The organism is Aquirufa sp. 5-AUSEE-100C1, assembly GCF_054558655.1.
In genome coordinates this window covers 580,648-695,990 of sequence record NZ_JBPXKO010000001.1, presented here as the reverse complement: position 1 = coordinate 695,990, position 115,343 = coordinate 580,648, and the positions used below count along the sequence as shown (strand labels likewise).

Here is a 115,343-nt window from a genome sequence, read left to right as displayed (position 1 = left end):
ATGAGTTTAATGCAAAAAAAATAAAAAAGGCGTCGTTAGAAACAGCGCCTTTTTTGATTACCTCTAAACCTATTTAACTATGAAAACTACTTACAATCTAATTTGGAAATACAACGATCAAATCTTCTTTTTGTTCTGTATCGTTTGAAAAATCTGCATCAATTTTTGGTTCAGTGGCCAAAACAGACCAAATCGCATTGATTGCTTTCGCAGATTTATTGATTTCTTTCACCCAAACATTCGTTTTTTCGTCCGCTGCACCAGTTCCTTGATTAACAATTGCCTGAACCGTCTTGTTGAATAGAACTTGTTCTGCTTTGCTAGCTTTTAAATAAGCCGACTGGTTGTTTTGGTAATTCTCTAAAATCGAAATTGTTAAACTTGCTGATGTAGAGGCGTTAGCTCCTACAAAATCTTTTTTTATCAATGACTGAATAACTTCAGAAAGGGTTTCTTTTTTGTGTGACAATACTGTTGTCGACGCATCTACATTTGATGCCGTTCCGCTCGCTTTTACCGCTGTTGCTGTTAGGCTTAGTCCTACTAAAACGCTAACCATTAAAAATTGCTTTTTCATAAATTTGTTATATTTATTAACTAAATCAACGATGCAAAATTATTGCATTTTTTTAATATAACAAAACTTGCTTTTGGACAATTTTTAAATCAAAAATTAAATATTTTTCGATTTTTATTTTAATTTCAGAATTATCAAGATATATTTTGTTTAAATACCAAATAATATTTGGATTACATTTGTAAATCTTTTGGATAATTCTAATTGTTAAATTTAGGAAAAATTATAAAATTCTTTAAAAAGTACAATCATTGGTTGTATTTGTTCATTGTTTGCTGGATACCTTGTATGCAAAATGAATCAATGATTTCATTGGATCGATTTAGAATGAATGGGATTAGTCCAATTTCATCTTCGGAAAAGTTACTTAATACAAATTCAGCCTGTCTTCCTTTTGCGAAATCCGCCCCGATTCCCATGCGCAATCTGGCATACTCTTGCGAAGATAAGGTTTCTTCAATGCTTTTGAGGCCATTATGGCCACCACTCGATCCTTTGGGTTTTAAACGGAGTGTTTCAAACGGAAGGGCAATATCGTCGGTGAGAATCAATAGGCGCTCTTTTTCAATTTTTAATTGCTGGCTCCAATAATTAACGGCTTTACCGCTTAAATTCATGAAAGTGCTCGGTTTTAACAAATAAATGGTATGCCCCTTTAATTTGTAGGAACTGATAGCACCCAAACGATCCTGACTGAATTGAATTGATTTTTCTTTGGCCAAATAGTCCAAAGCCATAAATCCAATGTTATGGCGAGTAAAAAGATATTCGGGTCCGATATTGCCAAGGCCAACAATTAAGAAGTTCATGTGTTATAAATATTTAGGACAAAGTTCGTTCAAATTTTTTAGAACACCTCGAAGGCATTACCTTCGAGAAAATATTTTATGATGAATCATATTGCATGCATTACTGGAGCGAGTTCGGGAATTGGTTTAGCGACTGCAAAAGCATTAGCTGCCGAAGGTTTTCAATTGATCTTATGCGGCCGTCGGAAAGAGCGGCTTGAAGCTCTTCAGTCTGAATTAGCTAAAGCTTCTTATATATTATCGTTTGATGTACGCGACCGAAAGGCCGTTGAGTCTGCCTTTCAATCCTTGCCTGCTGAATGGCAACCCATTGATGTCTTAGTCAATAATGCGGGTAATGCGCATGGCATGAGTGCGATACAAGATGGGGACGTGGCCGACTGGGATGCCATGATGCATAGCAATGTAGATGGTTTATTAAATGTATCTCGAATGGTCATTCCCGGTATGATTGCGAGGGCTTCGGGACATATCATTAATTTATCTTCGATTGCGGGCAAGCAAGTATATCCGAATGGAAATGTGTATTGTGCCTCCAAAGCGGCTGTTGAGGCGCTTTCTCAAGGTATGCGACAAGATTTAAATGTGCATGGAATTAAGGTTTCAAACGTGGCACCCGGGGCAGTCAATACAGATTTCTCCGCAGTTCGCTTTAAAGGGGATCAGGAACGAGCCGATGCCGTATATGCAGGCTTTGAACCATTGGTGGCGGAAGATATTGCCGATTTAATTCGCTATGTCGTGATGGCGCCGGCACATGTGAATATTGCCGACGTGACGATTTTGCCGAAAGCGCAGGCTTCGGCAACACAAATCTTACGTAAAAATTAAATGCTTCGTTGGCGTACGGTTTCGAATATCACAACACCTGCCGCCACAGATACGTTTAAAGAACCGACCTGGCCACTTTGTGGGATAACAGCTAAATCGTCCGATTTACGTATAAGCTCGTCGGAGATACCATCTTCTTCCGATCCCATGATGATGGCAACGGGCCCGCTGTAATCCACTGCATACACAGAACTTCGCCCTTTTTCGGTACAAGCTACGACTTTTAGTCCCGCGTTTTGAAGGTAATCAATGGTCTGTAAAAGGCTATCTTCCCGACAAACCGGTATGAAGTTCAGCGCACCCGATGATGTTTTCATCGCGTCTCCATTGATTTGTGCAGCGCCGCGGGCAGGAATAACAATGGCATGCACACCTGCACATTCTGCTGTACGGGCAATTGCACCAAAATTACGCACGTCGGTGATTCGATCTAATATCAGAATAAATGGAGTTTGGCCTTTTTCAAAGGTATCAGCAATCACATTTTCCAATTTGGCGTAATGGATAGCAGAAACGAAAGCGATGGCGCCTTGGTGATTCTTGCGCGTAATTCGATTCAGTTTTTCCAAAGGAACCTTTTGAACCTGGATTCCCTTCTCACGTGCCAAATCCAAGATTTCGGTATTCCCTAATTCCCTCTGTACAAGTAAACGGTCGATTTCTTTTCCTGATCGTAGCGTTTCCAATACGGATTGTACCCCGAAAACGAACTCTTTGTTTTCGGTTTTGGGACTTGTAAAATGTCTAAATGGGCGCTTGAAAGGCTGTCTTGATTCGTTTTCTTCTGACACGTTGATTGCTGTAAATTTGACACGAAGGTCGGCATTTTTTTTTAAATCATCTGTCTGAATGTCAAATTAAGCCGTGGTTCAGTGATTTTTTTTGATTTGGGCAATTGGTGAATCCAATGTGTTTGGGTGGTTCCTTGCATCAACAATAGGCTTCCCGGAGCCAGTTTAAGGCTCACTTTTTCCTGAGTCTGCTTATGCTTGAATTCAAATTTACGAGGCGCTCCCAGGCTTATGGAAGCGATACACGAGTTGGGCAGGATCGATTTTTCGTCATCGGCGTGCCAATTAGCCCCATCGTTCCCATCGTGGTAATAGTTCATCAAGCAGCCGTTAAACGATACGTTGGCCTTCGCTTCTATGGCATTTTTGATGATTAAGAGGGTAGGAGTCCATGCTTCACCGATTTTGGTACGTCCGGAATAGGTATAGGGTTTCGCATCATTCGCATACCATGCTACTTTCCGTCGGGTTTGAATCACTTTTCCGAAGATGACCACTTCGTCATGCTTCCATGGAATTTCATCTGTTAAGATTCTTAGAAAATCTTGGCTCTGTGGAGAGCTAAAGAAATCGGCATGGTAAAATACCTCACCATCGTATGGCAAGAGATTTTGTTCGGAGGAAATGGGGAATAAGGAAAGCATGCCTCAAATTACTGATTCTGACTTAAAAATTTTAACTTTGTTACAAATTTACCTTACATGTACAAAACTACTGAAATTGCCTCGTCTGAAATTCCATCAGATAATCCTGTTCACCAACGTTTATTGTTTCCTTACCAACACGTCAGTTCTTTGGTCAGTGGAAATGTGCTTGAAATTGGTTGTGGAACGGGACGTGGTGTAGCTGTTTTGGCGGACAAGGTAAGTGCCTACACAGGAGTTGATAAGAATACGGAATTGATGACAAGCTTATCGGCCCAATATCCTGATTTCAAATTCATCGATATGTTTCTGCCGCCACTAAAGGATTTGCCGGATAATCATTTCGATTTCGTGATTACTTTTCAAGTAATCGAGCATATCGAAAATGATGCTTTTTTTTTGCAAGAGGCGGCTCGTGTTTTGAAACCTGGAGGTAAACTATATTTAACAACGGTAAATCGTGATTTTTCTTTAACGCGTAATCCTTGGCACGTGCGTGAGTATTTGGCTAATGAATTAGGGGATTTGATGAAGAAATACTTCTCTGAGGTAATTATGCAGGGGGTTCATGGTAATGAAAAGGTCATGGACTATTATGAGGCGAATAAGAAATCAGTCAAGAAAATTACAAGATTTGATATTTTCAATTTACAATATCGTTTACCGCGTACTTGGTTACAGGTTCCTTACGATATCGCGAATCGTTTGAGTCGATTAGCTATCTCAAAATCGAGTAATGAGTTAGTCAATTCCATTCAGGTGGATGATTACTTTTTGAGTGAAAAGCCGGCTGAATCTTTGGACTTCTTTTACACGGGAATAAAATAATGGAATTCATCGACGAGGCCATCGAGGAGTATTCGCGTCTTTTTTCGGATGTACCTTCTGACTTATTACAATCCCTTGATCGAGAAACGCATGCCCGTATTTTACAGCCTCGGATGTTGTCCGGACATTTACAGGGTCGTTTTTTATCGATGCTTTCGAAACTGATTTCACCTCAATTGATCGTTGAAATCGGTACCTATACGGGTTATTCAGCGTTGTGTTTAGCAGAAGGTTTAAGGCCTGAAGGTCAATTGATTACGATTGATATCAACGAGGAATTGGAGACGTTTACACGGTCTTTTTTTGATCGATCGCCCTATGCCAAACAAATAGATTATCGAATTGCCGATGCACAATTGGAATTAGTGAATATTAATGGACCGATCGATTTAGTATTTATTGACGCAGATAAGCGTAATTATGCCCGATATTTCGATTTGATCATTGAGAAGATGCGACCGGGAGGATTGATCTTGGTGGATAATGTGTTGTGGAGTGGTAAGATTGTTGACGAGAAGGCCAACGATAAATCAACGAAGGCCCTTCGTGAGTTCAATCAAAAGTGTTTGGATGACTCTCGTGTTGAGAAAATGCTTTTGCCCTTACGCGATGGGCTTTACATGCTACGAGTAATCTAATTAGGGTTTCAATTTGATTTTTTGCCCCACCTTGATTGTTGGGTTTTTTCCCAAATTATTCCAGCGAACTAAATCATCCACACTCACCTGATAAACTCTGGCTAATTTAAATAGCGTGTCCCCAGGTTCTACTTCATGAATGTAGAAAACAGGCTCTGTCGGTTTTGATACTTGTTTTTCGACAACAGGTTCTTCCTTTTGAGGTTCTGCTTTCTGAACGTTTACGGTGATCGGCTCGTCTGTTTTTGTTTCCGATTTGATAATGATCTCACGGGATTCTGCCGGGGCAATGTAGAATGATTTTTCCGTTTCTTTTGAAGAAATTTTGCGAACCTCTTCTTCCTCTACTTTTATATCTACTTCAGTTACTGGTGGTGTAGGTCTCTGAGGCTCATTTTTGCTTTTTTCATCCAATTTTTGGGAGATGATTTCAAGCATTGGTACTCTTCGATTCACTTTTATTTTTTGTCCAATAGTTACCATGCTGGACATATTTAGGTTATTCAAGTGAAGTAAGTCGGCTAATTTCATTTCGTATTTCGCGGCAATGCTACTTAGACTTTCACCGGCGACAACAGTATGATTTCGAACCTCAAATTGATCGCTTAGGATTTCCTTATTTTTCGTTTTTATGGACTTAGTGGGTGTATATAACTTGGTTGAATCGACAGATGCGGTGAAAATAGGTTCCTCATGTTTGGGCTCTAGTCGAACATAAGGTTTGATATTGGATGGGTGATAAACGGTGTAGTTTTTATCCTCAGGTATCCAATCTTTTAATACCCAGGCATTGTATCGTTTTAATTCATCATAATTTACCTGAAGTTCATCAGAAAGTTCATATAAGTTCTTCCCTTTGCTTCCTTGGTAGGTAATTAGGTTAGTACTATCATTCGTGATGGGTAAGCTCGCCATTTTTTCAGACCAGAACTCCTTGTAGGCCAAGAAACGTAAAACATACCAATCGGTCGATGAATCTACTTCAATAACCGTTTTATCTGCCCAATTAACTGCATAAGGCAGTTTTTTGAGCGTGCCTAAACCGACGCGATAGGAGAGTAAGGTGCTGACCCAATTGCGCAGCACACCATTATTTCGATTTAAGTAATTAACCGCACCTTTGGTTGCCTCCATGATGTGACGTCTTTCATCAATTTCATCATTTACCTTTAGGCCGACGTCCTTAGCCGTTTCTGCTTTAAATTGCCAATATCCTACTGCATTTGAGGTGGATACGGCATTGGGATTCAATGAACTTTCTTGGACACTCAAGTATTTGAAATCCAATGGGATATTTCCATTCGCTAAAATGGGTTCCATCACTGGAAAATAGAGTCGCATTTTATCTACCTGAGAGGCAACATACTTCTTATTGATGCCCAACATGGCAATTTCTTTTTCGAGAATTGGCTTCGCTGATGAGTGTATGGAAACCCGAACATTCCCGATCGATATCGTGTCAGGAATAGATGGGGACGCCCAAAGATTTCCAACAGATAAAGTAAATAATAGTAAAATGAAGGATTTTTTCAAGCGGGATTTCAAAATGATATAAGACAAAATTACCAAAATATTTCATTTAACGGAAGGCCTCTCTTTTTATTGCGCTTCCTAGATTAAGCTATACCTTTGTAGAAATTTGAACTTGACATGATATTAATAGACGATACTGTAATCAGCGAAGATGTTGCCGATGAGTTTTTTGTGTGTGATTTAACAAAGTGTAAGGGTGCTTGTTGTGTGGAAGGGGATTTAGGTGCACCATTAGAAACGGACGAATTATCGATTCTGGATCGTATTCAGGAGGAAATTCGACCATTTTTATCGGAAGACGGTTTAGCCGAAATCGCTAAACAAGGAAATTACATTTTAGAGCCCGACGGGGATTATTCTACACCTATTATTCAGGGGCGTGAATGTGTATATGCGATTTACGATAATAAAGGATACCTTAAATGTGGCATTGAGCAGGCTTATTTTGCCGGGAAAACAGATTTTCGAAAGCCAATTTCCTGCCATTTGTATCCCATTCGAATTCAAAAATTAGCTGAATACCAGGCAATTAACTATGAGCGATGGACAATTTGTTCGGATGCATGTTCCCATGGCAAAGAATTAGGAGTTCCTGTTTATAAATTCTTGAAAGATCCTTTGATTCGCAAGTTTGGAACTAAGTGGTATGCCGAATTGGAACGTGAAATTGAAGAAAGGAAGCAAGATTAATGGCTGATTCGAATGCATTTGATTTGATATATCAGGTGGTTCGTGAGATACCACGGGGTCGTGTGTCGTCCTATGGGGCGATTGCGGCCTATTTAGGGATGAAGGGGGGAGCTCGAATGGTCGGCTGGGCGATGAATGCTTCCCATGCCTTATCGGACGTACCTGCTCATCGTGTTGTGAATCGTAATGGAGTTTTAACTGGCAAGAATTTCTTTGGTGGCGATCGCATGCAAGAACTCTTGCAATCCGAAGGAATTCAGGTGAAGAATGATCATATCATTCAGTTTAAGGATCATTTCTGGGATCCATCTGCCGAATTATTATAGGTTTTTGAGGAATTTCTTGCCACCCAAGGCAGACATTTGCCTTTTGATAAATGAGGTACGTTTGCTCACATAACCCGATGGGTTTTTAATGGAGAATCGGATGGGGTTGGGTAAGCATGCTGCGATGCGTGCGGCTTCCGTTGTACTCACTTCGGCGGCGGTATGGCCATAGTAGCGACGACAAGCTTCTTCGACACCAAAAGTCATTTTGCCCGTTTCTGCCACATTCAAATACACTTCAAGAATTCGTTCTTTTCCCCAAATTAGCTCGATCAAAACGGTGAAATATGCTTCAAGCGCTTTTCTGAAATAGGAGCGATCTTGCCAGAGGAATACATTTTTGGCGACTTGTTGGGAAATGGTACTGGCTCCCTTAATCCTTTTCCCTTTTTGGTTTTTTACAATTGCTGTAGTCATTGCATCAAAGTCAAACCCGCTGTGCTCAAGGAATAATTGGTCTTCAGATGCAATCACAGCTAATGCACAATTCCGATCTATTTCATCAAGCGATGACCATTGGCTGTGAATTTTGCTTGGCTCACCCTCAATCAGGGCATCGATTTTTCTTGATGCCATCGTTGGAGTGAAGTAAACTGGGACAAATTTAAAAACAACCACTGCCACGATAGTACTTATCCAAATATATAATAACACCCTTCCAATGATACTCAGGATTGATTTTTTGCCTTTTTTGGGGGGCTTGTTCAAACGGTCGAATTTATTGGTTCGAGTAGTATTTAGGTTGGTGTTTTTAAAGTCGACTCGTTTAGCCATGATTGGGTACCTGTGATGAGTAGCAAAAATAAGAAATAAGCATTAAGTCAAATAGCGTTCTTGTTAAGGATTTTAGTTTAGTCTTTAAATTAGCCAGAATATGCATTTGATTTCCAGTATTTTTTTTGGCAACCAATAGAATTGTATGTTGATTTTTGTCAATGAAAAAGTCATTTTTGGATATATTTAGACCGTTTTTTGTTTTGAATGACTGAATTTAATGGCATTGATATTTTTGTAATTTTTGTCATTGATGTGATTATTTTATGTGATTGGAGCTAATTTGGTATCTAGCTATTATTTATTCTTACCATGAAGGAATCTAAACGAAAATCGAAAATCATCAAGGCGCAGCCTACCCAAGAAAAAGTTTTAAATCTGTTGGTTTATTTGTTGGAAGCCGAAGCTCCGGTATCCATGATTAGTTTAGAGAAGTTATATGGAGGAGGGGATCATGTAGATACGGATAAGCGAAGGACGATTTTTCGACACTTGGATTTAATTGAAAATAAGTGGGGGATTGAGTTAATTCGTGGCGATCATTATTCAATCAAGAAAAAATCAGCATTTAAATCGGTAGAATTAAATTCCATCGAAGCGCAGGCCCTCTATTTTTCAGCAGGAGACATTACAGATCCTGATTTACGATTAATGACTCAGGCAAAATTGTTGCGTATTTACCAGGAGCGGCGTAAAAAGGAAGATTTGATTCCTAAACGTACCTTGGATTTGATGGATTGGTGTGAAACGCATATTAACAAGTCGAAAAATCCTGTTCAAATGCGTATAAAGGGATACAAAAGTATTAATTCTGGAGTCATTGCAGACCGCTTGGTTGTTCCTATTTCGTTCAACTTAGAGAATTTGGAAATATATGCGATTGATTTGGAGGGTGCTAATATTTTAAAAGTGTTTAAGCTTGAACGGATGGATGGTATTGAGAAGTTGAAGGAAAAGGCTCCCAAAGAATTGAAACTCGACAAATTTAAGATTGAGCGAGATCCATTTGGTTTTTTACTTAATCAAGAGGAACTCAAATATTTGGACTTACGAATGGATTTAAAGGCCTTTATTTTGTTTTCTTTACATTTCTCGAAATTGGTACCTATGATCGAAAAATTAGATGAAAATGAACACGCAAGACCTTTTCGAATTCAAATGAATTTGTTACGCGTAGACCCTTTAGTTGGCTGGATCTTAGGATTATTGCAACATATAGAAATAGTTGATAGTCCCGCATTTAAAGCCGAATTCATGCGTTTCTACGAAAAGAATGTAGCTTCCCAAATTGGACTTAAGTTTCTGTAGAGGTAAGAACCAGGAACTAAGAACTAAGAATTAAGAATTAAGAACTAAGAACGTAACCTCTAACTTCTTACCTCCAACCTATATAATGAATAGTTGTGCCGCCAGTCCATCTGCGATCAGCTTGCCTTTGCCCACCAAGACCAATTGACCATTTCGTATTTCAGCTAATCCTTTTTTTACCCAATCTTGGATTTCATTCTCCGGAAATGGTACTTGAATTGCTTGGAACTTTTCAATTAGATAACTCAAATCCACGCCCCAATGCGTTCGTAATTGGGTCATGATGTACTCATTAATTTGATTTTCAGGGCTTAAGCTTTCTACCTCCGACGGAATTATGCCTGCGTTGATTTGTTTCGTGTATTTGGCATTATTCGCCACATTCCATTGCCTGCTCACCTGATTAAAACTATGTGCCGCCGGTCCAATTCCTAAGTAGGATTCCTGCCGCCAATAGCTAGAATTATGCTTGGATTCAAACCCCGGCTTTGAAAAGTTGGAGGTCTCGTAGGCGATGTATCCATTTTTTTCCAAGTATTCGTGCGTAAACTCAAAACAGGATGCCATGTTTTGTTCAGGTATTTCCTGTATTTCACCTTTCTTCAAGCGATGTCCAAATACCGTTTTGGGCTCAATCGTCAAACTATATGCTGATATATGTTGGGCTCCCGTCGCAATCGCTTGGTTTAAATCGCTTTTGAGAAGAATCAACTCATTGCCTGGAATACCATAGATGATATCGATGCTGATATTTGAAATTCCAATTTCTTGTGCATCACGAATGGCTTGTAACGATTGTTTGGCATCATGATTCCGATTCAAATAGCGAAGGTTTTCGTCATCAAAAGACTGAATCCCGATGCTTAATCGGTTCACACCTAATTCTTTCAAATGTGTCAGATAATCCCTGGTTAAGTCCTCCGGATTCGCTTCCAAGGTGATTTCCGCATCAGGGTTTACTTCGAAATGTTGGTGGATGGCCTCAAAAAGCCGACTTATTTCGTTCTCGCTGAGTGTGGAGGGGGTTCCTCCACCCAAATAGATGGTATTCAGTTTTGGTCCTCCTAAATAGTCTTTACGTAAGCTTATTTCCTGTATCATCGCATCCACCATGGCTGCTTTTCCATCCATCTTGGTGGAGAAATGGAAATCACAATAGTGACAAGCTTGATGACAGTAAGGGATATGCAGGTAAAGATGCACGGGACTAAGGTTCAAAGATCAAGCAGCTCAATTGGTCGGCCTGCAACATTTCTTGAGCTAATCGCTGTAATTGCTCCGAGGAAACGAGATCGATTTGCTCGAATATCTCGTCCAAGGTTTCGATTTTCTCACGGTCTAGGAGGCTTTTGGCCATCATCAACATGAAGTTCAAATTGCTTTCCTCAGCCATGGCCATTTGTCCCTTCAACTGCGATTTAATCTTCAACAGTTGCGCAGGACTCATCGCGCGGTCTTGCAATTTTTCGAATTCCTTGTGAATCAATTTGACCGACTTGTTAACCTGATTGGATTCAGTACCAAAATAAATCGCCCAAAAGCCGGAATCCACATAAGACGTAAAATTGGCTTCGATCGAATAGACCAAGCCTCTTTTTTCGCGGATCGAAACATTCAAGAGCGAATTCATCGATGGGCCACCCAATAAATTGATCAACATAAAAAAGGCCAAGCGGTCGGGGTGCTTAATCGCATAAGATTGACGACCCAAGGCCACATGCGATTGATTCAGGCCTCTTTTGGTAATTCGTTCCATCGGTTTCATCGCCGGAGGGAGTATCCGCTTTACTTGATTGCGTTTGGCTGGTATATGGCCTAAATGCTTCTCGGCCCACTTGAAAACCTTATCATGGGAATGTTTGCCGATGGACGAAATAACGATCCGACTTGTATCCATGTTTCGAGCGATAAAGGCATTCAAATCCGATTGCTTGAATGAATTGACCGTTTCTTGCGTACCAAGAATATTGACTCCCAAAGAATGATCAGGAAACAATAATTCGTCAAAATCATCCTGTATGGCATCTTCTGGTGCCTCGTAATACATGGACATCTCCTCCAATATGACACTGCGCTCCTTTTCTAATTCCTTCGCAGGAAAGGTCGAATGAAAAGTAATATCGGTGATTAATTCCAGCGCGCGCTCAAAATAGGGGCTTAATACCGAGGCATGGAAACAGATCTTTTCCTTTGTTGTATAGGCATTCAATTCCCCTCCAATCACCTCGAGGCGATTGATGATCTGCATGTTATTCTTCTTTTGGGTACCCTTGAAGGCTAAATGCTCCCAAAAATGCGCTAATCCTTGTTCGTTTTCCAATTCATCCCGACTACCGATATCGAGCATGATACCCAAATGTGAAATTTCGGTATGCATTACTTGTCGGTGAACAATCGTTATCCCATTGTTCAAAGTTGTCAACTGAATTGAATTCATAAATAATCGTTGCGCAAAAGAATTCAAAATTAACTAATTTTATGCCGAATCACGCACAAATTTTTCATGTCCTTCCCAAACAAAGTACTGATTATTCAAACGGCCTTCTTGGGGGATGCCATTTTGATCAGCTCTTTGTTGGATAAAATCCGCATCGAATCCCCGGAATCTTCCATACACTTATTAGTCCGCAAGGGCAACGAATCCATTTTTCAGGCCTATCCGCATACAAACCTAGCCAAGGTGTGGACCTATGATAAAAAGCAAAAATGGGCCTCTTGGCGTGCGTTAAGAGGACAGTTTCAAAAGGAACATTTTGATCAGGTCTTTGTTGCTCAGCGTTTCTTCGGAATGGGTTTATTGAGTGTGTGTATCGGAGCCAAAAAGGTAATTGGATTCGACAAAAATCCATTGTCTTGGTTATTTACTGAAAAGGTGCACCATGAGTGGGGAACGGGAAAACACGAGACCGAACGCAATACCGATTTATTAATGTCTTGGTTAGGTCCTAAAGTCTATAAACCCTTCTTAAATCCGAAAGAAAATTCTTTGCCGGATGGTCTAGAGTCGAAGCAATATATTTGCATTTCTCCGGGTTCCGTTTGGGAGACAAAACGACTCCCCGTTCGCGTTTGGGTCGATTTCATCAAGCTTTTACCCGAGAACCAAGTGGTGGTTTTGATGGGTGCGCCGAATGAAGTTGTTCTATCGAATGAGATTGCACAAGCCTGCCCGAACCATCGAATTTTCAATGAGGCGGGGAAACATGGTTTGGTGGATGCGATACGGATTTTCCAACAGTCCTTGATGTCATACGTGAATGACTCAGGACCCATGCATTTCTGTTCCGCGGTGAACACGCCGACGGTCGCGGTATTCTGTTCCACGATACCTTCTTTTGGTTTTGGGCCATTAGCGGACTGGAATCGGATTATTGAAGTAAAAGACTTGATTTGTCGGCCTTGCGGTGACCATGGGAAGAAATCCTGTCCCTTGCAGCATTATGCCTGTGGAAATCAAATCTCAGGAGATTCACTGTTCCAATCTTATCAAGAATTATTAGCTTCGAGAAGCGAGTAGGTAAAGAACTGCCATACGGACAGCCACGCCATTTTCTACCTGGTCTAGGATAATGGAATGGGGTGAATCAGCGGCATCTGAGCTTAATTCCACGCCTCGGTTAATCGGTCCGGGGTGCATCAAAACGATTTCTTTTGGCAATTCCTCCAACATCTGTCGTGTGATTCCAAAGAATTGGGAATATTCGCGAAGACTTGGGAAGTATTTGATTTGTTGGCGCTCCAATTGAATCCGCAACACATTCGCTGCATCACACCATTCGAGTGTGCTTTTTACGTCGTGGGATACTTCGACGCCCAAGGATTGAATATGCTTGGGAATTAAGGTGCTTGGTCCGCAGAGACGAACATTGGCGCCTTGTTTCTTCAGGGCATAGATATTCGAAAGGGCTACTCGCGAGTGGAGGATATCTCCGATAATCGCGATGTTTTTACCCGCTAGGTCCCCTAATTTTTCTTGGAGTGAATAGGTGTCCAATAAGGCTTGCGTCGGGTGCTCATGCGTTCCGTCGCCGGCATTGACGATATTTGCCTTGATGTGTTTCGCTAAATAATGCGGAGCACCTGGGCTCGCGTGGCGCATGACAATCATATCCACTTTCATCGCGAGGATGTTATTCACGGTGTCTAACAAGGTTTCTCCTTTTTTGACTGAACTTCCAGAGGCAGAAAAATTAATGGTATCGGCTGATAAACGCTTTTCGGCTAGTTCGAAGGATAAACGGGTACGGGTGGAGTTTTCAAAAAATACATTGGCAATCGTAACATCACGCAAAGAAGGAACTTTTTTAATCGGTCGGTTGAGAACTTCTTTAAATTCTTTGGCCGTTTTAACGATTAGGTGAATAGATTCTTCATCTAAATCTTTGATTCCTAATAAGTGTGGCGATTTCAACATATTGTTATTGGGTGATTAACCAAATTTTATCTGCTTCATGTCCTTGTTCTTTCCACTCGACGAGCACTTTTTCGGTTGGGAGTGTATTGACACTCTTGCCTACGTAGTCGGCATTAATGGGAAGATCTCGGTTATATATGCGGTCGATTAAGACACATAGTTCAACTTTTGCGGGTCTGCCAAATGAATTCATGGCATCCAATGCCGCGCGTACCATCCGCCCCGTTGCTAATACATCATCCACTAAAATCACGCGCTTATTCTCAATTAAGAAAGAAATATCGGTGGAGTTTGGTGCGATGGTATCGCGTCTGCGGTAGTCGTCACGAAAGAAGGTGGCGTCTAATCGACCCACGGGAAAGGAGGTGTTTAATTGTTTACCGAGTTCGTTCGCGATGCGTTCCGCGAAATAGATTCCACGCGGCTGTAGGCCTAGAATAACGGTTTCGGTATCTTTGATTTGATTTTCAATGAGCTCTTGGCATAACCGGGAGATGGTTATTTCCAGTAGTGGGCTTGATAGAATCAGCTTGCGAGTCATTGATGCAAAGGTATGAATTTTACTTAAATATTGTTTCGTTTGAATCAAATAGCGGTAAAATTTGGTCTTTATCCGATACAATTGGGTTTTCCACGCCCCATTGGATGTTTAAGGTAGGATCATTCCAGCGAATTCCTGATTCTGCTTCTTTGTTCCAAAAATCGGTACACTTATAAACGAAAATGGTTTCGGTAAGCGCCACAAAACCGTGAGCAAAACCGACCGGAACGTAAAGCATATTGCCTATTTCAGCGTCTAGGATGTACTTACCATGTTGGCCAAAGGTAGGTGAGCTTTTTCGCAAATCCACCACCACATCCAATACTTTACCTGTCATGCAACGAACAAGTTTGCCTTGTCCATGGGGATCTTTTTGAAAATGTAGGCCCCGGATTACACCAGCGGTAGAGAAAGAATAATTGTCTTGCACGAAATTTTCGGTGATTCCATTGGCCGCAAAACGAGTTTGGTTGTAGGATTCGTAAAAATGCCCCCGGTCGTCGTGAAATTTGGTAGGTATATATTCAATGATGCCGGGTAGCTCGTGCTGGATGAATTGCATAGAAATTAAATTCCTTTGTTTGATTTGACCTTGGAAAGGCCTTAATTTGTGCCAAAATTATCGATATTTAGGCATTAATACAAAGCCTTTCTCCCAATTCAGCATGAATTCAAATGAATTAGTTAAGCATATTGAAAATAAGCGCTCATTTCTATGCGTGGGCTTGGATACGGACCCCAAATTAATCCCGTCTTCCTTTCAAAAAGAGGCGGATCCGGTATTTGCTTTCAACAAGGCAGTGATTGATGCCACAGCAGATTATGCAGTTGCTTATAAGCCAAACATTGCCTTCTATGAGGCATTTGGGCCCAAAGGTTGGGAGAGTCTTCAGAAGACGATGGAATACATTCCAAAAGATATTTTCACCATCGCGGATGCGAAACGTGGGGATATTGGGAATACGGCCTACATGTATGCGCAGACTTTTTTTGACCCGAATTCGGCGGGATTGAATTTTGATTCTGTAACGGTAGCACCCTATATGGGTCATGATTCGGTGGAGCCTTTCTTGCGATTTGAGGATAAGTGGGTGATTTTGTTGGCCATGACTTCGAATCCGGGTGGTCTTGATTTCCAAATGACGAAATCGGAGGATTACATTCCGATGTATGAGCGTGTGATGCGTTTAGCGCAGACCTGGGGAACGCCGGAGCAAATGATGTTTGTGATCGGAGCGACTCGTTCAGATTTCCTGCAAAAAGTTCGAGAGATTGCGCCGGATAATTTCTTCTTGGTACCGGGTGTCGGTGCGCAAGGAGGTAGTTTGGAGGATGTAGCGAGGTATGCGATGAATTCGCGTGTGGGACTTTTGGTCAATTCATCCCGGGGAATTATTTACGCGGGAGATAATCCAGCCGTGGATGCAAAGCGTGAAGCGAAGAAGGTTCAGGAAGAAATGGCTATGTATTTAGACGAATATTATATTAAGTAAGATGGAATTAGGCATAGGTACCCCGGCATTATTGTTCTCAACGGTTTCTTTGTTGATGATTGCATTCACCAATCGTTTCATGTCCATGGCTTCTTTGATTCGGGGCTTGCATGAGAAGTTCCAACAGAATCCGGACGATTCGATTTTAAAACAAATTGAAAATCTCCGACTACGAATGAAGTTGATTCAGAACATGCAAATCATCGCCATCGTTAGTCTGATTTTGAGTGTTATCTGCATGTTTTTTATCTTTTTTGAAATGCAGATGGTCGCTCGATGGTTCTTTGGAATTGCACTCTTAGGTATGAGCGTGGCTTTAATGCTGAGTGCCTGGGAGATTACGATCTCGACGAAAGCGCTAGAGGTGGAGCTTTCCGATATGGAAGATATCTTGGCCAAGAAACATTAATTATTCGAAAAGTATAAATTTTCCGCTGAATATTTCGAAAATTGAAATATAGTAGTATTTTTGTGTACAATATTGATTTAAAAGGGCTCAAAAGGGCTTGATTATACAAATACTACTTAGGCGGATTGAATAAAGGCTCGGAATTTTTCTGAGTCTTTATTGTTTCTGCCTATTTGTATTTAAGCCTTTAGGATGAGGCAAGAAAGGGGAGGAAGGTTTACGGAAATAGAGAATGCCTTGCCGTGCCAACCATATTCTTCGGTCATCGCTGCGCCGGAAGTAGGGTAGTCGGACCCACCAAAAACGCCCTTATCCGAATTAAACAACACCTTCCAAACACCCGGCAAAGGTACACCGATGCGGTAATCCTCGCGAGGGGCAGGGGTCAGATTAAGGATAACGATGATTTGATCCTTGGTTTTTTCGCCTTTACGTAGGAAACTAATCACGGAATTTCCTTGGTCATTGGATTCTAGCCACTCAAACGTCTCATGCGAGAACTGTTTTTTGTACAAGGCCGGTTCCTCGCGATATAGCTTATTCAAGGCCTTCATGGTCTCTTGAATCCCTTTGTGTGAGGCATGTTCGGTTAAATGCCAATCCAAGCTAACGCTGTGGTTCCATTCTTCTCTTTGGCCAAATTCACCTCCTTGGAAGATTAACTTCGTGCCGGGATGCGTGAATTGCTCTGCGAATAAGAGACGTAGGTTGGCAAATTTTTGCCAATCATCTCCTGGCATTTTATTCAATAAGGAGTTCTTGCCATAAACCACCTCATCGTGGGATAGGGGGAGGCAGAAGTTCTCCGTGAAGGCATAGATCAATGAGAAAGTCAATTCATTCAGGTGGTGCTGGCGATAAATCGGATCTTTCTGAAAGAAACGAAGGGTATCGTTCATCCAGCCCATCATCCATTTTTGGCCAAATCCTAAGCCACCCATAAAAACAGTTTTGGTTACGCCATTAAATGAGGTAGATTCTTCGGCAATGATTTGAATATCAGGGAATTCGCCGTACATGTGTACGTTCAGGTCCTGCAAAAAGGATATCGTATCTAAATTATGGTTTCCGCCAAACTCGTTAGGAATCCATTCGCCGTCATTACGAGAATAATCCAAGTAAAGCATGGATGCCACGGCGTCTACGCGTAGTCCGTCGACGTGGTAGCGATCCAACCAGAAGGCAGCGTTGGACAATAGGAAACTGCGCACTTCGGTCCGACCGTAGTCGAAGATATAGGATTTCCAGTCTGGGTGATAGCCCTTCCTCGGATCCGGATGTTCATAAATAGGTGTCCCGTCAAAGTCTTTTAAACCATGTGCGTCACCTGGGAAGTGGGAAGGAACCCAGTCGAGGAGCACCCCGATGCCTTCTTGATGGAATCGTTCCACGAGTCGCATGAATCCTTGCGGATCGCCGAAGCGAGAGGAAGGAGCGAAGTAGCCTGTGATTTGATATCCCCAAGAGGGAGCATATGGGTGTTCCATGACTGGCATGAATTCCACGTGGGTGAAATTCATTTCTTTGACATAGGAAACGAGTTTATCTGCGAAATCGTCGTAGCTTAAATATTGGTCATCGAGTGTCTTTTGCCAAGAGCCTAAATGTACTTCATATACCGACATTGGTGCATCCAATGCGTTTATGGCATGTCGGTTTTGCATCCAGGGAGCATCATTCCATTCTTTGTAGGTCGACCAAACGATACTGGCTGTTTTGGGCGGTGTCTCGCAGAAAAGGCCCATGGGGTCTAATTTCTCCAGGTATTCGCCTGATTTGGCTTGTATGCCGTATTTATAGGTTTCCCCGTTGCGAACGCCGGGGATAAAACCTTCCCAAATGCCGGAGCTGTCCCAGCGTTTTAGGAGCGGGTGTGAAAATTTATCCCAAAAATTGAAATTTCCGATGACATGAACCGCGTCTGCGTTGGGAGCCCAAACCGCAAAGAAGGTTCCGATCTCTCCCTCATGTTCCAATTCGAAGGCCCCTAATTTCTCGTAAAGCCGTGTGTGCTTGCCATTTAGGAAGAGCGCCACATCAAAATCGGTCAGTTTAGAAAAGGGTTTTACAATGGCCATAAGGGGTTCAGTTTCAATGATAAGGCTAAAATAGCGAAAATTAATTAGAAAAAAATACGCTTTTTTTTGAGGAGGTAGTTTGTATTTAAACGGGAAAAGTCTACCTTTGTGCCACCAAAATAAATAATGGTCCGTTCGTCTAGGGGTTAGGACACGTCCCTTTCACGGATGAAACACGGGTTCGATTCCCGTACGGACTACTTCGGTAGGCAAAAAACCACTCAGGGCGAGTGGTTTTTTTGTTTTTGTCTATTGAATAAAAAAGAGGACCCTCGCTGAGGGCCCTCTTTTTTAATCGAGGAAAGAATCCTTATGCTTTCGCTGCAGAAGCTCCTTTTGCGATGCTGTATACAACTAAACCGAAACCGATTTTGTTGATGGCATCCGCAATGTTGTAAGCTAAGTCAATGTTACCTGACATGCTGCTCAACAAGTTGCCTGGCAACATCATGTAGCCGATTGGATAGATTGCCCAACCTACTAATGTGAACCAACGCATTACTTTGTAACCTGATTTTACGTGCTCGTTATCAGATGATGCAGCTAATTTAGATGCCTCTCCTGCGTAGATTTCGTAAATGATTACCGCCCAACCCAATGTTGAGATGATTCCCCACATTACGTTTTGCTCAGGTACAACAGCCTCACCGATGTAACCTGCTACCAACATAACAACTGATCCAAAGATCAAACGAGTTAGCATACCTGTCTTTGCACCAGCTGGCTTTAAGATTAAGAAATACTCAATACACATCAATGGAACCGTTAAAGTCCAGTCAATGTAACGGAATTGAGTGGGTGATTCATGCGTCTCTAACCATACACCACGCATGTAAAAATAATGTACTGCAGCAATAAAGGTGATCAAAGCAGAAATCAATAAAGATGTTTTCCACTTGTCATTCACTGTGCCTCTCTCAACGATGAAGAAGATAGATGCTGCAAGCATGGACATATACCCTGTAAAGAAGGTAAATCCGATGTAATCTCCGGCCGCTAGCGTACCATTCAATAAAATGTTTAATGTTTCCATAATAGTAAGCGTTTAAATTGAAAAATAATTAAATAAGATTTTAATGATAAATGTAAAACTCTGATAATCAATAATTTGTTTTGAATGTACTTAAAAAAGTTTAAAAAAAAATTAAAATTTTACAATAGTGCCTTAATTATGCGTTCTATGCGCGATTTGGTGCATTAAAAAAAAATGGGGTAAGGTGAGAATCGATAAAAAAATAAAGGCATGAGCCAACCATTTTTCGGAATCGACAAATGAAATATACCCGATTCCCAGGATGATTGCGACTAGGCTAAGGGGTAGAAGTTTTTGATATAGTTGGCCAAATGTCATTTGCAAGGATTCACTCAAGACACGAAGGCTATAGGTAGCATGACATGCCCCAAAATAACACATGAAGGCAGGAATTAAGGGGATATACATTCCAATGATCAATGTAAGCAGTGTATTGATAAAGTAAGCGAAATGTTCCCTTTGAAAGCCCAATAACATCATTCCCAGGAAATAATAGGTGGAAATGTTACCCAAACGATAGGTGGAACCCATAGGTAAATGAGCCAAAACCGCATTGACTTCCTCCCGGTGACTTGTCAATATAAATCCTAAGATACCGAGCCCCAAAAAGCTAGAGCGAACAATTTGTAGGATATATTCTCCATTCGTTGTAATGGGTGAATAGGTAGCGCTACTTTCAATATCACCAAAATGGAAAATGGAAATGCCGATAAATAAAATAAAGGATAATTCGGGGAAGAAATGCCAACAAACACCATAGGCCAACATAATGCCTAAATACTTGATGATAAAAAGCGCTAGCTTAAATTTTTCTTTTTTTTGTTCAGCAAGTCGCTGTGCCACTAAATGATCAACTGCGCCATGTGGAATTCCAAGGAGGATGAGCATCAAGGCACCAAATAGTAGATCGAGGTGTTTCAGGTCCACTAAAATGAAACTTAGTAGCATATAGAGCATACTGGCCACTATTCCCCCGGAAGTGTATAAGCGTGTCATTGTATACTTTGGAATAAATGCTTTAAAAACAAAGGAATATTGAGGCGGCTGAATAGCACGATTTCCTCCCAAAGGCTCGTTTTTTCATCTAAAAAACGTAAAATCTTTCCAAAAGAAGTCTTTTGAAATAATTGGTCCATCACGTTGGGAATCACATGATTCTCCGAGTGAATCATGTGTAGGAGAATGGAATCATAGAACGCAAATCGAGCACTTCGTTTGGAAACCTGATTCATCACCCGATGCTTCGCATCTCGATGCATTCGGGTAAATGCGTAACCCGTCGACGCCTTAACCTGCCCACCCGCAGTGCCGATCTGAAAGATTAAGGAGTCATTGTTTGCCTTGTGGGTCGTTAGACACATGGGGATGGTGCCAACTTCCGTATCAAGGATTTTGTATTTTTGATTAGGGTAATTGGCCGACATATATTCGTTCCAACTATGATCATAACTAGCCTGATCATAGCCTGACTTACTGAAAACAGTCGTTTCAATCAACGCGCGCTTTTTGTCAAAGGGTAGAATGTAATGGAAGGCTGTAAATTGATCCTGCGATTGTTTTTGACTAAAATCCATCAGCGTTACCGCTGTATCATCCAAAATTTCTTTCTCAAACTCGATAAATTTCCCCCAAAAATGCTGTTGGATCGCGCAAGGCGAAGCTTTTATTCTAGAATCTGCCACGCGTTTAGCTGCGTAATTTCCTCCTTCGCGCAAATTTATTGATACATTTTCCGCTGATTCAACTAATTCATCCACCCATCCTTGTACGACCGTGATTTGAGGATGTTGTGGAATAAATTGTTCAAAAAAATACCGATAATAATTGGTAGACGAGATAAAGTGATAGGACATCGGACCAATTGTTTCCGTTTGTGTTATGTTTTCACTGGAACGAAAGGTTATTTTAGGCCAGGATTTTTCAATTAGAAAAGGAAAGGACTCTCTACCTGATTCAGCCCAGAAGCACCAGCTTTTTTTGGTTCGATCACCTGAATCGATTACTAAAACCTTCGCGTTCGCATGAGCCGGAACTTGATAATATTCATACAATAGCTGTAAACCCGCCGCACCAGCTCCAATAATCGCTAAGTCAAATCGCGCTGCCGACATAAATATGAATATTTTTATAAATTATTGTAAGTAAACTGATTGATTGGTGAAAGGTTTTGATAATCAGTTAATTATCACACAAAAGCAGGATAGGAGCCCCTAGGTGCCTTTTTTATTTTTAGGCAATTGTCGGTACCTTTAAGAACTCATTGTTAATCTTAGTCTTGTTTAAAAAGTCTGTTGTTTTCGTCTTCATTTTTTGCATCGTTCATTCGCTCGATGCTCAAAACATTGCTCGATTACGTGCTGATGATGACTTTTCCTACCTTAAAAAGGATACCTCACATAAATCTTGGGATGAGCGTTTGAAATTTATGTCCCTAACTAATGATGTCAACATCAGTATTGGGGGGGAATGGCGTGAACAGTACCAAAATTATACCCATGCGAATTTTGGGCAATTTCCAGCTTCCTTTACCGAAGAGAGTCCGCACCAGTGGATGCACCGAATCATGTTGCATGCAGATCTTAGGTACAAACAATCCTTGCGATTATTTGCCCAAGTAAACAATACAGCTCGATTTCTCAATCCCAATCCCATAGTTTCCCAAGTAGATCAAAATCTTCTTTCCATTCATCAATTGTTCGTTGAGTTTGAGCCCATTAAAAAAATGCGAGTTCGATTGGGCAAGCAAGAGATGCTATACGGGCAAGAACGCTTTATTGCATCGCGTGAAGGACCCAATACCCGTCAAAATTTTCTTGGATTACATGCCATTTGGAATTTACCCAAGAGCCAATTGCACCCTTTTATCGTGAAACCCATTCGAATGCTTCCCGGCTATCTGGATGACGGCCTTGCCAACGAGGTATTTTTAGGTTCCTATTGGATTAAGCCACGTTTGTATTCAAAATTGAATCTCGATGCCTATTATTTTTTCCTTGAAAGCACCCAGCGTGAATATGTCTTCAAAAAAGGGTTCGAACAAAGGCACACGGCCGGCTTACATGTCTATTCTCCTCTCCAACAAATTAATTACGATGTTGAATTTGCACACCAATGGGGGCGATTTAATTCGCTGGATATTTCGGCTTGGATGCTGGTATGGGATTTAAATTTTGAAGCGAAGAAGCACGTCTATGTGGGATTTAGCGGAAATTATGTTCCCGGAGATGAATCCACGACCGATCAACAATTGAATACATTCAATACGTTATATGCCCGACCGCCTTTTGGGCAAACGGTTGCCCTGAATATCACCAACACGCTAAATCTAAGTCCTTATTTACGCTATCAGGCAGGAACTAAATGGTTGGCCACCGCTCGAGCCTCTATCGTCAATCGAACGAGCAAAGCCGATGGTATTTTTACGCCAAATATGTCTCCTTTACGTCCCCTAAAATTAGATGCGGTGTCTGATCAGACTGGTATCTGTGACATATATGCGTTGGATGTCAACTATGTTCCTACGAAACATTATTTCTTTCAAGCCGAATTGGGATTCTGCAAGGCAGGTAACTACTTGAAAGACTCAGGGCCAGGGAAGGACGTCGTTTATTTCGCCTTCCGAAACGCGATTAAATTTTAGCCTTTTCCCGAATACTCCAAAGTAGCAAGTAACAAATCGCCCCGTTCAAGATTAATTTCGCAAATCCAAAACCGCCAAATAAGGCTTGTGATTGCGTCTCCAAAATAAAAGTAATGATCGGAGAGGCCACGCAAACTAATGGGACATAACGGTCTTTGATCGCTGTTTTTGTGAATAATCCAAAGGCAAATAGGCCCAACAAAGGTCCGTAGGTGTATCCTGCCAAATTAAAGACAGCCCCGATTAATTCTTGGTTATTAAAGACATGGAACAATCCGATTACGATGAAGAATAACACAGAAAATCCAATATGGACACGGTGTTTGATTTTGTTTCGTTTGGCTTCTTGGAATTTCTCAATACGCAAGAAATCTATACAAAATGAGGTTGTCAGAGCCGTTAACGCCGAATCAGAGCTCGCATACGATGCTGCAATGATTCCCAATAAAAAGGTTACGGCCGCCAAGGTTCCGAAATTTCCACCCAAAGCCAACAAAGGATATAATTCATCTGTTTTTGCTGGAATTGCAATCTGATTCGTTTGTGCGTAAATGTATAATAACGCTCCAAGTGCCAGGAATAATAAATTGATAAACAAAAGCACCCAATAGAACCAAAACATGTTCTTTTGAGCTTCCCCAATCGATTTACATGTTAAATTCTTTTGCATCAAATCTTGATCCAAACCCGTCATCACAATAGCAATAAACACTCCAGCCAAAAAGTCTTTTCCAAAGAAATGGGGGTGCTTCCAATCCCACTCAAACATGTGTGAATAGGGGCTTTTTTCGATCGTTTGGATCATATCCCCAATTCCCATATTCATTTGTTGGCCCACCAAAACAATCGTAATAAAGAGCGCAACCAATAAAAACAAGGTTTGTAAGGTATCTGTCCATATAATCGTCTTAACCCCACCACGATGTGTGTAAAGCCAAATCAGCGCAATCGAAATGAAAACGGTCAATACAAATGGGACGCCAATCGGCTCAAAAATCGCTATTTGAAGGACATTAACTGCTAAATACAAGCGTGCCGCCGAGCCGATTGTTCGTGATAATAAGAAAAAGGCAGAGCCCGTTTTATAAGCCCAAAATCCGAAACGAGTCTCTAGATAGCCATAAATGGAAATCAAATTCAGTCGGTAATAGAGCGGCATCAAAACCAATGCAATCGTCAGATAGCCCAATGAATGCCCTAAGATGACTTGGTAGTAGGTGAAATAGGTCTTTCCAACGGCACCGGGCACCGAAATAAAGGTCAATCCGGAAATGGATGTACCAATCATTCCGAAAGCAACTAGCCACCAAGGGGACTGTCGGTTCGCCGTAAAAAAGTCGTTGGTATCCGCCCCGCGCGAAGTGATGTACGAAATGACTAGAAGTAGGCCAAAATAGATGGCAAGAATTCCACCGGCTAATTGTACAGACATAGAGGTTTAACGGATTTTTATTAGATTTGTATGAGGTGAATTAAATCTTTCAAAAATATGTATTTCTCCCAAGAAATTGATTTCATCAACAGTTTTTCTTTTGCTGAACAAGGGCAAGAGCAGACAGATGTCGCAGTCATGTTGGAAGAAGAGACATCTTTCGGTCATCAATTAGTCGTTTACAACGACGATGTCAATTCCTTCGAATACGTCATCATCACCTTAATTGAGGTTTGTCAGCATACGGCTGAGCAAGCGGAACAATGTACCTTGATGATTCATTTTCGGGGTAAATGTGGCGTCAAATCGGCACCTTACGAGGATTTGGTGGCCATGCGCAATGAAATTTGCCGACGAGGAATTTCGGCTGAAATCGAATCTGTAGAATAAGAGCCCATGATGCATACATACCCTTCTCGGATTATTGAACAGGCAGTGGAAGAAATTTCCAAATTGCCGGGTATTGGGAAGAAATCTGCCTTGCGTTTAGCTCTTCATCTTTTGAAACGTCCAGAAACGCAATCCTTGCAATTGGCGCATGCATTGGTTCAACTGCGTACCGAAACAAAGTTTTGTCCGAAATGCCACATGATTTCTGATGGAGATTTGTGCGGTATCTGTTCGAGCACAAAGCGTGATGAGACGATTTTATGTGTAGTGGAAGATTTGAGGGATGTGATGGCCATCGAAAATACGGGTCAATACACGGGATTATATCACGTTTTAGGCGGGATTATATCACCTTTAGCGGGAGTTTCTCCGAGTGATTTGCATATTGATTCATTAATCCAACGAGTTGCTTCAGGAGAATTCCAAGAGGTTATTTTGGGATTAAGCCCGACAATGGAAGGGGATACCACGGCCTTTTACTTAACTAAGAAATTGACCGAATATCAGATTAAAATATCGACCATTGCGCGCGGTATCCCAATTGGTGGGGATTTGGAATACACCGATGAAATTACCTTAGGAAGAAGTATCGTAGGTCGCGTGATTTACGAATAAGCACAAAAATTATGATGAAACGTACCCAATTTTTGAAATTTATGGGAGCTGGGCTCTTATTGTCGAGCTTTCGTTCTCGTCAACAAAATGAAAATACGGGCTATACACTGCCTGCATTGCCCTATTCTTTTGATGCCCTTGAGCCACATATTGATAAATTGACAATGGAAATTCACCATGACCGTCATCACAAGGCATACGTCGATAATTTAAACAAGGCGTTGCCAGGGTCAACCAAATCCTTGGAGGAATTGATGGCTAGCATTTCTACCCAGCCTGTTGCGGTTCGCAATAACGGGGGTGGTCACTGGAATCACAGTTTTTTCTGGCAATTATTGGCTCCTGCGAGTGGAAAACAACCCAGCGCTACTTTGTTCGCTCAGATTCAGAAGGATTTTGGCAGTTTAGATAATTTGAAATCAGAATTTAACAAAGCAGCTACCTCTCGTTTTGGATCCGGTTGGGCTTGGTTAATCGTCAAGGACGGTAAATTAACGATCTGCTCTACACCCAATCAGGACAATCCATTAATGGATGTCGCAGAAGTAAAGGGTAAGCCTATATTGGCGCTCGATGTGTGGGAACATGCTTATTATTTGAAATACCAAAACAAGCGTGCGGACTACATCAATGCGTTTTGGAATGTGGTCAACTGGGATTTTGTGTCCCAACAATTTAACTCTTAACATCAACAAACAATATGTTACTCGAAGAAATTCCTTCTTTAGATTTAGCTGATTTTCAGTCGGCCGACCCCGTGCGCAAACAAAAATTCGTACAGGATCTTGGCCAAGCATTTAATACCATCGGTTTTGTGGCCATCAAAGGACACGGACTCACGGATCAATTTACCAAAGATCTTTATCAAGGGGTTGAATCTTTTTTTCAGTCGCCCGATGAGCTAAAAAAGGCTTATGAAATCCCGGGAATTGCGGGCCAACGAGGTTATGTTGGTAAGGGAAAGGAAACCGCCAAGGGCTTTAAAGTGCCTGATTTGAAGGAGTTTTATCATGTAGGCCAACCGCATCAGGCGGATGGAGATTCGGTTTGGGAGGAATATCCAGCCAATGTTTTTCCTGCAGAGTTCCCAGAGTTTGGTTTGAATGCGGTGAAAGCATTTCAAACGCTTGAGGCGGCAGGGAAGGCCCTATTATCTGCAATTGCATTATACCTCGAATTGCCGGAGGATTATTTTGAATCCCTCGTTAAGAATGGAAATTCGATTCTGCGTGCGATTCATTATTTCCCAATCTTGGATCCGGATAGTTTACCGGAAGGAGCCGTACGGGCAGCTGCGCATGGGGATATCAATCTGATTACCTTGTTAATGGGTGCTTCTGCGGAAGGACTTGAGGTTTTACGCATGGATGGGAAATGGATTCCCATTACTGCTTTACCGGATCAAGTTGTGGTGAACGTTGGAGATATGTTGGATCGTTTAACAAACCATAAATTGAAATCGACCATTCACCGAGTTGTTAATCCTCCTCGGGAAAAGATGGGAACGTCTCGTTATTCCATTCCATTTTTTATGCACCCGCGTTCGGAGATGGATTTGACATGTTTGGAGTCTTGCGTATCTACTGAATATCCGAAACTTTATACGGACATGACAGCTGGAGAGTTTTTGAATGAGCGTTTGATCGAATTGGGATTAAAGAAAAAATAAATTGAAACAGCCAAAGCATCTAAATTTTTTAAGGGATGTATTCGTTTTGGCTGCTACGTCATTTGGAGGGCCTCAGGTACACTGGGCCCTTTTTTTAAAACGCTTGGTTCAGCAAAAGGCTTATTTGACAGAAGAAGAGCTTTTTGAGATTCAGGCCTTGTGTTCGGTGCTTCCGGGTCCTACCTCCACGCAAATGATTACGGCGATTGGGTTAAAACGGGGAGGTGCGACATTGGCCTATTTAACATTGTTGGTCTGGATAACCCCGGCGGTATTTATCATGACTGCCGCAGCCTATGGAATGACTTATCTAACAGATCGTTCCATCTTACAATTCGTATTACCTGTAGGAATTGGCTTAATCTTGCAAGCAGGCTGGGTGATGGCTAAAAAGGTCATTCGTAGCCCGATGTACGTGTTTATTTTCTTGCTGACCCTGGCGATTGGCATTGCTTTCTCCAGTCCTTACATTTTTCCTTTGGTATTGGTCATAGGGGGCATCATTTCCTCCTTAAATTTCAAGGAATTTCCGAGACAGAATAAGCATAAGATGATCATTCCTTGGGCAAATTTTCATTTGTATTGGGGATTTTTGCTAGGGCTTGCCATCTTAGGCCAATTAACGGATTACTTTCCCATTCGTTTGTTTGAAAATTTTTATCGAAACGGCAGTATCGTTTTCGGGGGTGGTCAGGTGCTCGCACCTGTGCTTTACACCGAATTTGTGGAATTTAAAGGCTTGATTCGATCAGATGATTTCTTGACGGGTATGGCCTTGTCACAGTCCTTACCGGGTCCCGTCTTTGCCTTAACATCCTATTTAGGTGTTTTATTGATGAAAGATTATGGTATAATTGGGGAGTTGGCCGGGAGTGCTATCGGTGCCTTGGGCGTATTTTTACCGGGTACCTTTTTGATTTTCTTTGTATTTCGTATCTGGAGCCAACTCAAGCAATATCGCTTTATTCGGGCTTCTTTAGCCGGTATTCAGGCCTCGTCTGTTGGATTGACACTCGTGGCTGTATATGCGTTTATGTCGCCTCTAATCGTCAATGGCGATGGGGTTTCCATCGCCGTTGTTTTGCTATCCTTCTTAATTGCTCAAACCGAGAAAGTTCCTGCGATCGCCTTATTTCTTTTGGCCTTATTCGCAGGATTCGTTTTAGCGTAATAAATTCAACAGGTATTGGCCGTATCCGCTCTTTACCAATGGTTTAGCAATCGTTTCTAATTGCTCAGCATTGATAAAGCCCATGCGATAGGCTACTTCTTCAATGCAACCGATTTTCATTCCTTGACGCTCTTCAATTACCTGAACGAATTGACCTGCTTGCATCAACGAGGCAAAGGTTCCGGTGTCTAACCACGCTGTTCCACGGTTTAGAATCCCCACCGATAGTTTTCCGCGCTTCAAATACTCTTTGTTGACATCCGTAATCTCGTATTCGCCACGTGGTGAGGGAGCAATGTTTTTGGCGATTTCAACGACATCATTGTCATAGAAATACAAGCCTGGAACCGCGTAATTCGATTTCGGATTAGTGGGTTTCTCTTCGATGGAGATGACCTTATTGTTCTCGTCAAATTCCACCACGCCATAACGTTCCGGATCGTTTACCGAATACGCATATACGACACCGCCATCTGGATTATTATTTGCTTGCAATAATTTGCTTAATCCTGAGCCATAAAAGATATTATCACCTAAAACCAAGGCAACTTTTTCCTTTCCGATGAACTTTTCGCCGATGACGAAAGCCTGAGCAAGTCCATTGGGTTCGGGTTGTACGGCATATTCAAACCGACAACCGATGTTGGATCCATCCCCTAATAACTTCTCAAAATGCGGTAAATCATGCGGTGTTGAGATAATTAGGATTTCACGTATCCCGGAAAGCATCAAAATGGATAGGGGATAGTAGATCATGGGTTTGTCGTAAACAGGCATTAGCTGCTTACTTACGGCAAGTGTCAATGGGTGTAAACGTGTACCGGATCCACCGGCTAAAATGATTCCTTTCATCTTATCTTCCTTGATACATGGTTTGGTAATAGTTTTGGTAATCGCCTGATGTGACGTCATCTAACCATTTTTCATTGGTTAAATACCAATCCACTGTTTTTTCGAGTCCTTCTGCGAATTGAAGACTTGGCTTCCAGCCAAGTTCTTTCATGATTTTATTGGCGTCAATGGCATAACGTAAATCGTGGCCTGCGCGATCGGTTACATAGGTAATCAACTGAACGGAGGTTCCAGCTTCACGCCCTAATTTTTCGTCCATGATTTTGCACAATAAATGCACCAAATCGATGTTTTTCCACTCATTAAAACCTCCGATATTATAGGTTTCCCCAATTTTTCCATCGTGGAATACCGTATCGATGGCACGCGCATGGTCGATCACGTACAACCAATCACGAACGTTTTCACCTTTGCCATATACGGGTAAAGGCTTATTGTTGATGATATTGTGAATCATCAATGGAATCAATTTCTCAGGAAAGTGATTTGGTCCATAATTGTTTGAACAATTCGTGATTACGGTTGGCAAACCATAAGTTTCATGAAAAGCACGAACAAAGTGGTCGGATGATGCTTTTGAGGCTGAATAAGGAGAACGTGGGTCATAAGGTGTCGTTTCTAAAAAGAACTCCTTCGGGTCATGCAATTCTCCGTAAACCTCGTCTGTAGAGATGTGGTAGAATCTTTTCCCCTCGTAATTTCCTGCCCAGTGTTTTTTAGCCGCTTGTAACAGGTTGACGGTTCCAATAACATTGGTTTTGACAAATGCCAAAGGATCTGAAATAGAACGATCCACATGTGATTCGGCCGCTAAATGCAATACGCCGTCGAATTGATGCTCAGCAAAAAGGGCATCGATATGGGCTGCGTCGGTAATATCTGCTTTAATGAAGTGATAGTTAGGCTTATCGGCCACATCTTCATTATTAGCCAAATTCCCAGCATAGGTTAAGGCGTCAAGATTGTAAATCTGATAGTTTGGATACTTGTTGACAAATAATCGAACAACATGGGATCCAATAAATCCAGCGCCGCCGGTGATAACGAGTTTTTTCATATACTTATATAATTGCCTCTTGCCACGCCCAGGCATCCCGTAAGGATTCCTCTAGGCTTCTTTTAGCTTTCCAATCGAGTATTTTATTTGATTTTTCTGTGGATGCATACACTGAGGTAATATCCCCAGGGCGTTTATCCCGTATTTCGTAGTTGACCTTTTTGCCTGTTGCCGACTCAAAAGCTTGAATGACTTGCATCACTGAACTTCCTTGCCCAGATCCAATATTAAAGTAATCGTAAAAAGGTGCTTTATCTTGTTTGATTAAATAGGCTAAGGCCTTGACATGGGCGTCAGCCAAGTCACAAACGTGTATGTAATCACGAATCGCCGTACCGTCGGGTGTTGGATAATCCGTTCCCCAAACTTGCAATGGACCCCGTAAACCAGCCACAGACTGTGTTAAATAAGGAATCAAATTTGCGGGAGGTCCCAAGGGTAATTCCCCAATCTTTGCGCTTTTATGTGCCCCAATGGGATTAAAATAGCGCAAGGAAATGGACATTAAATCTTTGGTTGCCAACGTAGTTTCCGCAATGATTTCCTCACAAATCTGTTTGGTGTTTCCGTAAGGGGAGAGCGCACGAAGTACAGGCGAGTTTTCTGTAACTGGCAAGGTTTCCGGTTGCCCATATACCGTGCAAGATGACGAAAATACCAGGTTTTTGATCCCGTATTGTTGCATTTTCTCCAACAATAAAATGGTTGATCCTACGTTGTTTCGGTAATATTTTAAGGGATTTTCGACGGATTCTCCGACGGCCTTAGCTGCGGCAAAATGAATAATTCCCTCGATGCTATATTGAGTAAACAATTGGTCCCAAATCAATGGGTCATTGATATCTCCTTTGACGATTTCAATTGATTCTTGACATATTTCAGCTAATTGTGAAATAACTTTTTCCGTGGAATTGGAGAAATTGTCAACAATAATCGGGGTGAAGCCATGTTCTTTCAAGGCGACATAGGTATGTGATCCAATAAATCCTGCTCCTCCCGTTATTAGTATGTTCATATAAGCCAAACGCTTTAATCCAACAACAAATTTAGGCCGATTTTTCGCCTAAAAAAAGTGAAAAATGGAATAATGTTAAGAGATGTTGACACAAGCAACAAATTACCTATTTTTGTACATCAAAACACATCCATGGAAGAACCGGCAATCAAAGCAATGATCCAATTACTCGACGACACCGATCCGGAGGTCGTAGACATGGTTGAAGCCAAAATGCGTTCTTTGGGTCCCCAAATCATTCCTCTACTCGAAAACGAATGGGAGAACTTAAGTCTTAATCCATTGGTTCAGAGTAAGTTGGAGAATATGATTCATGATTTCCAACTCAGTTCCACGAAGCAACGCTTGTTGCAATGGAAGGAGAGTGGGTCCATGGATTTGTTGGAGGGAATGTGGATTGTTTCTACCTATCGGTTTCCAGAATATTCGTTGGAGCAGTTGCGGGCCGATATGGAGCAACTCTATTTCGAGGTTTGGCCGCAGATTCGCGAGAATTTGCATCCGATGGACCAGATTAAGATTATCAATGGGGTTTTGTTTGATCAGTTGAAGTTTGGGGCGAATACCAAGAATTTCCACGCAGCCAATAATTCCTTCATAAATGTTGTTTTGGAGACTCGCAAAGGCAATCCAATTAGCTTGTGCGTGGTTTACATGTGGATTGCGCAAAAATTGGGTATGCCCATTTATGGGGTTAATCTTCCCAATTTATTTGTCCTAACCTACAAGAAAGACGAGCTTCAGTGTTACATCAATGTGTTCAATAAGGGCTTGATATTCAATAAGGTAGATATTGATAATTACTTGGCGCAGTTAAATTTGTCGCCGAATGATGTCTATTACCAACCCTGTTCAAATTTGGAAATTATCCGTCGCGTATTAAGAAATCTTATCATGGCCTATGAAAAAGTGGGTGATGATTCGCACAAAGATGAATTGACAGATTTGATTGAATCCTTAGATTAGTGATTAATCAATGTCAGGACAAAATCATTGAAAATTTCGTGGTAAATAGGGAAGGAGTCTTGCTGAAGAACTTTACCTGTCATTTGGTCTTGCTTGATGTCGATATGGATTTCTTTTTGTAAGGATAAGCCGGGTTTTTGCCAAGCTTTGTAGATGGATTCTTTCGCAGACCAAGCGAGCGTAAGCTTTATTTCATCCTCCTTCCATTCGGCTAACTCATTGGGATTCAGGAATCTTGGGGCAATTTTTTGAATATTTCGTCCTTTTTTTTCTAGGTCAATGCCCGTACGAGGCTTTTTGCTAAGACAGGCGACTGCGAAGGGAAATGAATGGCTGATGCTCACCTGCCAATCGGAATCTTGGATGAAGGGGCGTCCGCGTTCATCTTGTTCTAGTTTGAGTTCAACAACATGAAGTTCTTGCATTAGCTCCCAAAGGCAAAAACGTGCTGCGATTGATTCGAGGTATTTTTGGGATTGAATTTCCGCGCGTATGGCGGGCATGGACCAGTTGGAAGGAAATTGAGCGAAGAATTCGGCCGACTCGCTAATTTGCCAAACTTTAATGTGCGTATCGGGGCAAAGTTTTGAAAGTCGGGATGAAATTTCGGGCATATCGATTGAATTGCCTGTAAAATTACCAATTTTGTAATGATAATACATGAAGGCATTGAAAATTGAGCGTTTAGATACATTTGCAGGGCATCGCGGGGCCATTTATGCCTTAAGTTCAGGGCATGAATCCCATGAAATCTATTCGGCAGGAGCTGATGGATGGGTCGTGCAATGGAATTTGCAAAAGCCGGATTTGGGGAAGGTGCTTGCGCAGATCACAGGTACCGTCTATGCTATGGCCTATGATGCTCCTTCGGGTATTTTATGGGTTGGGCAGAACTTTGAGGGCATACATGGAATTCGGGTTGCTGATCAGTCCCGTGTTTTCTCGATTCAAATACCTTCTCTGTCAATTTTTGCAATTGAAATTATTGAGGGTCAAGTTTGGTTGGGGCATCAAGATGGTTTAATTACCGTCATCGACCAAGCAACGCAGTCGGTAAAAAAACGGATAAAAGCTGGCGAGTCCAATGTTCGTTCATTTTGTATTTTGCCCAATCGGGCGATGGCAGTAGGGGCAAGTGATGGTTATATTCGGGTTTTTGACTTGGATTTCAGCTTAAAACATGCCTGGAAGGCTCATGCAACGACTGTTTTTTCCATGATTTATCAAGTCGAATCCGAAGCCTTAGTAAGTGTAGGGCGAGATGCCTATTTGAAAAAATGGAATTTAGTGGGGGAAATACAAGGGGAAGCAATACCCGCACATATTTATTCGATTAATGCACTTGTGCAAAGTCCTTGTGGTACTTATTTGGCAACAGGAAGTATGGATAAGACAATTAAAATTTGGGATTCGAGTACGTTGCGATTATTGAAGGTGTTGGATTATGCGCGTTATGGGGGTCATAAAAACTCAATCAATCGATTGATTTGGTCCACTTACGATGATTTATTGGTATCCGCTTCGGATGATAAAAATATATCGGTTTGGAAAATCGATTAACAATTTTTTATAATTTTAGGCTAAATGCTTTTTCATATGCGAATTCCAGAGGTGTCTTTTTCGAAGAGTTTTAGAGGTTTTGATGTTCAAGAAGTGAGTGATTATGTCCAATCTGTAGCATTTTTTGAGGAGGAGATGAATCGCCAACAAACGATTTTGATGGAAAAGGTGCAAGTATTGGAGCAAGAGGTCAACCGATTACGCGAAGTTGAAACCTCCTTATTTCGTGCCATGAAATTAGCGGAAGAGGCACAGAAGAATTGGCAGGAAAAGGTGGAGAAAGAGGCGAAAAAGGTAATGGCTGAGGCAGATAAACAAGCGCAAGCGCTAATCGTTCAGGCACAAAAAGAGGTAGAGAAATCGAAGTTGTTAGTAGAGAATGAGCGGAAGCAAATGCTGGGGCAAATCGATCAAGAGGTAAAAGAACAAACGCGTGAATTAAAGCGTTTGGAAAGCATACAGAATGAAATTGCAGGTCAGTTGGCCAACTTTGCAAATCAAACATTATCGAGTATAGCGGCATGGTCAAAGCCTGTTGAAGTAGCGACTGAGCCTGAAAAAGTAGCTATAAAAAAGCCGATTAAAAAGGAAACGAAGCCTCAAACGGTGGCTAAGAAAACGAAAGCGCGTGTTCAAACGAGTACCGCGAAAGCGAAAAAAACGACTCCATCTAAGAAAGAAAAGCATTTGGATGTGTTGACGATTGAAGATGATGGCTTACCAACCTTGAACAAGGTTTTGGAGGCTTATGCTAAGACGACGGGTCCGAGAGGTAAGGTGGGTGAAATAAATTAAGCTATGCAGGAATATCAGGTAGGATTGGAGGATGTTCGTTTTTTTGCTTATCATGGCTTGTTTTCTGAGGAGCGCATCCTCGGAAATTGGTTTACATTGACGGTTCGCGTTGCGAAGCGAGTAGATACATTTAACTTTGAGCGATTGGATCAAACCTTTGATTACGGTGTGATTTATGATATTTGTCGGGAGATTATGGCGGAACCCGTCGACTTGCTGGAGACGGTGGCATTGCGAATTTCAGAACGTTTAAAGGCGTCATTTGAGGGTTTGTCTCGATATGAAATCCATGTAACGAAGGACCAACCACCTTTGGGGATGAAAAAGGGGAAATCCTGTGTTTCGCTTATTGAGCAAATGGACTTGTAGAATTCAAAAAAAAGCATGTAAATTCGGAGTAAATTAAAAATTATGCGTCACCAAGTTACCATCAAAGACATTGCCAAGCAGTTGAATGTGTCGGTTGCAACCGTTTCGCGTGCTTTACGTGATTTGCCGGATATTCACCCGGATACGAAGAAGGCCGTCTTGGATTTAGCTGCCGAATTGGATTATCAGCCCAATGTATTAGCTGCTAGTTTGGTCAAGAGCAAAACGAAAACCATTGGTTTGATTGTGCCGGATTTGGGATATTACTTTTTTTCGACTGTTGTCAAAGCGATTGAATTAGAGGCGATTAAGGCAGGATATAGTATTTTGATTACCCAGACGCAAGAGTCATTTGAGCGGGAATTAATTAATATTCAGAATCTATCACGAAGTCAAGTGGAGGGAATTATTATTTCCTTGTCGCGAGAAACGGTGAATTTAGACCATATTACGCGATTGCAGCGTCGTGGAATCCCATTGGTGTTTTTTGATCGGGATAGCGATGAGATCCATGCATCCAAAGTGATGGTGGATAATGAGCAATCTGCTTATGAGGCTGTTAAGCACTTATTAGAAAATGGTTGTAAGCGTATCGCATTTTTAGCCGGTCCTAAGAGTGTATCTGTGAGTAATCAACGCCGTTTAGGCTATTTACGAGCCTTATCTGAGGCGGGTATCCAGGAAGATTCCTCATTGATTATTCATTCGGATTATTTTCAGGATACGGCCACTTCTCAAACACATCAATTGATGACAAGCCCGAATCCGCCGGATGGAATTTTGGTTGTTTCGGATCGATTGGCACTGGGTGTATTGGTGGGAATGCGCGAATTAAAGGTTCGTGTGCCTGAGGATGTCAAAATTGTGAGTTTCAACAACGAGCCGATTTGTGATGTTGTTTCACCTACCATCTCATCGGTTGCCCAACCGCTTGAAGATATAGGTAAACTGGCTTTGAAGCTTCTTTTAGATCAAATTGAGGGCCGTTCCGAAGTAGGGGAGCCTGTTATTGAGGTATTGAAGACACAGTTGGTTATTCGCGAATCTTCTGTTGCGCCCAATTAACGAACGATTTTCAACGATTTTTCTTGGCCATTCCAAAGAACTCGAAGGATGTAAGCACCTTGGGCTAACTCATTAATTATTTCGTCGGTCAAATTTCCTTTTTGGTTGTATTCTTTGATCAATTGTCCGGAAGTATTGTAAATTTTGAGCTCATCAAAAGGTATTTGACGTGATTCTAAGGTGCCTAAGGGGGAATTGACCGTTACATTAAACTTCTCAGTAAAGCATTTTTGAGGATCATTCACTTGGAATGTGGTACTCGCTGTCGGGGTAACCGTAATTTTAGAACCTGTCTGATTGGTTGACCAGTTATACTGACCGATCCAAGAAGCCACCAAATCTGCCGACTTGCCATAATCGATGGTTAGGTTGGTCGATGGATTGAGCGGAAGGTTTTTGAAAACGGTGAATTTGTCAAGAACATCGCCATTGGTATCTAAAAATTTGGCGTCCAAGCGATTGTTTTCCACTTCTACATAGAAAGATCCATTGACGGAAGCGTTTGAATAATACATGGCTTTGTGAGGGCCGTCCGGTCTAGCGGGTTTGGTTCCGCCTCCAACGCCATTTACAACATAGAGCGTACCATTCTGGGTTGGTTTGCTTGTTTCGAGTAGGTAAGGGCAAGAATTTTCGCTGCCGTCGTATTTGCCGGTAGAGCTTTGTGGTGCGTGTTTAAAGGGATCAAACGTATCTGATGTTCCAATGTGTCCTTTCAAGGGCTTACTGCGTTCATATATGTGGCTGTGGCCCGTTAATACCATGTCAACTTGGTATTTATCGAAGATGGGAACCAGTAGGTTCCGGAGATTGAAAATGGGAAGGTTAAACCCTGTATTTGAGTCGGAATCGTAGCTTCCTTTGGTATAGATGGGGTAGTGGAAGTATACGATGGTCCAATCTTGTTTGTTGTTTTTGAGGTCTTGTTCGAGCCATGTTAATTGGGCTGATGTGTTCTCCCAAAGTCGAATGTTATCCTCGCCATAGGCATGTGAGTCAAGGCATATAAAGTGTACGTTTCCGTAGTCGAAGGAATAAAACGCTTCTTTGTTCGACGGGATTCCCCCTAACTCACCTTTTTGCGGTAGGCTAAAGTTTTGAAAATAGGCGATGTTGGGATCGTCTTGTTTTTGGTTAGTATAATCGTAGTCGTGGTTTCCTACGGAAGGAAAGGCAGCACTTTGTTTTAGTAGGCTTTGATAGACTTGAAAGAAGTTGGCTTGGAAGTCGGCATCATTGGCGCCAGCGTACACATTATCGCCTACCGTTAGGTAGAGGTTTGTGTATTTATTGCCGATAAATTTTTTGAATCCGTTAAAGACGTCTAATTGCAATTGTCCTGGAAACATGTCGCCGGTGCTCCAAAAACTAATTTTGTTTTTCGCGCCTTTGGTGGGAGCTGTTTGGAAAAAGTAAGTAGAGTCGCCTAGGCTTTGGGTTTCTGTGACAATCTTGTAGAAATAACGAGTATTGCTCGATAATGAATCAATGGTTATTTCGTGTTCTTTGGCTGCAATGGATTGCTTGATGGTTCGGGTCAGACTATTGGCCAACTTGCCAATCAAAATACTTGGTTTACTATCGTTATCGGTACGAAAACGTATGCGCGTCGATGAGCTTGAAGTCATTTGTAAATAGGGCCCTCGGGTGATGTTTTGGGCTAACATGGGAACGGAAAAAACCGTTATCAAGGCGAAAAAAAGTACTTGCTGGCGGAGGTTAAATGTATTTCTCAAGGCTTTCTTTTTTGTTGATGAGACAAAGGTAAATATTGCTCCTTATATTAATCAGATTTACTGAATTTTTTCTTGGAAAAATAGGGAGAATTAGGGATATTTGTAACTATTGAAAAACCGCTTTGTTTTTCTTTTTTGAAAGATTTTTGCAAGCGGTTTGTTCAACGAATCAAATCATTATTTATGTCATTACAAACGAATATTATCCCAATCAACATCGAAGATGAAATGAGAGGGGCGTACATTGATTATTCAATGTCGGTGATTGTATCTCGTGCCTTGCCGGATGTGCGCGACGGTTTGAAGCCGGTGCATCGCAGGGTGCTTTATGGGATGGAGGAGTTAGGAGTTAGTTACAACAAGTCGTACAAAAAATCAGCTCGTATTGTCGGAGAGGTACTGGGTAAGTATCACCCACATGGTGATTCTTCGGTATATGACACGATGGTACGTATGGCGCAGGATTGGTCTTTGCGTTATCCATTGGTGGATGGTCAAGGTAACTTTGGTTCGGTCGATGGGGATTCTCCAGCGGCGATGCGTTATACCGAGGCACGTTTGAAGCGAATAGCGGATGAGATGTTGTCTGATTTGAACAAGGAGACGGTAGATTTTCAGCCAAACTTTGATGATTCATTGGATGAGCCAACGGTATTACCGGCGAAGATTCCCAATTTATTATTGAATGGAACTTCGGGTATTGCGGTGGGTATGGCGACGAATATGGCGCCACACAACTTGACGGAGGTTGTTGATGGAATTACGGCTTACATTGATAACCGTGACATTACGATTCCTGAGTTGATGCAATACATTAAGGCACCGGATTTCCCGACGGGAGGAACGATCTATGGTGTTCAAGGAATTAAGAATGCATTCGAGACGGGTAGAGGTCGAATTGTGGTTCGCGGTAATGCGACGTTTGATACGACGAAGACGGGTAAGGAGCAGATTATTGTTTCGGAGATTCCATATATGGTTAACAAGGCATCCTTGATTAAGCAATGTGCGGATTTGGTGAATGATAAGAAGATTGAGGGCATTTCTGAGATTCGTGATGAGTCAGATCGCCAGGGAATGCGTATTGTGTTTGATTTGAAGCGTGATGCGGTGGCCAATGTGGTGTTAAACAACTTGTACAAGCATTCGGCTTTGCAATCGTCATTTAGCGTGAACAATGTGGCCTTGGTGAAGGGGCGTCCGATGATGTTAAATCTGAAGGATTTGATTCATCATTTTGTGGAGCACCGGAATGAGGTAATTGTTCGTCGGACGAAATATGATTTACGTGAAGCGCGTAAGCGTGCGCACATTTTGGAAGGATTTATCATTGCATTGGATAATTTGGATGCGGTGATCAAATTGATTCGTGAATCGAAAGATCCGAATGCGGCGCAAGAGGGATTGATGAGCAAGTTCAATTTATCGGAGATTCAGGCGAAGGCTATCTTGGAGATGCGTTTACAGCGTCTTACAGGTATGGAGCGTGAGAAGATCATGAATGAATATGCGGAAATCATGAAGTTGATTGATGATTTGGAGGACATTTTGGCGAAGCCGGAGCGTCAATTGCAGATTATCAAGGATGAATTAACGGAGATGAAGCAGCGTTATGGTGATGAGCGTCGTACGCAGATTAACATGACGGATGAGGAGTTCTCGGTAGAGGATATGATTGCGGATGATGAGATGTTAATTACGGTATCAGCGCAAGGCTATATCAAGCGTACGCCGATTACGGAGTATCGTGCGCAGAGTAGAGGAGGAGTAGGTTCACGTGCTGTGGCTACGAAGGATGATGATTATACGGAGCATTTGTTCTCAGCGACGATGCACAATTGGTTGTTGTTCTTTACGGAGCGCGGTAAGTGTTTCTGGTTGCGTGTTTATGCGGTGCCAGAGGGATCGAAAAACTCGAAGGGGCGTCCAATTCAAAATATGATGAATATTGAGAATGGGGATTCGATTCGTGCGGTGATTAACGTGAAATCGATTACAGATCCAGATTACATTGATAATAACTTTATCGTGATGTGTACGGAGGATGGTACGATTAAGAAGACTTCCTTGGAGGCTTATTCTCGTCCGCGTCAGAATGGTATTAACGCGATTACGATTCGTGAGGGAGACCGTTTATTGGATGTAGCCTTAACGAATGGAAATAATCAAATTGTTATTGCGACAAACACAGGACGTTCGGTTCGTTTTGAAGAGACACGTGTTCGTCCGATGGGCCGTACCGCTGCGGGGGTAAAAGGTATTTGGATTGATGAGAGCGTGGAAGGTGAACGTGTTATCGGCATGGTTTGCGTTTCGGATCCAGAGGTTCAGCAATTATTAGTGGTATCCGAGAAGGGCTTTGGTAAGCGTTCTGAGGTTGAAGATTACCGTTTGACGAATCGTGGGGGTAAGGGCGTTAAAGCCTTGAATATCACGGAGAAGACAGGTAATTTGGTTGCGATTAAAGAGGTTAATGACAACAATGACTTGATGATCATCACGAAGGCGGGTATTTTGATTCGTACGAGTGTGGCAGAGTTACGTGTGATGGGCCGAAATACGCAAGGAGTGAAGTTGATTCGTTTGAAAAACGAGTCGGACGAAATCTCATCCGTAACCAAAATCGAGAAAGAACCAGAGCCGGAGGAGGTTGAATTGGTTGATGGAGTTGAGATTGTTGAGGGAGCTGTATTGGATCAATCGGCACCGGAAACAGGGGAGGAGACATCCGCTCAAGAAGGTACTGAAGAATTAACAGAAGAGTAATTTATGGGCCCGTATGTGAATGCGGGCTTTTTTTTAATTTAACTAAACATATGAAAAAAGTAGTTTTAACCCTGATTACTGTAGCGATGGCTGCAGGCTCATCGTTCGCTCAGGTGGACAAGGCTTTGGTCGAAGCACAAAAGAAAAGCATTGTAGATGCCGTAAAGAAGTCTGATGAGGCAGTTAAAAAGGCGCCAGCTAAACCGCGTTTGTGGCTTGAGCGTTCTGTGGCCTATTTTGATTTGGCATCATTTCCAGATTCTACATTATCGACGACCGATATCGATGCGGCGTTTAAGGCTATGGAATTTGCTGCAGAGGCGATTAAGTTAGATACGAAAGAAGGAAAGAAAGGATCTATTGCCAAAGACGCTGAAAAAATGCTTTCGGGCCGCGATAAGGCTTATGGAGCTTTTATGAATATGGGTGTGGTAAAATACCAAGGGAAAGATTATACTTCATCTTATCGTTACATGGCCAAAGCTTCTGAGGTTGCACCGACGGATACCGTTTCGGCGATGTATACGGGTGTTGTGGCGCAGTTGTGTCAAAAAGATGTTGAGGCACGTACAGCTTACGAGAACTATTTGAAGAATGGGGGTAAGGATGTAGCCATTTTATATGGTTTGGCACAGATTTATAAGTCGGCCAAGGAAGAGGAAAAAGCAATTTCATTGATTGATCGTGGGATTGAGATGTATCCGACCAACAAGGATTTGAAGAATGAGAAGTTCAACATGTTGATCGCGTTTAATCGGATAGACCAAGCAATTACTCAGCTGAAAGAATCGGTAGCAAAAGATCCAAAGGATGTGATGAATTTGTTTAATTTGGGTCTATTGTATGAAAATAAGATCAATACACTAAAGGAAGACGCGAATAAAATTGCAGATGCATCGAATAAAGTAGCTGATGCCAATCGGAAAATTACTTCCCATAAGGATAAGGCTGAGGTGTTTATTGATGAATTAAAGCGTACCAAAGCGAAATTAAAGACGGCAAAGCCGAACCTTAAACCAGCAATTCAGAATCAAATCAAGCGTTTAGAGGAGTCAATTGCGAAGGATAACGAGGAATTAAAGTTATTAATAGGGGAGAAGGAAGCGGCTGAAAAAGAGGTAGGCGATGTAGCAGCGAACAAAGCTAAGATTGATGAGCTAACGGGTAAGATTAATGCGTTGAAATCTGAAGTTCCATCATTTTATGAGCGTGCTTTAGCGATTGATCCAGCATATTATGATGCTTTGTACCAATTAGGTGCTTATTATTTCAATGAGGGCGCGGAAATTAAGCGTATTGTGAATGGCATGGATATGGCTACCTACCAAAAAGAAGGAAAGGCGGTTGAAGCAAAATTAGCTGAGAAATACCAAATGGCCGTTCCATTCTTTGAGCGTGCTTTGAAGGTTAAGAAAGATGAAGATTTGAAAGAGATTTTAAAGCAAATCTACCGTGAGTTGAAGATTGACAAGCAAGTTGATTAATTGACTTTAGACTTTGGTCTTTAGACTTTTGACAAAGAGCCTCAGGAATTTCCTGGGGCTTTTTTGTTTGGACATTAGACAGTAGAGACGCGATACTTCGCGTCTGGAGAATTAAGAAGGGTGTTGTTCTGATTAATCGATAATTAACTATTTTAAATTCTGTTTAACATAATATAAATTATACAACAAACAAATGTTCCCATAAGCTTCCGTAGGATTATCGTGGCTCTAGCATCTTAAATGTCTTAACTCTTAGCTCTTAACTCTTAGCTCTTAACTCTTAGCTCTTAACTCTTAGCTCTTAACTCTTAACTCTTAACTCTTAGCTCTTAGTTCTCCAGACGCGAAGTATCGCGTCTCTACAGTCTAACGTCTAATGTCTAACGTTATTGAATCGGCAATAAAACCTTAAACGTTGTCCAACCATTTAATTCGGAACTGACGGTAATTTGTCCGTTGTGTAAATGGATGATTCGTTCAACCAGTGATAAACCAATGCCGTAGCCTTTGGAATTTGCCGTATTTTCTCCACGGAAAAACGGCTGGAAAATAAATGGTAAATCGGCTTCTGGAATGCCTTTTCCTTCGTTTTTTACCTCAATTTCGATTAGGTTATTCGATATTGCTAAATGAACTTGAGCTTGTTTATTGGGGCTAAATTTGCAAGCATTTTCCATGAGATTTTTGATGGCGGTCAACATCAATTTTTCGTCGCCCTTCAACATCAATTGTTCCTCATCATCGGGCAAAAATTGGGTGTCAAATAATACTCGGTATGTAGCATTCAGCTTTTGTGCTAAGCTTCTAGCCTCCCAAATAACCTCGTCGATTCGGATCGTTTGAAAGCCCGCTTGGTAGTCGGAGACGCTAATTTTATTCAGCTCCAACAAAGATTCGGTAATTGCCGCAAGATCCTGTGTATCTTCTAATACCGATGCGATCGTTTGTTTATAATCCTCTGTGTTGCGTTCATTGAGTAGACTTACTTCCAGTTGGGACGAAATTTTCGTCAACGGATTTTTTAGTTCATGGGATACATTCGCAATAAAGGTCTTTTGAAATCTAAATGCGCTCTCAATACGCTCAAGGAGATGATTAATCGTTGCCACCATCTTCCCTATTTCGTCCTCTGAATCTTCGGATTCAAGCCTTTGGTCAAGTCGTTTGGGAGAAAGTAAATCAACCTGTTTAATAACAGCTGAGATGGGATTTACTGCTCTACCGGCGAAAAACCAACCCGAAATCACTACAATGAACACAAATAAGAGAAATAATGCGATCAAGATGTTCTTTAAATCTTTGGCATTCTCGGCGGAATATTGGTCTACAGCACCAGCAAAAACGACTAATCTTCCTTCTGGTGTAATAAATACGGTTCCTAAAACTTCTAAATCATCCACCTCAAAACGTACTTCTTTGCGTTTTAAGACCTCTTTAACCCGATTTACATCCACATGGAAGTTAATGCTATCATTCGACCTGTAAATGCGCTCATAACAGGTGTCATATGCCATGATATTTTCTCGGTATAAGATATCTCGATTCGCCCGGTCGATAATCCGTAAGAGTTTGGAATCGACTGTACTGACGTTGACCAATAATTCCGCGGCCGTATTGGCTTTTTGGCGAAGCCGACTGTAGAATTTATCCTTGTAATTTTCTTGTGTAAACAAATAGATAATCAAATACGAAACGAAAAGAATCGCAGAAACCAGATAGGTAAATTGGTACGTTAATCTGGAGCGTATTTGCATATTATTCCTGTCTAAGGATATATCCCATTCCGAATTGTGTGTGAATCAACTTGCTTGGGAAGCCTTTATCAACCTTTTTACGTAAATAATTCACATAAACTTCAATCAAATTTGAGCTGCCTTCGTCCTCCACTTCCCAGATGTTTTCCGCAATTTCAGCCTTGGAAATCACCTTTTCCTGGTTACGAAGAAAGTATTCCATTAACTGAAATTCTTTGGCGGTTAAATTGATTTTTTGACCAGATCGAGTTACAATTTTACTCGTAAGATCCAATTCCAAATCCGCGAATTTGAGTACTTGTGCTTCAATGAAGGTTTGATTGGATCGCTTAATTAATGCTTTTACTCGGGCCAAAAACTCTTTAAAATCAAAGGGTTTCGCTAAATAATCATCGGCACCGGCCTCGAATCCCACTAATTTATCATCGGTGGTGCTCAGGGCCGTCAACATCAAAATAGGTGTTTGTATGCCCTCCGCGCGTAAATATTTACACAATTCCAAGCCATTCATGCCAGGTATAATAATGTCTGATATGATAAGTTGGTAGGCTGTCCGCATCGCTAATTGCTTTCCCATGTTACCATCATAGGCCACATCGACCGTATAATGGTTCTCCTCCAAACCTTGTTTCAAGGATTGAACGGTCTTGGGTTCATCTTCAATTAGCAGGATTTTGATCATTTATTTGAGTAGGCTTACTAGGTCCGCAGGTGAATAATTGATTGATTTTAAGACTTTATTATCGGATTTCCGATACACCTTCCAAAGGCCATTTTCTTCCACGATTTCAGCTTCTGTACCATCTTTATCTCGGTAGAATTTGACGGTTTGTTCAGCTTCCTCTAAACTTTGACATGCTTTGGACATGTTCGAACGCTGTACTTCATTAAATAAGTCGACAAAACGCTCACCCAAGCCAAATTCTAATACAGCACCGGACAATACATATTGCAAATCACACAGTGCATCGGCAATTTCTACCAAATCATTGGCCGCGATTGCCTCTTTTAACTCATCTAATTCCTCGGATAATAGACTAACACGCAACGCACATCGATCTGCATGAGGAATCGTTGGATTGGGTAAAATAGGCGCCCCAAAGGTTTTATGGAAGTCGGCAACTTGATTTAAAGAATCTAATTTTTGCATAAAAACAGGTATTATTCTTAAAATTAAGCATTTAATTAGGTATTTCTATTAGGCAAATGGCTTATTGAATGGAGAAAAATGCGTCTAACTTGTAAACACTTTTTTCATTTGTACACATTTTATCTACTTATCCACACAAAAATGTGGATAAGTGTTTTTCGATTGTGAAAAGATGTTCACAACTGTGGATAAGTCGTGGATAAGTGGAAAAGTCCAGAAAATTTAATTATATCGGCCGACTCTCTGAAAAAGTGCCATCGGTATAAAAAATTAATACGCGCTCAATTTGTTTTTCCAATCGCTCGGGTTTAGCCGGCTCCATATGGGGAACAGTCGGTGCCGAAACAGTACTTTCTTTCTGACGTCTGAGATTTGATTGTACGATCGTTGGCTCAGGTAAAATATTTTTAGGCGATTCTGAGGGCCTTGTTGAAACGGCATCAAAAAGGGATGGCGAGGTAGCTGCTGACTCCTTTGGGGAACTCACACCAAGTGAAGCTCCTAAACTCCTGTCTTCAAATAGTAAATCCTCTGCACTAATCTCAGGGAAAACACGCAGTATCTTCTGTACAACATCCAAACTAGGCTTATTACGTCCCGAAAGGATGTGCGAGATGCTACTACGTGGTATTCCTAGTTTATCGGCAAATTGTGATGCACTAAGCTGCTTACGCTTAATTAACAATTCGATCTTTTCACTTAAGTTCATGATGTGCTTTTGTAAACAATTTGTATAACAAAAGTAAATCAAAAATTAACAAAAACAAATCAAAAGCTAAGAACAAATGTGAATTACAGAAGTGAAATACAATCAGCGTACAACGTAATCAGTTTACTTTTGTACAATGCTCCAACCCCCTTTTTAAAGTCTTTTTTGGACATACCCATCTGTGCATAAATCTCCTCAGCAGGACTCTTGTCATGCAATTGCAGGACTCCATTATTCTCCTTAAGCGCTGCTAGGATTCGTTCTGCTTGACTGTCTATGCGTACCATCCCCACAGGTTCTAAGCGAAGATCGAGCTTACCATCTGGACGTATGTTAGAAATGTAAACAGTGCAAGATTCTCCAAATGTTAAATTTGTAAACACTTGATTTTTGAATAACATTCCGATTTTACAATTGTTTACTAAGCATTTAATTCCTAAGTCTGTGTGTTCAAAAGGAATTGCATCAACTTTGTCACCAATTGTAAATTCAGTTCCGTCGGTCAATGGTAAGAATTTTTCGATTCGGGCGGATGCGACGATACGATCTGTTTGGCCATCCAGGTAAACATAGACTAAATAGGATCTGCCTACCGACATCTTTTGGAACTGTTGGCTGAAAGGAACGAATAGGTCTTTGGCAAGTCCCCATTCCATAAATACACCCAGGGGTGTAACAGCTTTAACCTCTAGATAAGCAAACTGATTGATGGTTGCTTTCGGTTTAAGCGTGGTTGCAATAATACGATCCTCCGAATCGCGGTATATGAAAACATCAATATATTGATCTATTTCATAGGTTTCAGGGACATATTGCAGGGGAAGTAAGATTTCATCTTCGTATCCGTCGAGATATAATCCGAAGGGTACTTCCTTGATAATGCGTAGGTGATTGTATTCACCAATTTTTAATTCATTTTCCATAAAAAAACCCGGTTGTTAGAACCGGGTTGTAAAGGTAAGGATAGATTTTGGTTTAGACTACCACATTGTTTTCGCGCAAGGCTTGATTTAACGATGTTTTTAAGTCGGTACTCTCTTTACGTTTACCAATAATTAATGCACAAGGTACTCCATAGGTACCCGCTGGGAAGTTCTTTTGAATAGATCCCGGAATTACTACCGAGTTTTCAGGAACATAGCCAATGTATTCTACGGGCTCTGGACCCGAAACATCAATGATTTTGGAACTACCAGTAATGGTCACACCGGCACCTAATACGGCTTTTTTACCGATATGTGCTCCCTCAACGACAATACAACGGGAACCAATGAAGGCGCCATCTTCGATGATTACAGGTGCAGCTTGAGGGGGTTCTAATACGCCTCCAATGCCAACACCACCGCTTAGGTGTACATGTTTACCAATTTGCGCACAGCTTCCGACCGTTGCCCAGGTATCAACCATGGTACCTTCGTCGACATAAGCGCCAATGTTCACGTAGGAAGGCATTAAGATCGTTCCTTTCGCTAAGAATGCTCCGTATCGAGCGACAGCAGGAGGAACTACGCGTACACCCAATTCTTTATAATTTGTTTTTAAACGCATTTTATCGTGGTATTCGAATATACCTACCTCACTAACTGCCATTTGACGAATCGGAAAATACATGACAATCGCCTTCTTGACCCATTCGTTTACTTGCCAACTGCCATCTGCCAAAGGTTCGGCTGTACGCAACTCACCTGCATCCACTTTCGCTACAACCTCTTCAATGGCCGCAATGACTTCTGTGGTATTTCGTGTTTCTGGGGCATCCCAAGCTGATAAAATAAGCTGTTCTACTGAATTCATATGTTAAGTATCCAAAATTTGAAGACGCAAATTACCACTTAATTGGTTTTAATCGAAGCCCCAGTTGAAAAATAAAATGGTTTTATCAGCCTTTAGACAAAGATTTATGCCCAAAATTTCAGGTTAATTTAACTTAAACTTTAAATATGTAAAATACTGATTATCAGTTAGTTGATAATTTGAACAAAATAAAATATGGTGAATTTTGATGCCTAAAATTAGCAAAAAGAACAAATGACATTCTGTCACTCCCCTGCCCCACTGGATCCGCGAAGCGTTTGCTTATACAAATATGCAAAAAATCTTTGAATAAAAAACGTATCCAGCAAAATTTAGTCTAAAATAACTATAATTACCTTTATGGCTAATTAATTTCGTATTATTTACAATTGTTTAATATTGTGTTTTAAACGATTAAATCAAGGTTTTATTATTGAATTCTTGGAATTGTTCAATGAAAATGCTATTTTTGATTTTTAATAAGGAAATCAAATTAATTCATTCCATGAAAAAAATTAAAGTTGCCATTAATGGTTTTGGTCGCATCGGTCGACTTACTTTCCGTCGTTTATTGGAAAAAGAAAATGTAGAAATCGTAGCTATTAACGATTTAACTGACAACGCTACTTTAGTACACTTATTAAAGTATGATTCAGTACATGGCCGTTTTAACGGAACTGTTACGTCGGATGCTGATAGCATTACTGTCAATGGACACGTGATCAAGGCTTTCGCTGAGCGTGATCCGAAGCAATTGCCTTGGGGTGCTTTAGGAATTGATGTTGTTTTGGAATCGACAGGTCGTTTCATCGATCAAGATGGCGCAGGCCAACACTTAACTGCTGGTGCTCGTAAAGTGATTATCTCTGCTCCTGCGAAAGGTGATATTCCTACTGTTGTTTTAGGTGTTAATGATGATACCTTGACGGATGATATGACAATTATCTCAAATGCTTCATGTACAACAAACTGTTTAGCTCCAATGGCTAAAGTTTTAGATGACGCTTTTGGTATTGAGAAAGGTTTTATGACTACGGTTCACGCTTACACAGCTGATCAGAATTTACAAGATGCGCCTCACTCCGATTTACGTCGTTCTCGTGCTGCAGCTTATTCAATCATTCCTACATCTACAGGAGCTGCTAAGGCGGTAGGTTTAGTATTGCCGCACTTGAAAGGTAAATTGGATGGTAATGCGATGCGTGTGCCTACTCCAGATGGTTCAGTAACAGACTTTACGGCTGTATTGAAGAAAGAAGCTACGGTTGCAGAAATTAATGCTGCTTTGAAAGCTGCTGCAGATGGTCCAATGAAAGGTATCTTGGAATTCACAACAGATGAAATCGTTTCGATTGACATCATTGGAAACCAACACTCTTGTATCTTAGATTCTAAGTTAACTACTGCAATGGGTAACCTTGTGAAAGTAGTTGGTTGGTATGACAACGAGTTTGGTTATTCTTCACGGGCTGCGGATTTGATCGCGCGCGTTGGATAATTATTCCCAAATTTATATTTGCAAAAAGAGGCTTTTAAGCCTCTTTTTTGTTTTGTACCCTTGCGTAGTTGATCGAGTAGCCCTTGTCATACCAAATTTTCTCAAAACGCGTCTTGATTCCATAATGATCCTCATTCCATTCCGACTCATAGAGATTTTTCGTTTCGGCTAAAATGGGTAAGCCATACGCTCGGAATTGTTCCATTGAATAATCAAAGAAAGGCTCCGAATCCGTCTTTAAATGAATAATGCCATTCGGCTTCAGTAAATTCAAGTATTTCTCCAGAAAGAATGGGAATGTCAATCGCTTCTTCTCGTCGCGGTCCTTCATTCGAGGATCCGGAAAAGTTATCCAAATTTCATCGATTTCATTAGGAAGAAAAAAGTCTTCAATGAATTGAATCTGAATACGTAAAAATGCAACATTGTTTAATTGCAATGAAACGGCCTCCCGACCACCCGCTGCCAATCGATCACCCTTGACATCTATGCCTATAAAGTTCATGTCAGGGAAAAGCCGACCGAGTCCATTGGTGTATTCTCCGCGACCACAGCCTAGTTCAACGACTAATTTGTGATCATTCTTGAAATATTGGGTGTTCCAAGCGCCTTGGCAGGCCGACCAGAATTCTTTGGGTGATTGAATAACATTTTCTAATCGCTCAGCCCATTCATATTTGTAAGTTTTTTGTCTACTCAAAACGAATCATCAATTTCTGCAACCAAATAGGTGCTTCCAGTTACTAAAATAAAATCGGCATGGGATTCTTGAGCCAATTGGATTGCCTCATTGACATCAAGACTCAAAGTTCCCTGTAATCCATGTATTTGCGCTAAATTTTTCAATTCTTCGGCCTTTAAGGCTCTCGGATTGTGCGCAGAGGTAAAAATATAGTTCGCATCCTTCGGAAATAAGGACAATACACGATGCAAGTCTTTATCGGCAACCATTCCTAAAACGATGGTTACATTCCTAGGATTGTACTGGGCGACTTGCTCCAATACCATTCGAATTCCTGATTCATTATGTGCCGTATCTGCTATAATCCACGGACTTTCTTGGTAAACCTCCCATCGTCCTCGAAGATTTGTATTCGTACGACAGTCCTTGATCCCTTTTAAAATGTTTTCTGAATCGAATGGAATAATATTCAAATCGGCCAATTGTTCGCACCAAGCAACAATACCCGCCAAATTATGGGTTTGATAAATCCCCCCGTAGGGACTCTGACATTCTAAAATCCCCCATTTGTTAGTTTGGACGGACAGATCCATCCCCCTTTGCGCGGGCTTGTGGGAAATTATCGTAACCTCATCGCTTGCAAATCGAATGGGAGAATTTGTGTTTTTTGATTTAACCTCAAAAATGGCCGTCGTATCTACTTGCTTTTCACTAATACAGATTGGAATATTCGATTTTATAATTCCTGCCTTTTCTGCTGCAATCATTTCCAGGCTATCGCCTAGGATATCTTGGTGATCATAGCCGATGTTTGTAATGAGACATCCAAGCGGCTGAATGATATTTGTCGAATCCAAGCGGCCCCCTAAACCCGTTTCAATTATCGCATAATCAACGCCCTGTTCTTTAAAGTATTGAAAAGCCATAATCACCGTCCATTCAAAAAAACTCGGTTTGATTTCGGATAATAATGGCTGATAAGTCATGAAAAAATCAACTATCCAAGATTTGGGTACTTCTTGGCCATTGATTTTTATCCGTTCTGTGAATGACTTTAAATGCGGTGAAGTATATAAGCCTACTTTATAACCATGTGCCTGTAAAATGGAGGCCATAAAATGTGAACTACTCCCTTTGCCATTTGTCCCGGCAATATGCAAGGATTTGAACGCTTGATGTGGATTTCCCAATCGTTCAGCCAATTGTTCAATATTCCCTAATCCGGGTTTATAAGCTTTTTTTCCTTCGCGATGAAAGACAGGCAATTGCGCATACAAGAAGCTGATGACTTCTTCGTAACTCATCATAATTAGTTGGTAGCCTTAATTCGGATGGTTTTCATACCACTAGCGCCACGTCTAATACCATCGCTTTTGGGTGTAAACCGCGCGTTTTTAATTAATTTTTTATATTTCTCAGCCAAAGATAATTTCACATTAGTCCGGTCGATGCGAATCTCAGTTACATTTCCTTTCTCATTGATACGGATGAAGAAGGTTATTTCTCCTGTCTCTGATCCATTATCAATTCCTTTTAAAGAGTTAGTATCAAAGGTCCACTCATCGGCTATTTTGCCCTCTCCATTTCCAGCGCCTGAGCCCTTTCCGCTTCCACCGCTACCGCTGCCTGAGCCTGTTCCGTTACCAGAACCACTTCCCGTGCCCGTTCCCGTTCCTGAACCTGAAGAACCGCTTTTGGCAGCTCTTTTTCCCATGGTTAAACTTTGATCGATGACCGGCTCAACTTCTTTTTCTACGGTAGGGATTACTTCCGGATTTTTTTTCACGGTAACCGTACTCGGAGCGTTACTTGTAATGGGCGTAACTAAATTTGTTTCTTCTTGCTTGGTTGTTTGCGTAATTTCTTCTTGCGCCCTAGGTTCCGGAGCAGGTGCTGGCGGCTCTTGCTCAAAAGTAATCTCGCCTGCCTGAGCTTCTTCCATGTTAGGGATTTTTGGACTCGGGGATTCATTCCAGATTTTAACCTGCCAAATCAATAGAAACAAGATCGTATTTATCAGAATCGTTATAATCAATGCTTTGATTTGATTCTTTTTTTCAAAATCTTTTTGTGAATAGCTAACGCTCATATTGCTTATCTTTTGTAAACCCAAATGTCTAATTTCTTTTCCGACTTTAAACGTGCCGCTGCGGAATAGCCTTCGTTGAAATCGGCTACTTCACCCAAACTAACGCGGAAATGCACCTCTCCTGCTCCCTTTTCAATGATTTTTACGTCTTCAAAACCTTTTGCCACTAATTCAGCTTGACAAAGGGCTGCCTTGGCTTCCGTTTTAAAGCTCCCTACAACCAAATAAATTCCTGATGATACTGGCACCAGTACATCCGCTTTTTCCTCAACCTTGTTTGCTTCCTTTTGGATCTCCGCGGGCTTTGTTATTTTACGTTCAATCGTTTTTTCCTTTTTGATCCGAATCGTTAACGGACTAAAGGAACTAGTGACAAAACGTGAATTCGGTTCTGTCAAATAAAATGCCGCAATTCCTCCAATGAAAAAGGCAAGGAGCACATAACCATAAAATTGACCTTGATTGACTCTTTTGATTGGTTCAGATTCTGCAATGGGTAAATCTTCGCTCGATTTTTCAACAGGACTCGGAATTAATACAGGTTTGCTCTTTATTAGACCAATGCTCACAGGGAACAAACCATATTGATTCAAATCAAAATTAATTTCTTGATTCGGTTCAAATTGGATTCGACCTGAATGACTCAAACTAAATACCCCTATTTTACCAAATTCTAGTGTTTTTTCTGCTTTTAATTTCGATGATAACTCCTCCGCAAAGCGATGTACTGCTGCAAAGGCCTGCTTTTGGTTAATTCCTTTCGCTATTGCCCATTCTGTAGCCACCAATCCATCATCCGATTGCAAACGCTCGTTGAATGCCACACATTTCGATTTTGGTACAATTAGTTGATCGTTTTCACTTAATTGGAAATCTTTTGTATTCAATACAAAACCTCCAAAATGTGGAATAATCACACAATCATGCGTATAAAGCAAGGTCTCAATAAATTCGATCATTGGATTCATTATCGTCCTTATTAAAATGAATAGGCTACCCCTACCGTGTAGTTAAGCCCCTGATTTTTGTATTTAAAATAGCGCTCGTAATTCTTACCTAATAAGTTATTTGCACTAACTGAAATATTAAACTTCTTCGTAATCAAATAATTAACCTTCAAATTCAAATCAATGATATCAGGTAATTGTTCCACTTGTTCTCCTAAGGACTTCTCAAATCGATACAAGCCAGAAATATAAAAGACATCCGGGGATACTATGATTTTATCCTTAAATGTAATCGAATTGGTGAAAGATAAATTCATCATTGGACGATGTATCGGTTTATCTATCCCCGCTAATTCGGCTTCATCATATACAATATCCTGGTAGGTGTTGAAGTCGTATTTTAAGATAGACAGTACCTTGTCAAAGGTCTGATAGTTAACTTGTCCCGACATGTTAAATACCTTGGCTGTCTTTTCCACTTTCGTATTTGAATACACAATTCCGAAGTTAGATGGATCAGCTGTATTATTGACAAACATGGCTAAATTATTGAATTCTGAGTAGCCGAATTTCAATTCAAAATCTAGATTACGCTCATTGGAGCCCTTTAAACCTCCATAGATATTCGAACTTTGCGTGGTGTTTTGCAAATTCGGTGCTGTACGTGGTGCTAACCAATTGTTCTCATTCGTGAATTGATTATAGCTGTTGAAATACGTATCTCCGCCCAATCCCACAAATACATGAAGAAAGTCAGTTGGTTTAAAATCCACCTTCAACAAGGGGAATAAGCGCGTTTTGTTTAAAGTAACCGATTTGTCTTTTTCGTTCACAATGTTTAGCCCTCCTGTAACAGTTAAGCGATTATTCTTGTATAAAAAAGTAGGCTTAACTCGGTATAATTCCCGACGATTATTGTCTTTCACTTTTTCGAAAGTATTCTCTGACAAATTCATTTCCCCCGTCAAATAAGCAGAGAAATTATCCGTTACATGCAGGATTCCATGCAATTTACTTTCCCAAATCCATTCACGGCTCGTGTAGTTATTCGTTAAATAATTTAAACCCGATGTAGCGATGTAGTCGAATTTAGCGTCTTTTTTAGCGTTTGAAATGCTGCCTGAATAATTAAACCGATTGTAAGCGATTTCTAAATCTTTTATGGCTGCTAAGGTAGTAAATGCTTCCTCCGGACGTCCATAGTAATTATTCTCTGTTCTTTTAAAGCTTATCTGTCCATCTAAAAAATAGTTACCCGTGAAAGTTTTGCTATAGACTTTTGCCTCGTTTTCATTGCGACTTGAATTCCCTAGGCTCACCGGTCCCCGGCGATTGGCATCATGGTTTATGTAAACGCCTTGAAACTGATTCTCTTTAGGACTAAATCCAAAATGACCATTTAATAAGGTATGTCCATAATTTCCAGCACCAATTTTTATCAGGTTCTTGAATTTAGGACCAAAGGAGGAAACCAATTCATCCCCTTCCCGAGGATTAATGATCGAAGTGGTCAATAAGGTATTGCTTATTGCCTCCCATTTCCGATCAACAAATTCATATTTCATGCTCCGCCCTTTTTTCGAATTCTCGATTTCATTGAGTGGTTCAAAATTGCGTGAAATCTGTGGCTGAAGGACAATCTTTCTTTCCTTTTCCAAAATGATATCATCATTTTGGATATTTCCTTCCTTCTTGTCTTGGGCAAATAATGACGCTGATACCCCAAGCATGAGTACACCACAAATGATTATTGGATTTTTTTTCATTTGAAATTTCATATTCGTTTATTTAAGGGGTAAGCTTTTTAAAGTTGTTTTGGCTATTTCAATGACCTCATTGTCAGTCGAATTGTCAATGACTGATTTTAATATAGCCTTAGCCTGTGGAAGATTTTTCAACGAAACGAAGTTGGTCGCCAACAAAATATACGCCCGCCCCATCACACTATCCGATGCCTCGGCAAATTCGTTTTTAAACTTCGCGGTGATCATCTCATTCGACTCCTTAATCTTTCCCTCTTTGGATAATTGAACCGCTAATTGATATTGTGCCTCGGCTCCAATATCCCCTTTCGGATCCAATTCAATTGTTTTGTTCAACCATTCTGTTCGAAGACCTAAGCTCGTACTATCAGAATAGGCTTCTGCTAAGCCCCGACTCATCTTTGCTTGTTCTTCCTTTGAATAGAGGTCTAAAGGTTGAATTTCTGTGATGACCTTCCCTACGGAATCCAATAATTTCGCTGCATAAAACGCTTTGAAGATATTATTGTAAGCGTTCAATCGGTTTTCTCCCTCAGGGTTTTTACTCGCATGCATGCGGTAGAATCCGACAGATTCAACATAGTTACCCATTTTGCTCTCTAATTCTGCAGCACGTATAATCGCTTTGTTTAGCTGTGGGTGAGCATTTTGCTCAATCACTTTTTTGTAAGCGACCAATGCCTCCGTCGAATCATTAATTTGATCTGCCGCATCTGCAATTAAGAAATAAGCTTCAACCACATTCTCATCGTTGGGATATTTGCTAGCAAACTCTTTTAAAGCTGGAATCGCTTTATCGAACTTTTTACCATCGTATATACCCTTTGCCGCGCTGTATTTCAAATCCATGGCATCGGCATCCTCGACCGTATTCGTCGAACTCTGGTAATTCTCAAGTACCTGACTGAATTCTTCGGGACGACCGACTTTAATCAGGTTTTCTTGTAATCCAATTAAGGCATCTTTGGCAATCTTATCTCCCGAGAATTCATTAATGATTCGTTTGTAATCTGCTAAAGCGAGCTCAAATTGTTCTGTATTTGTATAAGATTGGGCACGCTTTAAAATGGCCGATGCTAAAAATTCGCTTTTGGTTTTTGCTTCAATAATCTCGGTGAATCCAAGAATGGCCTCCTTGTAATTATTGGCATTAAACAATAGTAAATTCTCTTGATAAAGAGCATCTTCTGCATATTTTGAATCCGGGAAACCGTTACGAACCTGTTTGAAGGCCTGACGTGCTTCTGCATCACGATTCAAATAACTTAAAGTCATCCCCTTTTGATACAAAGCATAATCCTTTTCCGTTTTCGCAACTTCAGCTGCTTGGCTGTAATAAGTTAACGCATCCTGGTATTTACGTGAAATCAAATAGGTATCCGCCAAACGAATTAAGATAGTCGGATTGTTTTTCGCATTCGGTGTCGCTTTTAAGCGATCTACATAGGCCTTGAATAGATTGTTTGCCTTTGTAAACTCCTTGGTATTGAAATAGGCAAAGGCCAAACCAATTCGTACCTGTTGGATGAAATCCTCCGTTTGTCCTTTTCCACTCAATAAAGGACTGTATAATTCAATCGCATCTTCAAACTTCTTTAATTGACTCAAAGCTTCCGCCTTTCCCAAGGACGCCAAAGCCGTGTAGCGATCATTTTGGGCTGTCTCAATCGATTTGTTGAATAAATCAATTGCCGCATCAAAACGTTCATCATTGTACGCCCGAACCCCTAAATTGTAACTCAAGGTTTGATAAGCCTCATTTAAACGCGGAGAACGTTTCGTTATCCCCTTCAAATAATTTATTGCAATCTCAAGATTATTCGAATTAATAAAGGCATCAGCCACTAATTCAGTCGCTTCCTCCGCAAACTTACTTTTAGGATATTGTGCATTAAATGCTTGAATCTCTTGAATGGTTTCCGATGCATGCCCTAAATCCAAATGGACTTTTGCGTGATTGAATGCAGATTCTTCCTGAATTGCCGCATTAAACGGCATTTTACGAGCTATATCAAAGGCATCCAATGTTGCCTGTAAATTGCCTGCATTTAATTGTGCCAAAGCCAAGGTATAGGCTGCATATTGACTTAAGGAGTCTTTTGCGGCCAATAAACCTTTTAACTGTGTTGCTGCATCATTGTATTTTTTAATCTTATACAAGGAATATCCCAAACGATACTGAGATAGAGGGACAATTTTACCATTGCTCGCTTTAATCAAAACCTCATAGCTTTTGGCCGCTTTGTCGAACTTTTCTAGTTTAAATTGTACATCAGCCACTAATTGGGACAACTCATCCACACGATAACCTGAATTCTTCTTCGCCAAAATGGGCTCCGCAAAATTTAATAATTCCGTGAATTTGGATTGGTTGTTGTAACACAAGGCAACCCAGTTGGCAATTTCCCGACGGTATTTACTACTTCCTTCCGCCTTCATGAAATCCGGCACCGCATCCGCATATCGTTTGTCATTAAATTGGATGATGGCCGCATAATAGGCTGCCGAGAATGAATATTCCTCATCCTGCTCCGTCTTGATATCATTGAATACACTTAATGCTTCCGGGAAGTTTTTCAATTCATAGTAAGCAACTCCTAAGCGATATTTTGCCTCTAAATTCGTATCAGACGACCGCGAAAGGTATTTTATCGCCTTCGCATAATCCCCATTCTCATAGAAAAAGGTACCAATTCCACGTAATAACTTGACCGCTTGTGGGTGCTCCGGGTTATTCGCGACGAATCGCTCCGCAAGTATTTCCGCCTCAGGCTGACTCATGTACAAGGCACACATCGTCATGTAATATTCGGCTAATACCTTTTGCCCCGACTGCTCATTACTCATCGGTTCGATGCTTCCTAGATAAGCATTAAACTCCTCACGAGCCGCCACGTAATTTTTTGCATCAAAATATTCTTTCGCCTGACGGAAGTGTAATGTTTGGTCTTTGTAGATGAAGGTTTGCTGTGCGTTAGCACAAAAGGAAAGGCCCGAAATGAATAAGGCCAAAATCCAGCTTGTTGATTTTTTTGTAAGTCGCATTATTATTTGGTTACAGCTTGCACATTTAATCAAAAATACGATTTTTCTTTTAAAATATTGTCGGCGATTCTGAAAATATTTTAGACTATTTTCTCGAATAAATCAGCAAATCATAAAAGATATGGCGTATTTTTTTAATTTTATTCTTTCTATTTCATCTCACTAAAACGTAAACCTATGAATTTGAAGAAATTAGGTCTCTTGGGCCTTTTGTTCCTCGGTTTTAATCTGACAGCGGCACCGATTAAGCACCTTATCCAAATGCCGAATCCTCAGTCACATTATTTTGATGTTACCACAACCTTGGATGTTTCCAAAGAAAAGACACCCTACATCGATTTGAAAATGGCAGCTTGGACGCCTGGCTCCTATTTAATCCGCGAATTTGCCAAAAATGTTGAGCAAGTTTCTGTAAAATCAGGAAGTCAATCCCTTCCTATCTCGAAAACTTCGAAAAACACCTGGCGAATTAACTTGCCTCCTGGACTTAAATCGGTCGAGGTACATTATCAAGTATATGCCTATGAATTATCTGTTCGTACCTCATTTTTAGATGATGTGCACGGTTACATCAATCCAGCCAGCGTTTTATTGTATGTAGATAAATTTGCCAAAATGCCTCAGGAATTGAGCATTGTACCACATAAAGACTTCAAAAAGGTTTCTACCGCATTGAAGAATGTGGGTGGATTCAATTACATCGCCAAAGATCTTGATGAGTTAATCGATTCACCCATTGAAATTGGAAATCACCAAGTATGGAGTTTCAAAGTCAATAACATTCCTCATCAAATTGCCTTTTTCGGACAAACGAAAGTTGATTCCGTGAAATTCATTGCCGATGTGACGAAAATGGCCCAAACGGCGCAAAACGTAGTTGGCCAACATCCTTGCGATCATTACCTATTTATCATTCACAACATTCAACGTGGTACTGGCGGCTTAGAACACCTATATTCTACTACTTGTTCGGTTTCTCGTTCTTCCTATGAAACAGTGAGTGGATACCAAGGCGTATTGAACTTGTTGGCGCATGAATATTTCCACCTCTGGAATGTGAAGCGTATTCGTCCGATGGCTTTGGGACCTTTCGATTATGAGAACGAGAATTATACTCATAACCTCTGGTTCTCTGAGGGAATTACCTCCTACTACGCCGATTTGATTAATCTTCGCACAGGAATGGTGCCTGTAGATGTTTATGTGAGCGAATTGGGTAAAGAAATTTCTGCGGTGGAAAATACACCCGGCAATCAAGTAGAATCAGCCGCTTCAGCGAGTTGGGACGCTTGGATTAAATACTATCGCCCGAATGAAAATTCACGTAATTCAACCGTTTCCTATTACGACAAGGGTTCGCTTTTAGGTGGTGTCTTAAATATGTGGATCATCGAAAAAACAAATGGTTCAAAATGCTTAGATGATGTTTTCCGTTTGTTGTACCAAAACTATTACTTGAAACAAGGCCGTGGCTTTACGGATGCAGAACTTGAAACTGCTTTTACAAGCGTGGCAGGTACTTCGGCTGCCGGATTCTTTAAAGATCACATTTATGGCGTGAAGACTCCCGATTATGCGGGTTTATTCAGTAAATTCGGGTACACTTGGACAGATGCTAACCAAGGAAAATCAATTCCTTATGCGGGTTTTTCAGCCGCATCTAACCGCGTTACGTCAATTTATAAAAATGGACCTGCTTTCATCGCCGGATTGAATGTGGGGGATGAAATCGTTTCGGTCAATCAAGCGAATTTTGCGGGATTGGATAAGTTGATGGCCGACAAAAAAGTAGGTGATCAATTACAATTCCTAATAAAACGGGATGGTTTGGAGCGTAGCTTTGAGTTAAAGCTGGAGCAAACGCCTTTGAAGGCTTTTGAAATTCAATCGGTTGCGAGTCCTACGGAGGCGCAAATGAAACTCCGAAAAAAGTGGTTATCGCTTAATTAAGCTGTTTACCCATTTCAGCATACATTTGCTGAAAGGTTGAAATAACGAATGTTTGAAAGGAGGAGCTGGTTGCCAGCTCCTCTATTTCTTTTTGGCCCGAAAAGTCCAGCACAGAAAATTTATAACTCTGCTCTAATTGCGGTGTCTCGAATTTGAGAATGTATTTGGAATTCCATTCAAATAATGAGATACGCATCTTTTCGTGCGGTATTTCTTTGATAAAATGCATTAGTCGTGGATGATTTTCACGCTTTGAATCACATCTCCTTCACGAACTTGATCGATCACATCCAAGCCTTCGACTACTTTACCGAAGCAAGTATGTCTACGGTCTAAGTGTGCCGTGTTATTGCGTGAGTGGCAGATGAAGAATTGTGATCCACCTGTATTCGGTCCACGGTGTGCCATCGATAATACGCCACGATCATGAAACTGATGATTTCCCGTTAATTCGCATGGAATGGTGTATCCTGGACCTCCTGCCCCTGTTCCATCTGGGCAACCTCCTTGAATCACGAAATCAGGAATCACACGGTGGAAAGTTAATCCATCGTAAAAGCCCTTCTCCGCTAAATCAATGAAGTTTTTCACGTGAATCGGTGCGTCCTCTGTATAAAATTCGATTTTCATTAACCCTTTGTCGGTCAACATTTCTGCGTATGCCATCTTTTTTTAATTAAATTTGAGCCACAAAGATAAATATTAAAATGAAATTGAGGTATCTCGTGCTCTTATTGTCTGTTCTTTTTGTTGCCTGTAACTCGGACGGGGATAAACAGGAGGCTACTAATTTTTTCCTGCGCGGAAATGCTAAATACAAGGAAAAAGAGTACCACGAGAGTATCAAATGGTATACGGAAGCTGTTCAAAAGCAAGAACAATTCCCTGACGCCTATTATAATCGTGGCTTAGTTTACCAAGTACTTGAACAAAATGATGAGGCGCTCGCCGATTTCAACAAAGCCATTGACCAAGATCCCGCCTTTGCTCCCGCACTTTATAAAAAGGCGGAAATGCTTCAGACTCTAGAGCGCGTTGATGAAGCCTATGCATCGGCGCAACTTTTAGTCAAGAATTTCCCGGACTCCGCTGCGAATTGGTCATTGCAAGGTAATATTCAGATGCAAAAGAGCTTGTGGAATGAATCCTTGGCATCCTATGATCGTGCATTAGCTTTGGATAAGAATGCCGTGGAGACAATGATTAACCAAGGTGTTGTTTACCAAGAATTAGATCAATTGGATTTAGCGGAAAAGATGTTTCGGAAGGCCTTGGCAACTGGTAAGTTTAAGGATTTGATTTACAACAACTTAGGTTATTTGGAGATCCGACGTATGCATTGGGATTTAGCCAAAAAATACATTCAAGAGGCCTTGGCTATCGATTCCAAAAACCCTTTGTATGTGAAAAACTGGGAGCGCGTTCAGCAGAAATCAATGCTTGAATAAGGCCATGTAGTGTTGGAGGGCTGTCGTATTCTCTGTCGAATCTGTCATTATCTCCAGAATGATTCCTCTTGAACTTTTACTTAAAAATTGAGCTAGGCAAGATTCCAATTCATTCCAATTTGTGGCCTTTAAATAGCTTAATCCGGCATCCTTTGCCGTATTTTCCGCCGTAAATGGCTGCTGAGTAACCATAAATTCATCCAATTCGGGTAGGTCTTTGGCACCATCCAATACCTTAAATATCGCCCCTCCGGCATTGTTCATCACGATGATGCGCAGATTATCTCTTAAATAGTTATTCCAGAGTGCATTCCGATCGTACTGAAAGGAAACATCGCCTACGAGTGCAATACAAAGTTTTTCCGTGGATTGACTTGCTCCTACTGCCGTGCTTAAGCAACCGTCGATGCCACTGGTTCCTCGATTCGAGAAAACTTCGGTGTGGTGCAACTTCGACTCCGTCCAGTTGATGTAGCGGATGGCCAGTGAATTTCCCACATGAATTTCAGCATCTGATGTATCAATCTGCTGAATCAGGCGATTGTAGATATGTAATTCATTCCACGCTGGGGATTTGAAATAGGCAAATTGCTTAAATTTAATTCCATCTAACTCACTTGTAAACGACTGATTATCAGGTATTTCTAATCGATTCAATTCTTCCAATACCTCAAGCGAATCGGCATGAATCACATTGGTTAGTGACATGAATGGATCAGGTCGCTCGATGGGATTGGGATGAACGAGGTAGGAAAATGCGGGTTTTTGTTGGCGCATAAATTGCTTAATGCGTTTCGAAACAAAGGATTTTCCAAAATGCACGTGAAAATCTGCACGAATATTAGGCCAAAGACTTTCATTGGCCAATAAAACATCGTGATTGACCTCACAGGCGGCAGGTAAATTAGCCGTTGCATCGCCAATTATGGGGATGCCTTTTTGTGCTAATGTTTCAAATAATGCATTCTCTGCCCTATTTTGGGGTCTTTGCCCTACCGTAATCAGCCATTTTTGATTTTCCGTATGGGCGAAAACGGACGAATCCCAAGAATAGGATTTTTGCTCAGAAGTTATTGCAAATTCCGTGGTACGCGCAGGCAGCTCCTCACCCTTTACCGGATAAAAGGGCTCTGCTATCGGAATGTTCATGTGAACGGGTCCTTGCGGGAATTCGAGTGACTTTTCGACTAATTGATGAGCTTGAAAGGCCTGAAAAGACTCAAAATGCTTGACGTGTTTACCGTAAAGCTCATTTTGATAGATCGTTTGTCCGTCCCATTGTCCGATCCATTCTGCGGGTCGGTCGGCCGTTAATACGATTAAAGGTACTTCCTGAAAGAAGGCTTCTACCACCGCGGGTGCGAAGTTTAAACCGGCTGAACCTGAAGTACAGCACAGGATGACGGGTTTCTTGGATTTGAGCGCTAAACCTAGACCGAAAAATCCTGCGGAACGCTCATCCGCGATGGAATAACAGGTAAAGCCGCCGTGGCGCTTTAGTGCCAACATGATTGGGGCATTTCGAGAACCTGGGCATATAACCGCCTCATTTACACCTTGTTGGTATAAATCATCAATCAAATCGACAAGTCCTGCTGGGTAGGCCATAGCAAAAAAAAGCCTCGTGAGAGGCTTTTAAATTATCCAAGATATGTTTTCAAGGCTTTACTACGTGACGTATGACGGAGTCTGCGAATAGCCTTCTCTTTGATTTGACGTACACGCTCACGCGTTAAGTTGAATTTCTCGCCGATTTCCTCGAGGGTCATCGCATGCTCTCCATTTAAGCCAAAGTAAAGCGTCACGACGTCAGCTTCGCGTTGGGTTAATGTAGATAAAGCGCGTTGAACTTCTCTGCGTAGGGAATCGTTGATCAAACCTGAGTCTGGTTTATCTTCCGAATCGTTTTCCAATACGTCTAACAAGGAATTTTCTTCCCCTTGAACGAATGGTGCATCCATGGATACGTGACGACCTGAGATTTTCAAGGTATCAACAACCTCACCCGTCGAAATTTCCAAAACTTCGGCTAATTCTTCTGGTGATGGCTCACGCTCGAATTTTTGTTCTAATTCCGAGAAGGTTTTTGAGATTTTATTCAAAGAACCGACACGGTTTAAGGGTAAACGTACGATACGTGATTGTTCAGCCAATGCCTGAAGGATCGATTGACGAATCCACCAAACGGCATAAGAAATGAACTTAAATCCACGTGTCTCATCGAAACGTTGGGCTGCTTTAATCAAACCTAAGTTTCCTTCGTTAATTAAATCACCTAAGCTCAATCCTTGGTTTTGGTATTGTTTCGCAACGGAAACAACGAAACGCAAGTTGGCCTTCGTTAAACGCTCTAATGACAATTGATCCCCGTCACGGATTTTTTGAGCGAGGATAACCTCTTCATCCGGCGTTAATAAATCGACTTTACCGATTTCCTGCAGGTATTTGTCAAGTGATTGACTCTCCCTGTTGGTAATTTGTTTGCTAATTTTTAGCTGTCTCATAGGATCTTAAACAGATTGAATGGGCAAAAGGTTTAACTTTTGCCCATTTAATGATAAAATTATTCCGCTTTGGCTGGAGCCTCAGGCTTTGGTAGAAGAACTTTAGCAGATAAACGGAATTTGCCCGTTTTCTTGTCTACTTCGACCAACTTAACCTTCACTTTGTCTCCTTCTTTGAAAACTCCGTCCATCGTATCGATACGATCCCATGAGATTTCAGAGATGTGCAATAAGCCGTCTTTTCCTGGTAGGAATTCAACGAATGCACCGAAAGCTTGGATATTCTTCACTTTTCCTTCGTAAACCTCTCCTACTTCCGGAACGGTTACGATGTTTTTCACCATACGAACAGCTTGAGCCATGGCCTCGCCATTCGCTGAGAAGATGCTTACGTATCCACCATCTTCTTTTTCTTCGATGGTTACTGTAGCACCTGATTGTTTTTGGATATCTTGAACGACTTTACCACCTGGTCCGATTACCGCACCGATTTGGTCTTTCATGATCTTGATAACTGTTGCACGTGGTGTTTGTGGCTTAAAGTCCTCACGAACTGCAGGCATTGCTTTCTTCATCTCGTTCAAGATGTGTAAACGACCTTCTTTCGCTTGTGTTAAAGCTTCTGCCAAAACTTCGTACGATAATCCTTGAACTTTAATGTCCATTTGACAAGCCGTGATACCATTTTCTGTACCCGTCACTTTAAAGTCCATATCGCCTAGGTGATCTTCATCTCCTAAGATATCGGATAATACGGCGTATTTTCCAGTTTTTGAATCCGAGATCAAGCCCATCGCGATACCTGAAACAGGTGCTTTGATTTGAACGCCGGCATCCATCAAGGCTAATGTACCCGCACAAACGGTTGCCATGGACGAAGAACCATTGGATTCAAGAATGTCTGAAACCACGCGTAATGTATAAGGGAATTGCTCCATGGGAGGCAATACCTTCTTGATGGCACGCATAGCCAAGTTACCATGACCCACCTCGCGGCGACCTACGCCACGGTTTGGCTTCACTTCACCGGTAGAAAAACCAGGGAAGTTGTAGTGTAACATGAATTTATTGTACCCTTGTGTCATCGGTTGGTCGATGATCTGCTCATCCATCTTCGTCCCTAAGGTAACCGTTGTCAAGGATTGAGTCTCTCCACGTGTAAATACCGAAGAACCGTGTGGAGTAGGTAAATAATCTACCTCACAAGTGATTTGACGGATTTCGTTCAATTTACGGCCGTCCAAACGGTAACGCTCTTGCAATACCAATTGACGAGCAGCTTCTTTCTCGATATCGTGCAAGTAAACCTTCGCTAAAGAAATGTTTACCGTATGATCTTCCGGAAGAGATGCGATGAATTCATCAACAATTGCTTTGAAAGCGGCTTTACGCTCGTCTTTCTTAGGATTCGCTTGTTTTGCTACGGTTAAGTATTTGTCGTAGTAGTTTTTCCACAATTCAGCACGAAGTTCTTCGTCGTGTGTTTCGTGAGAATAAACACGCTTCTCGGTTTTACCACAAGCAACGGTTAATTCATTTAAAGCTTGACATTGTAATTTGATCGCATCGTGAGCAATGCGTAAAGCTTCTAACATTTCTGTTTCCGAAACTTCATCACCTTCACCTTCCACCATTAAAATATCGTTTGCGTTAGCTGCAACGATTAATTCAAGGGATGCGCCAGCTAATTCGCTTACGCTTGGGTTTACTTTATATTCACCGTTGATTTTCGCAACGCGAACTTCAGAGATAGGGCCATTGAATGGAATGTCTGATACTGCCAAAGCCGCTGCAGCCGCTAGGCCTACAAAAGCATCTGGTAAAACCTCTGCATCTGCCGAGATTAAATTGATCAACACTTGTACATCCGCATGGTAATCGTCTGGGAATGTTGGACGCAAAGCACGGTCCACCAAACGAGAGATAAGGATTTCATAATCCGAAAGGCGCGCCTCTCTTTTTAAGAAAGATCCTGGAATACGTCCATTGGACGCAAATTTTTCTTGATAGTCAACTGATAAAGGAAGGAAATCTACACCTTCTTTGGCCTCTTTGTTTGCTACAACGGTAGCGAGCAGCATCATATTTCCAGACTTCACAACGACAGATCCATCCGCTTGCTTGGCTAACTTGCCAGTCTCAATTTGGATTTCCTTGCCATCAGGCATCGAAATATGCTTTGTAATGATGTTAAATGACATACGTTTTGGAATAAATTTTCACGCAACCTTGCGTGAGTAGAATGTTTGTTTGATGAATTCAAACGGGGTAAAAGGAAATAAAACAGGGCTCCTAAATGAAAGGAACCCTGCTTGTATTTATTTACGAATACCTAATTCAGCGATGATCGCACGGTAACGTGTGATATCAGTACGAGTTAAGTAATCGAGTAAACGACGACGCTTACCTACTAATTTCAAAAGTCCTAAGCGTGTGCTGTGGTCTTTCTTGTTTTTCTTTAGGTGCTCAGTCAAATGATTGATTCTGAAAGTGAATAACGCAATTTGCGACTCAGCAGAACCAGTATCGATTTTTGACTTTGCTTTCCCTTTTGATTCGAAAATCTCTTGTTTTACTTCGGGTGACAAATACATCTTTTACCAGTTTATTAAGTTTGAAAAATTAATTCGCAAAAGTACACAGAATTGTCGGAATGCGCAAACGCTTAGCTCGAATATTTCTCTCGGCGGTTTTTCCAGGTTTTGAAACGCTCCCAAAGCACGAGGTAAAAGTCAGATTCGAACAGACGGGAGTCGTTTAAGGCGATCTTCAAGAAATACATTCCGATGATACTCAGGACACCATTGGATATCCAAGCACCAATTTCTACAAGCACCTTCCCTTCCTTGGCCATTTTATCGCCTTGTTGGGTCAATATGTACATCAATATAAAGAAGGATACTGCTACAACCACCGGAATTCCGAATCCCCCTTTTTTAATAATTGCTCCCAAGGGGGCTCCAATCAAGAACATGACGAGGATTGCGAGCGAGGTCGTAAACTTTTTATGCCATTCCAGTCGAGTCGTTTTTAGTTTGTCTTGACGCGTTTCCAGGGATGTCAGGTTACTTTGGGCAAAGGTCTGCATGTTTTGAACCTGTTGGATCGCGATGTCCATGGGGTCACGGGTGGGTTTATTGGCCAAGCCTTTTTTTAGTCTTTCGTCAACCCATTTGAGATTTTTAAGCACTTTAATGGATTGGTTAATAGGTTTGTGGAAATACAAGAAATTGGGCCCAATGGAACGAATAAACCCGGTTTTCATGATTCGCATCGTGTGAATGAGCGAATCTTCGTCGGCCTGCAACTGATTGCTATTGCGCATGATTTCATAGTGCGCGAATTGCGATTCTTCGGTTTTGTGCAAATCAAAGGCATCCAGAGACATCACGATTTTGCTTCTCTTGAAGTTATGGACTGCTAAATCGGTGGCATCGAGGTTACTACCGCGGTCGGCATCATCCACGTAATCTTTCCCGTTAAACAATTCAAAGACGAGGTATTTCTTCCCAAACATCGTGTACATCAATCCCGAGTCGGCCAAGGTGACGTGGCGGTTCCCATCATTGTGTGTATGATCGTAGATGATTAAAGACTTGAGGGTTTTGTTATCGGCGTATTTCTTAGCCACCTTAATTGAATATCCGGGGAGATCGGAATAAAAGATACCTTCCTTGATATTTAAAGTGGTTTTGGTGGTTTTTATATCATATAGAAGTCCCCAGCCTTTGAGGTTGGCCCAAGGCATGGCAACGTTATTAAACCAAAACATGAAGCCTGACAGGAGTACGGCAACCACTAAAATGGGTCTAAAGATTCGAAAAATCGAAACTCCGGCGCTTTTCAATGCGGTTAATTCGAAGTTTTCACCCAATTTCCCGAAGGTCATTAGGGATGATAGAAGCACGGACAAGGGTAATGCAAGCGGTAGAGTAATCAGTGAGAAGTAGAAGAAGAGTTCGATATACACACTTACACCGAGGTCTTTTCCGAATAAATCGGCGAAATAGAACAAGACCAAACGCAATAAAAAGATGAATATGACAACGAGCGTAGTCAGGACAAAAGGGCCCCAGAAGGCATTCAGTACGAGTTTGTCAATTTTACGCATACTAACTCCCTACGATCTCTTTGAGTTTATCGGTTAAATAATCCCACAGTTCTTGGGCGTCGTCGGCCGACTTGAATGTAGAGGCAGAATCGGTAATGACTAAATAGGTCGTGTTACTTAATTCACTGACATCTAATTTGAATTCAATGCAAGCACTCAAAGCAGCTTGTCCGGCTTTGGGAAAGTCAAGTTTGAAGCTTTTATTCGATTTATTATGAACGATGGTTGCGGGATGGTTTTCGTTGTCCCAATAAAAATTAAAACCTTGTTGGGCCACCACCGTCACCTTGTCCGCAAACCATTGTTGCAGTCCAGACGCGGTGCTTAAATACGGATAAAGTACTTTAGGCGAGGCTTTTAACTCATACTCGAATTCATAGCTTGTGTTTGCCATAATCCTATTGGGGTTTAATTTGGGGAGAAAAAGTATTCGTCCTTATCTCCCTATAAACAAAGGTAAACGAATTCAGATGAATCGCAAATCTGACACAAATTTAATAACTATTCACAAAATATTTGTGTTAGTAGCTCCTTTCAATTACCTTTGCACCATATTTCGGCGGGGTAGCTCAGATGGTTAGAGCGTTGGATTCATAACCCAAAGGTCGGCAGTTCGATTCTGCTCCCCGCTACAAAAAAAGACTTTGCGAGAGCAAGGTCTTTTTTTTGTCAATGACTGTAGAGACGCGATACTTCGCGTCTGTTTTTTTAGTTAAAGACGCGAGGTATCGCGTCTCTACAGGTGTTGTTAAAAGACGCGAGGTATCGCGTCTCTACAGGTGTTGTTAAAAGACGCGAGGTATCGCGTCTCTACAGGTGTTGTTAAAAGACGCGAGGTATCGCGTCTCTACAAGGTGTTGTTAAAAGACGCGAAGTATCGCGTCTCTACAAGGTGTTATTTAAAGACGCGAGGTATCGCGTCTCTACAAGGTGTTGATAAAAGACGCGAAGTATCGCGTCTCTACAAGGTGTTATTTAAAGACGCGAGGTATCGCGTCTCTACAAGGTGTTGATAAAAGACGCGAGGTATCGCGTCTCTACAGGGTGTTGATAAAAGACGCGAAGTATCGCGTCTCTACAAGGTGTTGATAAAAGACGCGAAGTATCGCGTCTCTACAAGGTGTTGTTAAAAGACGCGAAGTATCGCGTCTCTACAAGGTGTTGATAAAAGACGCGAGGTATCGCGTCTCTACAAAAGGTCTTTGTAGGCCAAAACCTCTACCCCGAATTTTCGCAGGAAATCGACGCCTTCGTCGGAGGCAATACCTTTGTAGGCCGCGTAGCTATTCAAATAAATCACCCGTTTGATTTTCATGCTGTAGATGATTCTGGCACATGAAATGCATGGTGAAAGTGTCACATAGATGGTCGAACCTTCAATGGATGCACCGTTTTTGGATGCATATAAAATGGCATTTTGTTCAGCGTGAAGCGCTAAGGAACAAGAACCTTTGGAATCTCTTGGGCAGCCTCCCTCCTCGTGAAAATCCTCATCGCAATTATGCGTTCCTTGTGGCGGACCGTTATATCCGATCGAAATGATGCGGGTATCTTTGGTCAACACCGCTCCCACCTGCGCACGCGTGCAATGCGAACGTAGCGCTAGGCTTTGAGCCAAATCCATGTAGATTGAGTCGAAAGAGGGCTTCATATCTTGGTAGTTGAGAGTTAAGAACTAAGAACTAAGAGATCTTTTAATCAAAAATCAACTATTAACTCTTAGTTCTTAACTCTTAGTTCTTAGTTCTTAGTTCTTAACTCTTAGTTCTTAACTCTTAGTTCTTAACTCTTAGTTCTTAACTCTTAGTTGACTAGTGGTGCACCCCACCTTCGCCATGCACGTGACCGTGTGCGATTTCGTCGGCGGTTGCCTCTCTTATTTTGATTACTTTTCCTGTAAATATTAATTCTTTTTCTGCCAATGGGTGATTGAAATCCATCATGACATGATCGTCACCGATGGATACCACCATGCCTTGCATGCGATTACCTTGGTCGTCGGACATCGGAATGTAGTTACCTACTTTCAAAATATCATCAGCCTTTTGCCCCTCGACTTCAAAGATGGATTTCGGTAATGAGATGATGGCATTTGGGTCCACGTTGCCGTAAGCGTCCTCTGCTGCGATTTTGAAATCGAAGCTGTCACCGGCTTTAAGTCCTAACAAATTAGCTTCAAAAGCTTCTGGAAGGCCACTTAGCCCATGAATAAATACCATCGGTTCGTTTTCATCGACGATTTCAACGACATCCGGTTGGCCGTTTTCATCCGGGAATGCTAATTCATAGGATATGAAAACAACGGAATTGGGTGCTATTTGCATGAAAGGGTGTTTTGATTTGAGGGGTAAAGATAGGGAAAAGAGGTTAGAGTTTAGAGATAAGAGGTAAGAATTAAGAACTAAGAGTTATTGTAGTGATTATTTTTTTGATTCTGATTAATTCTAATTTCTTAACTCTTAGTTCTTAACTTCTATATATCTTTGTGACTAGTGACTGAATCCCATGCAAAAATCCATCCAAGACGTACTCAAAGACATCAAAGCTAAAAAATTAGCCCCTATCTACATTTTACATGGGGATGAGCCATTTTTTATAGATCAGGTATGCGATGCGTTTGAGAATGAGGTTTTGACGGATTCTGAAAAGAGCTTTAATCAGTTTGTCTTGTTTGGGAAGGATCAGACGATGGGTTCCCTGATTTCCTATGCGCGGCGGTATCCGATGATGGCTGAAAAACAGGTCATTATTGTTAAAGAGGCGAGTTTTTTGGAGGCTTTGGCCAAAGGAAAAGAAGCCAAAGGGAATGAAGACATGAAGGCTTGGGAGGATTATTGTGCGCGGCCGACGGAGTCTACCCTACTCGTGTTTACCATCAAGAACTTAGTGAATGAAAAGGCTAAGATTCTGACGCTTTTGGATAAAACCGGGGTTGTGGTTTGTTCAAAAAAGGTGAAAGAAGGGCAAGTGGGCCCTTGGTTGAAGGATTATTTGGCCCAACACAAATTGGGGATCCAACAGGCTTCCTTGGAATTGATGGTATCCTATGTGGGGACCGACCTGCAGCGCATGGCGCATGAGGCGGATAAATTAGTCGTCAATTGCCCGGCCGGTGCTGAGATTGGTCCGGAGGAGGTGGAAAAATACGTGGGGATTAGTCGGGAATACAATATTTTCGAATACCAATCCGCCTTGATGCAGCGTAATGTGGCCAAGGCGCAGAAAATTGCCTTTTATTTGGCCGATAATACGAAGCAAAATCCCTTACCGATTTTATTGGCGACTTTATTTGGTACTTTTTCTAAGGTATTGATGGTTCATGATTCGGGTTCCTTAAATGAAGGGGAATTAGCAAGACACATTGGGGTAAATCCTTATTTTGTTCGGGATTATCAATTGGCCAAAAACAATTACCCTTTAGCGAAGGTCGTTCGCATGTTGGAGGCCATAAAAAATGCTGATTTGAAGTTCAAGGGAATTCTGGGAGCGGCGGAATCGGATCGTGATATTCTCTTGGATTTGAGTTTTGAGCTATTGCATCTTTAATTGATGGGCATGTAATCACTCGCCTTGATGTATCCCATTTTACCGCCGACAATACAAGCTACCCATTGATCTTGGGTGTACCAATAATTTATTCGATTCCCTTTTTTGAGGATTTCTTTCACGGGTGCGGCCGAGGAGGCATAATCGCGCACATAGGCCTTTTCTTGGGTAACGATACCAAAACGAAGCAATGCGGGCAGGTTGGTGAACAAGACCAGAAATAATAGATAAGCAGCCACAAAAGCGAGTTGGGATTTCAAAATACGCCTTTTTCGAAGGAATTTACGGAATAGAATCACGACTGCATATAGGCCAAAGAGGATAAGCAAGCCCATGAGGTATGGGAAGAAGGAGAAATAGAGCCATTCGACTTGATCGATGAACGAGATGGAATAGCCTTCGATGTGTTGCTTCTCTCCTATTTCCGCCAGCCGGTTGGCAATAATTGGCGTATTTTGTTTGGCATGTAGGCTGGAGAGTCGGTATAATTCCGAAAGCCAATCGTTTTTCACTTTGGCGATGTAGGCCAATTTGAATTGGATGTTTTCGAATTCGGAGAAATTTGGATTCAGGTTACGCAGGTAAATCTGTTCGGCTTCCAAGAGACGATTGGATTTAAACAGAGAATCGGCTAAATGAATTTGCTTTCTATCTATTTGGCTATGAACAAATTGACTTAGGCCCAAATAAAAAAAACAAAAAAATAGAACTTTATTTAGAAGTCTTGCTTGCATAATTCGAAAAAGCCTGCTACTTTTGCATCGCAATTAGGCAATAAAATGCTTTAAAAGCAAATGAAGGTCGGTCAGTGATCGAACTTCCCTTCGACTCCAGCGTGGGTCAATTGATATACAAGCCTCGGCTTGATGATTCCGTAGCTCAGTTGGTAGAGCAATACACTTTTAATGTATGGGTCCTGGGTTCGAATCCCAGCGGGATCACTTCTTGATTAATTAAATGCCTGTAACACAACATGTTGCAGGCATTTTTGATTTAGTGGTATTTCGAATCTTATTCAACATATTCAAATCCATCCTTTTCTATATAAAACTTAAACCCGGATCTTTGAACGAATAATAGATTATTCCAAAATAAATTTGAATTCAAAATATCATCGTAAACACTTTCATTGGTAGTACTATTTAATTCTTCAAATTCATTGGTATTTAACTTCAATTCCTTGCTGTCGGTACTGATTGAAAAAAATTTATCAAAATCCGATGAATATAATTTTTGGCCATTAGAATGATTAATTAAATTTTTTCCTTTGTCCGAATAATTATCTGAAGAAACGAATGCAAAACCATCTTTGCTAAATTTTGACACATATTCATCTTTTAATTTATAGACTATATTACCTGATAAGTCATAGACAAAGTGATTGAATATTTTATCATTTTGGGTATCAAAAATGATTTTACCATTGCTGAATTGCAAATGTTCCGAATAGAATTTATGTGGGAATGAAAATACTTTTTCTCCTTTTGTGTTAATCGCATAAACACTATCATTTTCTTTATCTTCCACAATGGCTCGTCCCTCCTGAAAGTTTGTTAATTCAAAATTTTCACTTGGTTTAAATAAAAACTCACCCTTTTTGTTGATGTAACCTATTGCACCATTCAATTTAGCGATTGCAAATCCTTCATGAAAACTACCTAAATCGTCATACTTAGTTGGAACGACCTCAACCCCTTTGCTGTTAATGAATCCGTATTTTTCATTCTTTTTTACTAGGGCTAGGCTATCTTTAAAATCACCATTTTCTAAATTTGATTCAATATATTCATAATATTTTTCTCCGATTAAAGGTTTGAATGTAATCGACATATAATCGATTCCCTCAACACTCAGTTCATTTTCATTTTTTAGGTATACTTTGAAAAAACCATTGTTAAAATTACTAATGCCAAATTTTTCTACTTTTGATTTTTGTGAATCAGTATAGTACTTACTTGTTTTTATTAGATTGTCAAAAAATGATTCAGCGGCATCTTCTTTCGATTTAACTATTTCTGAAACCAAAAACATTGGTTTTTTTAATATCGTGTACTTATCAAATTTGTCATTTTCTTTATGTATCATGTAGAAATCACTATCATACATATTGGTTATAAATTCGCAGCCATTATCTTCATTACAAAAATTAATAACTTCATTTTTCTCATTTATTAAAAATGATTTTTCGAATGTATAGTCTTTACTTTTTTCCCAAAAATTATCTTCGGCAATACGCTCATTTTCGCTCGCGCCATATATCTTTTTAGATAATTCAGTTATAAATAAGGATTTTGGAGCCAAAACAAAATTCCCTTGCAGGTCAATGATTCCCCATTTTGATCGAGTTTTAACGAATGCAAATCCATGATGAAAGGGTCGAGCATCATCAAATTCTTGTTCAAGAATTCTAGTTTTTGTTTTTCTTCCAACAAATGCAAAACGACCATTTTTCAAAAGCATGGGAACCGGTTCGTTCTGGGCTGATAAATTGAAATAACCCAACAAAAGTGTTAGTAATGTGATTAAACCCAATGATTGCTTTGTGACTTTTTGCATGATAGTATGAAATGTTTAAAGTTTGAATATTGTTATTTAATGCCCATTAGATATTTGTCTTTATAGGTCTCCTCCTCTATTACTTTCCCATCCTTCTCATACTTGAAATATTTTCCATTGATATAAAAGGTACCTCCTTTAAAATAACCTTCAAATTTTTCTTCGATTCCCCCTTCTGGGAAGTAATGGTAAAAATATCCATCCTTAAATTCTCCTTCGAGAGTGGTATACCTCCAATATTTTTCTTTATTAACCGTCTCAATTCTCACTTTTTCAGTTTCCTTTTTACCAAAAACACGAACGGCTACGATTTGCCCATTGTCTACATCTAATTCAATATTTAATGGCGTTAAAAAACCATCTCTGGGAACTCCAAATCGGGTCCTCCATAATTTTCGCTCATATAATCCTACTACGGTACCTTTATTTATAACTTCTCCGTCGTAGGTAATGAGGTCATCTTTTACATCAATGTGGTTTCCCTCGTAGTATTTCGTTGTGCAACTGCTCAGTGCAAATAGAAAAATAATGACGTAGTAATAGCTTGAATTTTTCATCAGGATATATTGAAAATGAATGGTAGATTTTACCAAATCAATTTATCACTTTAACCTGATTCTAGATAGATAAATTTATCTAACGGTTTATACTAGAAACTATTATTGTAGAACTTATGGTATCATCCATTGAAACTGCATTGTTTCATAATCAAAGAAAGCCCTACGATGCCCCGCATGATTCAGCCATAACCAATCGATGGATTCAACCTGAATGGATACGATTCCAAAATTTTGATACCCCATTTCACTTTCTTCTAAACTTAGGTTTTCTTGTTCAACCGCTTCGCTTAGTCCACTTGTAGGCTGATCAGTAAAACTTGATGGGCTAAATTCGGTTAGGTAGCATCTCCGACTGGATAAAGTCGTTTTTTCCCAAGCCAATGACGTTATTTCATTGTCGACATACAAAACAGCTTGTCCCTTAATTCTCAGTTGGATGCGTTCAGTGGCATCATAAAACAAGGCACTTATCGTTGGATTTAGGCTTAACTCTTCCCACTTAGGACTGCGTCTATCGGTATGGAATCGTAATTCGCGCGTTTCTTCTATCGCTTTACGTAACACGACTGTTCGCAAGCTGATTCCCTCTTTAGCGAAACTTGCCACAGAGGGCGTGTGAAAGGGATGTCTGCTTTTTTGAGCTCCGGTGACTAATCGATGCCAACAATCCTTTTCTAAATCGGATAAATTGTAATCAATTTGACTGAAAGTGATTTGGGGCTGTTTTTCCATTCCCTTTTTAACCCGAAAGCTAATGGGAATGTTTTGGCATGAGGCATGAGGTTTATTACGTTATATGACTATAAAGCGTAATTGGCCCTCAAAACAGTAAAATTCGTATTGATTTCACTTGAACTTAATGCGCGATTGTAAACACGCATGCTGTAATAGGTTCCCGGGCAAGCATCTGTGAACGATGTTCCTGTATTTGCATGTCTTGCACCAAAATATAGCCCTGTGGTACTTAAGCCTCCAGATGGTGCAGTGAAGGTTCCCGTCGAATAACTAACTCCATCTCTATAAAGAATATAGCTTGTTCCATTGACCACGAAATCCCAAATATGAATTGTATTAATACCAGAAACCGATATACTTGCGAGGCCCGTTGGACTACCAAAATTTAGCGTACTATTTGAACCAAAATAAGCTATATACCCTTTGCTTGCACTCCATGACTCATTTCCCCAAAGGGTAGCCCAAAATGAGGTTGGATTTAACGAACAAGCTATACTAACCGTAAATGTGTTTGATAAATTAGTGGGTAGTGAAAAGTATGACGAGGATGTGGTAGTATATCCACCACCATTGGCTGCTGTGTAGGTTGGTGATCCATTAATGGTTCCATGGTTGCCATTCCCGGAAACATCTGTCCACGTGGTCCCAGTGCTTGGTGGATTGATTAAATTAGCCACGAGGCCATCTTGAACAATGTTGTACCTCATTTTGGTGGTATTGTAGTTTTGGGCTATTTCCTCATTGGATAAGGCTTTATTGTAGATCGAAGTGGTTGAAATTTTACCTTGCCAGTAAAATCCTTCGGGAGAAGTACCCGAGCTGGCTTCTGCTCCTACTAAAATACTATTGGATGCATAGGTCATTGTATTATTGGCACTTCCATAATCAACGGTATTCGCTAAACTACCATCAATAAATAATTTTGCATATTGGCCATCAAACGTTGTAACAAAATGATGCCATCCATAAAAATTACTTACCGAGGCAGAAGGAACGAGGTACCTTCCTCCGGCATAGATATAACTGTAAAAGTTTCCATTCCAAATATTGTGTGAATAACCACCTCCTTGGGTACATGAAAGGGAGCATTTATAGCTAGATGACGTCCCTGCAGTCCAGCTATCCGCATTTAACCATTGCTCAATCGATATTGCCGTGCTTGGTTTTAAGCTCGCTGTATTGACCCTCGAGGCGTACTGGTTAGATCCATTGAACGTTAAATAGCCTTTCGCATCGTAGGTTGGGGAGCTCACTAAGGTGAAATCTGAAGCATAGGAAGTTAAATCTTTGAACGTAGTTCCCGTTCCCTGATAGGATTTAATATTTGCTGCATCTAAACGAAGCACTAATCCGTCGGTAATTAGGTTATTGGGTTTGACCAACATCCCCAAACGCATGGTTATGTGGTTCGTATAGGTAACAGGTATAATTTTTAAAGCTTTTGTAAAAATACTTGAAGGGAAAAGCACGCGTGCGTCATCTGTGATGGATGTACCGACTAATTGATCAGTGAGCACCCTCGTCCAAGGCGCACTCCCTGTAGGGCTCGTTTCCACATGGACTTTGGTAACGAATTGATTACCTGACGCTGCCCTGGGTTGAATGACAATTCCTTTTACATAGGCCGGTTCATCATAATTAAGGGTCAGCCATTGATTCGCATCAAATGCTTGCGCCGCCCAGCCTAAATCTGAATTTAGCCAAGGTGTAAAATGAGAAACGCCAAATGGATCCGATGTACCTGTACTCCCAGTTACATAATTCCAAGCACTTGAAACATTCCAATACGTTGGTGATGTATTGGTGTTGGGCGTATGAACGGTATAATCCAACTCATCTTTGCGGAGATTATACTCCCGAAGTATTTCCGTATCATTCAAAGGGACATTGTGTATCTTAAATTGGGCGAGATTGAATTTTCCGTAGACTCCAGAACCCACACTAGTGCTCTCATTTGCTCCAATCGCAAAATTTTGGCTGTTTGTTGGGATTTCTCTGGAGATAGTCAAACTACCCTGTAAGACGCCGTTTAAGTAAGCTTTTAATGTAACTCCATCGTATACCATCGCAACATGATACCATTGATTTAAATTAATGGTGGAAGAAGAAATGGCTGTGGCGGATGGCCAAAGACGGTATTTAAAGATATTGTTGACCAGTTCGATGTTTGTTGCATGCCAACCGCTACTCGGTGTTTGTGAGTCCAATTCGCTGATGATTACTCCACTTGCTGCGGTTGGATAGATCCAGCAACTCATGCTGAAGCTTTTTTGGGGACTTGAATTGACGGATTTAAAATAAGGCCTTAAATTACTGGTTACCAAATACTCGTTGACCCCATCCAAGGAAACATATCCTAAGGAATTGATGAAAATTGGGCTATTGACCAGCGTGGCATTTCCTGTGGAATTACCTGTAAGATTATTGGCTGTTGTTGCATTTCGTATGTAGCTTCCCGAATTAGAGAAGTCATAATTGACGACTAAATTGTTTTTAGGTAAAACGGCTTGTTGGATCGGAAGGGCCATTTGCGCCCACAGCGTATTGGATAGGAAACAAATAACAAAAAGCTTGAATAGACTTTTCATGTTAATTACTCATCTCGCCTGTCACAAGGATACTATTGCTTCCTAAATGCAGAATACTTGCTACGGAATACTGACTCGCGGTTTTGGTGAAGCTGCTCCGATTTAAATAGGTGCCCGAAAAGGTAATTTGCCCCGCTCCCATCTGAACAACCGTGCAATTGAAGCCCGTCGGTAAGCCCGTCGGTATGGTTATCGTAATCGCCGAGGAGGCAGTTGATTGAATCACCTTTCCGTTATCGGTTGCTGAAATGCTGTAATTAGCGCTGATGGATGTTACATTCGCCGCGAATCCGGATATGGAAGAGGTCGAGGAATTACCTCCCGTAATCGTACCTGTAGTGGATATGTTTCCCGCTGTATAAGCAATATCATTCCCAGAACGCGTCCAGTTACTATTCACGCGCGTCCACGTGGGTGATGCCGAGGTGCCTGTGTTGACGTAAAAACCCGCTAATCCATCCGTCTGATAAATCATCAATCCGTTCGCTGGCGTGGGAATAGCCGTTTTTTGGGCATCGGTCATTCGGGGAATCAAGATACCTTTGTTGGTAGACGCAACTTCAAATCTCGCCGATACATCCGGCGCAGTTGTCCCGATACCTGTTTGAGCATACGAACAGGTAAACCATAAACTAAAGGAAACAAATAAGGCAATGCGAATCATAAGCCAAAATTTCCACAAATTTAAGGTAAATAATTCAAAGTTTAAGCTTGGCCTAAACGAATGCACAATTCTTTAAATTACTATTTTTCTGTAAATAACATTCATAAATCTATTTGAATGGATAATTTATGTGGCTCTTTTGTTTTTCGATCGCAGATTCTGCTTCCATGATAAATTTTTAATCCGAAGGATTTTCTCCTATATTTAAATTTTGTCACTTTCCATAAACCTATGAAACGTCTTCTATTCGTATCACCCCTCCTATTTGTATCCTTGTTTAGCTTGGCACAGCGTCAGGCCGATAGCCTTTTTATTAAAAGGATGTCGGACGATATCATGCGCAATGGTAAAGCCTATGATCTTCTGTACGAGCTCACCAAAAAGATTGGTGGACGTTTGGCGGGGTCGCCCCAACAACAGAATGCGGTTATTTGGGGTAAAAAGACCTTAGAATCCTTGGGGGCAGATAAAGTGTTTCTGCAGTCATGCAAGACGCCCAACTGGAAACGTGGTGGGAATGATTTTGCCGCAATCGTAGGTGTGAACGGTGAAGCACGCATGCAACCTTTAGCCGCGATGGCTTTAGGAAATTCCATGGGATCTAATGGTCTATTGGAAGCCGAGATTCTAGCAGTTTCCAGCATGGAGGAACTCGAAAAGCGCCAAGCGGAGGCGAAAGGTAAAATCGTTTATTTTCACAGTGTTTTTGACCCTACCAAAATCCAAACCTTCCGTGCCTACGGCGAAAGCGGAATCTTTCGCCGGGCAGGTGCCAGTCGGGCAGCGAAATACGGCGCCATCGGCATCATGATTCACTCCTTGAGTACGGCGCCCGACAATGAGCCACATACCGGTTCGATGGTCTACGATGAGGCGTACCCGAAAATTCTGGCGGTGGCATTAGGACCGAATGATGCCAAAATGCTCTATGAACTTACTAAAAAAGGCCGCGTTCTTGCGCAATTGCAAACCTATGGTTTCTTCTTGCCGGATGCGGATGAGAATAATGTGGTAGCAGAATTGAAAGGAACTGAGTTCCCGGATCAATACATTGCCATTGGAGGACACTTAGATTCTTGGGACGTCAATGAAGGTGCCCACGATGACGGTGCGGGAATTGTACATACGATGGAGGTTTTACGTGTTTTGAAGGCAATGAACTACAAGCCCAAGCGTACGATCCGTTTTGTTTTGTTTGCCAACGAGGAAAATGGTGTGCGAGGAGGCAATGAATATGCCAATCAGGCCAAACTAAAGAATGAAAATCACATTTTTGCGCTTGAGAGTGATGAGGGTGGATTTACGCCGCGCTCGATTGGAATCACGGCCAGCAAGGAAGCTTATGCGAAATTTCAGTCTTGGACTCCCCTATTAAAGCCCTATGGAACTGAGGTTACGCTGGGCGGAGGCGGTACGGATATTGGTCCCTTGGCTCGTGTAAATCCAGCTACGGTAATTGCGGGTTTAGTTCCCGATAGCCAACGCTATTTTGATTTACACCATGCGAAGACGGATGTGTTTGAGAATGTGAATAAGCGCGAATTATTATTGGGCGCTGTGAATATCGCGGCGATTGTGTATTTGATAGATCAATACAGTGTAAATCCTTAACATGAAAAGACTTCTCATTCTATTTTTGGTTTTGGGTCTATTTGCCGCGGAGGCGCAAAAGTCGAAACTTCCCAATTCAAAGGTTTTGGTCTACACCAAAAACGGGCCAGGTTATGTGCACGATAATATTCCCTCTACCGTCGCCTGTATTCAGAAATTAGCCAAAGAACATCAGTTCTTGGTTGAGGTTTCGGATAATCCGGCCGTTTTTAGTCCAGAAAACTTGAAGCAATATCGGCTAGTAATCTTCACGAGTACAAACAATGATGTCTTTGATACCGATGCACAGCGTTTAGCCTTTCGTCGGTATATCGAATCCGGAGGAGGCTTTGTGGGTGTGCATTCAGTAACAGGAACGGAGCGGAATTGGACCTGGTTCAAAATGATGGTTGGGGAAAGTTTTTCCTGGCATGCCAAATACCAAGCTTTTAACGTGATTAACATCAATCCCTCTCACCCATCAATGCAAGGAGTTCCCACCAAATGGACGCGGGAGGATGAGTGTTATTTTGGGAAGGAATTGTATCCGGGGATAAAGACCTTGATGATGCACGAGTTGAGTAGTTTGGATAAAAGCCAACAAGATCTCATCACAAAGCATGCGGGCGTTTATGGCTCCTATTTTCCGGCGGTTTGGACCCAACAATTTCAAGGAGGTCATGTTTGGGTAACCACGCTAGGTCATTCCAAAGAACATTACTCGGATCCCGTTTATGTCAATCACCTATATCAAGGAATTGAGTACATCGCCAATCAGGTAAAGGGAATCGATGAATCCAAGGCATTTTCAAGTTCAAAAGATGATGCGTTGCGTTTCCCATAACTGAATGACTTGATAATATTTCTGAATTATCAGGTCATCAACACTCGATTTATCCCTTAGCTACTATCTTTCCCAAACAATAATTTAGTTTGCAAAATGCAAACTTTCAATTAATTTTGGGATGAAAATTTTAGTCCGGCGGACGATTCTTTATTACGCAAAAAATTATCCGTCAGCATCTGATGCTTTGCTTGTTTGGTATCATGAATTTTCAAAGTATGGATTTGTAAATTTCAATGAACTTAAACGAGTTTATCGAAATGCGAGTATTATTTCCCATCAGCGTGTTGTTTTTAACGTGAAAGGGAATTCTTACCGATTAATTGTTTCCATCAATTTTCAGCAGCAGGCTTGTTATGTGATTTGGTTTGGAACCCATAAAGAATACGATCAGATAGAAGCTAGCACGATTACATTTGATGTAAGAATTTTATAAAAATTGTCAATATGACTTGGAAAGTACTAAAGTCGTCAGATGATTATCAAGCTGCCGTTAAGCGGATGATAGATATTTTTCACGTGGAGGATGCGGGTCCGATTCGTGATGAGTTGGAACTTTTAATTGTTTTAATTAAAGATTACGATGATCGAAATCATCCAATTCCCAATTTAGATCCTACGCAAGTCTTAGTTTATAAAATGCGCGAGATGGGATTAAAATCAAAAGATCTCATTCCTATCATCGGTAGCAAAGGGCATGTTTCAGCCATCTTAGCTGGTAAACGTGAAATTACGCTTAAAATGGCCCAAAAGCTTTGTCGGTTCTTACAGATTCCGCCAGACGTTTTTTTTCGCTCTTAATTACTCCGGCCGATAAACTCTTTTGGCATTCTTTAAGACCTCGGCCTTATCCAAGGTCATCACTTTGGTTTTCTGTGCTTGGTACATTTCACGTTGGTCTGCATAATGCGGTGAATCCGGATGTGAACTTGCTCCAAAGGTGTTCACCGTTTCAATGTGCGGCAATCCACCTCCTTTTGGAAAACGTATAAATCCGATGTAGGCGTCCCCACTATTCATCCGACGTTTCGTTTCGCCCCAAGCTTCGGTTTGAACGGCCGCTAACACATCGGGCATGCCTGCCTGAGGCCAATCTTCATTGCCGCGCACTAATCGTTGGAATTCTCCTAATTTGACCTCAATTTTCCCGTAATGTTTCAAAAGAAAATCATTCACATATTGGCAAAGTGTTACAGCCTCTGCTTCTGTCAAAGGCGCCTTACTCCCATTGTTCCGAATTTTAGATGCTTGATAGTATGCAATGTTGTAATACAAGGCACCGATGCTCTCCACATCCGTCACATGATTCCAATTTTTGATTCCTTGGATGATGGGTTTTAGTGTCGGGTATTTCATTTCATCCAATTGAAACAAGACGCTGGCATCTAATCCATAGGGATATAAGATCTTCGCAGGGAGCTGGCGATCAAACTTAATTCGCTTCAAATCCTCCCAAGAGATTTTATCGTAACTATCAATGAGTTCCTTGGCGCGAAAACTACGGTTATTGTGATAGGTCTCGTACCCATCATTCGTGTCAAACTTCGCGGGATCTAGGTTTTCCTTCAAGTCTGTTGCCATGAAGGGCGAATGATTTGTGTTAAATAAATAACCACTCGCTGGATTCAGGTATTGAGGCAATTCGTTCACTGGTTTAAATTTATCCCATAATGTAGCACGGGTGTTACCGGGTAGGGTTCCCGACCAATTATATTTCTTATCCGGATTACGGTAAGGCATTTTCCCATTTGAGATGTAGAAGATGTTATCATTCTTATCCGCATACATGATATTAAACATCGCCAAGTGGTTCCGATCAATCGCGGCTTTGAATTCGGTCAAGTTGGTCGCCCGATTCATCGCATACCATTGTTGGAGCGCTCCGGCATCCATCAACGCAGGCAGTCGGATTGAGAAATATGCCCCCGATGGACTCTTGACCGTTGGGCCATAAATCGATTGATAGGCTACTTTACTTATTGGGATAGGAATTCCCTTGATGGAAAGTTTGACTTTGCGTTTCTCGAGATTTAACCATTGGCCGTCTACGAGATATTGGTTGGGATGCGCTTTGTCGGTCTGCAACTGATACACATCAATCTTATCCTGAAAATTCACCGTATGCGCCCAGGCTAAATTGGGGGTTACGCCATGAAAAATCAATGGACCACCCGGAAATAGACCGCCTAGTATGTTCCAGCCTTCTTCGCTTTGTACATGGGCCTCATAAAAGGCCGTTGCGCCTTCAATCGGTTGATGCGCATTAATCACGAGCATGGGTTCACCCGAGGCGGATTTATTGCTTTTGATCGCAAAGGCATTACTTCCTTCCCCCGTAAATCCTGGAAGTGAAGCGATTGAGCCGTCGAGGATTTTGGGTAAGGTGCGATCCACCCCACAGAATACGGCCACCGAGAACATGGTCGTCGCAATGTAATCTTCTAGGGCGATGGGAAATACGTGTTTATTTAATACTTCGGCGGGATGTGCTTTTCCGTAGGCCTCCAATCCACGCAGGTATCCTTGAACGAGTTGGATAAAGCGCGGATCCATTGATTTGATTTGTTGGTCCACCACCTTCCGTGTATTCAACAAGCCAAACACATAATCCACGGGAGCCCCTTTCTTCCCTAAATAAGTTGCCAATTTTCCTTTACCCGTCAAAATCAGTGTTTGAATGGTTTTGAAATCATCTTCCGAATGCGCCCAGGCAAGCCCATAGGCAACCTCAGTATCTGTGGGGGCAAAAATATGGGGTACTCCATACGAATCGCGCGCGATTTGAATTTGCTCGGGATGAATGGCGGGAACTTGTGCTTGGGTAGAAAAAAAGGAAATGAGGCAAAGGAATAATAAGATTCTCACAGGCAGGGGTTTAGTATAGTATTTTAACGAATTTACGCAAAATTTGTTTTGTGTTATGAAATCAAATTTGGGATTGCAGGAAGGAATTTCTTAATTTTATGGTACACTATTTAACTAAAAAAAAACATGAAAATGAACAAATTGCTAGCCTTTGCGCTAGGCCTAAGTGCGGTTTTGAGTATTGCACTAGTTTCTTTCAGAGCTGCCGACAAGCCTTTTGGTGGATTAGCTTTATACACGGTTCGTACCGAAATGGGTAAAGACGCGCGAGCAACCTTGAAGGCTGTTTCTGATGCGGGATATGTGAATGTGGAGTCGGCTGGGTATAACAACGGTAAATTCTATAACCTCTCGCCTGCTGATTTCAAGGCTTTATTGGCGGAGATGAAATTGAATCCGATTTCGGCGCATCAAGGGTCGGCGACATTGGATAATATCGACCAACAAATTGCAGATCTGAAGGCAGCGGGATTTAAGTATTTTGTGATTCCGGTTCCTCCGATGGGTTTATTTACCTATGATGCGGTAAATAAGAAATTAGGAATGAAAGGAGGCGCAAAGAATTTGGCAGATATTTTGAATAAGATGGGTGAGAAATGCCATGCAGCAGGATTAGAGTTATTGTATCATAACCACGATTTTGAATATGTGAAGGATTCGGAGGGTATCGTGACGATTGATTATTTGTTGGAAAATTGCAATCCGAAATACGTGAATTTTCAAATGGACTTGTATTGGGTAACCAAGGCGGGTGCTGATCCGGTCGAATATTTCAAGAAGTATCCAGGACGCTTCAAATTATGGCACGTGAAGGATATGGACGATCAAGGTCGTTTTGCTCCAGTAGGAAAAGGTCATATCGATTTCAAGCGTGTCTTGGCCAATGCAAAATTATCCGGCATGAAATACTACTACGTAGAACAAGATGCTTGTGTGAACGAGACGCCATTGGAGGCGATTGTAATCTCGCACAAGGGATTGGCGGATATCGGATTTAATTAAGATATTTATAGAAAAAGAAAAGCCCCAAGAGATGATCTTGGGGCTTTTTATGTTTAAGGGTTAAAATCATTTTCGAAAAGAAATTTAACTTCTTCATCAGTTAAAGCTCTGTTCCAAACTCCTAAGTCATCTAGGTTTCCATTGAAAGCATCATACGCAGGGTGGTTCATTCTACCTATAGTAAGGTCTCTTGCTAATATTGGATTTCCATTACCGTTTGGTGTTGTTCCAACTAATCTACCATCCTGATAAAATCTACAAGAAATACCATCATTAACGTATACTAAATGTGTCCAAACATTTGGTCCCGTTGGGAAAATAGCTGAGTTGATATCAGTTCGATTTGATTTTTGTTGCGCAACAGACCACGAGTTTTGATAACTAAACATCCACTGAAGTTGCCCAGGACCATCAATTGGAGACGATGCAAAATCTAGGATTCTCGGAGAAAGTGCACACCCATTTCCTACCTGCTTAACCCATATCGAAATAGTTAAAGCTTTTGTTATTGAAGTTGTATTAATTGCTGCTTCGATTCGAGGTGAACAATTTACTGAAGAAAAGTAGTAAGCACTATTCGATTTACCAAATCTATTGATTGTGAGTGCTGCACCTATAACATTTCCATTGTTTCCATTACCACTGGCATCAATTGCATTACCATTAAAAGGAAAATATGCCACTAATCCGCTTTTAATGTTGTTTGGAATCGAATTTCCTGTTGTAAAGGTTTTTTCTTGCCCATAACCAACTCCAGCTCTATTTATCGCATAGCCTCTTAAATAGTAGGTGGTATTATTGTTTAAACCATAGAAGTAATCCATTTTTCCGGGTGAATTGGTTGTCCCTAGAATTATTTTCCGATCAAAAATTGTAGGATTTCTATTGTTTGAAATGCATACACCAAATTCCGTTATATCAGCACCACCATTGGATATGATTTCTACTCCGGATCGCACAGAATTTGTTGTAATTTCTTGAAGATCATTGGTGACCACGCTTGGGATGGTCGCTTGTAAAGTTGTAAATACTGTTTCAGCACCGTATGAGATACCTTTTATATTTTGAGCGTATGCCTTTACAAAGTATTTTGTTGAGGGCTCTAATGCTGTTATTACTAGCGCATAATTCCCTAAATCATTATTTGAAGATTTTACTTTAATATCCGTTATGCTTGGATTAGGATTTTTGGATAGACAAAAGCCTTTTTCAATAATTTCGGTTCCTCCATTATCAGATAAGTTCCCAAAGAGAGTTGCTAAATTTGAGCTAATATTTTGAGTTGCATTTGTTGAAACAGTTGGCAATTTAAATGCATTTGTAGTGAATTTTTGTTCATTTCCATAAGCAATTCCCTTCCCATTAATTGCATAAGAACGAACAGAGTAATTACTTCCATCTTTGAGTTGGATGACAATATTGGCAAATGGACCTATTCCTTTGCCATTTACTATTTTTATGTCGTCAACGGTTGGAGTTTTGTCTACAGCAAGACATACTCCTTTCTCTGTAACGGCAATTCCGCCATCCTCAATAACATTCCCTCCCAATTCAGCGCTGGTATAAGTAATATTTTTGGGTAAGTCTGTTGTTAATGTTGCTAATAAATAATCCGCTGTTTTGACCGTTTTTAATTCGCCGTACGATGTCCCTTTGTCATTTGTTGCAAAGGCTTTATAATAATAAGTTGTATTTACAGACAGTTTTTCTAATGTATATGAATATTGGCCTTTGCCATAACCCACGTTTATTTTATTGTCACTTACTGATGGATTTGAGTTGGTGGTGCTCCAAACGAATCCACGTTCTTTTGCGGCATTAAAGCCTTCATCGGTGACATCGCCATTCAATATAAATGAATTGAGCTTAACTTCGGTTGGGTCAAGCGTTAATACCGTTGGAGATGATTCAGGGTTACTTAAATCAGCGCAAGATGATAATAAAATCAATGCAAGAACAAATTTATTTAGTTTACTGAGTTTATTCAAAACTTTAGATTTAATTGGAGTACACATTAATTTTAAGACTTAGTTTATTATGAAATAATGGATGAAAATTTGAATGACTAAATAATTGGTTAATAGCTGAGCGTAAAGAAAGGCTATTAGAAAAAAATAATGGATTTGTAATTATGTGTTTCGCGCAATACACATAAATTCTTTAACAATGCTTGAATGATAAATTAAATAAAACCTGTAAATGAATTAATTTACTCTTTAAATCATTTTCGTATTTATATGAAGCAGTTGATTCTCATGCTCTTTTTGGTTTTTATTGAATTTCAAGTAAATAGTCAGATTCAATTTAAATTGCCTAATGAAATTCTTCATTACCGTATTGACTTAGAAAATAGTACTATTTGGAAAGAGCAGATTTCACAAAGCTGGTTACAATTAGGGAAGATTAAATGTGACAGTATAGTATCTAGTGATTTGCCTCCAAATGCTATTATTAACACGTTCTTATTAGATAATAGTTACATTTTAACAGTTTTAGGTACTGGTCAGGTCTATCAGTTAAACCTTTTGAAAAAGGAATTAAAGCGATTGGATAAAACTTTTTATCGTGGTTATAATTTCGGCGCAATTCAATATGTTAGAAATGATACTTTGTTTAGTGTTGGTGGAAATGGTTTTTGGCATGCAAATAATATTGAAACATATTTCTCTTTTAGGTCTAAAGAATGGGAATTGACAAATGTTCCCAATGAAATGGGCCCCAAGTATATGAAAAGTGATTTTGGCGGCTTTGATGTTAAACGAGATGTTTTAAGCATAATTGATTTTCCCGCCTTATATCACGAAGGTAGATTTTCACATCCATATCGATACTTTGAAAAATCATTAAAATCTAATCAGTGGGATTATAAAGGGGATATTAATACAGATTTGTTAGTTAAGTTAGGATTGACCACCTTTGAATCAATTTTTCTTAATGGTAAATATATTTTCATGAAAGGTCCATTTATTATTATTGCGGATCCTGTTTTGAATAAAGTTTACCAATTGAAATACGTATTTACAAATTTGAACCAATATTACGAGTTGAGTGAAAATAATAATTGGTTATATATTTATGTTCCAGAAAAAACGCAAAACACATTAAACCCAGCTATAAAAATCGACTCCATCTCAATTGAAAAACTCAAATCAATCAGTACTTACAAAGGGCCTTTTTATATAAAACCTTATTCTGTTAATTTATTAATATATTGGGGAGTTGCTTTATTATTTTTGATTGCCTGCTTTTACTACGTGTACAGACGTAGAAATTCGAAAAATGCGCGTGTAAGTTTATCTGTAGCCTTAGATGGTCTACCAGATGGAGCATCAGATTTCCTCATTGATTGCTTGGCATATCCCCAAGGGTACAATTTTAGTTCTCAGCTTTTTACCGAAATGATGGGTTATGGTTCCTATGCTTATGAAACGCAAAGACAAGTTCGTTCAAAATTGATCAAAGGAATCAACAGCTATTTTTGGGCACATTACCGCTTGAAAGATGTGATCATTCGTCAAACGGCTTCTGATGATAAACGATTTTCCGTTTACTTGATTTCAGAGGAGCATTATGAATTTTTGAAAAAGCTATTAACTAAATAGTTTCTTATTTTTTCCTCGTATCAATCAGATACTGAATTTTCCATTGATTGGCCAACTTCACCAATTGAAAGGAATTGGTACCTCGGTGGGAAAATTTACCTTGGTAGTAAAATTCATAGGGCGTCCAAACACTCGCCAAACTATCATCCCATTTAACGCTTTTGAATTTGATTCGTTCATCCAAGGCGCCTTTGGGATATTTTGATAGACTCTTGACGAAACCCTCGAAATCTTCGGATTTTACTTGATTTTGCCCGTTTTTAGCAACAACCGTTTGGAAAATGACAGTCGGTGTGAAGCAAGAACGAAATAGTGCCGTGTCACCCGTTTGCATGGCAGTAAACATGTTGTTAACGACTTGTTGGATCGCACGCTTTTCATTAACCTCCTGTGCAATTAAGGGAGAGCTTAGCAGTAAGAGTCCGAAGATGATTTTTTTAGACATGTTTATGGAGTGTTTCTTGTAATTGTTTTTGTATAGATAATTTAAGTTTTTCGGGTGCCAAAATACGCATTTCAGCCGCATAACGAATCAAAAAGTTTTCTAATTCCTGTTCAATTTCCAATTTGTATTGGAATACCGCCGAATCCTCTTGCTCCTCGGATATTTGTTGGGATGCGTGAATCGGGTATTTGATTAGGTAATTAAACATCCAACTGCTTTTCAATACCTCAATCCGAATCGTTTCCGCTTTCATCGTTGAACTTCGGAAAACCCCCAAACTCGCCTTGAAGTAATCGGCCGGTTTGAAATCCTCCGCTTTTCGAATTTTAGGCTCTTTTTTAACCACCTTAATTCCCGTAATTCGGTCCAAAGCAAATACACGTAAGTGATTTAAGTCCAGTCGAATAAGGGTATCTTCCACGGAAGCGGGTTGGAAAAGAAGGTACCAACCGGTATACCAACCGTTGTTATACTCCTTCAAAAGCAAGGGTATTCCCGTGATTTTCTTCATCTGGGATTTTTTACTCAGACCTTGGTGGGTGAATTCCAAAAGGTCTTGGGCATAAATGCTTTTGAGTAGATCTTGAAAGAGCGTCTCGCCAGACCGCGCTCCGTCGTTGATGAGTTGGATTGCTGACCAACTTAACAATTGATGCTGCTGAGCCAATTCATTTTCCAAGGCAATTGCCCGTAATTTATTCACGAGCCCCTCGCCTGCTCCACCGCTGAAAAGGTGTTTATTCATTTCGATGGTGGAGGCAATTTGGCGTAATTCTTTTTCGGAGATACTGGGAAATGCGGATATGTCATCACGCACATAGTAGAATCTATTCGTGGCGCGCGCGTATTTAATCAGTTCGCCAGCTTTATCATGGAGTAAAGGATAGCGCGTTTGTAGTAACTCTTTGAGGGCTTTCAGGTCCCGACTAAATGACCTTTCTGCATAATTTGAGAGATCAAATTGTTCGGTGAAATAGGCCGAAACGTTTGCATAATTAACGATAAAGGACTTTTGAAGAAAAAGCCCATTGATTTCCTTGATTCGCTCGGTCGTATGCATCTTTTTTTCTACAATATCTGAAATTGTTCGCAAGTCGCCAAATTTTGGCGGACTACAAATCTAATTTTGAATCAAGAAAAACAAATAGATATGAATATGAACAGCATCAAAACCCTTGCCTACAGCCTCTTGATTATTTTCCTTTTCAGTTATGTGTCAGAAGGAATTCTCTTAGCCTTTGAAATGAAAAAAACGCGTCGCAACAATTGGATTAAATTGGTATTGATTGGTCTATTGTTCGTGAGTACCTTAGCGCTTCTTTGGGCACCATACCATGTGTTCGGTCAAACCCCAGCAGACGGCTTGTTTACCTTGGCATTTACGTTCTATGCCGCTGTGATGGTGATTGGGGGTGGTTTGCGGGCTTTAGCGCGATAATGTAAAGACGCGATACTTCGCGTCTTTTATATTTGGCACGTTTTATTGTAAAGACGCGATACTTCGCGTCTTTTATATTTGGCACGTTTTATTGTAGAGACGCGATACTTCGCGTCTTTTAACATTATCAAAATTATAACTATTATACCTAAATAGACGCGAGGTATCGCGTCTCTACAGGATGCCGACGCGAGGTATCGCGTCTCTACAGAATGCCGACGCGAGGTATCGCGTCTCTACAGATTGCCGACGCGAGGTATCGCGTCTCTACAGGATGCCGACGCGAGGTATCACGTCTCTACATCATCGCTTTCAGCGCAAAATATAACACCGACGGGCACATCAAGCATCCCAGTCCCGTATAAAATGTCGCTGTCATCGCACCATAGGGAACTAATTTGGGATCAGTAGCAGCTAGTCCCGCCGCAGTGCCACTAGTCGTTCCCATTAAACCGCCAAAGATCATGGCCGATTTAGGATTGTCCAAACCGATGTAAGGCGCAATAAAGGGAGTACCTATCGTTACCAAAATAGACTTCACAACGCCGGCTGCGATGCTTAATGCGATGATGTCGGAACTTGCTCCAACGGCAGTTCCGGTCACAGGCCCTACCACAAAGGTACATGCCCCCGCACCAATCGTTGTTAATCTCTCGGCATCGGTGATTCCGAATGCATAGGCAATTCCTACTCCGGCAATAAATGAGAAGATCACGCCCAAAAAGAGTGACAAAATGCCCACAGACCCCGTTTTTTTAATAATCGCAAAACTCGCTCCCATGGCCGTCGAGACAATCGCAAAATCCCGAAACATGGGACCTCCCATCACCTTAAAGCCGGTCAAGCCCGGTAAATCGCCAATTCCACTCTTTCCTTCGGTTAAGATCCCTCCGATGTATGCGATGACCAATCCCAGAAAGATGGCAATGGCGGAGCCAGGTAATTTTTTGTTGGTCAGTTTGATGGAGATGCCCTCCGACAAATACACCAATATCCCAGTGACCAAAAATGCCACAATCAATCCATTTTTATCCAATAATTCAATGATGTATTCCATGTTATTCAGATTTGGATTTGGATAAAATGGGCATAAATAAGAGGCAGAGTACTACTGGCAAAATACCAGCTAAGAGTGCTAATATCCCATTATTGAAAGCTACGCGGACATTTTGAACGGCTGACATCGCCACGATCACGGGAATGTACATCTTGCTCCAAAACATGACCCCCTCACCCATTTCCTCATGAAATAAATTCCGCTTTTCTAATTCGTTTTGGGCCAAAATGAGTAGCAACATGGCAAAGCCCACACCGCCTACATTATTATTGATCCCGAGTAATTGTCCGAGACTTTCTCCTATGATTTGGCCAATGATATAGCATCCGGCCAATAAAGCAACTCCGCGTAATAACATGTTTATTTGATTAATTGAACAACATCTTTTTTCGTGACTTTTCCCATCGCATTTCGCGGTAAATCCTGAACCACGACATATTTTCTAGGTGTTTTGTAAGCCGGCATTTGTTCCCGCATCCATGTTGACAAGGCTTTTTCATCGATGGCAGACTTTGTTACAATTGCTGCAGCAACTAATTCGCCCCATTCGTCGTTGGGCAAGCCCACCACCGAACAATCCGCAATGCCAGGGTATTGACGCAATACTTCTTCAATTTCCAAGGCGGATATCTTGTAACCTCCCGATTTAATGATATCGACCGAATTACGTCCTAAGATTCGGTAACCGCCTAGTTCATCGATCGCAGCGATGTCCCCTGTTTTGAACCAACCATCTTCCGTGAAGGATTCAGCCGTCGATTCGGGTTTGTTCCAATATTCCTTGAAGACCGTCGGCCCCTTTACTTGGATCTCTCCCTCTTCGGATAATCTGACCGAAACGCCTGGTAAAGGATATCCCACATGACCCGCTACGCGTGGTCCATCGTACGGATTACTTAATGCCATCCCGATTTCGGTCATGCCATACCGTTCCAATAATAAATGACCCGAAATAGCTTGCCAACGTTCCATCACGGAAACCGGCAAAGCCGCCGAACCGGATATCATAAAACGTAGTTTTTGTAAGGCTTCGCTAACTTGTTTTTGGCTATGGTCTTCCAACGATTCCCAGTAGGCAATCAATTTGAAATAGATCGTGGGTACAGCCATAAAAACATTGATTTTGGCTCCCTCAATCAAGTCAAAAATGGCTTTCTCGCTAAAATTAGGCATGAATTCACAACTTGCCCCCGCCCATAAAGAACAGGAAACTACATTAACGACCCCATGTACATGGTGTAAGGGTAAGACACAAACGGTGGAATCCTCCGATGTCCATTTCCATGCCTCAATCAACGAACTAATCTGGGCATTTAAATTGCCATGTGTGCTGACAACACCTTTGGGTAAATTTGTTGTTCCACTCGTGTAAAGAATCATCGCGCCGCGCGAATCAGCTATTTCCGGTAAGGCTTTGGGTGCTTTCGCTTGATCATTTTTTCCTAAGACGATGAACCGACAGCTCAACTCGTCGGCGAGATCTTTCAGCGTCACTTCAAACTCCGGAGAAACCACAATAACCGATGCCCCTGAATTTTCAATCGTATAGCGCAAGGAAGGCAGTGGATAGCTTAAACACAATGGCACCACAATACCTCCCGCCTGCCAAATTCCCCACTGTACCCGGACATAATCAAAACCCGGTTGGACCATAAAGGCCACTCGTCCCTCTGCTAAATCTGCTTGTTCTTCTAATAATAAATGCGCAAAATCATCCGCCGCTGCATGTAAATCCGCATAGGAATAGGAATTTCCACCCGAGATAATTGCCGTTTTTGGGCCGAATGAACGTGATTTTTGAAATATTTGAATCATATATAAGTCGCTAGTAATCAGTAATCAGTGGGCAGTAGTCAGGAGTCCAAAGTCCATAGTCCGAAGGTAGAGGGCCCAAGCATCTTTAATTTCTCTTAGTTCTAACCTCTAACCTCCCTAAAGTCTATCTCCTGCCACTTTTCCACCCTCGGAATCCAAACTTCCTGCACGAAATGATTATGAATCGGATGATTGGAATAAAAATCATACGCTGCTTGGTCCTCGAAATCCATTCCCAAGCCATGGGTAAAAGGATTCGTGGCATTGAATTCCTCCAAAACCTGTAGATTTTGAACACCGGGAATTTGGGCTAATTTTCTGGATTCCTGGATGAAATAGTCAATCTCCGACTCCGTTGTCGTCGATTTAAAGGTTAAAAATACACTGTGATGTAACATTACTTTTCCTGTAGAGACGCGATACCTCGCGTCTTTATGTATAATTTAAAAAAATAGACGCGAGGTATCGCGTCTCTACAAAATTAGCGACTTAACAAATTCGCCATCAATCGCCACGCCCCCGGAATGCCCGCCGGTAATTCCCGGAAGAAAACCAATCCCGTATAGATGAATTGGCCTTTGCCATACTTACAAACGGCAATATTTCCTTTTTGCTCAGGTTCTCCTGGATCCGTGAAGGCCAAAGGAAATTCGAAATGAGAATCTGACGACTCAGCCAAATAGATACTCCGCTCCTGAATCCAATCATCAAAATCAAGTGCCGTAATCGCATTGGGAGACTTAAATAATCCATGTTCCATCAAGAAATGCGGCTCCGCTTCCTCCTTGGTAATCCGATTACGTGTAATGCTCATGGGATAGGGTCCCATCGAACTCTTCAAGGGTCCCAATGTACTTTGCGTGTTGTATTGTACCACGTAATTACCCCCTTGCTCCATATATTTCATCAATTCTCCATGCACATTCCCCAAGTATTCCACCGTATTGTGCGCACGAACTCCCGTTAATACCACATCGTATTTCGCTAAATTACTTGCTTTCAAGTCGGCCTCCTGTAAATAATCCACCTGATAACCCATTTGCTCCAAGCTTTCGGGTACCTTATCCCCCGCTCCTTTGATGTATCCGATACGCTTTCCCGCTTTCTTGAAGTCGATGTGCAAGACATTTAAGGCCACCGGTGAAAAATACCGTTGGACCGGAATATGGGGATATTGTATGCTCTCCATCTGTAAAGAATCCACCCAATTTCCCTTGCTGGTTTCATAGGCTAAGCGCAATTTCCAAGTCATTTTTCCATCCACCTCTTGATCCTTCTCGCGTAATTGGATGCTCACATTTTGGCTCATCCCCGCAGCGATTCCATTCGGTAAATCCAATGTCCCCAACACTTTTCCGTCTTGGTTCATCACCGAGACCTTGCCGGCAGCGATATTTCCCATGGCCTTTAGACTTACTTCGGCCGATTTATTTTCGCCGGAACCCTTAGGCAACAAGATATTCGGATGATTAATCTGGAAGATACTGCGTGGCGTGATCGTGATGGGTTGGGTAAATTCCCCTTTGACGGGGTCTACAACGATTTCTTGAACAGGTCTACTCACCGCGATCAATTCGCCCTCTACTGTAAATTGAGCCGTTATTTGCATCGCGGGATCAGGAGCGGCTTGACCGATTTTGCTTGGGTCTTTGACCACGAAATGGCCGGTTTCTTTGGTATTGACTAACCAATACGGTTGGGTAATGGCTTGCTTGACGATTTGTCTCGAATTCCAAACGATTTTTTGATAAGGAATCGCATTGTCCTTAAATAATGTATCTTTTTCACCTACTCGTAAATTCAGCGCACCCACATGAATGGGGCTTCGCACGATGAATTCCGTTTTAATCGAAATAGGATCCCCCTGTGCTATCGTTCCACGATTCGTATTGCCCGCAAAATGGATACCAGCCGCTGCCACAATCCACTCATCGATTTGCTTCGTTTTCTTAGCGATTAAATAAGAATTGGGTAATTTTTGAATCGCCCGACGAACCTGAATCATGTCAGGGACACTCAAATAAGGCTTTTCGGCCTGGTAGTTACGAATGATCAAACGAATCAGGCGCTCCACTTCAGCACCCGCTGCGCTTTCTTGCCAATGGTTGGGCACCCCTTCATCAATCGAATTTTTTGGCGCAGGCCCTGCCAAGGTTTGGAAATACTCGGTCGATTTACCATGATCGACGGCAAAACCGAAGCCTTGGGATTTATGTTGGCTCCGACTGTACGCTGCCATTTCGCCCGTGCTCTGTCCAATGCTCGGCAAGAAATTCCCGATTTGCATCTTGAATTGATCCTCAGATACTGTCGATGAGCTACCAAAACGAAAGGTATTCCACAACAATCGCGTCGCCTTCCAAGGTTTGATATCCCCTTTCAATTGTTCAGGGAAGCGTTTTGGGTCGGCTGCCGCTTGATAAGCTTCAATTGCCATCACAGCCGAAGCCGAATGATGTCCATGGCCTGCACGTGCATCCGGAGGAAAACGCGTAAAAATGATATCTGGACGCAATTTTCGGATCACATACACCAAATTGGACAAGACCAATTCCTTATTCCAGAAGCTCAAGGCCTCGTCGGTCGATTTAGAGAATCCAAAATCAAATGCCTGGGAAAAATATTGATTGGCACCATCGATTTTACGCGCCGCCAAGAGTTCCTGGGTCCGAATTAATCCCAGAGGAATTCCCTGCTCATCACCAATCAGGTTTTGACCCCCATCCCCTCGTGTGAAGGCGAAATAATTCGTTTCCCAGTGCTGTTCTTGGGCAAACCAGGTCAACATGTGTGTGCTTTCATCATCGGGATGTGCCGCTACGTGTAGTACGGTCCCCGTTGATTCGATACGTTTCAAGTTCTCCAGTAATTGAAGACCATTTTGTGCCCAAGCCAAGCTTGGAGTTAACAGACAGATGATTAGGAGTTTTTTCATGCGTTTAAGCTATTTCGTGACCAGGGTTGACGATAGGTTCTCGCTAATAATTGAGTTGCCTCAGGGTCGTTTATGACCGTTTTACTTGCTGGATCATAAGAAAGTGGTCGGCCTAATTTCATCGAGACATTTGCCAAAATACACGATGCCGTTGAAATATGCCCTTCCTGAATATCTGCGACAGGTTTCGTGCCTTTGTCGATGGCAGCTAAGAAGTCCAACATGTGTAAGCGAGTTGCCGGAGCTGCATTTAATTCAATGCGATCTTCCGTCAAATCCTCCGGATATTTTTCCTTTTCAAAAAGACAAGAACCATGAATTTTGGCAGCTTTGGGATCGACCGGCGTGAAATCGTATTGCATGGTACTCAGACGAAGCGTTCCTTTTTCTCCATAGATTGTTAATCCCCACGGATATTCGGGATCGGGTGGCGTGCCCCATGTGCGATGTTGCCAAACACAGTTTAAGCCATCGTATTCAAATACAGCGGTTTGTGTGTCGGCAATATTCGATTTCCCCTCTTTCTGGACATAGATACCTCCTTCGGATGAAATGCGTTTTGGCCAACCTAAGCCTAATAACCAACGCGCTGTATCGAACATGTGGACACACATATCGCCCATGATTCCATTTCCGTATTCGTTGAATGTTCTCCACCAACGGGTATGTGGTAAGCCGTCATAGGGACGTAAAGGTGCTGGGCCAGTCCAAGTTTCATAATCAAAGAAGTCGGGAACCGCTTGCACCGGTGGATTGCCATTGTTACGCATGTGATAGTAGCAATACATCTCCACATGAGCGATTTTGCCCAACATTCCGGAGTCTACAATCTTATTTTTTGCCTCAATGATGTGCGGGGTTGATTTCCGTTGAGTACCTACTTGAACTGTTTTGCCATATTTTCTGGCGGCGGCGACCATGGCTTCCCCCTCCAAAACATCTACCGAGATCGGTTTTTGAACATATACATTAGCTCCGGCCTTCACCGAATCAATCATTTGCAAGGGATGCCAATGATCTGGACTACCTATTAAAACAATGTCTAATTGATTGTCTGCCAAAAGCTTTTGGTAATCACCGTATAATCGAGGTGTTTTACGTGATTTTTGTCGGGCAGCGACCAATTGACCCGCTTGCGTCAACATATTTCGGTCCGGATCACAGAGCGCCACAACTTCCACGGGTGCTACCTGCATCAAACGGAACAAATCACTTTTCCCATACCATCCCGCACCGATTAGACCGACGCGCAAAGGTTTGTTGGGATTCACTAAATCCAGCCCATAGGCTCCAAAAGTTGTCATCGCCAATCCTGCAGATGCCCCTTTCAGGAAATGACGGCGGTTGATGTTGAATGTTTTCATAGGTTATAGTCGCTAGTCACTAGTCTCTAGCAGGTTTAAATTTTAGTTGTAGTCGCTAGTATATATATTAGTTTCTGGTCCAAAGGTAGATTGACTAATCATCTTTAATTTTACCTCTTACCTCTTACCTCTCACCTCTTTGTCCAATAAAATCGTCACTGTACTTTCCTTTTTTAACTCCAAATTCCAATATTTTCCACCGAAACCTACTGAAGTATTGATGGTATTTTGTGTTTCATTTTGTAATAGAACGGCCACTTTCTGGTCAGGCCGTTGAACAGCCACTCCATTCACTCCTTTAGGTAAATTACTGATTTCTATTCGTTTTGATTCGGTTGGGATGAATTTCGAGGCTTGCGCAATAATGTAATAGGCTTGATTTCGGAGAATTTGCCCATTTTTATCAATCGTCAAAGCGCCCTTGCATTCCGTACATCCGCCGGGTGTATGCGGTTCCCAATTGGGGTCATTCGCCAAGTTCCACTCCAAAGCCGTTTTGGCATCGTTATTGAGGGAACCAATAATGACGTTTTTCATATGCCAATGGAAATCGCCGGCAAAATCTCCTTTGGCACCTGTCCATTGTTCGGTGAAATATACATCCTTATCGGGATGTGCTTTTCGAACTAGTCCAAGCGCTGAAATATCCCCATTATACAAGTGAAAGGCTGATCCAGCTACGTATTGACGGGTTATGGTATCATTCAAAATTTCCAAGGGATACTCCGGCTTATCGCAGTTATGGTCATAAACGATGATCTTTGTTTTTAATCCTGCTTTTTGAATGGCGGGTCCCAAATGCTTTTTGATGAATTGGTTTTGTTCGGAGGCCAACATCAATAAACTGGGATTATTACCCGGATGCAAGGGTTCATTCTGAGGCGTTAAATAGTCCATTTCTAATCCCAAGGCCTTCATTTCGCGTAAATAGCGAACAAGGTAGTTGGCATATACCTGATAATTCCCGGGTAGCAAGCTTCCCCCTTTCGAAGATTGATTATCCTTCATCCAAGCGGGTGGCGACCAAGGCGTTGCCATGAATTTTATCTTGGGATTGATTTTTTTGATCTCCTGCATTAAGGGGATTAAATCCGATTGCGAAGCTTTTAAGGAGAATTGTTTCAATGACGGGTCCGTTTGGCCTGATGGCACATCATCGTAAGAAAATACCTGGCCATCTAAATCACTGGCTCCTACAGCAATGCGTAAAACGGAAATACCGATGGACGAAGGTCCTTGACCAAATAACTCTTCAAGGAGTGTCTTTCTTTTCGGGGCTTCGAGTGCATAAATCAATTGTGCACTTCCACCCGTTAGGGTATATCCAAATCCATCAATTACTTGAAATTGCTTTTGTGTGGTAATGAGAATACCTGTCTTGGTTGTTGTAAGTTGATTCAATACTTGTTTTGCAAGCATTTTTCCTAGACTAGGTTCTGAAACCCAAATTTGTCCGAAACTTGAAATACAATAAAAAGAGATGACCAGCGTCAGCAGCCAAGGATTTCGTTTCATGCAATAGGTTTAAATTGATTTAAATATATTCAAAATTATTCGAATTGCAAGTCAGATCAGATGGAACTAAGAGTTAAGAACTAAGAACTAAATTACTCTTAACTTTTAGCTCTTACCTCTAACCTCTTACTTGCTTTTCAGCGAAGCCAAAAACTCCACCACATCCCGAATCTCTCTTTTGCTCATTAATCCTCCCATCGGTGGCATGCTCGATGGATAGTTCTCGCGCGATTTGATACGTGCTGTAGCTATGCGGAGGGGTTCAGCTTCGCTTGTTTTCAACTGAATTTCATCGTCAGTTTCTTGAATGACCGTTCCGGTTACTTCTTGGCCATCAGTCAACTTCAATGAAATCATTCCGTATCCCGGGGCAATTCGCGCGCTTGGTTCAATCAAGGCTTGTAGAATTTGCTCGCGCGTCAATCGGCTTCCGATACCCTTTAAAGACGGGCCAACCACCCCTCCTTCGCCACCAGCATTGTGACAACGGATACATTCCACGGATTGATTGCGGTAAAAAATGGCATTTCCCAACTGCAAATTGCCGCCATATAAGGCATCCTTGTATTCATCCGTTAACGTTCCTTTCGTTTTCAAGGCATCCAATTTAGCGACTAGCTTTTCGGCTTGCGTGGCTTCTACGGCCTCAATTAAATCCAAACGAATGCCGGCGGGTAATTTATTGGCCACCATGCGCTCGATCAAATCAGCTAATACTTCTTGTGAATTGTCAACCGGCATTTTAGCAATACTTTGTAGCAATTGCTGTTGCTCCGGTAAGCTTCCCTTCTCGAAAATCGGGTTAACGATTCCCGGTAGTTGAGCTTTCGGGATTGATATCTTATCCAAAGATCCTAATGCCTGCGCACGCACATTTCTATCGACATCCTCAATTCCCTTTTGTAAGAGCAAAGGTAGATTCACATCATTCAATGCAGTCAATGAACTCAATTGACCCGCACGAACCTTCGGACTTGGGTGATTTAAGAATAATTGTGTTTGCTCCGATTTGGCATTTTGAATTCCCAATTCTGCGATTAATTGACCCGTAGCGAACAATACCTCTGGATTCTTACTTTTCAAGAAAGCCGGTACGATTCCCGCAACTTTATCCACTACGTCCGATGCCTTGCGGTCTAAAACCCCTCGGTATCTTCCATCGACACGATCCAAAACGGATGGACTTCCCCAGGTTCCCAAGGTCGCAATACCCTCCGCACGTAATGCATCTGGAATATCTTGTCGTTGAATATAGGCAACCAAATAATCGATTTCCTTCGCCGTTCCCACGCGTAAACAAGCATTAATCGCCCGACGAATCAAGGGCTCCGATGTCCATTTATTCACCGTCAGCGTTTTTGCCAATGCGGGTAAAGCGGCAGGAATCGACTCATCATCGTGAATCGCACGCGCTGCCTCAGTAACGATGTATTCATCCGAATCGTACAAGAATTGTTCAACTGCTGGATTCTTCAGACGACGTAACACCAATACAGCAGCTATGCGCAAGGAGCGATTCGATGACGTCGCCAATGCAACGATGGGTTCTACTTGTCCAATCCGACTCAAGGCAAATACCGCCGCATGGCGGATATAAACGTCTTGATCACGGTTCATTTCCACCAATTTTAACAAGGGCTTAACGGCTTCAGCCTCTTCCATTCGTCCCAAAGCTTGCGCCGCGAAGAATTGTACGCGCGCTGATGTTGACGCTAAGCTTGGAATGATCGCTTTTGCGGCATTCTTGTATTTATTATCCCCTAAGGTTTTAATGGCCTGCGCTTGAATTTCCGGATCTGCATCTTGGATGAGGCCTATCAATTTATCTGCGAATGCTGGCGTTTTTCTGGCCAATTGGCCGATGCCCCAAATTCCATGCACACGAGCTAATTGGTTTTCCTTTTGATTAATGGCTTGCTCAAAGGCATTAGAGTCCCCACGCTCCACTAATTCAAATTGTGCCTTTTGACGCACACGCATATCACCGTAATAAAGCAACTCGCCTAATTGACTCAATGGTGCTTTGGAATAATCCATTTGAATGTATTCCTTCGTTTTTTGGCGTTCTGCCGCTAGGTCATTTTCCTTGGATGTAACATCCAGTTTCCATACACGGCCATAGTTTTTCGCATCCCAACCATTTACCCAGTCCGCCGCATAGAGTGCTCCTTCCGGACCAAAACGAATACCCGTTGGTAAAATTCCACGCACCACATCCTCCTCAGAATGGAAGTCAAAGGATGCCCCTTTTGGCTTTAGGTCAAATGCCCAGATGTGAGAATTGTTGGCATTTCCCACGAATTCCACCAAGAAAAACTTGTTCTGCCACTTTTTACCCAATGCCGTTCCCGGATTAAATACCATACCCGTCGGTCCATTATGGTAATTGCGAATCGGAGGAATGATATAAGCCGCTTGCCCTTCCCAGCGCGGTAAATACAATTTCTCGTCCATCCAAACCTTATACAGGTTGTTTTTGGGATCCGTATACTTTCCATATTGCCAGTTGGACCGCCATCCAATATCCGCTCCTTCCACAATATGTACTAAACGCTCACTTTCACCCGGATGATCTCCGTCGTTATCGGAGGATATGATGTTTCCATAATGATCAAACACAAATTCGTGTGTATTTCGGATGCCTGACGCCACAATTTCTAAATCCGTTCCATCGGGGTTTGAGCGCACCAAAACGCCTGAATTGGGATTCGGTAAGTTACGTCCATCTATGGTCGTGATATTTGCCCCAATGTCTCCAATCTGCCAATAAATCTTTCCATCAGGTCCTTCGATGACACTCGACATGCCATGTCCTCCAAAACCAATATGTACCGCAAAACCGGTCGCGATGGATTTAGCATTCGTCCAAAGTCCTTTCTTGTTTGTATTATCTAGGCGCCATAAATCAGGTCCTACCGCTACGAATGCGTCTTTCTTACGAACCAATAAACCACCGGCTACATCCGTTACCTCTTGATTGAATTGATTTAAGATACGCGTACTTTGGTCGGCATAACCATCTCCATTCTTATCCTCCAACTTCCATATTTCTTCCTTTTCGATTGTCAAGTCATGCCAATCGTGTATTCCATCACCATTTAAATCAGGTAACCAAGAATTCTTTTCCGAATTTTCAGGTGCAAAGGTGCGATGCAAGAATGCTTTGCGGTCCTCGACCGTTTGGAAACCAATGGATTCGGTCATCCAATCCCGGTGGCCCCGAATATCGAATTCGGATACCTTCCCTCGGTTTGTTGAATTCAAATAGATCGCTCCTTGATCATCGATGTCGATGGCCACAGGGTCGGGCGCAAGGCTGTCGGAGGCCCAACGGGTAATCTCCATGCCCTCGGATATCTTAATGGGAAGCTTTTCTTTCGAAGCTTTGGCTCGTTGGGCGATTTGATCTTGGTCCTCAAAAATTACCTGATACACGGATTTTTCTTGTGAGCTCGTACAGCCAAACGCCAAAATCTGCATGAGACCGGCGGCTAGTAAAATTCTTTGTTTCATAGGTTTACGCTTAATTCTCTTCGTCCATCATGCTTCGTCGCTGTTTGGCGGCTTGCTTGGTGGTATTTAATCGGTAGTTAAAAGTAATATTTATTTGTCTTAATCTGCCCTGCATTTCCCGGTTTGTGTAAAATGTTCCGCCAAATGTCTCCGTCCGCATAATGCGCGAGTTGAATAGATCGAGTACATTCAAACTCAATGTTCCCTTTCCTTGTAGGATATCTTTCGTTGCCGATAAGTCCATCCAAGCAATGTGCCCACGCGTTCCCTGGGCTGTTTTTTGCGGAGCTTCGTAATTTGCTCTTACTTGCGCATCGATACCCCCACCTAATTTAATACGTGAGGTATGTCGCATGAACCACGAATAGGTGTCCACTAAATAATTCGCATCAACGTTTGTGGCATCAATCTTCGCTCGGAATGCATTCAAACTCAAATCTGCCTTATAGGCCTTGGATACATTGAACGAACTCGTTAATTCGATTCCCATGGATTGTTGGTCCGCAAAGTTTAATGGCATACTCTTCGAAAAACCCTGTGCATCCACCGTCCGAATTTGATCGATTTTCCCAGTCGTATAGCGGTAATAAACCGATGAACTTAAACTCCCCGCATCAAAATACTTTAAATGTCCTAAATCGAAGGAATTGGTGAATTCGGGATTCAGATTTGGGTTACCCGAGAAGAAATTTCGGTTGTCTGAGAAAGTTACAAACGGACTCAATTCATTGTAAGTTGGCCGACGGACCCGTCTCGAATAGCCCAATTGAAAGGAACTATTTGGATTCATCGCATAGGTAAAATGCGCGCTGGGAAACAAGTTCGCATAGTTCCGTGGGTTCTTTTCTTGGGTTTGTTTCAATTCAGTTTGGATGTCGGTAACTTCCCCCCGTAGACCAAATTGGTAAGAGAATTTATGCTGCTTATTTCCCAAAATTACATAGGCCGCCGAGATGTTTTCTTGGTAATCAAAAAGGTTTTGCAAACCGGGAATCACCGCGAAGCTGCCATTGGCTTGCTGCTGGGTCACAATGTAGTCGTTGATCATATCCCGGAAACTCGTCCGCAATCCCATTTCAACTTTACCGTCTTTTCCTAGCGGATTGGTGTAATCAGCTTGCAGAATCCATTGACGCTCGTATTCATCATTTAAGGCTTTTTGAACAAGGGAATTTGCAGGGTATGGACTTCCATCGCCAAACTTACTCGTCTGCGTGTAAATCTGATCCGATTGTTCCCAATAGTCCAAATAGCGTAGGTCGGCCGAAAACTCCTTCCCTTTCTTCGCGAAGGATTTCTTAAAGGTTAGGGCATATTCGGCATTCGGTTCTGTCTCCTTTTCATCTTGTTGGCGATAGGTATCCGAATACAAATTGCTTAAGGCCTTGCGATAATCCAGGTAATAAAAATCGGTTATCCTTCTTACGTGCGTACTGCGGAAAATGTAGGATGCCGTCAGAATGGTTTTATCATTGAAAAAGTAATCTGCTCCGCCGCGAATATTATTCACTAAGCCCCTCACATTATTGGAGCTGCTTTGTTCGAGGTAATTCGTTTGTTCACCCGTATTGACTTCCTGATAGAGTTTTCCTCTTCCGGGTGTCCGACGGTAAAAGAGTCCGTAGTTTAGGAAGAAGTTCAACTTATTCTTGCGGTAGTTGATGATTGCTGTTCCCCCAAAATTCTCTGGATAGCCTAAATTGGTTTCGATAGCTCCATTGAATCCTTGGTTTTGATTCTTCTTTAATACGATGTTAATAATCCCTGCCATTCCTTCTGCCTCGTAGCGTGCAGATGGATTGGTGATGATCTCGACCTTATCGATTAGATTTCCTTGTAAGGATTGCAGGCCCGACGAACCATTGATACCCACTAGAGTAGAGGGTTTTCCATCGATTAGGATACGCACATTCTCACTTCCTCGAAGACTGACCCCTCCTTCACCACTTACTTGAACCGAGGGAAGATTTCCTAAGATCTCGGCTGCCGTGGCCCCTTTATTAGCCGCGTCCGTTCCCACATTGAATATTCGTTTGTCCAGATTAAGTTCCATGCTCGCCTTTTGGCCTTTCACGGTTACTTCGGAAAGCGTCTGTGAACTTGCCTTCGCCGAAATACTTCCCAATTGCGTCGTTTTGCTGATTTGTACACCTTTTACGGTCGTCGCTTCATAGCCCACGCTCTCAATGATGATGTCATAGACGCCTTGATTTACTTCGATGCTAAATTCACCTTTCTCGTTGGCAATGGCGCCGGTAATGAGTTTTACGGGGTTCGCTGTTTGAATACGAACACTCGAGAAAGGAATGGGATTGTTGGAATTCGCCTCGACCACCTGCCCCGTCAATTTGCCTTTCGACTGATTTTGACCGAAGCTGAGAAAGTTAATTCCAAGAAAAAAAAGGATGTATAAATTTTTCAATAGAAAAAGGTTTAGATGTCCTGCAAGTTAAAAAGACATAGGCCGACAATTTATACCTACTTGTCGGTTTATGTTGCAGAATTTCCCGTTTTTGTCGAATTTGTGGTCTTTAGTTCTTCTGTAACCAACATATTTGAAAAAAAAACAACCCTATGAAAAACAAAAATCTAATCAGTTTGACCGTGGCGATTGCCTTCTTTATTTTGGCAACGACTGGTATTTTGCTTTACGTAAAGCAAAAGGCCCATTTTATTGAGATGACGCATACCATCTTTGGTTTGTTATTTATCTCATTTGCGATTTTTCATATTTTGAACAATTGGGATTCGATCAAGGCATATTCCAAAGATCGTAAGAGTGGATCCATCAAGAAGGAATTGGTCGTGGCTTCGTTAATCACTGGCATCATCCTCGTTTTATCCGTGACCGAAGTGCTGGAGCCCGTTGCTGAATTTGGTAAAATTTTCGCAAGTGGTGGAAAGCGACCAAGTACAGTGAACTTTGCTGAGAAGAAGACCTTAGATTCAACGAATGGCCATGCGGTGGTTTTATTGGTGCAAAAGGGTAAAGAAGCTGTATTCTCAGGAGTTTCGGTTGAGGTAGCAGATACCACCGGAAAAGTGCTTGAGACGCTTTTAGCCGCGGATAAAGAAATGAAAGGTCCGCCGGCCAATCTTTTGTTACAGACGAAGATTTCGACTGTAGCTCCCTTTGATTTGGTATTGACATTTGAGCATGAAGGTAAATCCCAAAAAGTTACGCGTCGTGTGAAGGCGTTGGAAACGGGTGTTCAAGGCTTGGCGAAAGAAGAGGGTTTGGTCGAAAGAGCCTATTTGGACGTTCAATAAGAAATTAGTTAGTCAGATTAGAAAGCACGCAATCGCGTGCTTTTTTTGTGTTCGGGATAGGATGTGGCGGCGAAATTTCTATTTTTGTTTACATCCCGACAACTATGAAAAAGCTATTACTTCTATTCCTTCTTTCTACATCCATTTTTGCTAATCCGATTCCGGAGCGCTGGAAGGCGCAAGCAAAGCGTGTTACGATTTACCGAGATGCCTATGGTGTGCCACATATTTATGGGAAATCGGATGCCGATGCGGTTTTTGGAATGATGTATGCGCAATGTGAGGACGATTTTTCGCGGGTGGAGCGGAATTATATGGAGAAATTAGGCCGTCTGGCCGAGGTGTATGGGCCGAGTGAACTAGCGAACGATTTGTATTTGCGTTTGATCATCGATCCGCAAGAGGCAAAAGAAGATTATGCGAAGGCCCCTGCTTGGTTGAAGCAATTATTGAATGCCTATGCGGATGGAATCAATTATTATTTAGCGAAACATCCGGAGGTTAAGCCAGCCTTATTAACCCATTTTGAACCTTGGTATCCCCTTTTATGGACCGATGGATCGATTGGGGCGATATCTACGGGAGATATCACCGAAAAGGAAGTTGGGCAATTTTACGGCCTCGCCGATTTATTGAGTGCACGTAACGTAGTTAAAGTGGAGGATGAGGATTTACTGGGATCCAATGGTTTTGCGGTGGGGAAATCTTTGTCGAAATCTGGCAATGCGATGCTTTACATTAATCCGCATGTGAGTTTTTATTTCCGTCCGGAGATACATGTGAATAGCGAAGCGGGCTTACATGTTTATGGTGCGGTAACTTGGGGACAGTTTTTCGTGTACCAAGGATTTAACGAATATGGCGGTTGGATGCATACATCCAGCCAGGTCGATGTTTCGGATATGTATCGGGAGCAGGTGGAAATGCGGGGCGGTATCCCCTATTATTTATTGGATGGGAAATGGCTTCCGATGCAACTCAAAAAGATTCAATTGCGGGTAAAGGGTGAATCCGCGCCTCGTGAGTTTACGACCTATTTCACACATCGAGGGGCCATCATGGCCAAACGCAATGGGCATTGGATTTCGGTTCGTTCCTTTAATCGTTCGATGCGGAGTCTAGAACAGAGTTGGCTTCGCACGAAAACCACAGGTTTAGCATCCTTTCAGAAGGTCATGGATTTGCGTGCGAATACCTCGAATAATACGGTGTATGCTGATAAGTTTGGCAACATAGCCTATTGGCATGGAAATTATGTACCTAAACGAGATCCCAAGAAAGATTGGGGAATAGTACAAGATGGGACAAATAGTGAAAATGATTGGAAGGGATTGCATGCGGTCAAAGATATCGTTCATGTAGTTAATCCTGTGACGGGATGGATTCAGAATTGCAATTCTACGCCTTTCACCGTTTCAGGGTCAGCAAGTCCCTTGCGTTCGAAATATCCGGTGTATATGGCCCCCGATGGAGAGAATTTTCGGGATAAAAATGCCTTTCGCTTATTTTCACAGGTGAAATCATTGGATGTGAGGGATTTGATTGCATTGGGTTATGACCGGAAACTTACGGCATTTGAAGTGTTAATACCCGCTTTAACGAAGGCCTACAGCTTAAAAGAGCGTGTAGAACTTAAGGAGTTAATTGATCATTTGAAATCATGGGATTTTCAGGCAGATGAGAATTCGATTGCCCAGCATGTTGCGATTCGTTGGGGACAGGCTTTATTACCCAAGATACCCAAGTTGGAGCAATTCGGAGGCGAAACCGATCCGGTGATTAATTTTACTCAATTTGCCAAAGAGGCTAATCCGTCCGTTCTATTGGATGCTTTAGCTCAAGTAAAGAAAGATATAGAACAGCAATGGGGCACTTGGAAGGTGACCTGGGGTGAGGTAAATCGTTTTCAGCGGATTTCGAACCAACAGCCTCCTGTGTTTGATGACAACAAACCAAGCCTTTCTGTGCCATTTACTTCGTCGGCCTGGGGACAATTGCCCTCTTATACGAGTCGGCCAGTTAAAGGAACTAAGAAATGGTATGGTGTGAATGGCAACAGTTTTGTGGCTGCGGTAGAGTTTGGTTCGAAGGTAAAGGCTGTTAGTTTATTGGCTGGGGGGCAATGTGGGGATGCCAACTCGCCTCATTTTTTTGATCAATCTGAGATGTATGTGAAAGGAGAATTTAAGGATGTGCTTTTTTACAAGAATGATGTTATCAGAGGATATAAAAAAGTATACCAACCGTAAAATCAATCATTATTTAAACATTTGTTAAGATTTTTAGAATTTAGTCCAAAAAAAGCGGTTAAAATATTTGTTTACATGGCTTTAAGGTATAGTTTCGTACAACTACTTCATCAAATAGGTTTTAAGAATATTAACTGCCTAGTGTTCTAATTAAATTGATTTTTTTTGTTACAGTTCTTGGAATTATTTTATCGTTCTTGATTTTCATTAATCGAGCGGAGCGTTTTGGCCCCAATTTTTATTTCGCTCTTTTTTTCTTTTCCCACTCTTTTTTTGCAGTAACATCGTTTGCTTTTTTGAGTGAAGGATATCGAATGTTTATAGCTAACATTTATCCTTATTCAATTATTTTAAACATGGCATCTGGTCCATTTCTATATATTTATTTTTTGGCAGTTTTTAAGCCAAATTTTAAATTTAAAAAGGTTTATTTGCTCCACTTTCTACCGTCTTTACTTTTTTTCATAAATGGACTTCCATACCTGTTTATGGATTCAGAATTAAAAAATCGGTTGATTAATGAGTTTACGACAAATCCAGCTACAGTATTTAAGTTGCCTACCTTGGTTTTGCCGTATATTTTTCATGTTATTTTCAGGGTCGTTCAATCATTTATTTACCTTTTGATCGCATTCCGTCTGTTTTTCAACAGTTTCAAAGGAAATAAATTTAAACTCAAAAATGATCAAGGGTATCATTATAGCTATTATTGTTTAAGTTTTCTATTTGCTTTTGGTTACTATGGGACGTCAATCTATGCAGGATTGAATATTAATCCATCAAACACCTTATTTTCAAGTCAACCCGAGTATATTAACTCCTTGATCGCTTCGCCCCGACTGCTTAATGCACTCTTTATCTTAACCGCTTTGTTTCACCCTAGGTTGGTTTTTGAAAAATATTTTGTGGTGCAAACAAGAAAACCAAACACGTCTACACGTAAGCCAAATATTACGAATGAAGCGGATGTTCAGAAGTATGATTTGGATGAAATCGAACGACTATTTACCGAATACATGCTTACTAAACCATGTTTGGAAATGGGATTTTCCTTGAATTCAATCTCTGATGGGACGAAACTACCTGTGCATCAAATATCTTATTTCATAAAGCAGCGATATAATCAAAGTTTCAACGATTGGAAGAATGAATTACGCATCAATCATGCCGTTGAATTAATTGAATCGGGTGAGGCAAAGCAATTAACCTTAGAGTCTATTTCCATGCAATGTGGTTATCGTTCACGTGCCAATTTTGTGGACGCTTTCAAAAAGGTGATGAACATGACACCCTCTGAATACCTGGCCAAACACAATAAATCCTAGCCCAAAGAGAACATTTTTCGGATAATCCATTCAGGCGGGTGTACTTTTTTTCAAATTTAGTTCTTAGGCTGTTTCTTGTTTTTAGCAGTTTTAGGACCCTAAAAGTCCTGTTTTAGGCCCAAAACGTGTTCTTATTTGATTTTGGTACGCCACTTTTGACTTGAAATCGAAATCCGATACAATTTTTGGTACATGTTTATTCAATTCTGAACTAGAATTTAGTCAAGTTTGTATTGTCGAATAGCAGAAATAGCTACTCCGTGTTCTTATTTAAGTCTATATAGTATGTTTGTAATTGTATCACTCTTTGGATTGATGGTATCAGCGTTGCTGATCGTCAATACCACACCAGAAAACAAACTGGGAGTTTACTTGAGTTTATTTTTCTTATCAGTCAGTATCTTCTCCCTAACTCGTAATTTCGTATTTTATACAAACCACCCCTACATTCTTTATTATTTTGTTCCCGGAGCGCTTCCCTTGTTTAATTTGTCGGCACCGCTCCTTTATCTATATATAAAGAAGTCGATGTTGCCGAATGAACCGGAAGAAATGACTCGGCAGGAATATTGGCATTTATTACCTTTTGCCATTTCTATATTGAATATTATGCCGCATGTTTTATTAAGTTCAGATCTCAAGATCGAATTTATTCGGGCCATCATTCAGAATCCATTTAAAATGATGCAGCTAAAGACTTTATTGTTTCCAATTGAGTACAATATTTTTCTGAGACCATTGATTGGATTCATCTACAGTATTGCGGCATTCCGCATTTTTATGAATCAGCGTGCGAGTTACCTGAGTAATGAGAAGACGTCAAATGATTCCAACTTAAACTGGTTTTTACTTCTGATTCTTTGTGCAGGTTTGAATTTTTTAAGTTCATTTTTGATTGGCTTATTTGCCCAACATGGAGCTTACCGCGTGAATGATGTCGCCGAAGTTAAATTGTTTATGTTGGTGCCTACCTTATTCCTTATTGTAATGAATACGTCCATTTTCTTCTTTCCACGTATACTTTATAATGGATACAAGCGTAAAGCTGTAAAAAGGGAATATGCGCCAGAAAAGTTGATTTTTAACGATTATGCTAATTCGCCTGTGCGTACAATGCAGCCAGATGCAGCGGATGCTGAAACGTCCAACGTTTTAATATCTCGGAAGTTATCGGAATATTTTCAGAATAAGCCATTCTTACAGCCTGGGTTTACGCTTTCCGTGATTACACAGGATACGAATATTCCTTATCACCAACTGACTTCCTACTACAACAATTATTTGGGGATCAATTTTAATGATTGGAAAAATAATGCACGTATCGAATATGCCATGGAATTGATTAATGACGGTCGGGCCAAAAACCTCACCCTCGAATCAATTGCGTATACCTGTGGTTTCCTGTCGCGTTCTAATTTCGTGAATTCATTCCGTAAGAAAACGGGTAAAACGCCTTCCGAATATTTAAAGAGTGTTGCCAAACAGCAACATGCGCATGAAGATTCGGGTTTGGTCATCAAACTAGGGTTTAGCTAGAAAAATTACAACAGATTAGTCTTTGATTCGCGAATCCCTCTCCATGATGTATGGGGAGGGATTTTTATTTACACCCATATACTATTGTACATCAGAAGCATTCATTGACGATCACATTGTAGCAGGTAAGCAGACTTAGTGATGTTTACTCGTGCCATGGATTAATTCGTTATTCGTTGTTCTCTTAATTACAGATTCTTAAGCTGGATTATAGGTGCTTTTTCGATGAATTAGCCATTATAAACAGGGCTATTTAGAAAGAATCCATCGGAGTAAGCATAGCTATAAGCCTAATAGTAGTTGATAATCAGCTACAAATGATTGATAAATCCCAGTAAATCGCTCATGCAAAACACCAGATTTAAACAGATATTTGTCTTTTACCGTGAATTTTTCGGAACGTAAGCAGTATTTATTCGAATTATCGAATCAAATAAATTAACATTTGATAAATAATTTCTTTGCTTTATCTGATTTCGCACATTTTTTCTGCTTCTAAAGGTTTAATTCTTGTTCATTTCTCCTGAAATCAGCTGACATCCCGCATAAAATCCCTTCGAATTTCTGTGAATACGTGTTAGCGTACCAATTTTCTTGGACTTGTATCAAATAAAAAATGGTACGTACCTCCTCTTTGAGTCCTGTGTACTATTATCCATGTACTAGATTTTTATATCAGTACAAAAACTGATTTTAAACGGCTTTTGAGGCGTTTTTTATTGCTGTAGGTTTGTTGGACCAATCCTGAAGTGGCTCCAAGAAATTCTTAGTGTCTCGATAGCATTGGAAACAGTTCTAAAAATTATAAACGTTTTGTAAAATGAAAATTTCACTTTTTTACATCAAAGCATTTGTCTTGATGCTTATCTTCTTCGCTCTCGTATGTGGGATCGTTGGCGATATCAAGGCGCAGACCTACAACTTAGCTGTAGGTACGAATGTGTCCACCTATCAGTTCACTAATTCGGATGGTGTGGCAATCGATTTTCTTAAAAGAGGTTCTGGTTCTCATTTTAAAATTGGAGCCGAATTTAAGATGCTTGATACGACGAACAACTTTAGCTCGTCTAGTAAGAAAGCGATCTATTTCACCCAGCACACAGGGCTTGCAAGATTGTTATCACTTATACATGCCGATGTACATGTTGAGGCCAATCAGTTTAACGCTGTTGGAGACAATCAAAATGTTACATTCTCCTACCAGACAAATTACGTGGGTTTGTCGGGTGGCCTTGGAATATCAACCCCCAGTTTTAAAAACTGGACATTGAGTTTGCAAGGTCGTGTGGCTGGCCACAAGCTTATCCAAGGCAATCAAGCCTTAGGTAACCGATATATTGATTTAAATAAGGATAGTCAATTTGCTGATTTACAGTTGTTTGTGGGTTTTTCCGGCCAGATGCAGAAAAAGTTGAACGACCGTCTCTTTGCTTTTTTGGATTACCAGCAAATGCAAACGCTTCGAAGCGAGCAGTTGGGTAAGCCAACCTTAAATTTTTTAACAGGCACCATCAGTTTTGGTATCAAGATTCTTAAATAAACGAGTGCTCAATTGGTTCTAAAAATTTTCATACCGTTCTAAAAATACGTCTTACACGTTCTAAAATCATGAAAAAATTTCTACTAGGTTTTTGTCTTTTTGCTGTTTCGTACTTGTCCCAGGGACAAACGAAAAGCTTGAATTATCAAGCAGTCATTATGGATCCCAAGCCCATTGAGATTCCTGGGAGTCCTATTACAGGCCAGCCGTTGAAGAATGGTAAGGTAACTGTAAGGTTTACGTTGTTATCGAAATCGGGCTCAGTAGATTATGAAGAGTTTCATCAAACGACTACGGATGAGTTTGGTTTAATCAATTTGTCAATTGGTGCAGGTTTGATTGGAGGGGCTTCGGGTATTTCTACTCAGTCTACTACCGCTACCTATCGAACTTTTGATGCGATTAAGTGGGATTCCAACGTCAAGCAGCTTCGTGTTGATTTAAGTTTCGATACGGGAAAAACATTTTCTACGGCAAGTGTTCAGCCCTTTAATTACATGGCCTACTCTTTATATGCTGAGTCGGTGGAATACAAGAATGTTCGTGAGTCACCTACTACTCTTTCTTATTTTAACAACGATGTGGGTTACATCGTGCCCAAGGATTTAGATCCTATGAAGCGCGAAATGGTTAAAAATAAGGAAGAAACGGATGAAAAGTTTTTAGTTGTCAACCAGGCTATAACTGATAATCAAAAAGTAGCTGCAGATAACACGCAAAAAATTGATAATATCAATACAACAATTGCACAGCAAGGTGGTGAAATCATTAATCATGAAACTCGTATAACTAATGTTACCGAACGTGTTGTTGTGACTGAAAAGAAATTGGAAGAAGTGGCGAATACTTTTGAAAATTACAATAACAAATCAGCAAATATTCAAAGTGACGGAACCAGTGATACCAAATATCCTTCTGTTAAGGCAGTTAAACAATATGTAGACCAGGCGACACAAGGAATAGCCTTACAAACTACAGTTGATGGGAAAGAGGATAAGCAAAATAAATCAAGCAACATCAAAACAGATGCTAATCCCAATTACAACTACCCTACTGTGGCGGCTGTCAAGCAATTTGTGGCGGAATCTGCATTGAGTGCAGATGCTCAATTGGTCATTGATGGCAAGGAAAATGTTTCGAACAAATCAACCAACGTCGTTACGGATGCTGGTTCGAACGATAAATACCCTACGGTAAAGGCAATCAAGCAATATGTAGATGAGACCACCTTAGGTAAAAATTTAGCTGCGGATATCAACGCGAAGGAAGAGAAATCTAATAAGGTAGATGTCATTAAGCAAGATGAAACAAATGGAAATTTATATCCGACGGTTTTAGCGGTTCGTCAATTTGTGAATGATGCGACGATTAATTCATTAACGGTTGAGAAGCAATCGATCGCAATGAATGATTCGAAGAATGTTATTTCATTAAAAGGTGGCGAATCAGAAAGTTCAATCACCTTACCCAATGCATCGAATACGGTTGCCGGTTTAATCCAATTGAAAGGTGATTTGGCAGGGACATCTGATGCCCCTACAGTTCCGGAATTGGCTAATAAGGAAAATGCTGCCAATAAAACGAATGAAATCAAGTCGGACGAAACGAATGCAAATTTATTCCCAACTGTTTTAGCGGTTAGTAAGTTTGTGAAAGACGCGACAATTAATTCATTGACGGTTGAGAAACAATCCATCAGTTTAAATGATGCGAAGAATGTCATTACCCTTGCGGGTGGTGACAAACCCAGTTCCATTACATTGCCAAATGCATCGAGCACGGATGCGGGTTTAATTCAGTTAAAGGGTGATTTGACGGGATCCTATGATGCTCCGGAAGTTAAGGCGAATGCCATTACTACGGCGAAGATTTTAGATGAAAATGTGACCGATGCGAAAATCAAATCGCTTTCATCGTCAAAATTAACGGGAGAAGTGAGTCTGGCCAATGGTGGTACGGGTGCTTCTACCAAAGATGGAGCTCGTCAAAATTTAGGGATCAATTTGGTGGATAATACATCCGATGCGAATAAACCTGTCTCTATTGCTGCTCAAGCTGAATTAGATAAAAAAGAGTCTCTTTCGAACAAAACATCTGATTTTGTAAAAGATGCGGATTCGGAAACAAAATACCCAACCATAAAATCAGTAAAAAATTACATTGATACGAAAGCCGTATCTAACGAGGGTTTGGTAGAAGCAGAAAAAGCGCGTGCTATTGCTGCTGAAAATACGAAGGAGGATTTAGTCAATAAATCAACTAACATTTTAGCGGATAAAGATTCTGATGTAAAATATCCATCGGTAAAATCTGTCGTTGAATATACCTATGAGGAAGTTGATAAAGAACGGAAACGTGCGATTGGGCGTGAAAATGGAATAGGCGATGAAATTTCAGCTGAAAGAAGACGTTCATTTGATAAGGATACAGAACATGAGAATTCAATAGCGAACAACAAGTCATCACAAGATGCCAAAAATGTTGAGATTGAAGGTAAAATTAGTAATCAAGCCGCTGGTTTAGCTTCTGAGAAAACGGAACGTGAGGCTGCGATACTAGCAGAGAAGAATGCGCGTGAATCAGCTATTTCAGCTGAAAAGGCTGATCGTGAGGCAGCATTATTGGCAGCAAAAAATGCTCAGGATGCGAAAAATAATAACTTAGATTCAAAAATTGCTACACATGAAACAGCAATTACGAATAATAAGTCGGCCCAGGATTCCAAGAATACAGAAATAGATGGCAAGTTAAACAATCAAGCAACAGCTTTAGCTACGGAAAAATCAGATCGCGAAACAGCGATTTCAGGTGAGAGTGCTGCGCGACTTGCAGGATTAGCAGCAGAGAAAGCGGATCGTGAAAAGGCTATTGCTAGTTTGACTTTAGCAAATGGTGACGTTAAATCGGCTTTGGAAACTGAACGTGCTGCTCGTGAGGCGGCAATTTCGGCCGAAAAAGCGGAACGAGAAGCGGCAATTTTAGCTCAAAAGACAGCCCAAGACACCAAAAATGCTGATATAGAGTCGAAAATTGATACACATGAATC

At 41.3% G+C, this 115,343-nt stretch carries 101 protein-coding genes and 3 tRNA genes (1 of these 104 running past the window's edge); 42 read left to right on the top strand and 62 right to left on the bottom strand.

Annotated elements, in window-relative coordinates:
• Positions 1 to 97: 97 nt before the first annotated feature.
• Together ACMH5P_RS03075 and pth are read right to left on the bottom strand one after the other, a co-directional pair.
• On the bottom strand, positions 98 to 577 hold the full coding sequence (locus tag ACMH5P_RS03075) for a hypothetical protein (protein ID WP_459492841.1): 480 nt from the start codon (positions 575 to 577) through the stop codon (positions 98 to 100).
• A 248-nt stretch (positions 578 to 825) separates the two neighbouring features.
• Entirely contained in the window at positions 826 to 1,386 is a 561-nt protein-coding gene (gene pth, locus ACMH5P_RS03070; RefSeq protein WP_459492840.1) for an aminoacyl-tRNA hydrolase, read from the bottom strand.
• Between the two features lie 81 nt (positions 1,387 to 1,467).
• On the opposite strand from pth, the gene ACMH5P_RS03065 reads away from it, so the two are divergent.
• Positions 1,468 to 2,217 (top strand): SDR family NAD(P)-dependent oxidoreductase, encoded by a 750-nt coding sequence (locus tag ACMH5P_RS03065; RefSeq protein WP_459492994.1) that lies wholly within the window; start codon positions 1,468 to 1,470, stop codon positions 2,215 to 2,217.
• Here ACMH5P_RS03065 and rlmB read toward each other — a convergent pair.
• Entirely contained in the window at positions 2,214 to 3,008 is a 795-nt protein-coding gene (gene rlmB / locus ACMH5P_RS03060; protein WP_459492839.1) for a 23S rRNA (guanosine(2251)-2'-O)-methyltransferase RlmB, read from the bottom strand. The genes ACMH5P_RS03065 and rlmB overlap by 4 nt on opposite strands.
• Positions 3,009 to 3,049: 41 nt before the next feature.
• Positions 3,050 to 3,652, bottom strand: a complete 603-nt coding sequence (locus ACMH5P_RS03055; RefSeq protein WP_459492838.1) for an alpha-ketoglutarate-dependent dioxygenase AlkB family protein — start codon at positions 3,650 to 3,652, stop codon at positions 3,050 to 3,052.
• Between the two features lie 57 nt (positions 3,653 to 3,709).
• On the opposite strand from ACMH5P_RS03055, the gene ACMH5P_RS03050 reads away from it, so the two are divergent.
• Together ACMH5P_RS03050 and ACMH5P_RS03045 are read left to right on the top strand one after the other, a co-directional pair.
• Complete coding sequence (locus tag ACMH5P_RS03050) at positions 3,710 to 4,480, top strand: class I SAM-dependent methyltransferase (RefSeq protein WP_459492837.1); 771 nt, start codon at positions 3,710 to 3,712, stop codon at positions 4,478 to 4,480.
• Positions 4,480 to 5,118, top strand: coding sequence for an O-methyltransferase (locus ACMH5P_RS03045; protein WP_459492836.1), 639 nt, complete (start codon positions 4,480 to 4,482; stop codon positions 5,116 to 5,118). The genes ACMH5P_RS03050 and ACMH5P_RS03045 overlap by 1 nt, the downstream gene beginning before the upstream one ends.
• On the opposite strand, the gene ACMH5P_RS03040 is transcribed toward ACMH5P_RS03045, so the two are convergent.
• Positions 5,119 to 6,678 carry a LysM peptidoglycan-binding domain-containing protein gene (locus tag ACMH5P_RS03040; RefSeq protein ID WP_459492835.1) on the bottom strand — a complete coding sequence of 520 codons (1,560 nt, stop codon included), beginning with the start codon at positions 6,676 to 6,678 and terminating at the stop codon, positions 5,119 to 5,121.
• Between the two features lie 90 nt (positions 6,679 to 6,768).
• Here ACMH5P_RS03040 and ACMH5P_RS03035 point away from each other — a divergent pair, with 90 nt between their 5' ends.
• Positions 6,769 to 7,341: a DUF3109 family protein gene (locus ACMH5P_RS03035; RefSeq protein WP_459492834.1), complete on the top strand. Its 573-nt coding sequence runs from the start codon at positions 6,769 to 6,771 to the stop codon at positions 7,339 to 7,341.
• A complete protein-coding gene (locus ACMH5P_RS03030; RefSeq protein ID WP_459492833.1) occupies positions 7,341 to 7,667 on the top strand; it encodes an MGMT family protein in 327 nt (108 codons plus the stop codon). Before ACMH5P_RS03035 ends, ACMH5P_RS03030 begins: the two co-directional genes overlap by 1 nt.
• Here the strand turns inward: ACMH5P_RS03030 and mtgA are convergent.
• Positions 7,662 to 8,441, bottom strand: coding sequence for a monofunctional biosynthetic peptidoglycan transglycosylase (gene mtgA, locus ACMH5P_RS03025; protein ID WP_459492832.1), 780 nt, complete (start codon positions 8,439 to 8,441; stop codon positions 7,662 to 7,664). The two genes, ACMH5P_RS03030 and mtgA, sit on opposite strands and share 6 nt — an antisense overlap.
• 312 nt (positions 8,442 to 8,753) lie before the next feature.
• On the opposite strand from mtgA, the gene ACMH5P_RS03020 reads away from it, so the two are divergent.
• Positions 8,754 to 9,749 (top strand): WYL domain-containing transcriptional factor, encoded by a 996-nt coding sequence (locus ACMH5P_RS03020; protein ID WP_459492831.1) that lies wholly within the window; start codon positions 8,754 to 8,756, stop codon positions 9,747 to 9,749.
• 78 nt (positions 9,750 to 9,827) lie between these two features.
• On the opposite strand, the gene hemW is transcribed toward ACMH5P_RS03020, so the two are convergent.
• Both hemW and ACMH5P_RS03010 read right to left on the bottom strand, forming a co-directional pair.
• Positions 9,828 to 10,967, bottom strand: coding sequence for a radical SAM family heme chaperone HemW (gene hemW, locus ACMH5P_RS03015; RefSeq protein ID WP_459492830.1), 1,140 nt, complete (start codon positions 10,965 to 10,967; stop codon positions 9,828 to 9,830).
• Positions 10,957 to 12,186 (bottom strand): M16 family metallopeptidase, encoded by a 1,230-nt coding sequence (locus tag ACMH5P_RS03010; protein ID WP_459492829.1) that lies wholly within the window; start codon positions 12,184 to 12,186, stop codon positions 10,957 to 10,959. Before ACMH5P_RS03010 ends, hemW begins: the two co-directional genes overlap by 11 nt.
• 66 nt (positions 12,187 to 12,252) lie before the next feature.
• On the opposite strand from ACMH5P_RS03010, the gene ACMH5P_RS03005 reads away from it, so the two are divergent.
• Entirely contained in the window at positions 12,253 to 13,266 is a 1,014-nt protein-coding gene (locus tag ACMH5P_RS03005) for a glycosyltransferase family 9 protein (RefSeq protein WP_459492828.1), read from the top strand.
• Here ACMH5P_RS03005 and ACMH5P_RS03000 read toward each other — a convergent pair.
• The 3 genes from ACMH5P_RS03000 to rfbC are packed head-to-tail and all read right to left on the bottom strand — an operon-like array spanning position 13,246 to position 15,266.
• Positions 13,246 to 14,163, bottom strand: a complete 918-nt coding sequence (locus tag ACMH5P_RS03000) for an aspartate carbamoyltransferase catalytic subunit (protein WP_459492827.1) — start codon at positions 14,161 to 14,163, stop codon at positions 13,246 to 13,248. The genes ACMH5P_RS03005 and ACMH5P_RS03000 overlap by 21 nt on opposite strands.
• A gap of 4 nt (positions 14,164 to 14,167) precedes the next feature.
• Positions 14,168 to 14,704 (bottom strand): bifunctional pyr operon transcriptional regulator/uracil phosphoribosyltransferase PyrR, encoded by a 537-nt coding sequence (gene pyrR, locus ACMH5P_RS02995; protein ID WP_459492826.1) that lies wholly within the window; start codon positions 14,702 to 14,704, stop codon positions 14,168 to 14,170.
• 19 nt (positions 14,705 to 14,723) lie between these two features.
• Entirely contained in the window at positions 14,724 to 15,266 is a 543-nt protein-coding gene (rfbC, locus tag ACMH5P_RS02990) for a dTDP-4-dehydrorhamnose 3,5-epimerase (protein ID WP_459492825.1), read from the bottom strand.
• Positions 15,267 to 15,369: 103 nt separating this feature from the next.
• Between rfbC and pyrF the strand changes: the two genes are divergently transcribed.
• Both pyrF and ACMH5P_RS02980 read left to right on the top strand, forming a co-directional pair.
• Positions 15,370 to 16,197 carry an orotidine-5'-phosphate decarboxylase gene (gene pyrF, locus ACMH5P_RS02985; protein WP_459492824.1) on the top strand — a complete coding sequence of 276 codons (828 nt, stop codon included), beginning with the start codon at positions 15,370 to 15,372 and terminating at the stop codon, positions 16,195 to 16,197.
• A gap of 1 nt (position 16,198) precedes the next feature.
• Positions 16,199 to 16,606 (top strand): DUF2721 domain-containing protein, encoded by a 408-nt coding sequence (locus ACMH5P_RS02980; protein ID WP_459492823.1) that lies wholly within the window; start codon positions 16,199 to 16,201, stop codon positions 16,604 to 16,606.
• A gap of 179 nt (positions 16,607 to 16,785) precedes the next feature.
• Here the strand turns inward: ACMH5P_RS02980 and glgB are convergent, their stop codons facing one another.
• Positions 16,786 to 18,684, bottom strand: coding sequence for a 1,4-alpha-glucan branching protein GlgB (glgB, locus tag ACMH5P_RS02975; RefSeq protein WP_459492822.1), 1,899 nt, complete (start codon positions 18,682 to 18,684; stop codon positions 16,786 to 16,788).
• Positions 18,685 to 18,812: 128 nt separating this feature from the next.
• Here glgB and ACMH5P_RS02970 point away from each other — a divergent pair.
• A tRNA-Glu gene (locus ACMH5P_RS02970) sits at positions 18,813 to 18,884 on the top strand.
• Between the two features lie 110 nt (positions 18,885 to 18,994).
• Here ACMH5P_RS02970 and ACMH5P_RS02965 read toward each other — a convergent pair.
• The 3 genes from ACMH5P_RS02965 to ACMH5P_RS02955 all read right to left on the bottom strand — a co-directional run bounded on the left by ACMH5P_RS02965 (position 18,995) and on the right by ACMH5P_RS02955 (position 21,828).
• Positions 18,995 to 19,717: a bacteriorhodopsin-like gene (locus ACMH5P_RS02965; RefSeq protein WP_459492821.1), complete on the bottom strand. Its 723-nt coding sequence runs from the start codon at positions 19,715 to 19,717 to the stop codon at positions 18,995 to 18,997.
• Between the two features lie 132 nt (positions 19,718 to 19,849).
• On the bottom strand, positions 19,850 to 20,713 hold the full coding sequence (locus ACMH5P_RS02960) for a Brp/Blh family beta-carotene 15,15'-dioxygenase (protein ID WP_459492820.1): 864 nt from the start codon (positions 20,711 to 20,713) through the stop codon (positions 19,850 to 19,852).
• Positions 20,710 to 21,828, bottom strand: a complete 1,119-nt coding sequence (locus ACMH5P_RS02955) for a lycopene cyclase family protein (protein ID WP_459492819.1) — start codon at positions 21,826 to 21,828, stop codon at positions 20,710 to 20,712. Before ACMH5P_RS02955 ends, ACMH5P_RS02960 begins: the two co-directional genes overlap by 4 nt.
• Positions 21,829 to 21,992: 164 nt before the next feature.
• Here ACMH5P_RS02955 and ACMH5P_RS02950 point away from each other — a divergent pair, with 164 nt between their 5' ends.
• Positions 21,993 to 23,357: an alginate export family protein gene (locus ACMH5P_RS02950; protein WP_459492818.1), complete on the top strand. Its 1,365-nt coding sequence runs from the start codon at positions 21,993 to 21,995 to the stop codon at positions 23,355 to 23,357.
• On the opposite strand, the gene ACMH5P_RS02945 is transcribed toward ACMH5P_RS02950, so the two are convergent.
• The gene (locus ACMH5P_RS02945) at positions 23,347 to 24,789 is read right to left on the bottom strand and encodes a sodium:solute symporter (RefSeq protein ID WP_459492817.1); all 1,443 of its coding nucleotides are present in this window, start codon (positions 24,787 to 24,789) and stop codon (positions 23,347 to 23,349) included. The two genes, ACMH5P_RS02950 and ACMH5P_RS02945, sit on opposite strands and share 11 nt — an antisense overlap.
• A 138-nt stretch (positions 24,790 to 24,927) precedes the next feature.
• On the opposite strand from ACMH5P_RS02945, the gene ACMH5P_RS02940 reads away from it, so the two are divergent.
• The 5 genes from ACMH5P_RS02940 to ACMH5P_RS02920 are packed head-to-tail and all read left to right on the top strand — an operon-like array spanning position 24,928 to position 28,634.
• Positions 24,928 to 25,179: an ATP-dependent Clp protease adaptor ClpS gene (locus ACMH5P_RS02940; protein WP_459492993.1), complete on the top strand. Its 252-nt coding sequence runs from the start codon at positions 24,928 to 24,930 to the stop codon at positions 25,177 to 25,179.
• Between the two features lie 6 nt (positions 25,180 to 25,185).
• Entirely contained in the window at positions 25,186 to 25,794 is a 609-nt protein-coding gene (gene recR / locus ACMH5P_RS02935) for a recombination mediator RecR (RefSeq protein ID WP_459492816.1), read from the top strand.
• A gap of 14 nt (positions 25,795 to 25,808) precedes the next feature.
• Positions 25,809 to 26,480: a superoxide dismutase gene (locus ACMH5P_RS02930; RefSeq protein WP_459492992.1), complete on the top strand. Its 672-nt coding sequence runs from the start codon at positions 25,809 to 25,811 to the stop codon at positions 26,478 to 26,480.
• Between the two features lie 14 nt (positions 26,481 to 26,494).
• A complete protein-coding gene (locus tag ACMH5P_RS02925; protein WP_459492815.1) occupies positions 26,495 to 27,463 on the top strand; it encodes an isopenicillin N synthase family dioxygenase in 969 nt (322 codons plus the stop codon).
• Between the two features lies 1 nt (position 27,464).
• Entirely contained in the window at positions 27,465 to 28,634 is a 1,170-nt protein-coding gene (locus ACMH5P_RS02920) for a chromate transporter (protein ID WP_459492814.1), read from the top strand.
• On the opposite strand, the gene rfbA is transcribed toward ACMH5P_RS02920, so the two are convergent.
• Genes rfbA through galE form a run of 3 tightly spaced genes read right to left on the bottom strand, consistent with a single transcriptional unit; the run spans position 28,626 to position 31,558 of the window.
• Positions 28,626 to 29,486 (bottom strand): glucose-1-phosphate thymidylyltransferase RfbA, encoded by an 861-nt coding sequence (gene rfbA / locus ACMH5P_RS02915; protein ID WP_459492813.1) that lies wholly within the window; start codon positions 29,484 to 29,486, stop codon positions 28,626 to 28,628. The genes ACMH5P_RS02920 and rfbA overlap by 9 nt on opposite strands.
• A gap of 1 nt (position 29,487) precedes the next feature.
• Positions 29,488 to 30,543: a dTDP-glucose 4,6-dehydratase gene (rfbB, locus tag ACMH5P_RS02910; RefSeq protein ID WP_459492812.1), complete on the bottom strand. Its 1,056-nt coding sequence runs from the start codon at positions 30,541 to 30,543 to the stop codon at positions 29,488 to 29,490.
• A 4-nt stretch (positions 30,544 to 30,547) separates the two neighbouring features.
• On the bottom strand, positions 30,548 to 31,558 hold the full coding sequence (gene galE, locus ACMH5P_RS02905) for a UDP-glucose 4-epimerase GalE (protein WP_459492811.1): 1,011 nt from the start codon (positions 31,556 to 31,558) through the stop codon (positions 30,548 to 30,550).
• A gap of 72 nt (positions 31,559 to 31,630) precedes the next feature.
• Between galE and ACMH5P_RS02900 the strand changes: the two genes are divergently transcribed.
• Positions 31,631 to 32,524 (top strand): transglutaminase-like domain-containing protein, encoded by an 894-nt coding sequence (locus ACMH5P_RS02900; protein ID WP_459492810.1) that lies wholly within the window; start codon positions 31,631 to 31,633, stop codon positions 32,522 to 32,524.
• On the opposite strand, the gene ACMH5P_RS02895 is transcribed toward ACMH5P_RS02900, so the two are convergent.
• Positions 32,521 to 33,186 carry a 4'-phosphopantetheinyl transferase family protein gene (locus ACMH5P_RS02895; RefSeq protein WP_459492809.1) on the bottom strand — a complete coding sequence of 222 codons (666 nt, stop codon included), beginning with the start codon at positions 33,184 to 33,186 and terminating at the stop codon, positions 32,521 to 32,523. The two genes, ACMH5P_RS02900 and ACMH5P_RS02895, sit on opposite strands and share 4 nt — an antisense overlap.
• Between ACMH5P_RS02895 and ACMH5P_RS02890 the strand changes: the two genes are divergently transcribed.
• From ACMH5P_RS02890 to ACMH5P_RS02875, 4 genes are read left to right on the top strand one after another with little or no spacing between them, the layout of a single operon-like run.
• Positions 33,185 to 34,084: a WD40 repeat domain-containing protein gene (locus ACMH5P_RS02890; protein WP_459492808.1), complete on the top strand. Its 900-nt coding sequence runs from the start codon at positions 33,185 to 33,187 to the stop codon at positions 34,082 to 34,084. The two genes, ACMH5P_RS02895 and ACMH5P_RS02890, sit on opposite strands and share 2 nt — an antisense overlap.
• Before the next feature lie 24 nt (positions 34,085 to 34,108).
• Complete coding sequence (locus ACMH5P_RS02885; protein WP_459492807.1) at positions 34,109 to 34,879, top strand: DivIVA domain-containing protein; 771 nt, start codon at positions 34,109 to 34,111, stop codon at positions 34,877 to 34,879.
• 3 nt (positions 34,880 to 34,882) lie between these two features.
• Entirely contained in the window at positions 34,883 to 35,248 is a 366-nt protein-coding gene (folB, locus tag ACMH5P_RS02880) for a dihydroneopterin aldolase (RefSeq protein WP_459492806.1), read from the top strand.
• Positions 35,249 to 35,290: 42 nt separating this feature from the next.
• Positions 35,291 to 36,313, top strand: coding sequence for a LacI family DNA-binding transcriptional regulator (locus ACMH5P_RS02875; RefSeq protein ID WP_459492805.1), 1,023 nt, complete (start codon positions 35,291 to 35,293; stop codon positions 36,311 to 36,313).
• Here the strand turns inward: ACMH5P_RS02875 and ACMH5P_RS02870 are convergent.
• Positions 36,310 to 38,049, bottom strand: a complete 1,740-nt coding sequence (locus ACMH5P_RS02870; protein ID WP_459492804.1) for a metallophosphoesterase — start codon at positions 38,047 to 38,049, stop codon at positions 36,310 to 36,312. The genes ACMH5P_RS02875 and ACMH5P_RS02870 overlap by 4 nt on opposite strands.
• 183 nt (positions 38,050 to 38,232) lie before the next feature.
• Here ACMH5P_RS02870 and gyrA point away from each other — a divergent pair, with 183 nt between their 5' ends.
• Together gyrA and ACMH5P_RS02860 are read left to right on the top strand one after the other, a co-directional pair.
• Positions 38,233 to 40,815, top strand: a complete 2,583-nt coding sequence (gyrA, locus tag ACMH5P_RS02865) for a DNA gyrase subunit A (protein ID WP_459492803.1) — start codon at positions 38,233 to 38,235, stop codon at positions 40,813 to 40,815.
• 50 nt (positions 40,816 to 40,865) lie between these two features.
• A complete protein-coding gene (locus ACMH5P_RS02860; protein WP_459492802.1) occupies positions 40,866 to 42,299 on the top strand; it encodes a tetratricopeptide repeat protein in 1,434 nt (477 codons plus the stop codon).
• Positions 42,300 to 42,685: 386 nt separating this feature from the next.
• On the opposite strand, the gene ACMH5P_RS02855 is transcribed toward ACMH5P_RS02860, so the two are convergent.
• The 6 genes from ACMH5P_RS02855 to ACMH5P_RS02830 all read right to left on the bottom strand — a co-directional run bounded on the left by ACMH5P_RS02855 (position 42,686) and on the right by ACMH5P_RS02830 (position 47,706).
• Positions 42,686 to 44,053 (bottom strand): sensor histidine kinase, encoded by a 1,368-nt coding sequence (locus tag ACMH5P_RS02855; protein ID WP_459492801.1) that lies wholly within the window; start codon positions 44,051 to 44,053, stop codon positions 42,686 to 42,688.
• Between the two features lies 1 nt (position 44,054).
• Entirely contained in the window at positions 44,055 to 44,732 is a 678-nt protein-coding gene (locus ACMH5P_RS02850; RefSeq protein ID WP_459492991.1) for a response regulator transcription factor, read from the bottom strand.
• A 3-nt stretch (positions 44,733 to 44,735) separates the two neighbouring features.
• Positions 44,736 to 45,203 carry a pyrophosphohydrolase domain-containing protein gene (locus ACMH5P_RS02845; RefSeq protein WP_459492800.1) on the bottom strand — a complete coding sequence of 156 codons (468 nt, stop codon included), beginning with the start codon at positions 45,201 to 45,203 and terminating at the stop codon, positions 44,736 to 44,738.
• Between the two features lie 226 nt (positions 45,204 to 45,429).
• A complete protein-coding gene (locus ACMH5P_RS02840; RefSeq protein ID WP_459492799.1) occupies positions 45,430 to 45,912 on the bottom strand; it encodes a helix-turn-helix transcriptional regulator in 483 nt (160 codons plus the stop codon).
• Between the two features lie 83 nt (positions 45,913 to 45,995).
• The gene (locus ACMH5P_RS02835; RefSeq protein ID WP_459492798.1) at positions 45,996 to 46,835 is read right to left on the bottom strand and encodes a CvfB family protein; all 840 of its coding nucleotides are present in this window, start codon (positions 46,833 to 46,835) and stop codon (positions 45,996 to 45,998) included.
• A 52-nt stretch (positions 46,836 to 46,887) separates the two neighbouring features.
• Complete coding sequence (locus tag ACMH5P_RS02830) at positions 46,888 to 47,706, bottom strand: 2,3,4,5-tetrahydropyridine-2,6-dicarboxylate N-succinyltransferase (protein WP_459492797.1); 819 nt, start codon at positions 47,704 to 47,706, stop codon at positions 46,888 to 46,890.
• Positions 47,707 to 48,211: 505 nt separating this feature from the next.
• Between ACMH5P_RS02830 and gap the strand changes: the two genes are divergently transcribed.
• Positions 48,212 to 49,204, top strand: a complete 993-nt coding sequence (gene gap / locus ACMH5P_RS02825) for a type I glyceraldehyde-3-phosphate dehydrogenase (RefSeq protein ID WP_459492796.1) — start codon at positions 48,212 to 48,214, stop codon at positions 49,202 to 49,204.
• A 34-nt stretch (positions 49,205 to 49,238) separates the two neighbouring features.
• Here the strand turns inward: gap and trmB are convergent, their stop codons facing one another.
• Genes trmB through ACMH5P_RS02795 form a run of 6 tightly spaced genes read right to left on the bottom strand, consistent with a single transcriptional unit; the run spans position 49,239 to position 57,730 of the window.
• A complete protein-coding gene (gene trmB, locus ACMH5P_RS02820; protein WP_459492795.1) occupies positions 49,239 to 49,904 on the bottom strand; it encodes a tRNA (guanosine(46)-N7)-methyltransferase TrmB in 666 nt (221 codons plus the stop codon).
• Positions 49,901 to 51,193: a bifunctional folylpolyglutamate synthase/dihydrofolate synthase gene (locus ACMH5P_RS02815; protein ID WP_459492794.1), complete on the bottom strand. Its 1,293-nt coding sequence runs from the start codon at positions 51,191 to 51,193 to the stop codon at positions 49,901 to 49,903. Before ACMH5P_RS02815 ends, trmB begins: the two co-directional genes overlap by 4 nt.
• Positions 51,194 to 51,195: 2 nt before the next feature.
• On the bottom strand, positions 51,196 to 51,975 hold the full coding sequence (locus ACMH5P_RS02810; protein WP_459492793.1) for a hypothetical protein: 780 nt from the start codon (positions 51,973 to 51,975) through the stop codon (positions 51,196 to 51,198).
• A 5-nt stretch (positions 51,976 to 51,980) separates the two neighbouring features.
• The gene (locus ACMH5P_RS02805) at positions 51,981 to 52,943 is read right to left on the bottom strand and encodes an HU domain-containing protein (RefSeq protein ID WP_459492792.1); all 963 of its coding nucleotides are present in this window, start codon (positions 52,941 to 52,943) and stop codon (positions 51,981 to 51,983) included.
• A gap of 11 nt (positions 52,944 to 52,954) precedes the next feature.
• On the bottom strand, positions 52,955 to 54,700 hold the full coding sequence (locus tag ACMH5P_RS02800) for a TonB-dependent receptor (RefSeq protein WP_459492791.1): 1,746 nt from the start codon (positions 54,698 to 54,700) through the stop codon (positions 52,955 to 52,957).
• Between the two features lie 6 nt (positions 54,701 to 54,706).
• Positions 54,707 to 57,730 (bottom strand): tetratricopeptide repeat protein, encoded by a 3,024-nt coding sequence (locus ACMH5P_RS02795; protein ID WP_459492790.1) that lies wholly within the window; start codon positions 57,728 to 57,730, stop codon positions 54,707 to 54,709.
• A 177-nt stretch (positions 57,731 to 57,907) separates the two neighbouring features.
• On the opposite strand from ACMH5P_RS02795, the gene ACMH5P_RS02790 reads away from it, so the two are divergent.
• The gene (locus ACMH5P_RS02790; protein WP_459492789.1) at positions 57,908 to 59,680 is read left to right on the top strand and encodes a M61 family metallopeptidase; all 1,773 of its coding nucleotides are present in this window, start codon (positions 57,908 to 57,910) and stop codon (positions 59,678 to 59,680) included.
• Here the strand turns inward: ACMH5P_RS02790 and ACMH5P_RS02785 are convergent.
• Together ACMH5P_RS02785 and ACMH5P_RS02780 are read right to left on the bottom strand one after the other, a co-directional pair.
• A complete protein-coding gene (locus ACMH5P_RS02785) occupies positions 59,673 to 59,909 on the bottom strand; it encodes a hypothetical protein (RefSeq protein WP_459492788.1) in 237 nt (78 codons plus the stop codon). The genes ACMH5P_RS02790 and ACMH5P_RS02785 overlap by 8 nt on opposite strands.
• Positions 59,909 to 60,346, bottom strand: a complete 438-nt coding sequence (locus ACMH5P_RS02780; protein WP_459492787.1) for a peptidylprolyl isomerase — start codon at positions 60,344 to 60,346, stop codon at positions 59,909 to 59,911. The genes ACMH5P_RS02785 and ACMH5P_RS02780 overlap by 1 nt, the downstream gene beginning before the upstream one ends.
• 41 nt (positions 60,347 to 60,387) lie before the next feature.
• On the opposite strand from ACMH5P_RS02780, the gene ACMH5P_RS02775 reads away from it, so the two are divergent.
• Positions 60,388 to 61,128, top strand: a complete 741-nt coding sequence (locus ACMH5P_RS02775) for a tetratricopeptide repeat protein (protein WP_459492786.1) — start codon at positions 60,388 to 60,390, stop codon at positions 61,126 to 61,128.
• Here the strand turns inward: ACMH5P_RS02775 and menD are convergent.
• The 6 genes from menD to ACMH5P_RS02745 form a co-directional block, all read right to left on the bottom strand.
• On the bottom strand, positions 61,114 to 62,736 hold the full coding sequence (menD, locus tag ACMH5P_RS02770; protein WP_459492785.1) for a 2-succinyl-5-enolpyruvyl-6-hydroxy-3-cyclohexene-1-carboxylic-acid synthase: 1,623 nt from the start codon (positions 62,734 to 62,736) through the stop codon (positions 61,114 to 61,116). The genes ACMH5P_RS02775 and menD overlap by 15 nt on opposite strands.
• A gap of 32 nt (positions 62,737 to 62,768) precedes the next feature.
• The gene (locus tag ACMH5P_RS02765) at positions 62,769 to 63,632 is read right to left on the bottom strand and encodes a sigma-70 family RNA polymerase sigma factor (protein ID WP_109323139.1); all 864 of its coding nucleotides are present in this window, start codon (positions 63,630 to 63,632) and stop codon (positions 62,769 to 62,771) included.
• Positions 63,633 to 63,691: 59 nt separating this feature from the next.
• Positions 63,692 to 65,833 carry a polyribonucleotide nucleotidyltransferase gene (pnp, locus tag ACMH5P_RS02760; protein ID WP_459492784.1) on the bottom strand — a complete coding sequence of 714 codons (2,142 nt, stop codon included), beginning with the start codon at positions 65,831 to 65,833 and terminating at the stop codon, positions 63,692 to 63,694.
• Between the two features lie 117 nt (positions 65,834 to 65,950).
• Entirely contained in the window at positions 65,951 to 66,226 is a 276-nt protein-coding gene (gene rpsO, locus ACMH5P_RS02755; protein WP_459492783.1) for a 30S ribosomal protein S15, read from the bottom strand.
• A 71-nt stretch (positions 66,227 to 66,297) separates the two neighbouring features.
• Positions 66,298 to 67,743, bottom strand: coding sequence for an LptF/LptG family permease (locus ACMH5P_RS02750; protein WP_459492782.1), 1,446 nt, complete (start codon positions 67,741 to 67,743; stop codon positions 66,298 to 66,300).
• 1 nt (position 67,744) lies between these two features.
• Positions 67,745 to 68,137, bottom strand: a complete 393-nt coding sequence (locus tag ACMH5P_RS02745) for an START-like domain-containing protein (RefSeq protein WP_459492781.1) — start codon at positions 68,135 to 68,137, stop codon at positions 67,745 to 67,747.
• Between the two features lie 164 nt (positions 68,138 to 68,301).
• Here ACMH5P_RS02745 and ACMH5P_RS02740 point away from each other — a divergent pair.
• Positions 68,302 to 68,375: transfer RNA gene (locus tag ACMH5P_RS02740), tRNA-Met, on the top strand.
• Positions 68,376 to 68,932: 557 nt separating this feature from the next.
• Here ACMH5P_RS02740 and ACMH5P_RS02735 read toward each other — a convergent pair.
• Both ACMH5P_RS02735 and ACMH5P_RS02730 read right to left on the bottom strand, forming a co-directional pair.
• Positions 68,933 to 69,394, bottom strand: a complete 462-nt coding sequence (locus ACMH5P_RS02735; RefSeq protein ID WP_459492780.1) for a deoxycytidylate deaminase — start codon at positions 69,392 to 69,394, stop codon at positions 68,933 to 68,935.
• Positions 69,395 to 69,554: 160 nt separating this feature from the next.
• Entirely contained in the window at positions 69,555 to 70,067 is a 513-nt protein-coding gene (locus ACMH5P_RS02730) for an FKBP-type peptidyl-prolyl cis-trans isomerase (protein ID WP_459492779.1), read from the bottom strand.
• A 181-nt stretch (positions 70,068 to 70,248) separates the two neighbouring features.
• Between ACMH5P_RS02730 and holA the strand changes: the two genes are divergently transcribed.
• Positions 70,249 to 71,289, top strand: coding sequence for a DNA polymerase III subunit delta (gene holA, locus ACMH5P_RS02725; protein ID WP_459492778.1), 1,041 nt, complete (start codon positions 70,249 to 70,251; stop codon positions 71,287 to 71,289).
• On the opposite strand, the gene ACMH5P_RS02720 is transcribed toward holA, so the two are convergent.
• Complete coding sequence (locus ACMH5P_RS02720) at positions 71,286 to 71,891, bottom strand: hypothetical protein (RefSeq protein WP_459492777.1); 606 nt, start codon at positions 71,889 to 71,891, stop codon at positions 71,286 to 71,288. The two genes, holA and ACMH5P_RS02720, sit on opposite strands and share 4 nt — an antisense overlap.
• Positions 71,892 to 72,157: 266 nt before the next feature.
• Here ACMH5P_RS02720 and ACMH5P_RS02715 point away from each other — a divergent pair.
• Positions 72,158 to 72,230: transfer RNA gene (locus tag ACMH5P_RS02715), tRNA-Lys, on the top strand.
• A 70-nt stretch (positions 72,231 to 72,300) separates the two neighbouring features.
• On the opposite strand, the gene ACMH5P_RS02710 is transcribed toward ACMH5P_RS02715, so the two are convergent.
• From ACMH5P_RS02710 to ACMH5P_RS02690, 5 genes are all read right to left on the bottom strand, one after another.
• Positions 72,301 to 73,845, bottom strand: coding sequence for a WG repeat-containing protein (locus tag ACMH5P_RS02710; protein ID WP_459492776.1), 1,545 nt, complete (start codon positions 73,843 to 73,845; stop codon positions 72,301 to 72,303).
• 32 nt (positions 73,846 to 73,877) lie between these two features.
• Entirely contained in the window at positions 73,878 to 74,402 is a 525-nt protein-coding gene (locus ACMH5P_RS02705) for a hypothetical protein (protein WP_459492775.1), read from the bottom strand.
• 114 nt (positions 74,403 to 74,516) lie between these two features.
• A complete protein-coding gene (locus ACMH5P_RS02700) occupies positions 74,517 to 75,137 on the bottom strand; it encodes a hypothetical protein (protein WP_459492774.1) in 621 nt (206 codons plus the stop codon).
• A 68-nt stretch (positions 75,138 to 75,205) separates the two neighbouring features.
• The gene (locus tag ACMH5P_RS02695; protein WP_459492773.1) at positions 75,206 to 77,728 is read right to left on the bottom strand and encodes a LamG-like jellyroll fold domain-containing protein; all 2,523 of its coding nucleotides are present in this window, start codon (positions 77,726 to 77,728) and stop codon (positions 75,206 to 75,208) included.
• A 1-nt stretch (position 77,729) separates the two neighbouring features.
• Positions 77,730 to 78,392, bottom strand: a complete 663-nt coding sequence (locus ACMH5P_RS02690) for a hypothetical protein (RefSeq protein WP_459492772.1) — start codon at positions 78,390 to 78,392, stop codon at positions 77,730 to 77,732.
• Positions 78,393 to 78,623: 231 nt separating this feature from the next.
• On the opposite strand from ACMH5P_RS02690, the gene ACMH5P_RS02685 reads away from it, so the two are divergent.
• The 4 genes from ACMH5P_RS02685 to ACMH5P_RS02670 all read left to right on the top strand — a co-directional run bounded on the left by ACMH5P_RS02685 (position 78,624) and on the right by ACMH5P_RS02670 (position 81,627).
• Positions 78,624 to 80,003: a M20/M25/M40 family metallo-hydrolase gene (locus ACMH5P_RS02685; RefSeq protein ID WP_459492771.1), complete on the top strand. Its 1,380-nt coding sequence runs from the start codon at positions 78,624 to 78,626 to the stop codon at positions 80,001 to 80,003.
• A gap of 1 nt (position 80,004) precedes the next feature.
• On the top strand, positions 80,005 to 80,826 hold the full coding sequence (locus ACMH5P_RS02680; protein WP_459492770.1) for a ThuA domain-containing protein: 822 nt from the start codon (positions 80,005 to 80,007) through the stop codon (positions 80,824 to 80,826).
• Positions 80,827 to 80,947: 121 nt separating this feature from the next.
• The gene (locus ACMH5P_RS02675; protein WP_459492769.1) at positions 80,948 to 81,262 is read left to right on the top strand and encodes a type II toxin-antitoxin system HigB family toxin; all 315 of its coding nucleotides are present in this window, start codon (positions 80,948 to 80,950) and stop codon (positions 81,260 to 81,262) included.
• A gap of 11 nt (positions 81,263 to 81,273) precedes the next feature.
• Positions 81,274 to 81,627: a helix-turn-helix domain-containing protein gene (locus ACMH5P_RS02670; RefSeq protein WP_459492768.1), complete on the top strand. Its 354-nt coding sequence runs from the start codon at positions 81,274 to 81,276 to the stop codon at positions 81,625 to 81,627.
• On the opposite strand, the gene ACMH5P_RS02665 is transcribed toward ACMH5P_RS02670, so the two are convergent.
• A complete protein-coding gene (locus ACMH5P_RS02665) occupies positions 81,628 to 83,691 on the bottom strand; it encodes a penicillin acylase family protein (RefSeq protein WP_459492767.1) in 2,064 nt (687 codons plus the stop codon).
• Between the two features lie 126 nt (positions 83,692 to 83,817).
• Between ACMH5P_RS02665 and ACMH5P_RS02660 the strand changes: the two genes are divergently transcribed.
• Positions 83,818 to 84,693 (top strand): sugar phosphate isomerase/epimerase family protein, encoded by an 876-nt coding sequence (locus tag ACMH5P_RS02660; RefSeq protein WP_459492766.1) that lies wholly within the window; start codon positions 83,818 to 83,820, stop codon positions 84,691 to 84,693.
• A 53-nt stretch (positions 84,694 to 84,746) separates the two neighbouring features.
• Here the strand turns inward: ACMH5P_RS02660 and ACMH5P_RS02655 are convergent, their stop codons facing one another.
• Complete coding sequence (locus ACMH5P_RS02655; protein ID WP_459492765.1) at positions 84,747 to 86,681, bottom strand: LamG domain-containing protein; 1,935 nt, start codon at positions 86,679 to 86,681, stop codon at positions 84,747 to 84,749.
• Between the two features lie 249 nt (positions 86,682 to 86,930).
• On the opposite strand from ACMH5P_RS02655, the gene ACMH5P_RS02650 reads away from it, so the two are divergent.
• Positions 86,931 to 88,295 carry a hypothetical protein gene (locus ACMH5P_RS02650; protein WP_459492764.1) on the top strand — a complete coding sequence of 455 codons (1,365 nt, stop codon included), beginning with the start codon at positions 86,931 to 86,933 and terminating at the stop codon, positions 88,293 to 88,295.
• 4 nt (positions 88,296 to 88,299) lie between these two features.
• Here ACMH5P_RS02650 and ACMH5P_RS02645 read toward each other — a convergent pair whose 3' ends face one another.
• Together ACMH5P_RS02645 and ACMH5P_RS02640 are read right to left on the bottom strand one after the other, a co-directional pair.
• On the bottom strand, positions 88,300 to 88,740 hold the full coding sequence (locus ACMH5P_RS02645) for a nuclear transport factor 2 family protein (protein WP_459492763.1): 441 nt from the start codon (positions 88,738 to 88,740) through the stop codon (positions 88,300 to 88,302).
• Entirely contained in the window at positions 88,733 to 89,833 is a 1,101-nt protein-coding gene (locus ACMH5P_RS02640; RefSeq protein WP_459492762.1) for a helix-turn-helix transcriptional regulator, read from the bottom strand. Before ACMH5P_RS02640 ends, ACMH5P_RS02645 begins: the two co-directional genes overlap by 8 nt.
• A 63-nt stretch (positions 89,834 to 89,896) precedes the next feature.
• Between ACMH5P_RS02640 and ACMH5P_RS02635 the strand changes: the two genes are divergently transcribed.
• The gene (locus ACMH5P_RS02635; protein ID WP_459492761.1) at positions 89,897 to 90,178 is read left to right on the top strand and encodes a hypothetical protein; all 282 of its coding nucleotides are present in this window, start codon (positions 89,897 to 89,899) and stop codon (positions 90,176 to 90,178) included.
• Between the two features lie 298 nt (positions 90,179 to 90,476).
• Here ACMH5P_RS02635 and madM read toward each other — a convergent pair whose 3' ends face one another.
• From madM to ACMH5P_RS02590, 9 genes are all read right to left on the bottom strand, one after another.
• On the bottom strand, positions 90,477 to 91,235 hold the full coding sequence (madM, locus tag ACMH5P_RS02630; RefSeq protein ID WP_459492760.1) for a malonate transporter subunit MadM: 759 nt from the start codon (positions 91,233 to 91,235) through the stop codon (positions 90,477 to 90,479).
• A gap of 1 nt (position 91,236) precedes the next feature.
• The gene (gene madL / locus ACMH5P_RS02625) at positions 91,237 to 91,593 is read right to left on the bottom strand and encodes a malonate transporter subunit MadL (protein WP_459492759.1); all 357 of its coding nucleotides are present in this window, start codon (positions 91,591 to 91,593) and stop codon (positions 91,237 to 91,239) included.
• 2 nt (positions 91,594 to 91,595) lie between these two features.
• Positions 91,596 to 93,050 carry an acyl-CoA synthetase gene (locus ACMH5P_RS02620; RefSeq protein WP_459492758.1) on the bottom strand — a complete coding sequence of 485 codons (1,455 nt, stop codon included), beginning with the start codon at positions 93,048 to 93,050 and terminating at the stop codon, positions 91,596 to 91,598.
• Positions 93,051 to 93,151: 101 nt separating this feature from the next.
• The gene (locus ACMH5P_RS02615) at positions 93,152 to 93,448 is read right to left on the bottom strand and encodes a Dabb family protein (protein WP_459492757.1); all 297 of its coding nucleotides are present in this window, start codon (positions 93,446 to 93,448) and stop codon (positions 93,152 to 93,154) included.
• An 83-nt stretch (positions 93,449 to 93,531) separates the two neighbouring features.
• A complete protein-coding gene (locus ACMH5P_RS02610; protein ID WP_459492756.1) occupies positions 93,532 to 95,985 on the bottom strand; it encodes a PIG-L family deacetylase in 2,454 nt (817 codons plus the stop codon).
• On the bottom strand, positions 95,982 to 97,349 hold the full coding sequence (locus ACMH5P_RS02605) for a Gfo/Idh/MocA family oxidoreductase (protein WP_459492755.1): 1,368 nt from the start codon (positions 97,347 to 97,349) through the stop codon (positions 95,982 to 95,984). The genes ACMH5P_RS02610 and ACMH5P_RS02605 overlap by 4 nt, the downstream gene beginning before the upstream one ends.
• 117 nt (positions 97,350 to 97,466) lie before the next feature.
• On the bottom strand, positions 97,467 to 98,864 hold the full coding sequence (locus ACMH5P_RS02600; RefSeq protein ID WP_459492754.1) for a glycoside hydrolase family 30 protein: 1,398 nt from the start codon (positions 98,862 to 98,864) through the stop codon (positions 97,467 to 97,469).
• A 126-nt stretch (positions 98,865 to 98,990) separates the two neighbouring features.
• Positions 98,991 to 102,377: a HEAT repeat domain-containing protein gene (locus ACMH5P_RS02595; protein ID WP_459492753.1), complete on the bottom strand. Its 3,387-nt coding sequence runs from the start codon at positions 102,375 to 102,377 to the stop codon at positions 98,991 to 98,993.
• Positions 102,378 to 102,387: 10 nt separating this feature from the next.
• A complete protein-coding gene (locus ACMH5P_RS02590) occupies positions 102,388 to 104,799 on the bottom strand; it encodes a TonB-dependent receptor (protein ID WP_459492752.1) in 2,412 nt (803 codons plus the stop codon).
• A 152-nt stretch (positions 104,800 to 104,951) separates the two neighbouring features.
• On the opposite strand from ACMH5P_RS02590, the gene ACMH5P_RS02585 reads away from it, so the two are divergent.
• From ACMH5P_RS02585 to ACMH5P_RS02560, 6 genes are all read left to right on the top strand, one after another.
• Positions 104,952 to 105,647 (top strand): DUF4405 domain-containing protein, encoded by a 696-nt coding sequence (locus tag ACMH5P_RS02585; RefSeq protein ID WP_459492751.1) that lies wholly within the window; start codon positions 104,952 to 104,954, stop codon positions 105,645 to 105,647.
• A gap of 104 nt (positions 105,648 to 105,751) precedes the next feature.
• Positions 105,752 to 107,896: a penicillin acylase family protein gene (locus ACMH5P_RS02580; protein WP_459492750.1), complete on the top strand. Its 2,145-nt coding sequence runs from the start codon at positions 105,752 to 105,754 to the stop codon at positions 107,894 to 107,896.
• Positions 107,897 to 108,384: 488 nt separating this feature from the next.
• Positions 108,385 to 109,221, top strand: coding sequence for a helix-turn-helix domain-containing protein (locus tag ACMH5P_RS02575; protein ID WP_459492749.1), 837 nt, complete (start codon positions 108,385 to 108,387; stop codon positions 109,219 to 109,221).
• A gap of 285 nt (positions 109,222 to 109,506) precedes the next feature.
• Positions 109,507 to 110,757, top strand: a complete 1,251-nt coding sequence (locus ACMH5P_RS02570; RefSeq protein WP_459492748.1) for a helix-turn-helix domain-containing protein — start codon at positions 109,507 to 109,509, stop codon at positions 110,755 to 110,757.
• An 820-nt stretch (positions 110,758 to 111,577) separates the two neighbouring features.
• Positions 111,578 to 112,297, top strand: a complete 720-nt coding sequence (locus tag ACMH5P_RS02565) for a hypothetical protein (protein ID WP_459492747.1) — start codon at positions 111,578 to 111,580, stop codon at positions 112,295 to 112,297.
• A 68-nt stretch (positions 112,298 to 112,365) separates the two neighbouring features.
• Positions 112,366 to 115,343, top strand: partial view of a hypothetical protein gene (locus ACMH5P_RS02560; RefSeq protein WP_459492746.1) — the beginning only. The gene runs 10,123 nt beyond the window's last position; 2,978 of the gene's 13,101 nt are visible here — the first part of the coding sequence; the start codon lies at positions 112,366 to 112,368; its stop codon lies beyond the right edge, outside the window.

What these genes read in the sequence shown, in the direction of transcription:
- ACMH5P_RS02635 (WP_459492761.1), top strand. Translation starts at nt 89,897, where the DNA reads ATGAACAGCATCAAAACCCTTGCCTACAGCCTCTTGATTATTTTCCTT.
- ACMH5P_RS02645 (WP_459492763.1), bottom strand. Translation starts at nt 88,740, where the DNA reads ATGTCTAAAAAAATCATCTTCGGACTCTTACTGCTAAGCTCTCCCTTA.
- ACMH5P_RS02565 (WP_459492747.1), top strand. Translation starts at nt 111,578, where the DNA reads ATGAAAATTTCACTTTTTTACATCAAAGCATTTGTCTTGATGCTTATC.
- ACMH5P_RS02810 (WP_459492793.1), bottom strand. Translation starts at nt 51,975, where the DNA reads ATGAGCGTTAGCTATTCACAAAAAGATTTTGAAAAAAAGAATCAAATC.
- rfbC (WP_459492825.1), bottom strand. Translation starts at nt 15,266, where the DNA reads ATGCAATTCATCCAGCACGAGCTACCCGGCATCATTGAATATATACCT.
- rfbA (WP_459492813.1), bottom strand. Translation starts at nt 29,486, where the DNA reads ATGAAAGGAATCATTTTAGCCGGTGGATCCGGTACACGTTTACACCCA.
- ACMH5P_RS02580 (WP_459492750.1), top strand. Translation starts at nt 105,752, where the DNA reads ATGAAAAAGCTATTACTTCTATTCCTTCTTTCTACATCCATTTTTGCT.
- ACMH5P_RS02775 (WP_459492786.1), top strand. Translation starts at nt 60,388, where the DNA reads ATGAAATTGAGGTATCTCGTGCTCTTATTGTCTGTTCTTTTTGTTGCC.
- ACMH5P_RS02765 (WP_109323139.1), bottom strand. Translation starts at nt 63,632, where the DNA reads ATGAGACAGCTAAAAATTAGCAAACAAATTACCAACAGGGAGAGTCAA.
- ACMH5P_RS02570 (WP_459492748.1), top strand. Translation starts at nt 109,507, where the DNA reads ATGTTTGTAATTGTATCACTCTTTGGATTGATGGTATCAGCGTTGCTG.
- ACMH5P_RS02795 (WP_459492790.1), bottom strand. Translation starts at nt 57,730, where the DNA reads ATGCGACTTACAAAAAAATCAACAAGCTGGATTTTGGCCTTATTCATT.
- ACMH5P_RS03000 (WP_459492827.1), bottom strand. Translation starts at nt 14,163, where the DNA reads ATGTTGAAATCGCCACACTTATTAGGAATCAAAGATTTAGATGAAGAA.
- holA (WP_459492778.1), top strand. Translation starts at nt 70,249, where the DNA reads ATGCAAAAATCCATCCAAGACGTACTCAAAGACATCAAAGCTAAAAAA.
- ACMH5P_RS02605 (WP_459492755.1), bottom strand. Translation starts at nt 97,349, where the DNA reads ATGAAAACATTCAACATCAACCGCCGTCATTTCCTGAAAGGGGCATCT.
- galE (WP_459492811.1), bottom strand. Translation starts at nt 31,558, where the DNA reads ATGAACATACTAATAACGGGAGGAGCAGGATTTATTGGATCACATACC.
- ACMH5P_RS02875 (WP_459492805.1), top strand. Translation starts at nt 35,291, where the DNA reads ATGCGTCACCAAGTTACCATCAAAGACATTGCCAAGCAGTTGAATGTG.
- ACMH5P_RS02860 (WP_459492802.1), top strand. Translation starts at nt 40,866, where the DNA reads ATGAAAAAAGTAGTTTTAACCCTGATTACTGTAGCGATGGCTGCAGGC.
- ACMH5P_RS02710 (WP_459492776.1), bottom strand. Translation starts at nt 73,845, where the DNA reads ATGCAAAAAGTCACAAAGCAATCATTGGGTTTAATCACATTACTAACA.
- rfbB (WP_459492812.1), bottom strand. Translation starts at nt 30,543, where the DNA reads ATGAAAAAACTCGTTATCACCGGCGGCGCTGGATTTATTGGATCCCAT.
- ACMH5P_RS02660 (WP_459492766.1), top strand. Translation starts at nt 83,818, where the DNA reads ATGAAAATGAACAAATTGCTAGCCTTTGCGCTAGGCCTAAGTGCGGTT.
- ACMH5P_RS02690 (WP_459492772.1), bottom strand. Translation starts at nt 78,392, where the DNA reads ATGATTCGCATTGCCTTATTTGTTTCCTTTAGTTTATGGTTTACCTGT.
- ACMH5P_RS02620 (WP_459492758.1), bottom strand. Translation starts at nt 93,050, where the DNA reads ATGATTCAAATATTTCAAAAATCACGTTCATTCGGCCCAAAAACGGCA.
- ACMH5P_RS02815 (WP_459492794.1), bottom strand. Translation starts at nt 51,193, where the DNA reads ATGATGAGTTACGAAGAAGTCATCAGCTTCTTGTATGCGCAATTGCCT.
- ACMH5P_RS02885 (WP_459492807.1), top strand. Translation starts at nt 34,109, where the DNA reads ATGCTTTTTCATATGCGAATTCCAGAGGTGTCTTTTTCGAAGAGTTTT.
- mtgA (WP_459492832.1), bottom strand. Translation starts at nt 8,441, where the DNA reads ATGGCTAAACGAGTCGACTTTAAAAACACCAACCTAAATACTACTCGA.
- ACMH5P_RS02945 (WP_459492817.1), bottom strand. Translation starts at nt 24,789, where the DNA reads ATGTCTGTACAATTAGCCGGTGGAATTCTTGCCATCTATTTTGGCCTA.
- ACMH5P_RS03010 (WP_459492829.1), bottom strand. Translation starts at nt 12,186, where the DNA reads ATGAATTCAATTCAGTTGACAACTTTGAACAATGGGATAACGATTGTT.
- madL (WP_459492759.1), bottom strand. Translation starts at nt 91,593, where the DNA reads ATGTTATTACGCGGAGTTGCTTTATTGGCCGGATGCTATATCATTGGC.
- ACMH5P_RS03035 (WP_459492834.1), top strand. Translation starts at nt 6,769, where the DNA reads ATGATATTAATAGACGATACTGTAATCAGCGAAGATGTTGCCGATGAG.
- ACMH5P_RS02790 (WP_459492789.1), top strand. Translation starts at nt 57,908, where the DNA reads ATGAATTTGAAGAAATTAGGTCTCTTGGGCCTTTTGTTCCTCGGTTTT.
- ACMH5P_RS03005 (WP_459492828.1), top strand. Translation starts at nt 12,253, where the DNA reads ATGTCCTTCCCAAACAAAGTACTGATTATTCAAACGGCCTTCTTGGGG.
- gyrA (WP_459492803.1), top strand. Translation starts at nt 38,233, where the DNA reads ATGTCATTACAAACGAATATTATCCCAATCAACATCGAAGATGAAATG.
- ACMH5P_RS02830 (WP_459492797.1), bottom strand. Translation starts at nt 47,706, where the DNA reads ATGAATTCAGTAGAACAGCTTATTTTATCAGCTTGGGATGCCCCAGAA.
- ACMH5P_RS02855 (WP_459492801.1), bottom strand. Translation starts at nt 44,053, where the DNA reads ATGCAAATACGCTCCAGATTAACGTACCAATTTACCTATCTGGTTTCT.
- ACMH5P_RS02600 (WP_459492754.1), bottom strand. Translation starts at nt 98,864, where the DNA reads ATGAAACGAAATCCTTGGCTGCTGACGCTGGTCATCTCTTTTTATTGT.
- ACMH5P_RS02745 (WP_459492781.1), bottom strand. Translation starts at nt 68,137, where the DNA reads ATGGCAAACACAAGCTATGAATTCGAGTATGAGTTAAAAGCCTCGCCT.
- ACMH5P_RS02650 (WP_459492764.1), top strand. Translation starts at nt 86,931, where the DNA reads ATGAAGCAGTTGATTCTCATGCTCTTTTTGGTTTTTATTGAATTTCAA.
- pnp (WP_459492784.1), bottom strand. Translation starts at nt 65,833, where the DNA reads ATGTCATTTAACATCATTACAAAGCATATTTCGATGCCTGATGGCAAG.
- ACMH5P_RS02585 (WP_459492751.1), top strand. Translation starts at nt 104,952, where the DNA reads ATGAAAAACAAAAATCTAATCAGTTTGACCGTGGCGATTGCCTTCTTT.
- ACMH5P_RS03065 (WP_459492994.1), top strand. Translation starts at nt 1,468, where the DNA reads ATGAATCATATTGCATGCATTACTGGAGCGAGTTCGGGAATTGGTTTA.
- ACMH5P_RS02695 (WP_459492773.1), bottom strand. Translation starts at nt 77,728, where the DNA reads ATGAAAAGTCTATTCAAGCTTTTTGTTATTTGTTTCCTATCCAATACG.
- ACMH5P_RS02700 (WP_459492774.1), bottom strand. Translation starts at nt 75,137, where the DNA reads ATGGAAAAACAGCCCCAAATCACTTTCAGTCAAATTGATTACAATTTA.
- ACMH5P_RS02615 (WP_459492757.1), bottom strand. Translation starts at nt 93,448, where the DNA reads ATGTTACATCACAGTGTATTTTTAACCTTTAAATCGACGACAACGGAG.
- ACMH5P_RS02800 (WP_459492791.1), bottom strand. Translation starts at nt 54,700, where the DNA reads ATGAAATTTCAAATGAAAAAAAATCCAATAATCATTTGTGGTGTACTC.
- ACMH5P_RS02925 (WP_459492815.1), top strand. Translation starts at nt 26,495, where the DNA reads ATGTTACTCGAAGAAATTCCTTCTTTAGATTTAGCTGATTTTCAGTCG.
- rpsO (WP_459492783.1), bottom strand. Translation starts at nt 66,226, where the DNA reads ATGTATTTGTCACCCGAAGTAAAACAAGAGATTTTCGAATCAAAAGGG.
- ACMH5P_RS02835 (WP_459492798.1), bottom strand. Translation starts at nt 46,835, where the DNA reads ATGGAAAATGAATTAAAAATTGGTGAATACAATCACCTACGCATTATC.
- ACMH5P_RS02965 (WP_459492821.1), bottom strand. Translation starts at nt 19,717, where the DNA reads ATGGAAACATTAAACATTTTATTGAATGGTACGCTAGCGGCCGGAGAT.
- ACMH5P_RS02900 (WP_459492810.1), top strand. Translation starts at nt 31,631, where the DNA reads ATGTTAAGAGATGTTGACACAAGCAACAAATTACCTATTTTTGTACAT.
- ACMH5P_RS03050 (WP_459492837.1), top strand. Translation starts at nt 3,710, where the DNA reads ATGTACAAAACTACTGAAATTGCCTCGTCTGAAATTCCATCAGATAAT.
- ACMH5P_RS03075 (WP_459492841.1), bottom strand. Translation starts at nt 577, where the DNA reads ATGAAAAAGCAATTTTTAATGGTTAGCGTTTTAGTAGGACTAAGCCTA.
- ACMH5P_RS02730 (WP_459492779.1), bottom strand. Translation starts at nt 70,067, where the DNA reads ATGCAAATAGCACCCAATTCCGTTGTTTTCATATCCTATGAATTAGCA.
- folB (WP_459492806.1), top strand. Translation starts at nt 34,883, where the DNA reads ATGCAGGAATATCAGGTAGGATTGGAGGATGTTCGTTTTTTTGCTTAT.
- pyrF (WP_459492824.1), top strand. Translation starts at nt 15,370, where the DNA reads ATGAATTCAAATGAATTAGTTAAGCATATTGAAAATAAGCGCTCATTT.
- madM (WP_459492760.1), bottom strand. Translation starts at nt 91,235, where the DNA reads ATGGAATACATCATTGAATTATTGGATAAAAATGGATTGATTGTGGCA.
- ACMH5P_RS02575 (WP_459492749.1), top strand. Translation starts at nt 108,385, where the DNA reads ATGGATTCAGAATTAAAAAATCGGTTGATTAATGAGTTTACGACAAAT.
- recR (WP_459492816.1), top strand. Translation starts at nt 25,186, where the DNA reads ATGATGCATACATACCCTTCTCGGATTATTGAACAGGCAGTGGAAGAA.
- pyrR (WP_459492826.1), bottom strand. Translation starts at nt 14,704, where the DNA reads ATGACTCGCAAGCTGATTCTATCAAGCCCACTACTGGAAATAACCATC.
- ACMH5P_RS02895 (WP_459492809.1), bottom strand. Translation starts at nt 33,186, where the DNA reads ATGTATTATCATTACAAAATTGGTAATTTTACAGGCAATTCAATCGAT.
- menD (WP_459492785.1), bottom strand. Translation starts at nt 62,736, where the DNA reads ATGGCCTACCCAGCAGGACTTGTCGATTTGATTGATGATTTATACCAA.
- ACMH5P_RS02960 (WP_459492820.1), bottom strand. Translation starts at nt 20,713, where the DNA reads ATGACACGCTTATACACTTCCGGGGGAATAGTGGCCAGTATGCTCTAT.
- ACMH5P_RS02940 (WP_459492993.1), top strand. Translation starts at nt 24,928, where the DNA reads ATGTTGGAAGAAGAGACATCTTTCGGTCATCAATTAGTCGTTTACAAC.
- ACMH5P_RS03030 (WP_459492833.1), top strand. Translation starts at nt 7,341, where the DNA reads ATGGCTGATTCGAATGCATTTGATTTGATATATCAGGTGGTTCGTGAG.
- ACMH5P_RS02705 (WP_459492775.1), bottom strand. Translation starts at nt 74,402, where the DNA reads ATGAAAAATTCAAGCTATTACTACGTCATTATTTTTCTATTTGCACTG.
- ACMH5P_RS02685 (WP_459492771.1), top strand. Translation starts at nt 78,624, where the DNA reads ATGAAACGTCTTCTATTCGTATCACCCCTCCTATTTGTATCCTTGTTT.
- ACMH5P_RS02845 (WP_459492800.1), bottom strand. Translation starts at nt 45,203, where the DNA reads ATGCAAAAATTAGATTCTTTAAATCAAGTTGCCGACTTCCATAAAACC.
- ACMH5P_RS02680 (WP_459492770.1), top strand. Translation starts at nt 80,005, where the DNA reads ATGAAAAGACTTCTCATTCTATTTTTGGTTTTGGGTCTATTTGCCGCG.
- ACMH5P_RS02750 (WP_459492782.1), bottom strand. Translation starts at nt 67,743, where the DNA reads ATGCGTAAAATTGACAAACTCGTACTGAATGCCTTCTGGGGCCCTTTT.
- ACMH5P_RS03055 (WP_459492838.1), bottom strand. Translation starts at nt 3,652, where the DNA reads ATGCTTTCCTTATTCCCCATTTCCTCCGAACAAAATCTCTTGCCATAC.
- ACMH5P_RS02890 (WP_459492808.1), top strand. Translation starts at nt 33,185, where the DNA reads ATGAAGGCATTGAAAATTGAGCGTTTAGATACATTTGCAGGGCATCGC.
- ACMH5P_RS02595 (WP_459492753.1), bottom strand. Translation starts at nt 102,377, where the DNA reads ATGAAACAAAGAATTTTACTAGCCGCCGGTCTCATGCAGATTTTGGCG.
- ACMH5P_RS02780 (WP_459492787.1), bottom strand. Translation starts at nt 60,346, where the DNA reads ATGGCATACGCAGAAATGTTGACCGACAAAGGGTTAATGAAAATCGAA.
- ACMH5P_RS02930 (WP_459492992.1), top strand. Translation starts at nt 25,809, where the DNA reads ATGAAACGTACCCAATTTTTGAAATTTATGGGAGCTGGGCTCTTATTG.
- pth (WP_459492840.1), bottom strand. Translation starts at nt 1,386, where the DNA reads ATGAACTTCTTAATTGTTGGCCTTGGCAATATCGGACCCGAATATCTT.
- ACMH5P_RS02840 (WP_459492799.1), bottom strand. Translation starts at nt 45,912, where the DNA reads ATGAACTTAAGTGAAAAGATCGAATTGTTAATTAAGCGTAAGCAGCTT.
- ACMH5P_RS02670 (WP_459492768.1), top strand. Translation starts at nt 81,274, where the DNA reads ATGACTTGGAAAGTACTAAAGTCGTCAGATGATTATCAAGCTGCCGTT.
- ACMH5P_RS02675 (WP_459492769.1), top strand. Translation starts at nt 80,948, where the DNA reads ATGAAAATTTTAGTCCGGCGGACGATTCTTTATTACGCAAAAAATTAT.
- ACMH5P_RS02805 (WP_459492792.1), bottom strand. Translation starts at nt 52,943, where the DNA reads ATGAATCCAATGATCGAATTTATTGAGACCTTGCTTTATACGCATGAT.
- gap (WP_459492796.1), top strand. Translation starts at nt 48,212, where the DNA reads ATGAAAAAAATTAAAGTTGCCATTAATGGTTTTGGTCGCATCGGTCGA.
- ACMH5P_RS02735 (WP_459492780.1), bottom strand. Translation starts at nt 69,394, where the DNA reads ATGAAGCCCTCTTTCGACTCAATCTACATGGATTTGGCTCAAAGCCTA.
- ACMH5P_RS02610 (WP_459492756.1), bottom strand. Translation starts at nt 95,985, where the DNA reads ATGAAAAAACTCCTAATCATCTGTCTGTTAACTCCAAGCTTGGCTTGG.
- ACMH5P_RS03020 (WP_459492831.1), top strand. Translation starts at nt 8,754, where the DNA reads ATGAAGGAATCTAAACGAAAATCGAAAATCATCAAGGCGCAGCCTACC.
- ACMH5P_RS03045 (WP_459492836.1), top strand. Translation starts at nt 4,480, where the DNA reads ATGGAATTCATCGACGAGGCCATCGAGGAGTATTCGCGTCTTTTTTCG.
- ACMH5P_RS02980 (WP_459492823.1), top strand. Translation starts at nt 16,199, where the DNA reads ATGGAATTAGGCATAGGTACCCCGGCATTATTGTTCTCAACGGTTTCT.
- glgB (WP_459492822.1), bottom strand. Translation starts at nt 18,684, where the DNA reads ATGGCCATTGTAAAACCCTTTTCTAAACTGACCGATTTTGATGTGGCG.
- ACMH5P_RS02785 (WP_459492788.1), bottom strand. Translation starts at nt 59,909, where the DNA reads ATGCATTTTATCAAAGAAATACCGCACGAAAAGATGCGTATCTCATTA.
- ACMH5P_RS02955 (WP_459492819.1), bottom strand. Translation starts at nt 21,828, where the DNA reads ATGTCGGCAGCGCGATTTGACTTAGCGATTATTGGAGCTGGTGCGGCG.